At 71.2% G+C, this 109,024-nt stretch carries 110 protein-coding genes, 4 pseudogenes and 1 riboswitch (2 of these 115 cut by a window edge); of the genes and pseudogenes, 40 read left to right on the top strand and 74 right to left on the bottom strand.

What is annotated here, in order from left to right; genetic code table 11:
- On the bottom strand, positions 1-617 hold the 5' portion of the coding sequence (locus tag ACGFNV_RS37375; protein WP_393628843.1) for a DMT family transporter. Its footprint begins 364 nt before the window's first position; the window shows 617 of its 981 coding nt (coding positions 1-617); its start codon is at positions 615-617; the stop codon falls past the left edge of the window.
- 47 nt (positions 618-664) lie between these two features.
- Here ACGFNV_RS37375 and ACGFNV_RS37370 point away from each other — a divergent pair, with 47 nt between their 5' ends.
- The 3 genes from ACGFNV_RS37370 to ACGFNV_RS37360 all read left to right on the top strand — a co-directional run bounded on the left by ACGFNV_RS37370 (position 665) and on the right by ACGFNV_RS37360 (position 5,203).
- Positions 665-2,104, top strand: a complete 1,440-nt coding sequence (locus tag ACGFNV_RS37370) for a PLP-dependent aminotransferase family protein (protein WP_393628841.1) — start codon at positions 665-667, stop codon at positions 2,102-2,104.
- 122 nt (positions 2,105-2,226) lie between these two features.
- Positions 2,227-3,801 (top strand): alkaline phosphatase D family protein, encoded by a 1,575-nt coding sequence (locus tag ACGFNV_RS37365; protein WP_393628839.1) that lies wholly within the window; start codon positions 2,227-2,229, stop codon positions 3,799-3,801.
- A gap of 163 nt (positions 3,802-3,964) precedes the next feature.
- Positions 3,965-5,203: a GNAT family N-acetyltransferase gene (locus ACGFNV_RS37360; protein WP_393628838.1), complete on the top strand. Its 1,239-nt coding sequence runs from the start codon at positions 3,965-3,967 to the stop codon at positions 5,201-5,203.
- Positions 5,204-5,205: 2 nt separating this feature from the next.
- Here the strand turns inward: ACGFNV_RS37360 and ACGFNV_RS37355 are convergent, their stop codons facing one another.
- Positions 5,206-6,405 (bottom strand): trans-sulfuration enzyme family protein, encoded by a 1,200-nt coding sequence (locus tag ACGFNV_RS37355; RefSeq protein WP_393628836.1) that lies wholly within the window; start codon positions 6,403-6,405, stop codon positions 5,206-5,208.
- A gap of 61 nt (positions 6,406-6,466) precedes the next feature.
- Between ACGFNV_RS37355 and ACGFNV_RS37350 the strand changes: the two genes are divergently transcribed.
- Complete coding sequence (locus tag ACGFNV_RS37350; RefSeq protein WP_393628835.1) at positions 6,467-6,961, top strand: Lrp/AsnC family transcriptional regulator; 495 nt, start codon at positions 6,467-6,469, stop codon at positions 6,959-6,961.
- A 32-nt stretch (positions 6,962-6,993) separates the two neighbouring features.
- Entirely contained in the window at positions 6,994-8,685 is a 1,692-nt protein-coding gene (locus tag ACGFNV_RS37345) for a DUF885 domain-containing protein (RefSeq protein WP_393628833.1), read from the top strand.
- A gap of 43 nt (positions 8,686-8,728) precedes the next feature.
- Here the strand turns inward: ACGFNV_RS37345 and ACGFNV_RS37340 are convergent, their stop codons facing one another.
- The 5 genes from ACGFNV_RS37340 to ACGFNV_RS37320 all read right to left on the bottom strand — a co-directional run bounded on the left by ACGFNV_RS37340 (position 8,729) and on the right by ACGFNV_RS37320 (position 12,775).
- Complete coding sequence (locus ACGFNV_RS37340) at positions 8,729-9,568, bottom strand: SDR family oxidoreductase (protein WP_393628832.1); 840 nt, start codon at positions 9,566-9,568, stop codon at positions 8,729-8,731.
- Between the two features lie 65 nt (positions 9,569-9,633).
- Positions 9,634-10,149, bottom strand: coding sequence for an immunity 21 family protein (locus ACGFNV_RS37335; RefSeq protein ID WP_393628830.1), 516 nt, complete (start codon positions 10,147-10,149; stop codon positions 9,634-9,636).
- A gap of 152 nt (positions 10,150-10,301) precedes the next feature.
- Positions 10,302-11,360 carry a CU044_5270 family protein gene (locus ACGFNV_RS37330; protein ID WP_393628828.1) on the bottom strand — a complete coding sequence of 353 codons (1,059 nt, stop codon included), beginning with the start codon at positions 11,358-11,360 and terminating at the stop codon, positions 10,302-10,304.
- Positions 11,357-11,983: an RNA polymerase sigma factor gene (locus tag ACGFNV_RS37325; RefSeq protein WP_393628826.1), complete on the bottom strand. Its 627-nt coding sequence runs from the start codon at positions 11,981-11,983 to the stop codon at positions 11,357-11,359. Before ACGFNV_RS37325 ends, ACGFNV_RS37330 begins: the two co-directional genes overlap by 4 nt.
- A 75-nt stretch (positions 11,984-12,058) precedes the next feature.
- Complete coding sequence (locus tag ACGFNV_RS37320; protein WP_393628825.1) at positions 12,059-12,775, bottom strand: TetR/AcrR family transcriptional regulator; 717 nt, start codon at positions 12,773-12,775, stop codon at positions 12,059-12,061.
- 118 nt (positions 12,776-12,893) lie between these two features.
- Between ACGFNV_RS37320 and ACGFNV_RS37315 the strand changes: the two genes are divergently transcribed.
- Positions 12,894-13,601 (top strand): NAD(P)-dependent oxidoreductase, encoded by a 708-nt coding sequence (locus ACGFNV_RS37315; RefSeq protein WP_393628823.1) that lies wholly within the window; start codon positions 12,894-12,896, stop codon positions 13,599-13,601.
- Here ACGFNV_RS37315 and ACGFNV_RS37310 read toward each other — a convergent pair.
- Together ACGFNV_RS37310 and ACGFNV_RS37305 are read right to left on the bottom strand one after the other, a co-directional pair.
- Positions 13,595-13,768: a hypothetical protein gene (locus tag ACGFNV_RS37310; protein ID WP_393628821.1), complete on the bottom strand. Its 174-nt coding sequence runs from the start codon at positions 13,766-13,768 to the stop codon at positions 13,595-13,597. The genes ACGFNV_RS37315 and ACGFNV_RS37310 overlap by 7 nt on opposite strands.
- A 184-nt stretch (positions 13,769-13,952) precedes the next feature.
- The gene (locus ACGFNV_RS37305) at positions 13,953-14,441 is read right to left on the bottom strand and encodes a rhodanese-like domain-containing protein (RefSeq protein WP_393628820.1); all 489 of its coding nucleotides are present in this window, start codon (positions 14,439-14,441) and stop codon (positions 13,953-13,955) included.
- Positions 14,442-14,564: 123 nt separating this feature from the next.
- On the opposite strand from ACGFNV_RS37305, the gene ACGFNV_RS37300 reads away from it, so the two are divergent.
- Positions 14,565-15,011, top strand: coding sequence for an Lrp/AsnC family transcriptional regulator (locus tag ACGFNV_RS37300; RefSeq protein WP_393628818.1), 447 nt, complete (start codon positions 14,565-14,567; stop codon positions 15,009-15,011).
- Here ACGFNV_RS37300 and ACGFNV_RS37295 read toward each other — a convergent pair.
- The 5 genes from ACGFNV_RS37295 to ACGFNV_RS37275 form a co-directional block, all read right to left on the bottom strand.
- Positions 15,005-17,995, bottom strand: coding sequence for an AAA family ATPase (locus ACGFNV_RS37295; protein WP_393628816.1), 2,991 nt, complete (start codon positions 17,993-17,995; stop codon positions 15,005-15,007). The genes ACGFNV_RS37300 and ACGFNV_RS37295 overlap by 7 nt on opposite strands.
- Complete coding sequence (locus ACGFNV_RS37290) at positions 17,992-19,155, bottom strand: exonuclease SbcCD subunit D (protein WP_393628815.1); 1,164 nt, start codon at positions 19,153-19,155, stop codon at positions 17,992-17,994. The genes ACGFNV_RS37295 and ACGFNV_RS37290 overlap by 4 nt, the downstream gene beginning before the upstream one ends.
- Before the next feature lie 95 nt (positions 19,156-19,250).
- Positions 19,251-19,877, bottom strand: coding sequence for a YigZ family protein (locus ACGFNV_RS37285; RefSeq protein WP_393628813.1), 627 nt, complete (start codon positions 19,875-19,877; stop codon positions 19,251-19,253).
- A gap of 36 nt (positions 19,878-19,913) precedes the next feature.
- Positions 19,914-20,459, bottom strand: coding sequence for a SixA phosphatase family protein (locus tag ACGFNV_RS37280; protein ID WP_393628811.1), 546 nt, complete (start codon positions 20,457-20,459; stop codon positions 19,914-19,916).
- Positions 20,456-21,277: a hypothetical protein gene (locus ACGFNV_RS37275; RefSeq protein WP_393628809.1), complete on the bottom strand. Its 822-nt coding sequence runs from the start codon at positions 21,275-21,277 to the stop codon at positions 20,456-20,458. The genes ACGFNV_RS37280 and ACGFNV_RS37275 overlap by 4 nt, the downstream gene beginning before the upstream one ends.
- A 135-nt stretch (positions 21,278-21,412) precedes the next feature.
- Here ACGFNV_RS37275 and ACGFNV_RS37270 point away from each other — a divergent pair, with 135 nt between their 5' ends.
- The 3 genes from ACGFNV_RS37270 to ACGFNV_RS37260 all read left to right on the top strand — a co-directional run bounded on the left by ACGFNV_RS37270 (position 21,413) and on the right by ACGFNV_RS37260 (position 24,855).
- Positions 21,413-21,820, top strand: a complete 408-nt coding sequence (locus ACGFNV_RS37270) for a CoA-binding protein (protein WP_393628808.1) — start codon at positions 21,413-21,415, stop codon at positions 21,818-21,820.
- A 155-nt stretch (positions 21,821-21,975) separates the two neighbouring features.
- A complete protein-coding gene (locus tag ACGFNV_RS37265; RefSeq protein WP_393628806.1) occupies positions 21,976-23,610 on the top strand; it encodes an APC family permease in 1,635 nt (544 codons plus the stop codon).
- Positions 23,611-23,640: 30 nt separating this feature from the next.
- Positions 23,641-24,855, top strand: coding sequence for a 4-hydroxybenzoate 3-monooxygenase (locus ACGFNV_RS37260; RefSeq protein ID WP_393628804.1), 1,215 nt, complete (start codon positions 23,641-23,643; stop codon positions 24,853-24,855).
- Between the two features lie 10 nt (positions 24,856-24,865).
- On the opposite strand, the gene ACGFNV_RS37255 is transcribed toward ACGFNV_RS37260, so the two are convergent.
- Positions 24,866-25,225 (bottom strand): metalloregulator ArsR/SmtB family transcription factor, encoded by a 360-nt coding sequence (locus ACGFNV_RS37255; RefSeq protein ID WP_166662533.1) that lies wholly within the window; start codon positions 25,223-25,225, stop codon positions 24,866-24,868.
- Between the two features lie 79 nt (positions 25,226-25,304).
- Between ACGFNV_RS37255 and ACGFNV_RS37250 the strand changes: the two genes are divergently transcribed.
- Positions 25,305-26,387 carry a cation diffusion facilitator family transporter gene (locus tag ACGFNV_RS37250; protein ID WP_393628802.1) on the top strand — a complete coding sequence of 361 codons (1,083 nt, stop codon included), beginning with the start codon at positions 25,305-25,307 and terminating at the stop codon, positions 26,385-26,387.
- Between the two features lie 2 nt (positions 26,388-26,389).
- Here ACGFNV_RS37250 and ACGFNV_RS37245 read toward each other — a convergent pair whose 3' ends face one another.
- Complete coding sequence (locus ACGFNV_RS37245) at positions 26,390-26,947, bottom strand: YbaK/EbsC family protein (protein WP_393628800.1); 558 nt, start codon at positions 26,945-26,947, stop codon at positions 26,390-26,392.
- A gap of 27 nt (positions 26,948-26,974) precedes the next feature.
- Entirely contained in the window at positions 26,975-27,547 is a 573-nt protein-coding gene (locus ACGFNV_RS37240) for a helix-turn-helix domain-containing protein (RefSeq protein WP_393628798.1), read from the bottom strand.
- Positions 27,548-27,656: 109 nt separating this feature from the next.
- On the opposite strand from ACGFNV_RS37240, the gene ACGFNV_RS37235 reads away from it, so the two are divergent.
- Positions 27,657-28,514: an EamA family transporter gene (locus ACGFNV_RS37235; RefSeq protein ID WP_393628797.1), complete on the top strand. Its 858-nt coding sequence runs from the start codon at positions 27,657-27,659 to the stop codon at positions 28,512-28,514.
- 31 nt (positions 28,515-28,545) lie between these two features.
- On the opposite strand, the gene ACGFNV_RS37230 is transcribed toward ACGFNV_RS37235, so the two are convergent.
- Positions 28,546-29,376: an acyltransferase gene (locus ACGFNV_RS37230; RefSeq protein ID WP_393628795.1), complete on the bottom strand. Its 831-nt coding sequence runs from the start codon at positions 29,374-29,376 to the stop codon at positions 28,546-28,548.
- A gap of 71 nt (positions 29,377-29,447) precedes the next feature.
- Between ACGFNV_RS37230 and ACGFNV_RS37225 the strand changes: the two genes are divergently transcribed.
- Positions 29,448-29,978, top strand: coding sequence for a gamma carbonic anhydrase family protein (locus tag ACGFNV_RS37225; protein WP_393628793.1), 531 nt, complete (start codon positions 29,448-29,450; stop codon positions 29,976-29,978).
- A gap of 30 nt (positions 29,979-30,008) precedes the next feature.
- Here the strand turns inward: ACGFNV_RS37225 and ACGFNV_RS37220 are convergent, their stop codons facing one another.
- Complete coding sequence (locus ACGFNV_RS37220) at positions 30,009-30,653, bottom strand: DedA family protein (RefSeq protein WP_393628977.1); 645 nt, start codon at positions 30,651-30,653, stop codon at positions 30,009-30,011.
- A 126-nt stretch (positions 30,654-30,779) separates the two neighbouring features.
- Entirely contained in the window at positions 30,780-32,714 is a 1,935-nt protein-coding gene (locus tag ACGFNV_RS37215; RefSeq protein ID WP_393628791.1) for an RICIN domain-containing protein, read from the bottom strand.
- A 361-nt stretch (positions 32,715-33,075) separates the two neighbouring features.
- On the opposite strand from ACGFNV_RS37215, the gene galU reads away from it, so the two are divergent.
- Complete coding sequence (gene galU / locus ACGFNV_RS37210; RefSeq protein WP_393628789.1) at positions 33,076-34,035, top strand: UTP--glucose-1-phosphate uridylyltransferase GalU; 960 nt, start codon at positions 33,076-33,078, stop codon at positions 34,033-34,035.
- Between the two features lie 357 nt (positions 34,036-34,392).
- On the opposite strand, the gene ACGFNV_RS37205 is transcribed toward galU, so the two are convergent.
- Positions 34,393-34,830, bottom strand: a complete 438-nt coding sequence (locus ACGFNV_RS37205; RefSeq protein WP_393628975.1) for a DUF4442 domain-containing protein — start codon at positions 34,828-34,830, stop codon at positions 34,393-34,395.
- Positions 34,831-34,917: 87 nt separating this feature from the next.
- Between ACGFNV_RS37205 and ACGFNV_RS37200 the strand changes: the two genes are divergently transcribed.
- The 3 genes from ACGFNV_RS37200 to ACGFNV_RS37190 all read left to right on the top strand — a co-directional run bounded on the left by ACGFNV_RS37200 (position 34,918) and on the right by ACGFNV_RS37190 (position 38,431).
- Positions 34,918-36,000, top strand: coding sequence for a hypothetical protein (locus ACGFNV_RS37200; protein WP_393628787.1), 1,083 nt, complete (start codon positions 34,918-34,920; stop codon positions 35,998-36,000).
- Between the two features lie 37 nt (positions 36,001-36,037).
- A complete protein-coding gene (locus tag ACGFNV_RS37195) occupies positions 36,038-37,051 on the top strand; it encodes a hypothetical protein (RefSeq protein ID WP_393628786.1) in 1,014 nt (337 codons plus the stop codon).
- A 69-nt stretch (positions 37,052-37,120) separates the two neighbouring features.
- Positions 37,121-38,431, top strand: coding sequence for an MFS transporter (locus tag ACGFNV_RS37190; protein ID WP_393628784.1), 1,311 nt, complete (start codon positions 37,121-37,123; stop codon positions 38,429-38,431).
- Here the strand turns inward: ACGFNV_RS37190 and ACGFNV_RS37185 are convergent.
- Together ACGFNV_RS37185 and tuf are read right to left on the bottom strand one after the other, a co-directional pair.
- Positions 38,393-39,184 carry a spermidine synthase gene (locus ACGFNV_RS37185; RefSeq protein ID WP_393628973.1) on the bottom strand — a complete coding sequence of 264 codons (792 nt, stop codon included), beginning with the start codon at positions 39,182-39,184 and terminating at the stop codon, positions 38,393-38,395. The two genes, ACGFNV_RS37190 and ACGFNV_RS37185, sit on opposite strands and share 39 nt — an antisense overlap.
- A 155-nt stretch (positions 39,185-39,339) precedes the next feature.
- A complete protein-coding gene (tuf, locus tag ACGFNV_RS37180) occupies positions 39,340-40,509 on the bottom strand; it encodes an elongation factor Tu (RefSeq protein WP_393628782.1) in 1,170 nt (389 codons plus the stop codon).
- Positions 40,510-40,831: 322 nt separating this feature from the next.
- Here tuf and ACGFNV_RS37175 point away from each other — a divergent pair, with 322 nt between their 5' ends.
- Positions 40,832-41,608: a TVP38/TMEM64 family protein gene (locus ACGFNV_RS37175; RefSeq protein ID WP_393628780.1), complete on the top strand. Its 777-nt coding sequence runs from the start codon at positions 40,832-40,834 to the stop codon at positions 41,606-41,608.
- 7 nt (positions 41,609-41,615) lie between these two features.
- On the opposite strand, the gene ACGFNV_RS37170 is transcribed toward ACGFNV_RS37175, so the two are convergent.
- A complete protein-coding gene (locus ACGFNV_RS37170) occupies positions 41,616-42,794 on the bottom strand; it encodes a thiolase family protein (RefSeq protein ID WP_393628778.1) in 1,179 nt (392 codons plus the stop codon).
- A 114-nt stretch (positions 42,795-42,908) separates the two neighbouring features.
- Here ACGFNV_RS37170 and ACGFNV_RS37165 point away from each other — a divergent pair, with 114 nt between their 5' ends.
- From ACGFNV_RS37165 to ACGFNV_RS37150, 4 genes are all read left to right on the top strand, one after another.
- On the top strand, positions 42,909-43,379 hold the full coding sequence (locus tag ACGFNV_RS37165) for a winged helix-turn-helix transcriptional regulator (RefSeq protein ID WP_393628776.1): 471 nt from the start codon (positions 42,909-42,911) through the stop codon (positions 43,377-43,379).
- Between the two features lie 169 nt (positions 43,380-43,548).
- The gene (locus ACGFNV_RS37160; RefSeq protein ID WP_393628774.1) at positions 43,549-44,424 is read left to right on the top strand and encodes an undecaprenyl-diphosphate phosphatase; all 876 of its coding nucleotides are present in this window, start codon (positions 43,549-43,551) and stop codon (positions 44,422-44,424) included.
- Between the two features lie 168 nt (positions 44,425-44,592).
- Positions 44,593-44,772 (top strand): hypothetical protein, encoded by a 180-nt coding sequence (locus tag ACGFNV_RS37155; protein ID WP_393628772.1) that lies wholly within the window; start codon positions 44,593-44,595, stop codon positions 44,770-44,772.
- 3 nt (positions 44,773-44,775) lie between these two features.
- Positions 44,776-45,345 carry a chloramphenicol phosphotransferase CPT family protein gene (locus ACGFNV_RS37150; protein ID WP_393628771.1) on the top strand — a complete coding sequence of 190 codons (570 nt, stop codon included), beginning with the start codon at positions 44,776-44,778 and terminating at the stop codon, positions 45,343-45,345.
- Positions 45,346-45,348: 3 nt separating this feature from the next.
- Here the strand turns inward: ACGFNV_RS37150 and ACGFNV_RS37145 are convergent, their stop codons facing one another.
- Entirely contained in the window at positions 45,349-46,089 is a 741-nt protein-coding gene (locus ACGFNV_RS37145; protein ID WP_393628770.1) for an SDR family oxidoreductase, read from the bottom strand.
- Between the two features lie 185 nt (positions 46,090-46,274).
- On the opposite strand from ACGFNV_RS37145, the gene ACGFNV_RS37140 reads away from it, so the two are divergent.
- A complete protein-coding gene (locus tag ACGFNV_RS37140) occupies positions 46,275-46,778 on the top strand; it encodes a nuclear transport factor 2 family protein (RefSeq protein ID WP_393628768.1) in 504 nt (167 codons plus the stop codon).
- A gap of 52 nt (positions 46,779-46,830) precedes the next feature.
- Positions 46,831-48,396 (top strand): apolipoprotein N-acyltransferase, encoded by a 1,566-nt coding sequence (lnt, locus tag ACGFNV_RS37135; protein WP_393628766.1) that lies wholly within the window; start codon positions 46,831-46,833, stop codon positions 48,394-48,396.
- Here lnt and ACGFNV_RS37130 read toward each other — a convergent pair.
- The gene (locus tag ACGFNV_RS37130) at positions 48,314-49,225 is read right to left on the bottom strand and encodes a Gfo/Idh/MocA family protein (RefSeq protein ID WP_393628764.1); all 912 of its coding nucleotides are present in this window, start codon (positions 49,223-49,225) and stop codon (positions 48,314-48,316) included. The genes lnt and ACGFNV_RS37130 overlap by 83 nt on opposite strands.
- Before the next feature lie 289 nt (positions 49,226-49,514).
- Between ACGFNV_RS37130 and ACGFNV_RS37125 the strand changes: the two genes are divergently transcribed.
- Positions 49,515-50,042, top strand: coding sequence for a hypothetical protein (locus ACGFNV_RS37125; protein ID WP_393628762.1), 528 nt, complete (start codon positions 49,515-49,517; stop codon positions 50,040-50,042).
- Positions 50,043-50,096: 54 nt separating this feature from the next.
- Here ACGFNV_RS37125 and ACGFNV_RS37120 read toward each other — a convergent pair whose 3' ends face one another.
- From ACGFNV_RS37120 to ACGFNV_RS37085, 8 genes and pseudogenes are all read right to left on the bottom strand, one after another.
- Positions 50,097-50,879, bottom strand: coding sequence for a DUF899 domain-containing protein (locus tag ACGFNV_RS37120; RefSeq protein ID WP_393628760.1), 783 nt, complete (start codon positions 50,877-50,879; stop codon positions 50,097-50,099).
- Positions 50,880-51,016: 137 nt separating this feature from the next.
- Positions 51,017-51,295 (bottom strand): annotated as a pseudogene (locus ACGFNV_RS37115) (hypothetical protein); the annotation flags it as partial.
- Between the two features lie 452 nt (positions 51,296-51,747).
- On the bottom strand, positions 51,748-52,431 hold the full coding sequence (locus ACGFNV_RS37110; protein ID WP_393628758.1) for a uracil-DNA glycosylase: 684 nt from the start codon (positions 52,429-52,431) through the stop codon (positions 51,748-51,750).
- An 81-nt stretch (positions 52,432-52,512) separates the two neighbouring features.
- Entirely contained in the window at positions 52,513-54,108 is a 1,596-nt protein-coding gene (locus tag ACGFNV_RS37105) for an ABC transporter substrate-binding protein (protein WP_393628756.1), read from the bottom strand.
- A gap of 223 nt (positions 54,109-54,331) precedes the next feature.
- Positions 54,332-55,087 carry an SDR family oxidoreductase gene (locus ACGFNV_RS37100; protein ID WP_393628755.1) on the bottom strand — a complete coding sequence of 252 codons (756 nt, stop codon included), beginning with the start codon at positions 55,085-55,087 and terminating at the stop codon, positions 54,332-54,334.
- Between the two features lie 12 nt (positions 55,088-55,099).
- A complete protein-coding gene (fabG, locus tag ACGFNV_RS37095) occupies positions 55,100-55,861 on the bottom strand; it encodes a 3-oxoacyl-ACP reductase FabG (protein WP_393628753.1) in 762 nt (253 codons plus the stop codon).
- 126 nt (positions 55,862-55,987) lie between these two features.
- Complete coding sequence (locus tag ACGFNV_RS37090) at positions 55,988-56,404, bottom strand: DUF3037 domain-containing protein (protein ID WP_393628752.1); 417 nt, start codon at positions 56,402-56,404, stop codon at positions 55,988-55,990.
- Positions 56,401-57,165, bottom strand: coding sequence for a HipA family kinase (locus ACGFNV_RS37085; protein WP_393628750.1), 765 nt, complete (start codon positions 57,163-57,165; stop codon positions 56,401-56,403). The genes ACGFNV_RS37090 and ACGFNV_RS37085 overlap by 4 nt, the downstream gene beginning before the upstream one ends.
- A 224-nt stretch (positions 57,166-57,389) precedes the next feature.
- On the opposite strand from ACGFNV_RS37085, the gene ACGFNV_RS37080 reads away from it, so the two are divergent.
- Positions 57,390-57,632 (top strand): hypothetical protein, encoded by a 243-nt coding sequence (locus tag ACGFNV_RS37080; RefSeq protein WP_393628749.1) that lies wholly within the window; start codon positions 57,390-57,392, stop codon positions 57,630-57,632.
- Between the two features lie 80 nt (positions 57,633-57,712).
- Here ACGFNV_RS37080 and ACGFNV_RS37075 read toward each other — a convergent pair whose 3' ends face one another.
- On the bottom strand, positions 57,713-59,098 hold the full coding sequence (locus ACGFNV_RS37075) for a S8 family serine peptidase (RefSeq protein ID WP_393628747.1): 1,386 nt from the start codon (positions 59,096-59,098) through the stop codon (positions 57,713-57,715).
- 280 nt (positions 59,099-59,378) lie between these two features.
- Between ACGFNV_RS37075 and ACGFNV_RS37070 the strand changes: the two genes are divergently transcribed.
- The gene (locus tag ACGFNV_RS37070) at positions 59,379-59,900 is read left to right on the top strand and encodes a Rieske (2Fe-2S) protein (RefSeq protein ID WP_393628745.1); all 522 of its coding nucleotides are present in this window, start codon (positions 59,379-59,381) and stop codon (positions 59,898-59,900) included.
- Here ACGFNV_RS37070 and ACGFNV_RS37065 read toward each other — a convergent pair.
- Positions 59,887-60,540, bottom strand: coding sequence for a cysteine hydrolase (locus ACGFNV_RS37065; protein WP_393628744.1), 654 nt, complete (start codon positions 60,538-60,540; stop codon positions 59,887-59,889). The genes ACGFNV_RS37070 and ACGFNV_RS37065 overlap by 14 nt on opposite strands.
- 139 nt (positions 60,541-60,679) lie before the next feature.
- Here ACGFNV_RS37065 and ACGFNV_RS37060 point away from each other — a divergent pair, with 139 nt between their 5' ends.
- The gene (locus ACGFNV_RS37060) at positions 60,680-61,147 is read left to right on the top strand and encodes a pyridoxamine 5'-phosphate oxidase family protein (protein WP_133931782.1); all 468 of its coding nucleotides are present in this window, start codon (positions 60,680-60,682) and stop codon (positions 61,145-61,147) included.
- A gap of 7 nt (positions 61,148-61,154) precedes the next feature.
- Here the strand turns inward: ACGFNV_RS37060 and ACGFNV_RS37055 are convergent, their stop codons facing one another.
- Positions 61,155-62,057: a LysR family transcriptional regulator gene (locus ACGFNV_RS37055; protein ID WP_393628742.1), complete on the bottom strand. Its 903-nt coding sequence runs from the start codon at positions 62,055-62,057 to the stop codon at positions 61,155-61,157.
- 95 nt (positions 62,058-62,152) lie between these two features.
- On the opposite strand from ACGFNV_RS37055, the gene ACGFNV_RS37050 reads away from it, so the two are divergent.
- Entirely contained in the window at positions 62,153-63,085 is a 933-nt protein-coding gene (locus ACGFNV_RS37050) for a DMT family transporter (protein WP_393628741.1), read from the top strand.
- A gap of 40 nt (positions 63,086-63,125) precedes the next feature.
- Here the strand turns inward: ACGFNV_RS37050 and ACGFNV_RS37045 are convergent, their stop codons facing one another.
- Entirely contained in the window at positions 63,126-64,457 is a 1,332-nt protein-coding gene (locus ACGFNV_RS37045) for an aminotransferase class I/II-fold pyridoxal phosphate-dependent enzyme (RefSeq protein ID WP_393628739.1), read from the bottom strand.
- A 35-nt stretch (positions 64,458-64,492) separates the two neighbouring features.
- Here ACGFNV_RS37045 and ACGFNV_RS37040 point away from each other — a divergent pair, with 35 nt between their 5' ends.
- Positions 64,493-65,170, top strand: coding sequence for a pyridoxamine 5'-phosphate oxidase family protein (locus ACGFNV_RS37040; protein WP_393628738.1), 678 nt, complete (start codon positions 64,493-64,495; stop codon positions 65,168-65,170).
- A 41-nt stretch (positions 65,171-65,211) separates the two neighbouring features.
- Here the strand turns inward: ACGFNV_RS37040 and ACGFNV_RS37035 are convergent, their stop codons facing one another.
- Positions 65,212-66,201: a DMT family transporter gene (locus ACGFNV_RS37035; RefSeq protein WP_393628737.1), complete on the bottom strand. Its 990-nt coding sequence runs from the start codon at positions 66,199-66,201 to the stop codon at positions 65,212-65,214.
- Between the two features lie 116 nt (positions 66,202-66,317).
- Positions 66,318-66,917, bottom strand: coding sequence for a Clp protease N-terminal domain-containing protein (locus ACGFNV_RS37030; RefSeq protein ID WP_393628735.1), 600 nt, complete (start codon positions 66,915-66,917; stop codon positions 66,318-66,320).
- Between the two features lie 201 nt (positions 66,918-67,118).
- Between ACGFNV_RS37030 and ACGFNV_RS37025 the strand changes: the two genes are divergently transcribed.
- A complete protein-coding gene (locus ACGFNV_RS37025; protein ID WP_133931776.1) occupies positions 67,119-67,547 on the top strand; it encodes an SRPBCC family protein in 429 nt (142 codons plus the stop codon).
- A gap of 66 nt (positions 67,548-67,613) precedes the next feature.
- Here the strand turns inward: ACGFNV_RS37025 and ACGFNV_RS37020 are convergent, their stop codons facing one another.
- On the bottom strand, positions 67,614-68,243 hold the full coding sequence (locus ACGFNV_RS37020; RefSeq protein ID WP_393628733.1) for a PadR family transcriptional regulator: 630 nt from the start codon (positions 68,241-68,243) through the stop codon (positions 67,614-67,616).
- A 442-nt stretch (positions 68,244-68,685) separates the two neighbouring features.
- Between ACGFNV_RS37020 and ACGFNV_RS37015 the strand changes: the two genes are divergently transcribed.
- The gene (locus ACGFNV_RS37015; RefSeq protein WP_393628731.1) at positions 68,686-68,979 is read left to right on the top strand and encodes a hypothetical protein; all 294 of its coding nucleotides are present in this window, start codon (positions 68,686-68,688) and stop codon (positions 68,977-68,979) included.
- Positions 68,980-69,003: 24 nt separating this feature from the next.
- Here the strand turns inward: ACGFNV_RS37015 and ACGFNV_RS37010 are convergent, their stop codons facing one another.
- On the bottom strand, positions 69,004-69,645 hold the full coding sequence (locus ACGFNV_RS37010; RefSeq protein ID WP_393628729.1) for a hypothetical protein: 642 nt from the start codon (positions 69,643-69,645) through the stop codon (positions 69,004-69,006).
- A gap of 551 nt (positions 69,646-70,196) precedes the next feature.
- On the opposite strand from ACGFNV_RS37010, the gene ACGFNV_RS37005 reads away from it, so the two are divergent.
- From ACGFNV_RS37005 to ACGFNV_RS36990, 4 genes are all read left to right on the top strand, one after another.
- A complete protein-coding gene (locus ACGFNV_RS37005) occupies positions 70,197-70,712 on the top strand; it encodes an NAD(P)H-dependent oxidoreductase (RefSeq protein WP_393628727.1) in 516 nt (171 codons plus the stop codon).
- Between the two features lie 259 nt (positions 70,713-70,971).
- The gene (locus ACGFNV_RS37000) at positions 70,972-72,081 is read left to right on the top strand and encodes an aliphatic sulfonate ABC transporter substrate-binding protein (RefSeq protein ID WP_393628725.1); all 1,110 of its coding nucleotides are present in this window, start codon (positions 70,972-70,974) and stop codon (positions 72,079-72,081) included.
- A 40-nt stretch (positions 72,082-72,121) separates the two neighbouring features.
- Positions 72,122-72,919, top strand: coding sequence for an ABC transporter ATP-binding protein (locus ACGFNV_RS36995; RefSeq protein ID WP_393628724.1), 798 nt, complete (start codon positions 72,122-72,124; stop codon positions 72,917-72,919).
- Positions 72,906-73,832: an ABC transporter permease gene (locus ACGFNV_RS36990; RefSeq protein WP_393628722.1), complete on the top strand. Its 927-nt coding sequence runs from the start codon at positions 72,906-72,908 to the stop codon at positions 73,830-73,832. The genes ACGFNV_RS36995 and ACGFNV_RS36990 overlap by 14 nt, the downstream gene beginning before the upstream one ends.
- A 23-nt stretch (positions 73,833-73,855) precedes the next feature.
- Here ACGFNV_RS36990 and ACGFNV_RS36985 read toward each other — a convergent pair whose 3' ends face one another.
- The 27 genes and pseudogenes from ACGFNV_RS36985 to ACGFNV_RS36855 form a co-directional block, all read right to left on the bottom strand.
- Entirely contained in the window at positions 73,856-74,314 is a 459-nt protein-coding gene (locus ACGFNV_RS36985; RefSeq protein WP_073894524.1) for an Rrf2 family transcriptional regulator, read from the bottom strand.
- 48 nt (positions 74,315-74,362) lie between these two features.
- On the bottom strand, positions 74,363-75,586 hold the full coding sequence (locus ACGFNV_RS36980; protein WP_393628720.1) for an acyl-CoA dehydrogenase family protein: 1,224 nt from the start codon (positions 75,584-75,586) through the stop codon (positions 74,363-74,365).
- Between the two features lie 468 nt (positions 75,587-76,054).
- Positions 76,055-77,249: pseudogene (locus ACGFNV_RS36975) on the bottom strand (LLM class flavin-dependent oxidoreductase).
- A gap of 48 nt (positions 77,250-77,297) precedes the next feature.
- A pseudogene (locus ACGFNV_RS36970) lies at positions 77,298-77,435 on the bottom strand (SfnB family sulfur acquisition oxidoreductase); the annotation flags it as partial.
- Positions 77,436-77,439: 4 nt separating this feature from the next.
- Positions 77,440-77,994, bottom strand: coding sequence for an NADPH-dependent FMN reductase (gene ssuE / locus ACGFNV_RS36965; protein WP_393628718.1), 555 nt, complete (start codon positions 77,992-77,994; stop codon positions 77,440-77,442).
- Positions 77,995-78,051: 57 nt separating this feature from the next.
- Positions 78,052-78,352 (bottom strand): annotated as a pseudogene (locus ACGFNV_RS36960) (monooxygenase); the annotation flags it as partial.
- Positions 78,259-79,404 (bottom strand): LLM class flavin-dependent oxidoreductase, encoded by a 1,146-nt coding sequence (locus ACGFNV_RS36955; protein WP_393628716.1) that lies wholly within the window; start codon positions 79,402-79,404, stop codon positions 78,259-78,261. The gene ACGFNV_RS36955 and the pseudogene ACGFNV_RS36960, both read right to left, overlap by 94 nt.
- Positions 79,397-80,488 carry an LLM class flavin-dependent oxidoreductase gene (locus tag ACGFNV_RS36950; RefSeq protein WP_393628715.1) on the bottom strand — a complete coding sequence of 364 codons (1,092 nt, stop codon included), beginning with the start codon at positions 80,486-80,488 and terminating at the stop codon, positions 79,397-79,399. Before ACGFNV_RS36950 ends, ACGFNV_RS36955 begins: the two co-directional genes overlap by 8 nt.
- The gene (locus ACGFNV_RS36945; protein WP_393628713.1) at positions 80,485-81,894 is read right to left on the bottom strand and encodes an NtaA/DmoA family FMN-dependent monooxygenase; all 1,410 of its coding nucleotides are present in this window, start codon (positions 81,892-81,894) and stop codon (positions 80,485-80,487) included. Before ACGFNV_RS36945 ends, ACGFNV_RS36950 begins: the two co-directional genes overlap by 4 nt.
- 20 nt (positions 81,895-81,914) lie before the next feature.
- A complete protein-coding gene (locus ACGFNV_RS36940; RefSeq protein WP_393628711.1) occupies positions 81,915-83,159 on the bottom strand; it encodes an LLM class flavin-dependent oxidoreductase in 1,245 nt (414 codons plus the stop codon).
- A 77-nt stretch (positions 83,160-83,236) separates the two neighbouring features.
- Positions 83,237-83,323, bottom strand: a complete 87-nt coding sequence (locus ACGFNV_RS36935; protein WP_319193969.1) for a putative leader peptide — start codon at positions 83,321-83,323, stop codon at positions 83,237-83,239.
- Between the two features lie 59 nt (positions 83,324-83,382).
- Positions 83,383-84,108 carry a GNAT family N-acetyltransferase gene (locus ACGFNV_RS36930; protein WP_393628971.1) on the bottom strand — a complete coding sequence of 242 codons (726 nt, stop codon included), beginning with the start codon at positions 84,106-84,108 and terminating at the stop codon, positions 83,383-83,385.
- A gap of 88 nt (positions 84,109-84,196) precedes the next feature.
- Positions 84,197-85,225 (bottom strand): transporter substrate-binding domain-containing protein, encoded by a 1,029-nt coding sequence (locus ACGFNV_RS36925; protein ID WP_393628709.1) that lies wholly within the window; start codon positions 85,223-85,225, stop codon positions 84,197-84,199.
- A 71-nt stretch (positions 85,226-85,296) separates the two neighbouring features.
- Positions 85,297-86,094: an amino acid ABC transporter ATP-binding protein gene (locus ACGFNV_RS36920; RefSeq protein ID WP_393628707.1), complete on the bottom strand. Its 798-nt coding sequence runs from the start codon at positions 86,092-86,094 to the stop codon at positions 85,297-85,299.
- Positions 86,091-87,071 (bottom strand): amino acid ABC transporter permease, encoded by a 981-nt coding sequence (locus ACGFNV_RS36915; protein ID WP_393628705.1) that lies wholly within the window; start codon positions 87,069-87,071, stop codon positions 86,091-86,093. Before ACGFNV_RS36915 ends, ACGFNV_RS36920 begins: the two co-directional genes overlap by 4 nt.
- Positions 87,072-87,398: 327 nt before the next feature.
- A riboswitch (SAM riboswitch) is annotated at positions 87,399-87,507 on the bottom strand.
- Between the two features lie 38 nt (positions 87,508-87,545).
- Positions 87,546-88,436, bottom strand: coding sequence for a glutathione S-transferase C-terminal domain-containing protein (locus ACGFNV_RS36910; protein ID WP_393628703.1), 891 nt, complete (start codon positions 88,434-88,436; stop codon positions 87,546-87,548).
- A gap of 128 nt (positions 88,437-88,564) precedes the next feature.
- Positions 88,565-88,675: a putative leader peptide gene (locus ACGFNV_RS36905; RefSeq protein ID WP_333750322.1), complete on the bottom strand. Its 111-nt coding sequence runs from the start codon at positions 88,673-88,675 to the stop codon at positions 88,565-88,567.
- A gap of 430 nt (positions 88,676-89,105) precedes the next feature.
- Positions 89,106-89,438 carry a 4Fe-4S binding protein gene (locus ACGFNV_RS36900; RefSeq protein ID WP_393628702.1) on the bottom strand — a complete coding sequence of 111 codons (333 nt, stop codon included), beginning with the start codon at positions 89,436-89,438 and terminating at the stop codon, positions 89,106-89,108.
- A complete protein-coding gene (locus ACGFNV_RS36895; RefSeq protein ID WP_393628700.1) occupies positions 89,435-91,039 on the bottom strand; it encodes an FAD-dependent oxidoreductase in 1,605 nt (534 codons plus the stop codon). Before ACGFNV_RS36895 ends, ACGFNV_RS36900 begins: the two co-directional genes overlap by 4 nt.
- Positions 91,040-91,066: 27 nt before the next feature.
- Positions 91,067-91,879 (bottom strand): ABC transporter permease, encoded by an 813-nt coding sequence (locus tag ACGFNV_RS36890; protein WP_393628698.1) that lies wholly within the window; start codon positions 91,877-91,879, stop codon positions 91,067-91,069.
- Positions 91,876-92,586, bottom strand: coding sequence for an ABC transporter ATP-binding protein (locus tag ACGFNV_RS36885; RefSeq protein WP_393628696.1), 711 nt, complete (start codon positions 92,584-92,586; stop codon positions 91,876-91,878). Before ACGFNV_RS36885 ends, ACGFNV_RS36890 begins: the two co-directional genes overlap by 4 nt.
- Positions 92,587-92,692: 106 nt before the next feature.
- Entirely contained in the window at positions 92,693-94,021 is a 1,329-nt protein-coding gene (locus tag ACGFNV_RS36880; RefSeq protein ID WP_393628694.1) for an LLM class flavin-dependent oxidoreductase, read from the bottom strand.
- Positions 94,018-95,076: an aliphatic sulfonate ABC transporter substrate-binding protein gene (locus ACGFNV_RS36875; RefSeq protein WP_393628692.1), complete on the bottom strand. Its 1,059-nt coding sequence runs from the start codon at positions 95,074-95,076 to the stop codon at positions 94,018-94,020. The genes ACGFNV_RS36880 and ACGFNV_RS36875 overlap by 4 nt, the downstream gene beginning before the upstream one ends.
- A 42-nt stretch (positions 95,077-95,118) precedes the next feature.
- Positions 95,119-95,850: an ABC transporter ATP-binding protein gene (locus ACGFNV_RS36870; protein WP_393628691.1), complete on the bottom strand. Its 732-nt coding sequence runs from the start codon at positions 95,848-95,850 to the stop codon at positions 95,119-95,121.
- The gene (locus tag ACGFNV_RS36865; protein WP_393628689.1) at positions 95,847-96,740 is read right to left on the bottom strand and encodes an ABC transporter permease; all 894 of its coding nucleotides are present in this window, start codon (positions 96,738-96,740) and stop codon (positions 95,847-95,849) included. The genes ACGFNV_RS36870 and ACGFNV_RS36865 overlap by 4 nt, the downstream gene beginning before the upstream one ends.
- The gene (locus ACGFNV_RS36860) at positions 96,737-97,633 is read right to left on the bottom strand and encodes a TauD/TfdA dioxygenase family protein (protein WP_393628688.1); all 897 of its coding nucleotides are present in this window, start codon (positions 97,631-97,633) and stop codon (positions 96,737-96,739) included. Before ACGFNV_RS36860 ends, ACGFNV_RS36865 begins: the two co-directional genes overlap by 4 nt.
- Positions 97,634-98,777: 1,144 nt before the next feature.
- On the bottom strand, positions 98,778-99,608 hold the full coding sequence (locus ACGFNV_RS36855) for a class I SAM-dependent methyltransferase (RefSeq protein WP_393628687.1): 831 nt from the start codon (positions 99,606-99,608) through the stop codon (positions 98,778-98,780).
- A gap of 140 nt (positions 99,609-99,748) precedes the next feature.
- Here ACGFNV_RS36855 and ACGFNV_RS36850 point away from each other — a divergent pair, with 140 nt between their 5' ends.
- On the top strand, positions 99,749-100,246 hold the full coding sequence (locus tag ACGFNV_RS36850) for a GNAT family N-acetyltransferase (protein ID WP_393628685.1): 498 nt from the start codon (positions 99,749-99,751) through the stop codon (positions 100,244-100,246).
- A 25-nt stretch (positions 100,247-100,271) separates the two neighbouring features.
- On the opposite strand, the gene ACGFNV_RS36845 is transcribed toward ACGFNV_RS36850, so the two are convergent.
- From ACGFNV_RS36845 to ACGFNV_RS36825, 5 genes are all read right to left on the bottom strand, one after another.
- A complete protein-coding gene (locus ACGFNV_RS36845) occupies positions 100,272-100,997 on the bottom strand; it encodes a vanadium-dependent haloperoxidase (RefSeq protein WP_393628683.1) in 726 nt (241 codons plus the stop codon).
- A 239-nt stretch (positions 100,998-101,236) separates the two neighbouring features.
- Positions 101,237-102,706 (bottom strand): MFS transporter, encoded by a 1,470-nt coding sequence (locus ACGFNV_RS36840; protein WP_393628681.1) that lies wholly within the window; start codon positions 102,704-102,706, stop codon positions 101,237-101,239.
- Entirely contained in the window at positions 102,706-102,987 is a 282-nt protein-coding gene (locus ACGFNV_RS36835; RefSeq protein WP_393628680.1) for a hypothetical protein, read from the bottom strand. Before ACGFNV_RS36835 ends, ACGFNV_RS36840 begins: the two co-directional genes overlap by 1 nt.
- A gap of 35 nt (positions 102,988-103,022) precedes the next feature.
- Positions 103,023-104,321: an O-acetylhomoserine aminocarboxypropyltransferase/cysteine synthase family protein gene (locus ACGFNV_RS36830; protein WP_393628678.1), complete on the bottom strand. Its 1,299-nt coding sequence runs from the start codon at positions 104,319-104,321 to the stop codon at positions 103,023-103,025.
- Positions 104,318-105,322, bottom strand: a complete 1,005-nt coding sequence (locus tag ACGFNV_RS36825) for an isopenicillin N synthase family dioxygenase (RefSeq protein WP_393628676.1) — start codon at positions 105,320-105,322, stop codon at positions 104,318-104,320. The genes ACGFNV_RS36830 and ACGFNV_RS36825 overlap by 4 nt, the downstream gene beginning before the upstream one ends.
- A gap of 554 nt (positions 105,323-105,876) precedes the next feature.
- Here ACGFNV_RS36825 and ACGFNV_RS36820 point away from each other — a divergent pair.
- From ACGFNV_RS36820 to ACGFNV_RS36810, 3 genes are all read left to right on the top strand, one after another.
- Positions 105,877-106,983 (top strand): LLM class flavin-dependent oxidoreductase, encoded by a 1,107-nt coding sequence (locus tag ACGFNV_RS36820; RefSeq protein WP_393628674.1) that lies wholly within the window; start codon positions 105,877-105,879, stop codon positions 106,981-106,983.
- Positions 106,980-108,380, top strand: coding sequence for an NtaA/DmoA family FMN-dependent monooxygenase (locus ACGFNV_RS36815; RefSeq protein ID WP_393628672.1), 1,401 nt, complete (start codon positions 106,980-106,982; stop codon positions 108,378-108,380). The genes ACGFNV_RS36820 and ACGFNV_RS36815 overlap by 4 nt, the downstream gene beginning before the upstream one ends.
- Positions 108,381-108,485: 105 nt before the next feature.
- Positions 108,486-109,024: the 5' portion of an LLM class F420-dependent oxidoreductase gene (locus ACGFNV_RS36810; protein ID WP_393628671.1), read on the top strand. It continues 385 nt past the right edge of the window; 539 of the gene's 924 nt are visible here — the first part of the coding sequence; it begins with the start codon at positions 108,486-108,488; its stop codon lies off the right edge, out of view.

The raw sequence follows: 109,024 nt of genomic DNA, 5'->3' as shown, positions 1-109,024 counted from the left end.
CGGAGCCATCCGGCGCCGTCGACGAGGAGGCCGGCCACCGCCGACTCGACCGCGGCGATGCCGCACACCGTGGCCGACAGCAGCCGGGGCCCGAGGGACCGCAACACCGGGACGGCGAGGACCGCGAAGCCGACCTCGCCGGCCAGCGCGCACACCGAGAAGGCGATGCCGGCACCGTCCGTGCGCCCCCACCCCTGGACCACACAGGCACCGGCGGCGACGAGGAACGCCCCGTACAGGACGACGCGTTGGGGGCGGCGGCCGTCCAGAAGGGGCACCGCCACGGCCACGATCACGGGCGCGCAGCCGACGAAGACGCCCGGCACCGCCGGTTCCGCGGAGCGCTCCGCCGCGAGCACGGCGAGGTTGAAGCCGACCATGCCGACGGCCGCGAGCAGGGCGAGGCGGGCCCACTGGCGGGGCGCGAGGGTCCGCAGCCGGGCCTTCGCCTCGCCGCGGACCAGCGGGAGCAGCAGCAGCCAGGCCAGACCGTAGCGCAGGGTCTGGCCGCCCGCGTACGGGTAGTCGCCGAGGACGCTGTTGGCGGTGAAGGACGCGCCGACGAGGACGCAGGCGAGCGCGGCGAGGAGGGCACCGCGCGTGGTGGTGGCGTTCATGACGGCGACGCTAGGCAGCGCGGCGGCCCGGTTTAAGGTCCACTCCCATGACGTCATCGGGGACCAATCGGGGCGGCGACTCCCCCACCGCCGCATGGGAAGTGCTCCTGCCCGCCGCCTCGGCGCCCGCACGCGCGCGTGGCCGCTCACTCCAGGCGGCCCTGCGCGAGGCGATCCGCGCGGGTCGGCTCGCGCAGGGGACCCGGCTGCCGTCGAGCCGGGACCTCGCCGCCGACCTGGGCGTGTCACGCGGGCTGGTCACGGAGGCGTACGAGCAGCTCACGGCGGAGGGGTATCTGCGCAGTGGCCGGGGCGCGGGGACCTGGGTGGGCGCAGCGGTGCGGGCCGCGCCCGCACGCGCGCGTGACCTCGCCCCGCGCTCCCCCGGCGCCCGCGCCGACTTCGTACCCGGGACGCCGGACCTGTCGCTGTTCCCGCGCGCGGCCTGGGCAGCCGCCCAGCGGGCCGTGCTGGCCGAACTGCCGCACCACGAGCTGGGCTACCCCGATCCCCGTGGCCTGCCCCGGCTGCGCACCGCCCTCGCCGAACTCCTCACCCGGCGCCGTGGCGTGGTCGCCGATCCGGAGCGGCTCGTGGTGGTGTCGGGGGTGGCCCAGGCGGCGACGCTGCTCGGATTCGCCCTCCACGCGCGCGGGATCCGTACGATCGGTGTCGAGGACCCGGGCAGCCCGCAGCACAGCGACCTGTACGCCTCGGCCGGCGTCGACGCCGTACCGCTGCCCCTGGACGACGAGGGGGTCGCGGTCGGGCCGCTGAGGGCGTCGGGCGTGCAGGCGGTGGTGACGACCCCCGCCCACCAGTTCCCGACCGGCATCGCCTGCTCGGCGCCGCGCCGCACCGAACTGCTCGACTGGGCGCGTTCGGTGGACGGGTTCGTCTTCGAGGACGACTACGACGGCGACTTCCGTTACGACCGCGCCCCGGTCGGCGCGCTCCAGGGCCTCGACCCGCAACGGGTGGCGTACGCCGGCTCGGTGAGCAAATCCCTCGCGCCGGGGCTGCGGCTGGGCTGGCTGCTGGTGCCCGAGGCGTTGGCGGAGGAGGTCGTCGAACGCAAGCGGACGATGGATCTCGGCCACCCCACCCTCGACCAGGCACTGTTCGCCCGCTTCCTGGAGCGCGGCGACTACGACCGCCAGCTGCGCCGCTGCCAGCGCGCCTACCGCGAACGGCGCGACACCCTGGTGGACGCCCTGGCGCGGCACTTCCCCGGCGCGGAGGTGTCCGGGATCGCGGCGGGTCTGCATGTCATCGCCACGGTGCCGGAGCGGTACGGGCCCCCGGCGCGCTTCCTCGCGGGGGCGGACGCGGCGGGGATCGCGGTGCGCCCGCTGGAGGCGTACCGCCACGCGCGCGTGCCCGACGCCGGGGACGCGCGCGTGCGCCTGGTCCTGGGATACGCGCATCTGTCGCCGGCCCGGATTCGGGACGGAGTGCGCCTGATGGCGGAGGCCGCGGGCGGCTGACGTCCCCTCGGAGGCGCCCGTTCCTCGGTCAGTTGTTCACCTTCGGTTTCCGTCCGCGCCGCGACGCCCCAGTAGGTGTGGCTGTGCACACTGGCCGGTTCCCGTCCCTGGAGGCGCACCCCATGTCACATCGTCCGTTCCCGGGCCGCCGCAGCGTTCTGCGCGGCTCGCTGGCCGCGTCGGCGGCCCTCACCGTGCCCGTCGGCCTCGGCGCGGCACCGGCGTTCGCCCTCTCGGGGCGCCCCCAGGCCGGCTGGGGCGTGCAGACCGGCGACGTGACGACCGACTCCGGTCTCGTGTGGGTGCGTTCCGACCGCCCGGCCCGGATGATCGTCGAGACGTCGGCGACGGAGTCCTTCCGCACCACGCACAGATGGCACGGCCCGCTCCTCGGCGCCGACACCGACTTCACCGGCACGACCCGGCTGTGCGGACTGCCGGCGGGCGAGCAGATCCACTACCGCGTCCTGCTCGCCGACCCGGACGACCCGCGCCGCACGGGCGAGCCGGTCACCGGCACCTTCCGCACCGCGTCCGCGAAGCGGCGCGACGGCGTGCGGTTCGTCTGGTCCGGCGACCTCGCCGGGCAGGGCTGGGGCATCAACCCCGACATCGGCGGCTACCGGATCTACGACGCCATGGCCGCGCTCGACCCGGACTTCTTCCTGTGCAGCGGTGACAACATCTACGCCGACGGGCCGCTCACCGAGACCGTGACGCTGCCCGACGGGCGGATCTGGCGGAACATCACCACCCAGGAGAAGGCGAAGGTCGCCGAGACGCTGGCGGAGTTCCGCGGCAACTTCCGCTACAACCTGCTGGACGACAACCTGCGCGCCTTCAACGCCCGCGTCCCCTCGATCATCCAGTGGGACGACCACGAGGTCACCAACAACTGGTTCCCGGGTGAGATCTTCGCCGACACCCGCTACACCGAGAAGAACGTCGACGTGCTAGCCGCCCGCGCCCGGCAGGCGTTCTCGGAGTACTTCCCGATCTCGACGCTGCGCCGTCCCGACGGCCGGGTCTACCGGGTGCAGAAGTACGGCCCGCTCCTCGACGTCTTCGTCCTGGACATGCGCACGTACCGCAACGCCAACTCGCCCGACAACCAGACCACCGACCCGGTGGGCATCCTGGGCCGCGAGCAGTTGGAGTGGCTCAAGCGCGAGCTGGCCCGCTCCCGCGCGGTCTGGAAGGTCATCGCCTCCGACATGCCGCTCGGCCTGGTCGTGCCGGACGGCACCGACGGCAAGCCGAACATCGAGGCGGTGGCACAGGGCGACCCCGGCGCGCCGCTCGGCCGCGAGCTCCAGATCGCAGAACTGCTGCGCTTCATCAAGCACCGGCGGATCACCGGCACGGTGTGGCTGACGGCGGACGTCCACCACACCTCCGCCCAGCACTACGACCCGTCGCGGGCCGCGTTCAAGGACTTCGAGCCGTTCTGGGAGTTCGTCTCGGGTCCGCTCAACGCGGGCGCCTTCCAGGCGAACGCGCTGGACGGCACGTTCGGCCCGGACCGCGTCTTCGTCAAGGCGCCGGCCACGCCCAACGTCTCACCCGCCGAGGGGTACCAGTTCTTCGGCGAGGTCGACATCGACGGCGACAGCGGGGAGCTGACCGTCCGGCTGCGCGAGCAGGACGGCACCGTACTGTTCACGCAGGTACTGCAGCCGGGGCGGGTCGGGCAGTAACCCCCGTAGCCTTGACGGTGCCGCGCACCGGCGTCATCCCGCGGTGCGCGGCACAACCGTCAAAAGAGAAACAAAAAGGACAGAAGCACGCTTTACCCATCAGTCACAAAGCGTTCGTGATCACGCAACACCCTTCCTTCACAGTGGGCGTATGACTGTAGGCATGTCCGATGTGACCCTGCTCCTGATCTCGACCGTCGCCCTGGCCGCCACGACGGGCTTCTTCACATGGTGGTCACGCCGCCACGGCCACGCCCCACCGAAGAGCGATACCGGCGCCCGGCCCCCGGCCGGGGAGAGCGGCCTGTGGCGGATGCGGACGACGGTGCGGGACGAACCGGGCTCGCTGGCCGCGCTGTGCACGGCCCTCGCCGGCCACCGGGTCGACATCCTGAGCCTCCAGACGCATCCGCTCGGCGCCGACACCGTCGACGAGTTCCTGCTGCGTGCCCCCGGCACTCTCGCGGCCGACGAGATCGCGCGGGCGGTGTCGCTCGCGGGCGGCACCGGCACCTGGATCGAGCGGGCCGACGCCCACGACCTGGTGGACGCACCGACCCGGATCCTGGGCCTTGCCACCCGGACCGCGCTGGACGCGGCGGAACTCCCGTTGGCGCTGAGGCAGTTGCTCGGCAGGTGCACGATCCGCTCACTGCCCGCGCAGCCCCCGGGCGGGGGACGTGGCACGGAGGGTGTGCCGGTGGAGGGTGTCCTGGAGGACACCGTGATGCGGCTGCGAGCGCCGGAAGGCGGAGTCATCACCGTGGAGCGGCCCTATCTGCCGTTCACCCCGACCGAGTTCGCGCGGGCGCGCGCCCTGGTCGAGCTGGACGCCCGCCTCGGCCCGCGTGTCCCGCGCAGCCACGACGTGCTGACGCTGCCCGAGGGCAGCGACATCACCATCCGCCGGGCCGACACCGGCGATCTCGAGGCCGCGAAGGCGATGCACGAGCGCTGCTCCGCGCGCACCCTCGCCATGCGCTACAACGGTCCCGTCGGGGACGCGGACCGCTACCTCGGCCATCTGCTCAGCCCGCGCTTCGGCCGCACCCTCGCGGCACGGACCGCCTCCGGCCGCGTCATCGCCCTGGGCCATCTGCTGTGGGACGGCGACGAGACGGAGGTCGCGCTGCTCGTCGAGGACGAATGGCAGCGCCGCGGTCTCGGCGGCGAACTCCTCTCCCGGCTGGTCGCGATGGCCGTGGAGGCGAAGTGCGCGAGCGTGTACGCCGTGACGCAGTCGTCCAACACCGGCATGGTCGCAGCGATGCGCGGCCTCGGTCTGCCCCTCGACTACCAGATCGAGGAGGGCACCCTCGTCGTCACGGCCCGTCTGGACACCACGGCGGTCGGCTCCGGGCAGCCGTCGGACCAGCTCTCGGAAGGGTTCGTACGGGACTGAGCTCAGCCCCGGGACACCGGCTGCCGCACCCCCAATGCCCCGTCCAGGTCGGCCCACAGGTCCTCGACGTCCTCCAGGCCCACCGACAGCCGCAGCAGCCGGTCGCTCACCCCGGCTCCCTTGCGGTCGTCCGCGTCGACGATGCGGTGACTGATCGAGGCCGGGTGCTGGATGAGCGTGTCGACGCTGCCGAGGCTCACCGCGGGAGTGATCAGGCGGACGCCGCCGATGACCTCGTGCGGGTCGTCGGCCACCTCGAAGGCGATCATCGCGCCGCCGATGCGCGGATAGTGGACGCGGGTGACGCGCGGGTCGGCGGCGAGCCGGCGGGCGAGCTCGGCGGCGTTCGCGGAGGCGGCCCGCACCCGGACCGGCAGCGTCGAAAGGCCCCGCAGCAGCAGGTATCCGGCCAGCGGATGCAGCACCCCGCCGGTGGCGAACCGCACCTGCCGCAGCCGCCCGGCGAACTCCTCGTCGCAGGCCACCACCCCCGCCATCACGTCCCCGTGCCCCCCGAGGTACTTGGTGGCGCTGTGCAGCACCAGCCGCGCGCCCTGCTCGGCGGGGCGCTGGAGCACCGGGGTGGCGAAGGTGTTGTCCGCGAGCAGCGGCACGGTGCCGCAGGCGTGGGCTACGGCCCTCAAGTCGACTTCGGCCAGGGTCGGGTTGGCCGGGGACTCGACCATCACCAGGCCGGTGTCCGGGCGCAGCGCGTCCGCGATCCCGGCCGGGTCGGTCCACGTCACCTCCGAGCCGAGCAGTCCGGCGGTCAGCAGGTGGTCGCTGCAGCCGTACAGCGGGCGCACGGCCACGACATGGCGCAGGCCGAGGGAGGCCCGTACGAGAAGGACCGCGGTCAGCGCGGCCATGCCGCTGGCGAACGCGACCGCGCTCTCGGTGCCCTCCAGGCGGGCCAGGGCCGTCTCGAAGCGGGCGACGGTCGGGTTGCCCAGTCGGGCGTAGACCGGCGGTCCGTCCGGCTCGGCGCCGGTGGTCGCGAAGGCGTCGATGCGGGCGGCCTCGCCCCGGCTGTCGTACGAGGGATAGGTGGTGGACAGGTCGATCGGCGGGGCGTGCAGGCCCTGCCCCGCCAGGTCGTCCCGCCCGGCGTGCACGGCCTCGGTGGCCAGTGCGCGGGGTGCTCTCACCGTGGTGCTGCGTACCTCGTCGTACGTGTGCGTGCTCGCTGAGACTGAGTCCATGGTCGGAAAGGGTGAACACCGACCGGATCTGATCGGCGGAGTGACGTGCTACGTTCGGCCGATGACCGAATCCGTCGTACTGGATCCGGTGGATCTCCAGCTGCTGCGGCTGCTGCAGAACGACGCCCGGACGACCTACCGTGACCTCGCCGCCCAGATCGGGGTGGCGCCGTCGACCTGCCTGGACCGCGTGAGCCGGCTGCGCCGGGCCGGCGTGATACTCGGGCATCGGCTGCGGGTCGATCCCGCCAAACTGGGCCGCGGGTTGCAGGCGTTGCTGTCCGTGCAGGTCAGGCCGCATCGGCGGGAGCTGGTCGGGCCGTTCGTGGAGCGGATCCGGGCGCTGCCGGAAGCGCGGACCGTCTTCCACCTGACCGGTCCCGACGACTACCTCGTCCATGTCGCGGTCGCGGACATGGCGGACCTGCAACGACTGGTCCTGGACGAGTTCACCGCGCGGCGGGAAGTGGCCCGCGTGGAGACCCGGTTGATCTTCCAGCAGTGGGAGTGCGGACCGCTGCTGCCGCCCGCTACGCCGTCGGCGCAATCCGGGTGACGGCCGCGACCCCTCGTACGAGGATGGTCCGCATGTCAGAGACCAACAGCCCGCTGCCCCGTGAGGTCGCCGACGCCTACGTCGACGAGCTCATCGCCCTCGATCCGGTCACCGGCACCTACCTCGGCGTACGGGAGAGTTCCAGCCGTCTCCCCGACCTCTCACCGGCCGGACAGGAGGCCATCGCCGAGCTCGCGCGGACGACCCTCGCGCGGCTCGACGAGGCGGAGCGCCGACCCGGCGCGGACAGTGACATCGAGCGCCGCTGCGCACGCCTGCTGCGCGAGCGGCTCACCGCCGAACTCGCCGTGCACGACGCCGAGGAGGGCCTGCGCGCGGTCGGCAACATGGCCACGCCCGCGCACAGCGTCCGCGAGGTGTTCACGGTGACGCCCGCGCAGACCGACGAGGACTGGGCGGCGATCGCCGAGCGGCTGCGCGCGGTGCCGACCGCGCTGGCGGGCTACCGCGCGTCCCTGGCGCTCGGCCTGGAGCGCAAGCTGTTGGCGGCGCCGCGCCCGACCGCCACGTTCGTCGAGCAGCTCTCCGAGTGGGCGGACACCGACGGGTCCGGCCGCGGCTGGTTCGAGGACTTCGCGGCCGCCGGACCCGAATCCCTGCGCGCCGAGCTGGACGAGGCCGCGCGCACGGCGACCGCGGCCGTCGTGGAGCTGCGGGACTGGATGCGTACGGTGTACGCGCCGGCGACCGAGGGCGCGCCGAACACGGTCGGGCGGGAGCGCTACGCCCGCTGGGCGCGCTACTTCAACGGTACGGACCTCGACCTGGACGAGGCGTACGCGTACGGCTGGGCCGAGTACCACCGCCTGCTCGCCGAGATGGAGAAGGAGGCGGAGAAGGTCCTCCCCGGCGCCGCGACGCCGTGGGTGGCGCTCGCGCACCTCGACGAGCACGGCCGGAACATCGAGGGCGTGGACGAGGTACGGGAGTGGCTGCAGGGCCTGATGGACCAGGCCATCGAGTCCCTCGACGGCACGCACTTCGACCTCGCCGAGCGGGTGCGGAAGGTGGAGGCGTGCATCGCGCCGCCCGGTGGCGCGGCGGCTCCGTACTACTCGCCGCCGTCGGAGGACTTCTCGCGACCCGGCCGCACCTGGCTGCCGACGATGGGCCAGACCCGGTTCCCGGTCTACGACCTCGTCTCGACCTGGTACCACGAGGGCGTCCCCGGGCACCACCTCCAGCTCGCCCAGTGGGTGCACGTGGCGGGGAACCTCTCCCGCTACCAGGCCACGGTCGGCATGGTCAGCGCCAACGCCGAGGGCTGGGCGCTGTACGCGGAGCGGCTGATGGACGAGCTGGGCTTCCTCACGGACGCGGAGCAGCGGCTCGGCTATCTGGACGCGCAGATGATGCGGGCGGTGCGGGTGATCGTCGACATCGGCATGCACCTGGAGCTTGAGATCCCGGCCGACTCCCCCTTCCACCCGGGCGAGCGCTGGACTCCCGAGCTGGCCCAGGAGTTCTTCGGCGCGCACAGCAGCCGTTCGGCGGACTTCGTGGAGAGTGAACTGACCCGCTACCTCACGATCCCGGGCCAGGCCATCGGCTACAAGATCGGCGAACGGGCCTGGCTGCTGGGCCGGGAGAAGGCGCGCGAGCGCCACGGCGACGCGTTCGACCTGAAGGCGTGGCACATGGCGGCACTGTCGCAGGGCTCGCTGGGCCTGGACGACCTGGTGGACGAGCTGGCCGCGCTCTGACCGACCGGCGGACCGGCCGGTCAGTGATGGGCCGGTCGGCCGGTCAGCGCCGGAACCCGCCCTCCGAGTCGATCACCTGCCCCGTGATCCAGCCCGCCTCGTCCGTCGCCAGCCAGGCGATGAGGCGGGCCGGGTCGTCGGGCATGCCCCAGCGGCCGGCGGGGAAGCGGGCGGCGACACCCGCGTAGGCCTCGCCGGTCAGGTAGTCGGTGTCCACGGGGCCGGGGTTGACCGTGTTCACCGTGATGCCGTGCTCGGCGAGCGTGGTCGACAGGGAGCGGGTGATCGAGGCGAGGGCGCCCTTCTGGAGGGCGTAGGCGATCTCGCCCGGCATGCCGCCCGCGATGTCCTGCCCGGACGTCATCATCACCACGCGCCCGCCCGGCCCGGGCTCCGCGGTACGCGCTCGGGCGTACGCCTGGACGAGCAGCAGCACCGAGCGGGTGTCGACGGCCCAGTGGGCGTCGAGCATCGCCGCGTCGATCTCGTCGAGGGTGCCGTCGGAGCCGCTGAGGGCGTGGTTGGCGACGAGGATGTCGAGCCGTCCGCCGAGCGCCGAGGCCGCGGTGGCGACGAGCTCGGCGGGCACCGCCGGGTCGGACAGGTCGCCGGGCCCCGCGACGACGAGCGCGTGGGGGTCGCCCTGTGCCGCGCGGACGGAGGCGGTCACCTCCTCGGGCCGGTCGGCGCCCCAGGACATCCCGGCGTCGTGCGGCACATGGTGGTGCAGGTACACGCTCGCCCCGTACGCGACGAGCCGCCGCGCCACCGCGTGCCCGATCCCGGCTCGTCTGCTGGCCCCGGTGACCAGAGCGGTCCGGCGGCGCAGGGGCAGGGGGTCCCGGCGGAGGTGTTCGGGAGTGGGGTGCGGGAGGAGGGGCATGGGCACCCATGATGGGCGGCTGGAGCGGGCGACGCACTCGGTTTTCACGGCGCCCGCGCGCCGGCTCAGTCCGCCAGTTTCGTGATCTGCACCAGTCCCAGCCAAGTCTCCGGCCCCGGCTGTACGTTGGCCGCGCGGACGGCGTAGCGGCCGGGGGCCAGGGCGACCCTGACGTGGTCGGTGCGGGTGGAGTCGTTGCCGGGCCAGGCGGCGTCGAACAGGAGCACCGGGCCGGGGACGCTCCAGCGGACCTCCGGCTCCCACAGGGCCGTCTCGAGCGCCGTCGGGACCTGGGCGAGGAGCTCCTCCTCGGAGTCGGCGGCGGCCCACCGTACGAACGTGCCCTGGTCCGGGAGGTACGTGGTGGAGGCCGGTTCGTCGCCGAACACGAGCGCCGCGCTGTCCCCGACGGGCAGCAGCCCGATGAAGCCGTCCACCTCGCAGGCCCGGTCGTAGTCCGAGGCCGCCTCCTCCCCGTCGGCGCCCGCCCAGAACGGCAGCACCGCCTCGGGCACCGCGATGAGCGGCCCGCCGCCCGACTCCACCCATTCCGCCGCGCCCGGTTCCGCGTATCTCACCATGGCGCAAAAACCTACAGGCGAGGGGGCCGCACCTCGCAACCCGGTGGAGCACGCTTCCCGCGCCCGCCGACCGGATCACCGCTCAGCGAAATGACGTGCGGCGAGAGTGCGTGCCGGGCGTCGCGCGGCAGGCGCCACCTTCGCAACAGGCCCTACGCCGTGGTCCGTTCCGCGTCGGCCGGTCGTCGCCCGGCCTTGTCGACGACGCCGTGCGCCAGCTCGGCCACGCTGGAGAGCAGGGTTCCGGCCTTGCCGTACGGGGTGTCCTTGGTCAGGTAGCTGCGGGAGCCGAGGAAGGTGAAGTCCGTCTCGTGGAAGACCCATTCGGTCCGGATGCCGTAGCGGGTGTCGTCGCGGGCGATGCCGAGGCCACGGCGGCCGAGCGCGTCGCGGGCCTGTGGGGCCGGGGTGACGCCGGGGATCTTCGCCGCGGCGCGGTAGAGGGCCGCCGCCGTGCGGGGCGGCATCACCCCGCCGAGCAGGGATCCGATCTGCTCGAACACCGCCTGGTCGCGTTCGCGGCCCTGCGCGGCCGGAGTCTTGGCGTACAGGTAGGCGAGCAGGTCGTCGGGGTCGGTGGGCAGGGAGCGGAGCCAGCTGTAGGTGGGCCGGTTGATGCCGGCCGGGGTACCGCCCGTGTCACCGAGTTCGGCGTTGATGGGGTAGGTCTCACCGTCCTCCCGGACCAGGCCGAGCCTGTGCAGGGGGCCCGGCTCCTGCGCGGACCACACCTCACGGTCCATCAGCGGGCCGAGCACGGCCTTGCCGCTGGTCAGATCGGCCCCGCGGGCCTTCTCCCGGGTGTAGACGAACTGGTCGTCCCGCACGGTGGGCGTGGCGTTCTTCTCCGCGGCCACGGAGATCCGGTCCAGCAGCGCCGCGGCGGGCCGCATGTCCGTGGCCGCGCCGTGCGACGCCGTGCCGGAGGGCTTGTGGTCGCCGCCGTGCAGGGCCGCTCCCGCGGCCAGCGCGCAGGCCAGGGTCAGCGCGGTCGCCGGCGCCAGGAGCGCGGGCCGCAGGAGACGACGGGCCGTGCGGGCAGGGCGCGCGGAGGTGGCCTGGTCGCGGTCGATGTGGTGCATCAACAGGTCCTTGTGTCGAAGGTGCTGCTCGCGCGGGAGGTCCCAGTCGGCCGGGGCCGGCAGCAGGCGGGCGATCTCCTCGCGGTCGCCATGCCGCTCCGGGGAAGCGCCGGTGGTCTTGTCGTTCATGTGAGCTCCTCCCGTACGGGCAGGGCCGCGATCGCGGCCGCACTTGTCATCTCTCCGCGGGCGGTGGGCAGTTCCCGGTCTTCTTCCGCGAGCCGGGCGAGCTTCTTACGGGCGCGCGAGAGGCGGGAGCGCACGGTGCCGACGGCGATGCCCAGCGCCTCCGCCGTCTGCTGGTAGTCCAGGCCGGACCACACGCACAGGGCCAGCACCTCCCGCTCCTGTCGACGCAGCCGGCCCAACGCGGCCTGCACGGCACGCAGGCGCCGCGCGTCGTCGATCCGCCCGACCGTCCTGGGCGCGAAGTCCTCCTCCGCACGCGGCTGTGGCTGACGCGCCAGGAACAACTGCCGTCTGCGCAGCCCCCTGCGGGCGTTGTCCGCCTTGTGGGTGGCGATGCCCAGCAGCCAGGGCAGCAGGGTGCCGCCTTCCTCCTGGACACGGGCGCGGGTCCGCCACGCGGTCAGGAACGTTTCGGACATGATCTCTTCGGCCGTCGACCAGTCGCCCGTCAACCGCAGCCCGTGGTTGTACACGGCACGGGCGAACTCCTCGTACAGCTGGGCGAACGCCTCACGGTCCCCCTCGCGCACGCGACGGCGTACCTCGTTTTCTGAGTCCCTCACGACCACTTCTCTCCGCGACCCGGGAGGAGTTCCTGTGGTCTGCGTCACGGACCGGTCGACGAACGCCGCCGCGGTTCAGCTCCGGCGCGGGATGCCCAGCGTCCCTACGAGCTGGGCGAGCTCCTCCTGGAAGAGCTTGTCGGGGCTGCTGGTCTGGGTGGCCATGTGGCCGTAGACCTCCAGTGACACGAGGCCGTGCAGGCGACCCCAGATGCGCAGGGCGAGGGCGACGGTCGCGGGCTGCAGGTCGGGGAAGGCGGGGCGCACCTTGGCGAGGAGCCCGGGGGCGAAGTCGGACCAGTCGAAGGCGCTGTCCTCGTAGAGGTGCCGGGCGTGGGGCCACGCGGCCGCCGCGAGCGCGGTGAGTCCCGTGCAGACCCGGCGGGCGGCGTCCGGGGCGGGGCCGCCTTCGGGAGCCTGGTAGCCGGGGACGGGGTCGCCGTAGATGAGCCGGAAGCCCTGGGGGTTCATCAGGGCCCAGGTCCGGAAGGCGGTGGCCCATGCCTCGATCCGGACGGCGGGCTCCGCGGCGGGAGTGGCCTCCCAGGCGGTGTCCACGGCGTCGGCCAAGGCGGTGTACAAGTCGTTGATGAGCGTGGTGACCAGGTCGTCCCGGGTCGCGAAGTAGCCGTAGATGGCGTTGGCGGTCATGCCCATCTCGCGGGCGATGGCCCTCAGGGTGATGGCGTCCGGCCCGCCCGAGGCCATCAGGGTCAGCGCCACCTTCTTGATTTCCGCCGTGGTCTCGGCCCGTAGGCGCTCGCGCCGTCCCCTGCTGCCCGTGACTGTCACAGCAGACACTCTACAGCGTCATTTTACTTATCGCCGTAACGAAACTTCACGCCGTATAGTTTCCGCACGGCGTCACCTCAGAGGTGGCGTCCCATGTCTGCATGCACAGGGGAGAACCATGCACATCGGAGTCATCGGAGCCACGGGGACCATCGGCAGCCGGGTGGTCACGGAGGCCGTCGACCGCGGCCACCTCGTCAAGGGATTCAGTCGGGACGCCGCGCAGGCGCAGCGCGAGGAACGGCGGGAGAACGTCACCTGGGCGAGCGTCGACGTCCTGGACCCCGAGAGCATCGCCGGAGTCCTGCCCGGCCTCGACGTCCTCATCAGCGGGTTCCAGCCGGGCAACGCCGCCACGGACCTCGCGGACACCGTGCGGCGTTCGATCGCCGACCCCACCGTCTACGCCAGAGCGGCGCGCGCCCTGCTGAAGGCCTTGGAGAGCCACCCTCGCACCCGGCTCATCGTGATCGGCGGCGCCGGCAGCCTCGAGATCGAACCGGGAGTGGTGCGTGCCGACTCCGACGAACTGCTGCACACCGCCCTCGACCAGATCGGGCTGCCCCGCGAATACGCCGCGGCGGTACGCGGCCACCGTGACGCCCTCGACGTCTTGCGGACGTCGAACCGGCTGTGGACCTACTTCAGCCCCGCCGAGGAGATCGCTCCCGGCGAGCGCACCGGACGCTTCAGGGTCGGTGGCGACCAGCCGGTCCTGGACGCGGACGGCCGCAGCCGCATCTCGGTGGAGGACGCGGCCGTCGCCCTGATCGACGAGGTGGAACTGCCCCGCTTCGTCCAGCGCCGCTTCACCATCGGCTACTGACGGCCGCGGCGCAGTCGCCCGTGGGGGAGGTCATGAACTCCCCCACGGGCGTCGATCAGCTGGTCGTAATCGGGGCCGGTGCTGCCCTCGTAGGCCGCGGTCATGCGGCCCCACTCGTCCCAGTTCAGGGTCTCCTGCTTGCAGAGCGCGGCGAGGTCGCGGACCACGTTGCCGCTGATCTCGTGCGGCCCCCAGGCGCGGCGCAGATGCCGACGGGGTCGTCGGGCAGTCCCTCGATGAGCGGGAACTGGTTCGCGTCCAGGGTCGTGAAGGGCCCGGGCAGTGCGTAGTCGAGCACGTCATCGGTCATGACCGAGCATGGCAGGAGTTCGCTGACATCCCGGTCGCCCGTCAGCAGCCGCAGTCCTCCGCGTCCACCGGCGCCGTCAGCGGGTCGGCGGCGCGGCGCTCGCGGCCCTGCCAGGTCTCGAACTCGAAGCCCTCGCGGGCCCAGTACTCGAAGCCGCCCAGCATCTCCTTGACCTGGTAGCCGAGTTCGGCGAGGGCGAGGGCGGCGCGGGTCGCGCCGTTGCAGCCGGGGCCCCAGCAGTACGTCACCACCGGGACGTTCTTGTCGAGGAGTTGCTCGGCCTGCCCGGGGATGAGCGCGGTCGGCAGATGGACCGCGCCGGGGATGTGGCCCTGGTCCCAGGAGGCGGTGGAGCGGGAGTCGAGGACGACGAAACCGTGGTCGCCGTCGGCCGCGAGGGCTGCGGCGACGTCGGAGACGTCGGCGTGGAAGACGAGACTGGCGCGGAAGTGGGCGGCGGCATCGGCCGGGGCGGCGGGCGCCACGCGCAGGACGGGGTTCGCGGCAGTCGTGGTCGTGCTGAGGCTCATGGTCCGGCCTTTCACTCGGGTGTCTCGATGATCAGAAATCTACGATCGGTGAGCGTCCGCCTGAAGGCGCGTTCCCCGGCGCATCACTTGCTCAGCCGGGGATTCCCCTGCTATTCCCGTCCCATGACCGCGTTTTCCCCGGACGCCACCGACTGGCGCATCCTCGACGTCCTCCAGCGGGACGGCCGGGCCAGCTTCGCCGAGCTGGCCCGGGCCGTCTCGATGTCCCCGAGCGCGGTCACCGAGCGGGTGCGGCGGTTGGAGGAGGCCGGGGTGATCCAGGGGTACGCGGCAGTCGTCGACCCCGAGCGGCTCGGCCTGCCGATCCTGGCGTTCGTGCGGCTGCGCTATCCGAACGGCAACTACAAGCCGTTCCACGACCTCGTCGCCGTGACGCCGGAGATCCTGGAGGCGCACCATGTGACCGGCGACGACTGCTTCGTCATCAAGGTCACCGCCCGGTCGATGCGTCACCTGGAGGAAGTGTCGGGCAAGATCGGCGCGCTGGGGTCGGTCACGACCAGCGTCGTCTACTCCTCACCGCTCCCCCGCCGCCCGCTGGGTCACTGACCGCGCTGGCGCACCACCGACCCCGAGCGGCCCTTCACGACCTCCAGCTGGGCGTGGATCCGCCGCCGCAGGTCGGCGACATGGCTGACGATGCCCACGCTGCGGTCGCGTTCGCGCAGGGAGTCGAGGACGTCGAGGACCTCGTCCAGGGTCTGGTCGTCGAGGCTGCCGAAGCCCTCGTCGATGAAGAGCGTGTCCAGCTGGACCCCGCCGGCCTCGTCGGTGACGACGTCCGCCAGCCCGAGGGCGAGGGCGAGCGACGCGAAGAAGGTCTCACCGCCCGACAGCGTGGCCGTGTCGCGCTCCCGGCCGGTCCAGGCGTCGACGACGTGCAGCCCGAGGCCGCTGCGGCCGCGGCCGGCCCGGTCGGCGGAGTGGACGAGGGTGTAGCGGCCGGACGACATGCGCCGCAGGCGGACGGTCGCGGCGGCGGCCACCTGCTCCAGGCGGGCCGCCAGGACGTACGACTCCAGCCGCATCCTGCGCTCGTTGTCGGCGGAGGTGCCCGCGGTGAGGGAGGCCATGCGGGCCACGCGGTCGTACTCCTCGCGCAGCGGCGCGAGGCGCCGTACGCCGGTCTCCGCGCGCGCGGAGAGCCCGTCGAGCTCCGTGCAGCGGCGGGCGGCCGCGTCCCAGGCGGAGGTGGCGGTACGCAGCCGGGCGGCCGCGTCGGCGGCGGCCCGTTCCGCCGCGGCGAGATCGGCGGGCGGCTGCTCGGCGGCGGCCGCGGTGTCGGCCTCGGCGAGGACCGCGCGTACGGCGCTCTCCTCGGTCTGCCAGGCGTCGAGGCGCCGCTGCAGCTCGCGGTGGGCGGTGTCGTCGAGGAGCGCGGCCGCCGCGGCCCGCGGAGTCTCGAACCCGGCGCGGTAGGCGGCCTCGGCGAGCCGCCCGTCGGCCGCCTTGAGGCGCTCGGCGCTCTCCTCGGCGGCCCGCACGGCGTCGGCCGCCTCGGTGAGCCGGGACGCCTGCCGCTCCAGCTCGGCGGCCCGCGCGGCCACGCTGTCCGCAGCGCCGCGGGCCTGCGCCAACTCCTCCTCCAGCGTGTCCCGTTCCCGCTCCAGGGTGTCCCGGCGGGCGGTCCTGGTCGCCGTGGAGAGCGCGGCCTGCTGCCGGTCGGCGGTCCGCCGCTCGTGCTCCTGCTCGGCCCGCCGCAGCTCCTCGTGCGCGGCGTGCAGTCCGGAGGCGTCCCGGCGCGCCTGCGCGTGGAGCCGTTCCAGCTCCTCGGCCTCGTCGGCGAGCCGGTCGGTCGGGGTGTCACCGGCCTCGGCCGTGGCGGCGGCGAGTGCTTCCCGTACGACGCCGAGGCGCCGTACGTCCTCGGCGTGCCGTTCCTCCGCGCGCTGGTGGGCGGCGAGGGCCTGTTCCTCGGCCTCGCGGTCGACGTGCCCGGCGTCCTTGCGCGCGGGGGCGGGGTGTTCGGTGGCGCCGCAGACCGCGCAGGGCTCGCCGTCCGTGAGGTGGGCGGCGAGTTCCGCGGCGATGCCGTCGAGGCGCTGCTCCTTCAGGTCGAGCCAGTGCTCCTTGGCCCGCAGTGCCTGCTCTTCGGAGGCGAGAGCCTGTCGCTGGGTCTCCTCGGTGTCCCCGGCGAGCTGGTCGCGCAGCCGGGCCGCGCGCAGCCGCTTCTGGGCGGGCTCGCGCTGTACGGCGAGCTGTTCGGCCCGGGTGGCGGCCTCCTGGGCGGACTCGATCCGGGCCTGGAGGCCCGCGCGGGTCGCGTCCCACCCGGCGAGCCAGCCCTCGGTCTCCGCCAGGACCTCCTCGTCGGCGCGCTCCTGGCGGTCCAGGTCGGCGCGCTCGGCGACCAGTCGGGCGAGGCGTTGTTCGGCGCGGCGGGCCGACTCCAGGCCGCCCAGTTCCTCGGCGGCACGGCGGGCCGCGGTGGCGAGTCCGCTCGCACCGGCGTCCGCGTGAGCGTCCTGGAGCAGGGCACGCGCGCGTGCCTCGGCGTCGGTGGCCCTGCGATGCTCGGCCTCGGCCGCCTCGCGCAGTTCCAGGGCCGGCGCCACCGCCTCCGCCTTGCGGGACCGCTCCATGCGCGTCTGCGCCTCACGGTGGGCGTCGGCCCGCTCCTCGAGTCGCTGCGCCCGCTCCCGCGCCTCGGCGAACCGCCGCTGCAACCGGGCCACTTCGCGTACGTCGGACAGGGCGCGCTCGGCGGCGGCCTGGGCGGCCTCGGCGGCGGCGCGGCCACGGTGGGCGATGGTCAGCTGCTCCCGTGCGGTGCTTCGGGCGACGGCGGCCGCGGTGAGAACCGCCTCCGCGAGTCCCGGCTCCCCCGGTGCCAGGTCCGGCAGTTCCATGGCGTCGCCCGCGGCCTGCTGCATGCGGTGGGCGTCGGCGAGCAGTTCGGCGTCCCCTTCACGCACCCGGGCCTCGGTGACGCGTCGGCGTTCGGCGAGGCGTTTCTCGACCTCGGCGAAGCGCTGGGTGTCGAAGAGCCGGCCGAGCAGGCGGCCGCGGGCCTCGGCGTCGGCGCGCAGGAAGCGGGCGAAGTCGCCCTGGGGCAACAGCACGACCTGGCAGAACTGCTCGCGGCTCATGCCGAGGAGCTGGGTGATCTCCTCGCCGATCTCCTGGTGGGAGCGGCTGAGGTCCTTCCAGGCGCCGGCCGTGGTGTCGTACTCGCGCAGCCAGCTCTGGGCCTTGTCCAGCGTCGTCCCCGAGCCGCGTTTCTTGGGCCGCTCCCAGGGCGGCTGCCGGGTGACCTCCAACCGCCGCCCCGCGACGGTCAGTTCGAGCGTCACCTCGGTGCGGGTGCCGGCGGCGGCGTGGTCACTGCGCAGGGTCAGGCCCTGGCCGCTCTGCCGGGCTCCCGGCACGGAGCCGTACAGGGCGTAGCACACGGCGTCCAGAACGGACGTCTTCCCGGCGCCCGTCGGTCCGTGCAGCAGGAAGAGCCCGGCGGCGGACAGGTCGTCGAAGTCGACGCTCTGGGAGCCGCCGAAGGGGCCGAAGGCGGTGATGTCCAACCGGTGCAGCCTCACCGCGCCACCTCCCGCACCGCGTCGTCCGCGCGGACCGCGTCGAAGGCGTCCCGCAGTACCTCCTGCTCCCGCGCGTCGGGACCGGCGCCGCGCACATGCGTGACGAAGTCCTCGGCGATCTGCTGGTCACTGCGGCCCGCGAGTCGTCGGGCGTACGACACGTCGGGGTCGTCCGGCGCCCGTTCCGGGGCGAAGACGAGACTGAGGGTGTGCGGGAAGCGCTCGATGAGACGGGCCATGGGGTCGGCCGGACGGACGGCGTCCGTGAGTGTGGCCTCGACCCACGCCTCCTCGTACCGCGACAGCTCCGGGTCGGCGAGCAGGTCCTCCAGCGTGCCGCGCAGCCGGGCCAGGGCGCGCGGCACGGGGCAGTCGATCCGCTCGGCGCTGACCGCCCCGTCGGCGTCCAGGTGGACGAGCCACATGGTCTTGCGGTGCTCGGCCTCCGAGAAGGAGTACGGCAACGGCGAGCCGGAGTAGCGCACGCGCTCGGTGATGGTCTGGCAGCCGTGCAGGTGGCCCAGCGCCGCGTAGTCGACGCCGTCGAACACCCCGGCGGGCACCGCGGCCACGCCACCGACGGTGATGTCCCGCTCGCTGTCGCTGGCCTCGCCGCCGGTGACGAAGGCATGGGCGAGGACGACGGAGCGGGTGCCCCGCGCGCGCGTGGCGAGGTCGGCGCGGACCCGTTCCATGGCGGCGGCGAGCACGGCCTCGTGCCCCGCCTTCTCCACCCCGAACTCGTTCTTCACCAGGGCGGGTTCGAGATACGGCAGCCCGTAGAAGGCCACGTCGCCGAAGTCGTCCGCCAGCACCACCGGCGTCCCGCACGCGGACGGCTCGGTCCGCAGATGGATGCCCGCCCGGCCGATGAGCCCGGCGCCCACCCCGAGGCGGCGCGCCGAGTCGTGGTTCCCTGAGATCATCACCGTCGGCACCCCGAGGTCGGCGAGCCGGTGCAGGGCGTCGTCGAACAGCTCGACCGCCGCGAGCGGCGGCACGGCCCGGTCGTACACGTCCCCCGACACCACCACCGCGTCGACCTCACGCTCCCGCACGGTCGCGACGAGACGACCGATGAACTCGGCCTGGGCACCGAGCATGTTCACGCGGTGGAACGCCCGGCCGAGGTGCCAGTCGGAGGTGTGCAGCAATCTCATGATCCCCGAGACTAACGGCCGGGTCCGACACCACGGGCGGTTACTCCCGTATCGCCCCGTCATAAGGGTTCACAGAAACACCACTTATGTCCGTTTCAGGCGTCCCCGTACGCCTCGCCTCCCAGTTCGAACCCCGCCGACCCCGCGGTGGCGTCCGCGAGCCAGGCGCGGAAGGTGTCCACGTCGGCGTCCGGGAGGCCGATCTCCAGGGTGACCGCTTCGCCGTAGTGCATGTCACGTACGTCGCGGCCGGTGGTGCGGAGGTCGTTCTGGAGCTTGCCGGCGCGTTGGTGGTCGACGGTCACGGTGGCGAGCCGGAAGCGGCGGCGGGTGCGGGTGCCGAGCGCGTCGAGGGCCTCGCCCACGGCGCCGCCGTAGGCGCGGATGAGGCCGCCCGCGCCGAGCTTGACCCCGCCGTAGTAGCGGGTGACGACGGCGACGACGTAGCGCATGTCGCGGCGCAGCAGCATCTGGAGCATGGGGACGCCGGCGGTGCCGCCGGGTTCGCCGTCGTCGCTGGCCTTCTGGACGGCCGCGTCGGCGCCGATGACGTAGGCCCAGCAGTTGTGGGAGGCGTCGGCGTGCTCCTTGCGGACGGCCGCGACGAAGTCCTGCGCCTCCTGTTCGGTGGCCGCCGGGGCGAGCGCGCACAGGAAGCGGGAGCGGTTGACCTCGGTCTCGTGCACACCCGCGCGGGCGACGGTGCGGTACTCGTCCTGCATCCGGCCAGCCTAGTGTCAGACAGACCCCCGGCCGGATCAGCCGCCTTTCTTCCCCCGGGGGACGGCCATCCAGGTCAGCAGCGCCGTGCCGGGGGTGAGGTCGCGCCAGGTGGTGCCGCGCCAGGTGAGGACCGCGATCGCGGAGGTCGGGAACTTCAGGCGGACCTCGTCCAGCAGGTTGTCGAGGCCGTCCCCGGCGAGGTCGAGGACCAGCTCCTCGAGGCCCGGGTTGTGCCCGATCAGCAGCAGCGTCGCCGCCTGGGCGGGCGCCTCCCGCACGACCTGCAGCAGTTCCGGTACGTCGGCCGCGTACAGCCGAGGATCGTGGCGGACCGGCGGCGGGGTCCCCCACTGGGCGGAGGCGAGTTCCCAGGTCTCACGCGCGCGTGTGGCCGTCGAGCACAGGGCGAGATCGGGGAGGCAGTCGATCTCGGCGAGCGCGCGTCCGGCGGCCGGGGCGTCCCGGCGGCCGCGCGGGGCGAGCGGACGTTCGTGGTCGGGGACGCCCTCCGGCCAGGCGGACTTCGCGTGCCGCAGCACGACCAGGCGGCGCAGCGGTCCCGCCCCCGCGCGCGGGGTCATGCCCAGGCTCCCAGGTCGCGGGTGAGTTCGAGGCCGAGGAGCCGATCGGCGTACGCGTACGTCTCGAAGCGGGCGCCGTCCGGGAGCTCCGGCCCGGCCTCCTCCACCCACCGCAGGACTCCCAGGACCCCTGGTACGTCCAGATCGTCCTCCCAGGCCGTACGGAGCCGTTCCTTCACGTCCTCCGGCACCGGCTTCGAGGGCCGCCGCGCCCACTCGGCGACGGCACGGCGCCAGCGGGCGAGGGTGTCGCGGGCAGCGCCGAGGCCCTCCGCGTCGAGCGGTACGGGTTCGCGGTGATGGTGGGAGAGCAGGGCGAGACGAAGGACGGCGGGGTCGGCGTCCGACGCCACGGGAGCATCGGGGACCACGGGCGCGACGGCGACCCGGACCTCGTCGGAGAGCACGGGCGCCACGGCGTCCCCACCCTCCTCGGGGAGCACGGGCGCCACGGCGTCCCCGGCCTGGTCCGGGAGCACGGGCGCCACCGCACCCCCCGCCGTGTCGGCCTCCCCCACCACGTGCAGGGCGCGGGCCGACCCGATCCCGCCCGCGAGCTCCGGGCCCTCCTCGAACGGCCGGACGCCGAGAGCGGCCGCCGCCGCCCGCAGCTCCGCCCGCTCCCGGCCACCGGCCAGCAGGGCCACCACGGGCGTGCCGCCGAGTTCCAGGGCGCGGACGAGCAGGTCGGCGACGAGCAGGACGCGCAGGGCGCCGGTACCGTGCCCCGGGGCGTGGACCTCGACTCGGGCCAGGCCACGGCGGACGGGGGCGGCGGGGACGGGTTCGCCGGTTCGGGCGTCGATGATGCGCAGCACGGGGTGAGCGTAGGCGGGCGGAGGGCCGTCCGCAGGACGACGGCACGGAATCAGGACGCGTCCGACGCTGTTGACCGGGTGGGCACCCGTGACCATGGGCGCCTTCAGCTCCCTTCCGATCAGAGGAGGCCGCCGGTGTACGGCGACGAGGCAACGGTCCGCAGGATCCTCACCGGGTTGGGCGACACCTGGGCGGTGGTGGGCCTGTCGACGAACCCGCGGCGCGCGGCCTACGGCGTCGCGGAGGTGCTCCAGCGCTTCGGCAAGCGGATCGTGCCGGTCCATCCGAAGGCGGAGACGGTGCACGGAGAGCAGGGTTACGCCTCCCTCGCGGACATCCCCTTCCCGGTGGACGTCGTCGACGTGTTCGTCAACAGCGACCTCGCGGGAGCCGTCGCGGACGAGGCCGTCACCAAGGGCGCGAAGGCGGTGTGGTTCCAGCTCGGCGTCATCGATCCGAACGCCTACGACCGCACCCGCGCCGCCGGCCTGGAGATGGTGATGGACCGCTGCCCGGCCATCGAGATTCCCCGGCTGGGTTGATTCCTGAAGAGTCATCCAGGAAATACCCGCACACAGGTCAAGATTCCCCCCGCACTCTTCAGTTGACGCTTTTACGTTCCTAATCTGAGCGCTCCGATTCACGGCAGGCGACGTCCGCGTGAATTTCATGAATTTCATGAGAGGCGCCTTAAGAAATGGTAAGCGTCGACCGAATTCCAGACGTCAAGGGAAGCCCGGGCGGCCTGCGCCGGGATGTCGGACTGATCGGCCTGATGTGGGCCTCGGTCGGATCCATCATCGGCTCCGGCTGGTTGTACGGCGCCGAGAAGGCGGTCGTGGTGGCCGGTCCCGCCGCGATCGTGTCGTGGGTGATCGGGGCCGTGGCGATCGTGCTCCTGGCACTGGTCCACGCGGAGCTGGGCGGGATGTTCCCGGTCGCGGGCGGCACGGCCCGCTATCCGCACTACGCGTTCGGCGGGCTGGCCGGCATGTCCTTCGGCTGGTTCTCCTGGCTCCAGGCGGCGACCGTCGCACCGATCGAGGTCGAGGCGATGATCGGCTACGCCGGCCACTGGAGTTGGGCGCACGGTTTCCAGCACACCGACGGAACCCTCACCGCCTCCGGATTCGTGGTCGCCCTCCTGCTGATGGCGGTCTTCGTGGCCGTCAATTTCCTCGGCGTCCGCGTGCTCGCGCACACGAACAGCGCGGCCACCTGGTGGAAGATCGCGGTACCGCTGGTCGCCATCTTCGTGATCGCGGCGGGCAACTTCCACCCGGCCAACTTCACTTCGGAAGGCTTCGCGCCGTTCGGCGCCAAGGGCGTGCTGAGCGCGATCAGTTCGAGCGGCATCATCTTCGCCCTGCTCGGCTTCGAGCAGGCGATCCAGCTCGCCGGCGAGAGCCGGGACCCCCAGCGGGACCTGCCCCGGGCGACCCTCGGCTCGGTCGCCATCGGCGCGGTCGTCTACGTGCTGCTCCAGGTGGTGTTCATCGCCGCCCTCCCCCACTCCGCCTTCGCCGGGGGCTGGGCCAAGCTGCACTTCGAGGGAATCAGCGGTCCCTGGGCGGGCCTGGCCACCCTGGTGGGCCTCGGCTGGCTCAGCGTGGTGCTTTACGTCGACGCGGTGATCTCCCCCGGCGGCACCGGCCTGATCTACACCACCGCCACCTCCCGCGTCTCCTTCGGCCTCGCCCGCAACGGCTACGCCCCGAAGGTGTTCGCCCGCACCGACAAGCGGGGCGTGCCCTGGTTCGGCCTGATCGTCTCGTTCGTGACCGGCGTGGTCTGCTTCCTGCCGTTCCCCAGCTGGCAGGAACTGGTCGGCTTCATCACCTCGGCGAGCGTGCTGATGTACGCGGGTGCGCCGCTGGCGTACGGCGTGTTCGCCGACCGGCTGCCGCACCGCGAGCGCCCGTACCGGCTGCCCGGCGGCAAGGTGGTCGCGCCGCTGTCGTTCGTGGTCGCCAACCTCATCGTCTACTGGGCCGGCTGGGAGACGCTGTGGCGGCTCGGCGTGGCCATCCTCATCGGCTACGTGCTGCTGGGCGCGTACGCCTGGTACGCCGTCAGCGCCGGCCTCCCGGACGCGCCGCGCCTCGACTGGAAGGCGGCGCGATGGCTGCCGGTGTACCTGCTGGGCCTCGGGCTGATCTCCTGGCAGGGCGGCTTCGGCGGCCAGGGGCATCTGGGCCTGTGGTGGGACATTCTGGTCATCGCCGTGTTCTCACTGGCGATCTACTACTGGGCGAAGGCGTCCGCGTCCCGCACGGAGGACATCGAGCGGAGCATCGAGGAGGTCACGGTCGTGGAGGCACCGGCGCACTGACACCCGTGAGGGGGCACCCATAATGTGCGGGTGCCCCCCACCTCCGTCTCCCCCTCCCCAGAGCGTGTTCCGGTCGTCGTAGTGGGCGCCGGCCCGGCCGGTCTCACCGTCGGCGCCGTCCTGCGGGGCGCGCGGGTGGACTGCGTGGTGCTGGAGACGGAGACCCGCGAGTTCATCGAGAACCGCCCCCGCGCCGGGGTCGTCGAGGAATGGGCCGTACGCGAACTCCAGCGCCGCGGCCTGGCCGACAACCTGTTGGAGCGCGCCCAGCCGCACACCGCGTGCGAGTTCCGCTTCGACGGCGAGCGGTACCGCTTCGACTACGGCCGGTTGACGGGACGTCACCACTTCGTCTACCCGCAGCCGTTGCTGGTGACCGACCTCGTGCGCGAGTACGTCGACGTGCGGGGCGGGGACGCCCGCTTCTCGGTGCGCGACGTCGAGCCGCACGACCTGGACACGGACCGGCCGACGGTGTCGTACACCTGCCCGGAGACGGGTCGACGGCGGCTGCTGCGCTGTGACTTCGTCGTCGGCGCGGACGGGGCGCGCGGGGTCAGCCGGGCCGCGCTGCCGCCGGAGCGGGTCCGTGTCGCGCGGCACGACTACGGCATCGGCTGGCTGGCGCTGCTCGCCGAGGCACCGCCCTCGTCCGACTGCGTGCTCTTCGGGGCGCATCCGCGCGGGTTCGCCGGGCACATGGCCCGCAGTCCCGAGGTGACCCGTTACTACCTCCAGTGCCCGCCCGGCGACGACCCGGGGAACTGGCCGCACGACCGGGTCTGGGCCGAGCTCCGGGAACGGCTCGGCGCCGCCGGCGCCGCACCGCTCGCGGAGGGAAGGCTGATCGAGAAACGCGTGCTGGACATGCACGACTACGTCGTCGAGCCGATGGCGTTCGGGCGGCTGTTCCTCGCCGGTGACGCGGCACACCTGATCGCCCCGATCGCCGCGAAGGGCATGAACCTCGCCCTGCACGACGCGTTCCTCCTCGGGGACGCACTGGTCACCCGGCTCACCTCGGGCGACGACAGCGGACTCACCGGCTACTCGGAGGCGGCCCTGCGGCGCGTATGGGACTACCAGGAGTTCTCGCAGTGGCTCTCGGAGCTGTACCACGGCAGCTCCGCGGGCGATCCGTTCCGCGCCGGGACGACCCTCGCCCGGCTGCGTCGCCTGTTCACCTCACCCACCGCGGCCGCGGCCTTCGCGGAGCAGTACCTCGGCACGGCCACCCGCTTCTGACCCGGCCCCGTCAGTCGTGCAGCGGCTGGTCGCCGAGCCGGTGGTCCGCCACGTTCAGCGCCTCGTCGACCAGTCGGCGCAGATGGCCGTCGCGCAGGGAGTAGATCACCCGGCGGCCCTCCTTCCGCGTGTCCACCAGGCCCGCGAGCCGCAGCCGCGCCAGATGCTGGCTGACGGCGGGCCGAGCCGCCGCGCACGCCTCCGTGAGCGTGGTGACGTCGGCCTCCCCGGACGTCAGCGCGTGCAGCAGAGCCAGGCGGGTGCGGTCGCCGAGCAGGGCGAGGACTTCCGCGGCGAGCGCGAACTGCTCCTCGCCGGGGCTGCGCGGGTGCGCATGGTGTGCAGCTGATAGGTGCATGCGTGCGCTCATACGCACATAATGGCCCGGTGGGCGTGAGCGCGTCCACCTTCGCGCAGGCAAGCACGGCGAGCACCGGAAGGGGATCCACGTGAGCGACCGGCACGAGCACACCCACGGGCATGAGCACCCGCACGGCCATGAGCACGGACCTCACCGACACGGCCACGCCCCCTCACCCCGCGGGCACCGAGTCACCCATCGCCTCGCCCATCTCCTCACCCCCCACTCCCACGAGACCGCCGACAAGCTCGACCCCGCCCTGGAGTCCTCGGCGCGCGGGATGCGCGCGCTCTGGGTCTCACTGGTCGTGCTCGGCGTGACCGCGCTGGCGCAGGCGGTCGTGGTGGCGGTGTCCGGGTCGGTGGCGCTGCTCGGGGACACCGTGCACAACACGGCGGACGCGCTGACCGCGGTACCGCTCGGGATCGCCTTCGTGCTCGGCCGGCGTGCGGCGACGCGACGCTTCACCTACGGCTACGGGCGCGCGGAGGACCTGGCCGGTCTCGTGATCGTCCTGACGATCGCCGCGTCGGCGGTGTTCGCCGGGTGGGCCGCGTTCGACCGGCTCCTCGATCCGCGTCCCGTCGCCCACGTCCCGGCGGTGGCGGTGGCCGCCCTCGTCGGCTTCGCGGGCAACGAGTGGGTGGCTCGCTACCGCATCCGCGTCGGACGTGACATCGGCTCGGCGGCGCTGGTCGCGGACGGGCTCCATGCCCGTACGGACGGGTTCACCTCACTCGCCGTGCTGGTGGGCGCGGGAGGCTCCGCCCTCGACTGGCAACTCGCCGACCCGATCGTGGGGTTGGCCATCACGGCCGCGATCGTGCTGGTGCTGCGGGACGCGGCGCGCGAGGTGTTCCGGCGGATCCTGGACGCCGTCGACCCGGCGCTGGTGGACCGGGCCGAGGGGGCGCTGCGGGAGGTCCCGGGTGTGCGGGAGGTGGGCGAGCTGCGGCTGCGCTGGATCGGACACCGGCTGCGCGCCGAGGTGGCGGTCGTCGTGGACGGCGAGGCGACGGTACGGCAGGCCCACGCCATCGCCGTGGACGCCGAACACGCCCTGCTGCACGCGGTTCCCCGCCTCACCGCCGCCCTGGTGCACGCCGATCCGGCACCGGTGCCGGGCGAGGTGGATCCGCATCTGGCGCTGGCCCACCACACGGTGGCCTGAGGTCAGGCCACACCCAGCCCTTCCAGAACCACCGCGCCGGGCAGCTCCGCGAACGCCTTGCCCGGCACCAGCAGCTTGCCGCGCCGACGCCCGCTGCCCACCAGGACGTACGGCAGGTCGACGACGGCCGAGTCCACCAGCACCGGCCAGTCGGCCGGCAGTCCGAGCACGGTGATGCCGCCGTACTCCATGCCGGTCTCCCCGGTCGCCGTGTCCATGGGGGCGAACGAGGCCTTGCGGGCGCCGAGTTGGCGGCGCACCACACCGTTCACGTCGACGCGGGTCGTGGACAGGACCAGACACGCGGCGAGCGTGGTCTCACCGCCCCGCTTGCCGGCCACGACCACGCAGTTGGCCGACCTCTCCAGCAGGTCACGCCCGTAGTGCTCCACGAAGGTCGCGGTGTCGGCCCACTGCGGCTCGGTGTCGACGTAGAGGATCTCCTCGGCGGGGACGCTGCCGCGCCAGTGGCGTACGGCGTCGGCGACCGGGGCGGTCAGCTCGTCCAGGCAGTCCGGGGCGGGGGTGGCGTGGTCGAAGTCTCCGATGGGTGCGCGCATGGCCGCACGCTAACCGGGGCGGGTGGTTCAGCGCACGGGCGGGACCGAGACGGCCATCACCATCTCCGTCGGTACGTCGCCGTCGTTGCCGTACGTGTGCGGGGTGTTGGCCTCGAAGGTGGCGCTCCCGCCGGCCTGGACGTGGTGTGCCACGCCGTCGACGGTCAGCGTCAGCTCCCCCGCGCTGACGTGGACGATCTCGACGGTGCCGGCCGGGTGCGGATCGGAGGCGCTGCTCTCGCCGGGCATGAGCCGCCAGTCCCACATCTCCAGCGGGCCGGGGGCCTCGGTGCCCGCGAGGAGCCGGTTGTAGCTGCCCGCCTCCGTGTGCCACAGCCGTACCGTCTGCTCGGCGGTGACAACACGGACCTTGGGGCCCTGCTCGTAGTCGAGCAGGGTGGTGATGCTGATGCCGAGGGCGTCGCCGATCTTGACGACCGTGCCGAGGCTGGGGTTGGTGCGGGCCTGCTCGATCTGGATGAGCATGCCGCGACTGACCCCGGCGCGGGCGGCGAGCGTCTCCAGGGTGAAGCCGCGCTCGGTGCGCCAGCGCTTCACGTTGCGCGCCAGGGACTGGGTCAGCAGGTCGAGGTCCGACACGTTTGAGTCCACCACTCGTTCGTTCAATATTCTAGATGACGCAGTACATCGTGATGCACTACGGTGAGGTGCGCCCGATCATCCACCGAACTGTACTGCGAGGCGTCCCGTGACCGCGTTCTTCGCCCTGGCCACCAGTCTGCTGTGGGGGTTGGCCGACTTCGGCGGCGGACTGCTGACCAGACGAACGCCCGCCCTGACGGTGGTCGTCGTCTCGCAGGGCATGGCCACGGCCGTCCTCGGTGCGATCGTGGTGGCGACGGGCGGCTGGAGCGAGGCCGGGCCCCGGCTGTGGTTCGCGTTCGCCGCGGGCCTGGTGGGGCCGGTCGCGCTCTTCTCCTTCTACAAGGCGCTGGCCCTCGGCCCGATGGGCGTGGTCTCCCCGCTCGCGACGCTGAGCGTGGCCGTCCCGGTCTCCGTCGGGCTCGTACTCGGTGAGCGGCCGGGGTTGCTCCAGGCGGCGGGCATCGCGGTCGCCGTCACCGGGGTGGTCCTGGCCGGCGGGCCGCAGTTCAGGGGCGCGCCCGTGCAGCGTCAGACGATCCTTCTCACCCTGGTCGCGGCCCTCGGTTTCGGCACGGTGTTCGCGCTGATCGCCGAGGCGTCGACCACCGTCACCGGCCTCTTCCTCGCTCTCTTCGTGCAGCGCGTGACGAACGTGGCCGCGGGCGGTGCCGCCCTGTACGTCTCCGTGAAGCGCGGTGCGCCCGCCCTGCCCGTGGACGGCTTCCGCTGGGGCTCACTGCCGGCGCTCGCCTTCGTCGGCCTCGCGGATGTCGCCGCCAACGGCACGTACTCGGTCGCCGCCCAGCACGGCCCGGTCACCGTGGCCGCCGTACTCGCCTCCCTCTACCCGGTGGTGACCGCCCTCGCCGCACGCGGCTTCCTCAGCGAACGCCTCCGAGGCGTCCAGGCCGCGGGCGCGGGCCTGGCCCTCCTGGGCACACTCCTCCTGGCCACCGGCTGAACCGACCACCCGGGGCCCGCTTCGACTTGGGTCAGGCCTCCAGGTCGAGGCCGCGGAGCCTTGCCTCGGCCCGGGCGTCGAGTGCGGCCAGTTTGGCGGTGGTCTCCTCGTCCAGTTCCGACAGCGCCACCAGTTGGTCGGAGGTGACGCCCTCGGGGATCGGCACCGGGGGCGGGGTCCGCAGCGGCGGCTGCCAGCCCTCGGCGGGCGTCCAGCGGCGTACGACCCGGGCGGGCGCCCCGGCCACCACGGCGTGGTCGGGCACCGTCCCCCGGACCACCGCCCCGGCCGCCACCACCACGTTCCGCCCGATGCGCGCGCCGGGCAGGATCACCGCCCCGGTGCCGATCCAGCATCCCGAGCCGATCTCCACGGGCTCCATCCGCGGCCACTGCTTGCCGATGGGCTCGTGCGGGTCGTCGTAGGAGTGGTTGGTGGAGGTGACGTAGACGTACGGGCCGAAGTAGCAGTCGCTGCCGATGGTGACCGTCGTGTCCGCGATGACGTGGGACCCGCGGCCCAGGACGACACCGTCGCCTATCCGCAGGATCGGGTCCGGGCCGAGGTCGAGGTCGGGCATCAGACCGGCGGTGAGGGTGACCTGTTCCCCGACGATGCAGTGGGCCCCGAGGTGGATCCAGGGTTCGCCGAAGACCGTGCCGAGCGGGAAGGCGAGCCGGCTCCCCGTGCCGAGGGAGCCGAACCGGAGGCGTCCGGGGCGCTCGGCGGTCACCGAGCCCGTGCGCTGCACCCAGGCCCAGCCCGCGTGGACGGCGCGCTGCGCGAGGCGGCGCCGCCATGATGAGAACGTGTTCTTGTCCTTGGGCACCCGCTCACCGTACTCAGCGCGTCCCCCGCCCATGTGACCGGAGCCCTGTGATCTTCGCCCCACTGGTGGCGTACGGTGCGGTGTAGCACCGACCAGGAGGCGAGATGACGCACAAGGCGCTGATCACGGGCATCGGCGGCAAGGACCCGAAGGTGGATCCGGAGGCGTTCGTGGCACCCACGTCCACGCTCATCGGGGAGGTGACGCTGCACGCCGGCGCCAGCGTCTGGTACGGGGCGGTGCTGCGCGGCGACGTCGAGCGGATCTCCGTCGGCGCGAGCAGCAACGTCCAGGACAATTGCACGCTGCACGCGGACCCCGGCTTCCCGGTGACCGTCGGCGAGCGGGTCTCCATCGGGCACAACGCGGTGGTGCACGGAGCGACCGTCGAGGACGACTGCCTGATCGGCATGGGAGCGACGGTGCTGAACGGCGCGGTGATCGGGGCGGGGTCCCTGGTCGCCGCGCAGGCGTTGGTGCCGCAGGGGATGCGGGTACCGCCGGGTTCGCTGGTCGCGGGGGTGCCGGCCAAGGTGCGGCGGGAGTTGACGGAGGAGGAGCGGCAAGGGGTGACGCTGAACGGGACGTCGTACGCGGAACTCGCGAAGGCGCACCGGGACGTGCACGCGGCGTAGCTGTGGCCCCCCGCGCCCCTCTGGGAGGTGTCAGTCCCCGGCAGGGACCGGTTCCGGTTCCTGCCGGGCGACTTGCGCCTTCTTCGCCTTGCGCTTGAGGACCAGCATCGACGTGGCGCCGATGAGGACGGCCAGCACGAGGCCCAGCCAGGAGAAGCGCTTCAGCCAGGACTCGGCGACGACACCGACGTAGTAGATGACGGCGGTCGTGCCGCCCGCCCAGAGGACGCCGCCGAGGACGTTGGCGATGAGGAACTTCCAGTACGGCATGCGCAGGACGCCCGCGAGGGGGCCGGCGAAGATACGGAGCAGGGCGACGAAGCGGCCGAAGAAGACGGCCCACATGCCCCACTTCTCGAAGGACCGCTCGGCGGTGGCGATGTGCCCCTCGCTGAAGTGCTTGGGGAACTTCTTGCCGAGCCAGGCGAGCAGCGGGCGCCCGCCCTTGCGGCCGATGGCGTAGCCGATGGAGTCGCCGACGATGGCACCGACGCTGGCGCAGGCGCCGAGGATCACGGGGTTGATTCCCGCGTGCTGGGAGGACATGAGCGCCGCCGAGACCAGGATGATCTCGCCCGGCAGCGGGATGCCCAGGCTCTCGAGACCGATGACCAGCCCCACCACGGCGTAGACGGCGGCCGCGGGCACCGTGTCGAGCCACTCCTGGACGTGCACCGCCGGTTCCTCCCCATTGCGTCCCTGCGTTCCCGGCGTGCGCTCGAGCGGGCGCACGCCGGGAAGCCTACCGGGTAACCAGGCCGCTCCGGGGTCGCACGGAGCGCGCGGGGGTCAGCCGCCGCGTCACCGGTCGTCCGAATTGCCCGAGTTCGAACCGAGCAGCGTGCCCACGTGGGCGGGAACATCGACCGTGGCGGGGAGTTGACTCACCGCGCCCGCGACGTCCACGGGAGCCCGCGGGGTGTCCGGAGAGGTGACCGGCGGCGGGGCCGGCGGAGCCGCCGGATCGGGTGTGTCACAGCAGGCCACTTGGGCGATGCGCGGCTCGTAGCCCGGTTGCGGCCGGGCGGGTCGCGCGGGGGTGGGGGCCGCGTCGGGAGGCGGTGGAGCGCTGAGCGGCGGTTCCGCTGAGGGGGTCGCACGGGGCCGGTCACGTGGGGCCGGCGGCTCACCCGCTTCGTCCCCCCGACGTGATCTCGGTCCCATGTCCCGCGTCCCGTCCGCACCCGCGCCCGGCTCCAGTTGCCACCGCTGCCCCGGGGATCCGTCGCGTGCGGTGACGACGACCTCGATGGACGACCCGGCGCGCCCCGGAGCGACGAGCAGGCCCTTGGCGCGGCGGAGCAGGAGTTCGCCGCGGACGGTGAGGTCGTAGGACACGTCCCCGGAGTGCACGAGGCAGCCCGCGAGGGTCACCTTCTTGTGGTCGGCGTCGGAGTCGAGGCAGAGGGTGGGGTCGGTGGCGCTGCGGAGCAGTCCGTCGTCCCGGTACGACCACTGCTGCGATCCGGCGGAGGAGCACTCCACCAGCACGGCTCCCACGCCGACCTGGACCCGACCGCCGCGCGCGTCGAGGCACAGGCCCACGGTGAGGCTGCGCAGCCGCCCGCGCGCGATCTCTCCCGGCTGCTCGGCGGAGGCCGCCGAAGGGGACCCGCTCGAGCCGGCCGGGGGCCGCTCGCCGGGGCTGCTCGCGCGGCCGGAGCTGCCGACCGGCGCGCCCCAGGTCATCCCCGGCCCGGGGGTGCCGCCGTCCTCGGACCAGCCCTTGGCGACGAGCACGGTCGCGAGGAGGGCGAGGGTGCTCAGACCGACCCCGAGGAGGACGGCCTTCGGGTGGCGGTGCGGGGCGTCGAGGATGCGGGCGTGTGAGCTGCGGTGACGCCCGCCGTGGGGGCGCGTGGCCCCACCGCCGACGGGGCCGTCCTGTTCGGTGGCGCGCCCGGGGCGTGAGTCGAGGTAGCGGCGGGCGCCCCAGCCGAGCACGGTCTCGGCGAGCAGCACTTCCAGACCCCCGTCGAAACGGGAGAGCTGTTCGGCGGCCCGGCGGCAGTACCGGCACTCCGTCAGATGCCTTCGCACGTCCGGCAGCAGGGTGCCGCCGCGGCGCATGGGAACGTCGAGGAGACGGTTGTGGAAGCGGCATTCCGAGGTCGGCGCGAGTTCCCGGTGAGCGCGTACGCAGGCCGAACGGAATTGCTCCCGTGCCTGGTCCAGGGCGGCCGAGGCAGTGACCGTGTCGACGCCCAACAGACCGGCCGGTACGGATATGGGCTCGGCCTCGACCTCTGTGTGCCACAGCAGGCATTGCGAGGCTCCGGGAAGGGCACGGAAAGCGCGCTCGGCGATCAGCAGCTTTTCGGGCGTCGCCCGCCCGGAGGCGCGCAGTCCGCGACCGCCGACGGTTTTTCGCAGTTCCGGCAGGATCGTGGAAATGGCTTCGTCCCCGGCCCACTCCCGGACCGTCTCCCTCACGGCGACGAGGAGTTGGGGACGCAGGGCGCCGCCGACGCCACCGAACGCCGCCTGGCCGAGGACCCGGTTGAACGCGGCGGTGGCCACCATCCGGGCGGAGTCCTCGGCCGAGGCGAGGCAGACGACGGCGTAGTCGAGGGTCGCCCGCCAGTGCCGGGCCAGCAGCAGCGCGACGGCACAGGCGCCGGGGCCGCTTCCCGCGCCGCTCGCGCCCAGTTGGGCGAGCAGGTTGCGGTCGGAGTCGCCGGGGCTCCAGCCGGGGCGGGGCGGGAACGGCGGTCGTGGGGGGTTGGGGGGCTGCACTGAACCATTTCCTTCCCAGCCGAAGGACGGAACACGGAAAGGCGCGTCCTCGGAAAGCAGGGGGCCGGATTGGTGTGTACCTATGGCCTGATCTGGTCCTTCCCGAAGGAAGGATCACCTTCGCACATACGCCTCACAGGAAACAAGGAGTTCGAGTGACTCATGTTCAAAACGACGGAAATTCAGATATGTTACCGAGGGTATCCGTACCCGCATTCGAAAGTTTCCGCCGATGTCGCGCCCAACTCGTGTGCACGAAAGGCCGGATGGCACACCAAATCTCCAACTTGCGCTCGCCCGCACAGCGGACTCCCATGCAGCTCTCGGCGCGCTCTCATCCCCATGGGTCAGCATGCTGCGCATGATCACCCCCCGCTCCTCATCCACGCCCCCGTCCGCCCGCCCGGTCCGTGCCGTCCGCAAGGCCGTCGTCCCGGCCGCCGGGCTCGGTACCCGCTTCCTGCCCGCCACGAAGGCGACGCCGAAGGAGATGCTGCCGGTCGTCGACAAGCCGGCCATCCAGTACGTCGTCGAGGAGGCCGCCGCGGCCGGTCTGGACGACGTCCTGATGGTCACCGGCCGGCACAAGCGGGCCATCGAGGACCACTTCGACCACGCCTTCGAACTGGAGCAGGCGCTCGCGGCGAAGGGCGACACCGTACGGCTGGACGCGGTGCGCGACCCGGCCAGGCTCGCCGACATCCACCACATCCGGCAGGGCGACCCGTTGGGCCTCGGCCACGCGGTGCTGTGCGCCCGCCAGCACGTGGGCGACCAGCCGTTCGCCGTGCTCCTCGGCGACGACCTCATCGACCCGCGCGAGACACTGCTGAGCCGGATGCTGGAGGTCCGTGAGCGGTACGCCGGGAGCGTCGTCGCCCTGATGGAGGTGCCGCCGGAGCAGATCCATCTCTACGGGTGCGCCGCGATGGAACCGACCGCGCAGGACGGTGTCGTCCGCGTCACCGGGCTCGTGGAGAAGCCCTCCCGCGAGACCGCGCCGAGCGCGTACGCGGTCATCGGCCGCTACGTCCTCGACCCGGCCGTCTTCGGCGTCCTCGACCGCACCCCGCCCGGCCGCGGCGGCGAGATCCAACTCACCGACGCCCTCCAGGAACTCGCCACGACCGACACCGTCCACGGCGTCCTCTTCACCGGACTCCGCTACGACACCGGCGACAAGGCCGACTACCTGCGCACCGTCGTCCGCCTCGCCTGCGAACGCCCGGACCTGGGACCCGAGTTCATCAGCTGGCTGAAGGGGTTCGTGGCGAGCTTGGAGGAGGGTGGAGGGGAGGACGGGGGGAGGCTTGCCGCGTGATGCGGGATGAGATGTGTGGGGGGCCAGGCACCTGGCGGGTGGGGCGCGGGGCGGGGGCAGGTTGGGCGCGGGGCAGCAGGCCAGGCGCAAAGGTGGGCGAGGCGCGGTGGCGGGGGTACGAGCGAGCACGGCATGCGGGTGCGAACAAGGCGCGGGCAACGGCTACGGGTTCGGTGCGGGCGCACTGAAGGACGTTCAGCCACGGGGAGGCAAGACCACTGCGAACGCGCCCCGCCGGGGAAGCTCCCCCCGACCGCCCCCGATTCCCCGCAGCGCAGCCACCTCGCCGCACCCCCTCGCGCCAGCCCTCAGCCCCCGCTGCGCGACTCCCTCCCCCTGCCCCATGACAATGGCCTCTCAGCCATTGGGGCGCAGGGTCCACACCACTGTCATCTCACCGGTCACCGCCCCGTCACCGCGTCGGATCTCGACCGTGACCGGGAACTCGGGACGCTCGCCGGCGTCGAGTTGGGCGACGACCTCGGTGGCGGGGCGGCCGAGGGTGGCGGTGGCCGTGACCGCGCCCATGGCGAGCTTCTTGTAGGTGATCTCCGCGCCGACGGCGAGCGGCACCGCGCGGGCGAGCTGGTCGCCGAAGGCAGCCAGCACGATCGCCCCGCTCGCGGACTCCCCGAGCGTGAACATCGCACCGGCGTGCGGCCCGCCGACATGGTTGTGGAAGCCGCTCTGGTCCGGCAGGGCGACCACGGCCTTCTCGGGCGAGGTCTCGAGGAACTCGAGGTTCAGGGTCCGGGCCATGGGCACCGTGGCGGCGAGCATCTCGCCGATGGACATCTGGTCTGCGCTCATGCTCGGGATGTTACCCACGAGTAGCCTCGACTGGCCAGGGCGGTGTGATGATCCGCCGTATGATTTCCGCCCATGTGGCCAGGAGAGCAACCACCGGCCGGCGACCCGAATCAGCCGAGCCAACAGCCGAATCCGTACCAGCCCGGTTATCAGCAGCCCGGCCCGGACGCCCAACAGCCTGCCTATGGCTACGGCTACCCCCAGCAGCCCGGCCCGGACGCCCAGCAGCCCGGCTACGGCTCGGGCTACGGTTACCCCCAGCCCGGCTCGGACCCCCAGCAGCCCGGCTACCAGCAGCCCGCGTACGTCCAGCGGCCGCCCGCCCCGTGGGAGTCTCCCGACTACGACTACGAGGACCCCGACGGCAAGAGCCGCCGTACGAAGCTGATCGCGATCACAGCGGCCGTGGTCGTCGTCGTGGCCGCGGCCGTCACCAGCGTCGTGTTCCTGGGCGGCGGTGACGACAAGAAGGCCTCGCCGAACCCGACCGCGTCCAAGGCCTCCCCGTCCGCCTCGGCGTCGCCGTCCACGAACCGCGACCCGCTGAAGCCGAGCATCGCCGGCTGGAAGGTCGTGGTGAACCCGGGCCTCGGCGTCGCCTTCGACGTACCGGCCGACTGGGTACCGCAGGCCAGGGACTACGTCAGCTACGTGGCCGAGGACGACGACCCGAAGGAGAAGCCGCTGGTCGGCATGCGGGCCCCGGCCGTCCTGAAGGCCAAGTGGTGCATGCAGGACGCCAACAAGGACGGCAAGGTCGAGTACACGGCCCTGGCCAACGCGGGCACCCGCGGCAACAACGGCGCCAAGAGCACCGAGCAGATAGCCCGGCAGGACTCGGCGAACTGGGCCTACGGCGCCTACGCCCAGCCCGAGCACAAGAACGTCAAGACGGACCGGGCGACCTCCTTCACCACCGCCTCCGGCCTCAAGGGCACGGTCGTCACCTCGCACGCGGTCCTCGTCAAGGTGCGGCACAAGTGCGACACCGCGGGCAAGGCCACGACGTTCGCGTTCAAGAACAAGTACGGCAGCTTCTCGTCCTGGTCGTTCTACGGCGCCGAAGGGGTGGAGGAAGAGGTTCCGGACGCCACGGTGAAGAAGATCCTCAGCACGGTGCGGGAGTTCCCCCGGGTCCGTTCCAAGGGGCAGTGACCGGCCCGCGTCCCGTACGGCACTAAGGTTTCTCCGCATGTGGCCAGGACAGCAGCCGCCCGGGGGCGAGCAGAACCCGCAGGGGCAGAACAACCCGTACCAGCAGCCGGGGTACCAGCAGCCGAATCCGTATCAGCAGCCCGGGTTCCAACAGCCCAACCCCTATGCGCAGCAGCAACCGCAGCAGCCGCAGTGGGGCGCGCCGACCCACGTGGGCGGACCGCAGCCGCCGCAGGGCGGCGGCGGTGGCGGCAACCGGACGAAGCTGGTCGCGATCATCGCGGCCGCGGCCGTCGTGGTGGCCGCCGGTGTCACCGGCTTCCTGGTCCTGGGTGGCGACGAGGACACACCCGCGAAGGCCGACGAGAGCGCGAGCCCGTCCGTGGCCGCGTCACCGAGCGAGACGGCCACCGGTTCGGGAGCGGACGACAACCCGCGCGGCGGTGAGACCGAGAAGGCGACCGTCGCGGGCTGGAAGGTCGTCGTGAACCCCAAGTGGGGCATCACCTTCGACGTGCCGGCCGACTGGGAGGTCCAGAAGGTCGGCCTCACCCAGGGTTTCGACCTGGAGGGTGTGAAGGACGACGCGATCATCATGTCGGCCACCGCCGAGCTCAAGTCGAAGTGGTGCACGTCCGACGACGACAAGGACGGCAGGACCGACAACACCCCGCTGGCCATGGTGGGCAGCAAGGGTGCCTCCGGCGCAAAGAACACCGACGAGATCGCGATCAACACCGCGCCGGTGTGGGTCTACGGCGGTTACACCCAGCCGGACAAGAAGAGCATCACCTTCCCCGAGAAGGCCACGCCGTACACGACCACCTCGGGCATCAAGGGCAGTTACGCCTGGGCCCAGTCGAACAACACGCCCCAGAAGGGCAAGTGCGACAGCGACGGCAAGGCGATCACGTTCGGCTTCAAGAACTCCGCCGGTGACTACGTCTCCTGGAACCTCTACGGCGCCAAGGGCGTGAAGGACGAGCTCTCCAACGAGACGATCATGAAGATCCTCAGCACGGTCCGGCTGTCCGGGGAACCGACGGAGTGATCCGCCGGCGGGCGGGACGACCGGGGAAATCGTTTGGCACCCCGGTGCCCGGGCGGGGATAGTCGGCCGGTGACCTCAGCCGCCGCCTCCCCCCGCCGCCCGCGCAGGCCCTCCTGGGCGGGGCGCAACTACAGCCTGCTGACCGCCGCGGCGGTCGTCACCAACCTCGGCAGCAACGGCTCGCTGATCGCCGCCGCGTTCGCCGTACTGGACGCGGGCGGCGACGGCGGTGACGTCGGCCTGGTGGCCGCCGCCCGCACTCTGCCGCTGGTGCTGTTCCTGCTGATCGGCGGCGCGGTCGCGGACCGTCTGCCCCGCCACCGTGTGATGGTCGCGGCCAACGCCCTCAACTGCCTCTCTCAGGCGGCCTTCGCGACGCTCGTCCTGGCGGGTGAGCCGCAGTTGTGGCAGATGATGCTGCTCACCGCGCTCGGCGGCACCGGGCAGGCGTTCTTCAGCCCGGCCGCCGAGGGCATGCTGATGTCCACGGTGGACGGGGAGCAGGCGGGCCGCGCGTTCGCCGTGTTCCGGATGGCGATGCAGGGAGCGGCCCTCGGCGGCGCGGCCCTGGGCGGCGCGATGGTCGCCGCGATCGGCCCCGGCTGGGTGCTCGCCGTGGACGCGGCGGCCTTCGCCGTCGCCGGTGCGCTGCGCTCCTTCCTCGACGTGAGCCACATCCCGCCGCGCGAGCCGGGCGGCGGCATGCTCGCCGACCTCCGGGACGGCTGGCGGGAGTTCGCCGGCCGCCCCTGGCTGTGGGGCATCGTCCTGCAGTTCTCGGTCGCCAACGCGGTGGTCGCCGCCGCCGAGTCGGTCTACGGTCCCCTCGTCGCCCGGGACCACCTGGGCGGGGCGGGCCCCTGGGGGCTGGCCCTGGGCTGCTTCGGCGCGGGTACGGTGGCCGGCGCGCTGCTGATGACCCGTTGGAAGCCCCGCCGGCTGCTGTTCGTCGGCACGCTGTGCGTCTTCCCGCTGGCCCTGCCGTCCGCCGCGCTCGCCGTGCCGGTGTCCGCGGGCGTCCTGTGCGCGGTGATGTTCCTCACCGGCCTCACCGTGGAGGTGTTCGGCGTGTCCTGGATGACCGCCCTCCACCAGGAGATCCCGGAGGACAAGCTCTCCCGCGTCTCCGCCTACGACTGGTTCGGCTCCGTCGCCCTGGTGCCGCTGGCGTCCGCGCTGGCGGGTCCGGCGGAGCTGGCGTTCGGGCGGACTGCGGCGCTCTGGGGCTGCGCGGTCCTGGTCGTGGTGGTCACGGCGGCGGTCCTGTGCGTGTCCGACGTACGGAACCTGACCCGGCGCACCAAGCACGTGGCCCAGGGCGCGCCGGACGCCGCGAACGGGTCAGCCGATGCCGAACGCCCCGTCGGGGGGCTCGGGTGACGGCACCGCGTCCTCGTCCCGCACCGGCCGCGCCCCGCCGATGAACTCCCGCAGCCCGGGCCCGTACTCGACCCGGGCCGGGAAGGCGTCGGAGGCGGTACGCCGGGCCAGCGCGGCCGTGTCGACGGGACCGTGCGACGCGACGAGCACCGCGTTGCCGAAGCGGCGCCCGCGCAGCACACCGGGCTCGGCGATGAGCACGAGCTCGGCGAACACGGTGCCGAGCGTGGCCAACTGGGACCGCAGAAAGGCGAAGGGCGCCGCGTCCGGCAGGTTCGCCAGATAGACGCCCCCGCCGCGCAGCACCCGCCCGGCCTCCCGCGCGTAGGCGACCGACGTCAGATGCGCGGGAACCCGTGACCCGCCGAAGACGTCCGCGACGAGCACGTCGGCACTGTCGTCCGGCGCGGCCTCGATCCAGGCCCGCGCGTCCGCCACGTGCGACGTCACGTCCGCGCCCTCCGGGAGCGGCAGCTGCTCCACGACCAGCTCCAGCAGCCCCCGGTCGGCCTCCACGACGTCCTGCCGCGAGCCGGGCCGCGTCACGGCGACATACCGGGGCAGGGTGAGCCCGCCCCCGCCCAGGTGCAGCACGTCCAGCGGCACCCCCGGCTCCGCCACGACATCCAGCGCGTGCCCGAGCCGGCGCGCGTACTCGAACTCCAGATACGCCGGCTCGTCAAGATCGACGTACGACTGCGGAGCCCCGTCAACGGTGAGCAGCCAGGCCCGCTCCCGATCGACATCGGGCATGAGCTTGGCAGTGCCGAAGTCGACGGCGCGGGAGACGGGGACAGACTCGTCGTTCACTTCTTCATTGTGCCTGTGGAACAGCAGACTCAGGGGCGCGGGGAACTGCGCGACCAGCCACAACGGGCCCCGCAGTCCCCCGGCAACATCAGCCACCCTCACAGAACGGCCGTCACGGTCCCCGCTCCCACGGTGCGACCGCCTTCCCTGATCGCGAAGCCCAGGCCCGGCTCCAACGGGACGTCCCGCCCCAGCTCAACGGTCATGGCAACCCGCTCCCCGGGCCGCACCACCGCGACGTCTCCCAGATCCACGTCCCCGACGACATCCGCCGTACGGATGTAGAACTGCGGCCGGTACCCGGTGGAGACCGGCGTGGAACGCCCGCCCTCCCTCGTGGACAGCACATACACCTGCGCCGTGAACCGACGACTCGGACTCACACTCCCCGGCGCGGCCACCACATGCCCACGCCGCACCACGTCCCGCGCCACCCCTCTCAGCAGCAGCGCCACATTGTCCCCGGCCTGCGCCTCCTCCATCGGCTTGCCGAACGTCTCGAGCCCGGTCACCACGGTCTCCACACCCGCACCGAGCACCTCGACCTTGTCACCGACCCGCACCGTCCCCCGCTCGACCGCGCCGGTCACGACGGTTCCGCGCCCGGTGATGGTCAGCACGTTCTCCACCGGCAACAGGAAGGGCGCGTCGAGATACCGCTCGGGCATCGGCACATACGTGTCCACCGCGTCGAGCAGCGCGTCGATCGACGCCGTCCACCGCGGGTCGCCCTCCAGGGCCTTCAGCCCCGAGACCCGTACGACGGGCGCGGCGTCACCGCCGTAGCCGTGCGCGGTGAGCAGGTCGCGCACCTCCAACTCGACGAGGTCGGTGAGTTCTTCGTCACCCGCGTCGGCCTTGTTGAGGGCGACGACGATGTGGTCGACGCCCACCTGTCGGGCGAGCAGGACGTGTTCGGCGGTCTGCGGCATGATCCCGTCGAGCGCGGAGACGACGAGGATCGCCCCGTCGAGCTGCGCGGCGCCGGTGACCATGTTCTTGACGTAGTCGGCGTGGCCCGGCATGTCGACATGCGCGTAGTGCCGGGTGTCGGTCTCGTACTCGACGTGCGCGATGTTGATGGTGATGCCGCGCGCGGCCTCCTCGGGCGCGCGGTCGATGCGCTCGAACGGCACGAAGGCGGAGGAGCCGCGCTCGGCGAGGACCTTGGTGATGGCGGCGGTCAGGGTGGTCTTGCCGTGGTCGACATGACCCATCGTGCCGATGTTCAGATGCGGTTTGGTGCGTACGTACGCGGTCTTGGGCATGGCTCTACCTCGAAGCGTGGCCGTAGGAAGTGAGGACCCCGAGGAGCTGGCCGACCCTCCCCCTGCGGGGTCCGCCGGACGATCCGGAGAGGGTCAGCTTCGGGCGCCGTCGGCAGCGGCCACGAAAAAGGGAACGGCAGCCTTCGGGGCATCCGCGACCGCGGATGCTGCGAGGAGGAAGGCGTACCGGAACATGACGTCGATCATCGTCGACGCCGAACGCCACGTCGAATGGTTTTCGCACCGGTGAGGGGGGCGGCCCGTGACGGGAGTGAGACGAACCATACGGCGATCACACATATTTGTCGGTTAAGGTCGGCTGATGCCCGATGCCACCACCCGCTCTGGCGGCACCGCTACGGCCACTCCTCAGGCCGTCGCCACACCCGTGCCCGTAGCCGTAGCCGCACCGCCGGCTCCCGTCGGCCTCGCCGCGCGCTGCACGAGAGTCCTGCTCTCGCCGTGGGCGCGGTTCTCGCTGCTCGTCGCCCTGCTCGCCGGGGCCGCCTCCGCCGTGCTGCTCTTCGAACCGCAGAGAGTGCTGTCGGACGGCTGGCCACCGCAGTTGGGGGGCGCCGCGGCGGCGCTGGTGTTCGCGGCGGCGTACGGGCTGTGCACCGTGGCGTTCGTGCCGCGGCCGCTGCTGAACCTCGCCGGAGGTGCCCTGTTCGGCTCGCAGCTCGGGCTCGGTGCCGCCATCACGGGCACGGTGCTCGGGGCGGGGCTGGCCTTCGGGCTGGGCCGGATCCTCGGACAGGACGCGCTGCGACCACTGCTGCGGGGTCGGTGGCTGAAGGCCGCGGACGGGCAGCTCAGCAGGCACGGCTTCCGGTCGATGCTGGTGGCGCGGCTCTTCCCCGGTGTGCCGTTCTGGGCCGCGAACTACTGCGCGGCGGTCTCCCGGATGGGCTGGCCGTCGTTCCTGGTCGCGACGGCGCTCGGGTCGATCCCGAACACCGCCGCCTACGTCGTCGCCGGCGCCCGCGCGGCCACGCCGACCTCGCCGGCCTTCCTGATCGCGATGGCCTGCATCGCCCTGCCGGCGCTGGTGGGTGCGGTGGTGGCCTGGCGCAAGCGCCACCAGCTGCGCCTGCGCTGACCGCACGTCACCCGGCCTGCACGGTCTCCAGGATCATCGCGTTGGCGAGTCCGCCCGCCTCACACATCGTCTGCAGCGCGTAGCGGGCGCCGCGTTCGCGCATCGCGTGGACGAGGGTCGTCGTCAGACGGGTGCCGCTCGCGCCGAGCGGGTGGCCCAGGGCGATCGCGCCGCCGTGCACGTTGACCCTGGCGAGGTCGGCGCCGGTCTCCTGCTGCCAGGCCAGGACCACGCTGGAGAACGCCTCGTTGACCTCGAACAGGTCGATGTCGTCGAGGGTCAACCCCGCCCTGCGCAGCACCTTCTCGGTCGCCGGGATCACGCCGGTGAGCATGAGGAGGGGGTCCGAGCCGGTGACGGCGAAGCTGTGCAGACGGGCCAGCGGGCGCAGACCGAGGCGGGCCGCGGTGTCGCTCGACGTGATGAGGACCGCGGAGGCGCCGTCGTTGATGGGGCTGGCGTTGCCCGCGGTGACGTTCCACTCGATCTGCGGGAAGCGTTCGGCGAAACCGGGGTCGTGGTAGGCGGGCGTGAGGCCGGCGAGGATCTCGGGGGTGCTGTCCGGGCGTACGCACTCGTCGCGCGTGACGCCCTCCAGGGGCGCGACCTCGGCGTCGAAGAGGCCCGTGGCCCAGGCGGTGGCCGCCTTGTGGTGCGAGGCGACGGCGAAGGCGTCCATCCGCTCACGTGTGAGGGACCACTTGGCGGAGATGAGTTCGGCGCTGATGCCCTGCGGGACGAGGCCCTCCGGGTAGCGCTCGGCGACTCCGGGGCCGAAGGGGTCCTTGCCGGGCGGCACGTTGGACCACATCGGCACGCGGCTCATGGACTCCACCCCGCAGGCGACGACGAGGTCGTACGCGCCGGAGATGACGCCCTGCGCGGCGAAGTGCACGGCCTGCTGGGAGGAGCCGCACTGCCGGTCCACGGTGGTCGCGGGGACCGTTTCGGGGAAGCCCGCCGACAGGACGGCGTAGCGGGTGGTGTTCATGGCCTGTTCGCCGACCTGGTCGACGGTGCCGCCGATGACGTCGTCGACGAGCGCCGGGTCGACGCCGGAGCGTTCGACGAGGGCGCGCAGGGTGTGGGCGAGGAGCTCGACGGGGTGGACGTGCGCGAGGGAGCCGTTCGGCTTGCCCTTCCCGATGGGGGTGCGTACGGCTTCGACGATGACTGCGTCACGCATGTGCGGGCCTCCGCGACTACTGGTTAGTAGGAAATCCAGACTCACCCTAACCCTGCGGGTTGGAAAATCAAACCTATGAGTTGGAGAACCAAACCCTCCCCTAGACTGGGCCGCATGGCCACCCCCAAGGACCCGCGCCCCTGCTCGATCGCCGACACCCTGGCGCTCGTGGGCGAGAAGTACTCCCTGCTCGTCCTGCGCGAGGTGTGCCTGGGCAACGGGCGCTTCGACCAACTGGTGCGCAACATCGGCGCCCCGCGCGACATCCTGGCCACCCGGCTGCGCCGCCTCGTCGACGCCGGGATCCTCACGAAGCGGGCCTACAGCGAGCGTCCGCAGCGCTTCGAGTACCGGCCCACGCAGGCGGGGCTCGAACTGGAGCCGATGCTGATGACCCTCATGGCGTGGGGCGACCGCCACCTCCGGGACGACGACGACCGCCCCATGGTGATCGAGCACACCTGCGGCAACGAACTGGTCCCGGTCGTGACCTGCGAGTCCTGCGGCACTCGCATCCACCACGAGGACCTGACCGCCCACCCTCAGACCCCCGGCTGGACGGTGTCGGGCCCGTCGGCGGCCTGACCGCGCACCGCTCCACGGTCCGTCACCGCACAGTCACCCAGAGAACCCCTGTTCCCGGCATGTCACACCGGACCGCTACGCTGCCCTTCGACACCCCGCGATCACCGCACGCGGCGGCCCGGTGTGTCCATCGCCCTTTCCACGATCGGCACTTGGACTCCGTAACTTCATGTCTTGGTTTGAATCCCTCATCCTCGGACTCGTCCAGGGGTTGACCGAGTTCCTGCCGGTCTCCTCCAGCGCGCACCTGCGGCTCACCGCCGCCTTCTCGGGCTGGAAGGACCCGGGGGCCGCCTTCACGGCGATCACCCAGATCGGCACGGAGGCCGCGGTGCTGATCTACTTCCGCAAGGACATCGGCCGGATCATCTCGGCGTGGACCCGCTCGCTGGTCAACAAGTCGATGCGCAGCGACCACGACGCCCAGATGGGCTGGCTGGTGATCGTCGGCTCGATCCCGATCGGCGTGCTCGGTGTGACGCTGAAGGACCAGATCGAGGGTCCGTTCCGCGATCTGCGGATCACCGCGACGATGCTCATCGTCGTCGGCATCGTCATCGGCATCGCCGACCGGCTGGCCGCGCGCGACGAGACGGGCGGCAAGCACCGTGCACCCAAGCAGCGCAAGAGCCTTGAGAACCTGGGCGTGCGGGACGGCCTGATCTTCGGCCTCTGCCAGGCCTGCGCCCTCATCCCGGGCGTCTCCCGCTCCGGTGCCACCATCAGCGGCGGCCTCTTCATGGGCTACCGACGCGAGGCCGCGGCCCGCTACTCCTTCCTGCTCGCCATCCCCGCGGTGCTGGCCTCGGGCGCTTTCGAGCTCAAGGACGCGATGGGGAGCGACCACGTGTCGTGGGGGCCGACGATCTTCGCGACGGTCATCGCGTTCGTGTCCGGATACGCCGTCATCGCCTGGTTCATGAAGTTCATCTCCAACAAGAGCTTCATGCCCTTCGTCTGGTACCGCATCGCACTCGGCATCGTGATCATCGTCCTGGTGGCCACGGGCGCCCTGAGCCCGCACGCGGCGGAGTCGTCGGGCTGACGCGCCCTCTTCGGACAGTTGCGGTCTCATGGCACTCAGCCAGCAGTTGGCCCGCGTCTCCCCCGCACACCTGTCGCGCCAGGGTGCCGCGAGCCCGTGACCAACCCCATACGGTTTGCGTAGCGGCCTGGTGGCGCACCGTCAGTTCTTGGCCCTACGCTTGTCGGCATGTCCCCCGAATCCGTTGCCCCTGGTTCCGTGCGGTCTCCTGAAGAAGTGAACGAGCAGATCCGCGCCCTCTGGCAGCGCGCGGGCGGCTCGCTCTCGGCCCAGGAGCGCGCGGAGTACGAGCTGCTGGTGGTGGAGTGGGCGGCGGCGATCCGCGGCGCGGTCATCGCGGCGGCCTGAACGATGGAACACCTGGACAGCGTTCCGCCGCGCCGCGGCCTGATCATCTTCCTCAACGGCACGTCCAGTTCGGGGAAGTCCAGCATCGCCGCCGAGCTGCTGCGGGAACTCGACGAGCCGTACTTCCACATGGCCGTCGACACCTTCCACGCGATGCGCTCGAGCCGCCCCGTCGCGCCGGACCGGCTCGACGCGCTCCTGCACCGGACCTGGCAGGGCTTCCACCGGGCGGTCGCGGGGATGGCCGCCGCCGGCAACAACGTCGTCGTGGACCATGTACTGAGCGCCGAGTGGCGACTGCGGGACTGTCTGTCGTTGTTCGTGCCGCAGGACGTGGTTCTCGTAGGGGTGCGCTGCCCGTTGGAGGAGCTGGAGCGGCGGGAGCGGGCCCGCGGCGACCGGCCGAGCGGGCTCGCGGCGCGGCAGCTGGAGCAGGTCCACGCCCACGGCGTCTACGACGTCGAGTGCGACACCAGTCGGCTGGACCCCCTCGCCTGCGCCCGCCGTATCAAAGACTTCCTGCCCGACCGCCCCAGCCCGACGGCGTTCGAGAAGCTGCGCGCGGCGGTGTGACGCTCACCGCCCGCCGGCCACGCGCAGCACCGCGCCGGTGGTGTACGACGCGTCCGGGGACATCAGCCAGGCCACGGCGGCGGCGATCTCCTCGGCCTGCCCCGGGCGGCGCAGCGGAATCGCGCCGGCGGCACGCTGCGCGCGGTCCGGGTCGCCCATCGCCGCGTGCATCTCGGTGTCGATCAGGCCGGGGGCGACCGCGTTGACGCGGACACCATGCGGGCCGAGTTCCTTGGACAGGCCCAGGGTCAGGGCGTCGACGGCGGCCTTGGTCGCCGCGTAGTGGACGTAGTCCTCGGGACTGCCGAGCGTGGCGGCCGCCGAGGACACGTTGACGATCACGCCCTTGCCGCGGGGTGTCATGAGCTGGGCCGCGCGCCGCGCGCACAGCAGCGTGCCGAGGAGGTTGACGTCGACGACCCGGCGCAGATCGGCGGTGTCGGCGTCGGCGAGGCGCCCCAGCGGCCCGGTCACCCCGGCGTTGTTCACCAGCCCGGTCACCGCCCCCAACTCCCGCTCCGCCGTGGCGAAGAGCCCCTCCACATCCGCCTCGACCGACGTGTCCACCCGCACGGTGACACAGCGTCCGCCGGCCTCACGCACCCCGCCGGCCACCTCCTCGGCGGCCGCGCGGTCCCGGACGAACCCCACCGCCACGTCGTGCCCGTCCCGCGCGAGACGCAGACAGGTCGCGGCCCCGATCCCCCGGCTGCCGCCGGTGACCACCGTGACAGGACGGGTCATACGGGCCTCCGGCTCCCCTGGGACAGCAGCTCCGACGGACGTCACCACAGGTGTGCGGTCCGCCGTGATCGTACTGCGCCCGCTGCCCCCGCTTCGGGCGGCGCCCGGTGTGACCACACCGCTGACCGCACCGAAATACCCGCATGCCCCTTGGCTCCGCGCGGTGCATGGCCAACACTCGGCCCATGACGCAGCGTGTGGAGCTCGCTACCGTGATGGACCGGCTGGCCGTGGACGGGCTGATCACCGACTACGCGGTGGCCGTCGACGACGGGGACTGGGAGGCGTACCGGGGGCTGTTCACCCCGGACGGACGGGCGGACTACCGCTCGGCCGGCGGCATCGAGGGGGACGCGGGGAAGGTCGCCGCGTGGCTGGCGGAGAGCATGCGGCTGTTTCCGATGCGCCAGCATCTGATCGTGAACCGGAGAGTCCGGTTCGGGGTGCTGGAACGGGACACCGGGGACACGGCCCTCGTCCGGGCCGATTACGTCAATCCGATGCGGTTCGCCGCCGAGGGCGACGGCCCCTCCGCACCCGACTTCGTGTGCGGCGGCCGCTACGCCTTCGGGCTGCGGCGCACGGGTGACGGGTGGCGGCTGCGCGAGGTGATCGTCCAGGAGAAGTGGCGCCGACTGCCCGAACGGCCGACGGCATCGGTGGCCGGAAACGAGGGCCAACTGTCGTAGATCGTCTCGGAGGCGCACACTGGAGCCACCCACTGGGTAGGAGAGACGCCATATGAAGACGTTCGACCATTGGCTCACCTCCTCGTGGCGGCGCTCGACCGTCGCCGCACTGTCCGGCGCCCTGCCCGTCCTGGCCTTTCCCGCCCCGTCACTGTGGTGGATCGCACCCGTGGCCCTGGTCCCCTGGATCCTGCTCACACGGACCGCGCCCACCTGGCGACGAGCGGCGTACGACGGCTGGTGGGGCGGGGCCGGCTTCATGCTGGCCATGCACCACTGGCTGATGCCGTTCCTCCATGTGTTCACCCTGGTCATCGCGGTGCTGCTGGGGGTGCTGTGGGCGCCGTGGGGCGTCCTCGTACGCCGCTTCCTGGGTGGCGGGCCCTCGCGGGGGCGTACGGCCGCCGCCCTGGTCGTGCTGCCGTCGGGCTGGCTGGCGATCGAGCTGGTCCGCTCCTGGCAGGGGCTCGGCGGCCCCTGGGGGATGATCGGCTCCAGTCAGTGGCAGGTGGAGCCCGCGCTGCGGTTGGCCTCGGTCGGCGGGGTGTGGCTGCTGAGCTTCCTGGTGGTGGCCGTCAACGTCGCCGTCGCCGTGCTGATCGCGGTGCGCGAGTCCCGGGTGCCGGCCCTGGCCGGCCTGGTCGCCACGGCCGCCGTGACCTCCGCGGCCTGGGTGTGGTCGCCCCGCCCCGACGTCGACAGCCGGGCCCGGATCGCCGTCGTCCAGGCCGGTGTCCTCGACGGCCCCGACCGCCGGTTCGACCGCGAGGAACGGCTGACCCGCGAACTCGCCGGACGAGACGTCGACCTGATCGTCTGGGGCGAGAGCAGCGTCGGCTACGACCTGGAGGACCGCCCCGACCTGGCCCGGCGCATCGCCGCCCTGTCCCGTGAGACCGGCGCGGACATCCTCGTCAACGTGGACGCCCGCCGCTCCGACCGGCCCGGCATCTACAAGAGCTCCATCCTGGTCGGCGCCGACGGCCTCACCGGCGACCGTTACGACAAGATGCGGCTCGTCCCGTTCGGCGAGTACGTTCCCGCCCGCTCACTGCTCGGCTGGGCGACCTCCGTCGGCAAGGCGGCCGGAGAGGACCGCCGACGCGGAACCGAGCAGGTGGTCATGAACGCCGGGCAGGGGCTGCGCATCGGCCCGATGGTCTGCTTCGAGACAGCGTTCCCGGACATGACCCGCCATCTCGCCGAGGACGGCGCCGACATCCTGGTCGGGCAGTCCTCCACGTCGACGTTCCAGCACAGCTGGGCCCCCGAGCAGCACGCCTCGCTCGCCGCGCTGCGCGCCGCTGAGACCGGCCGCCCGATGGTGCACGCAACACTGACGGGCGTGTCCGCCGTCTACGGACCCAGCGGGGAACGCATCGGCTCCTGGCTCGGTACGGACGTGAGCACGAACGCCGTCTACGACGTGCCGCTGGCCGACGGTGTCACCCCGTACGTCCGCTTCGGCGACTGGCCGGTGCACCTGGCCGTGCTGGTGCTCGCCGCCATGGCCCTGGTCGAGGGCGGCCGGGCGGTCAGGCTGCGCCGGCGTGCTCCCGCACCGCAGACACCACCCGCTCGCACAGTTCATGAGTCGCCAGTGCGTCCCGGGCGCTGAGCACCCTGCCCGCGCGTACGGCGTCCAGGAAGGCGAGGACGGCCTGCTCGATCCCGCGCTGGCGGGCGACCGGCACCCAGTCGCCGCGCCGCCGGACGGTCGGCTGGCCCTTGTGGTCGATCACCTCGGCGAGATTGAGCACCTGACGCTTGGTGTCCTGCCCGGAGACCTCCAGGATCTCCTCCGCCGAGCCGCTGAGCCGGTTCATCACGCCCAGCGCGGTGAACCCCGCACCGGAGAGCTGGAGCACGACGTGGTGCAGCAGTCCGCCCTCCACGCGGGCTCGCACGGTCACGTCGTCGACGGGCCCGGGCACCAGGAAGCGCAGGGTGTCGACGACATGGATGAAGTCGTCGAGGATCATCGTGCGCGGTTCCTCGGGCAGCCCGACACGGTTCTTCTGCATGAGGATCAGCTCGCGCGGGTGGTCGGCGCACTGCGCGTAGGCCGGGGCGTGGCGCCGGTTGAACCCGACGGCGAGCGGCACACCGCGCTCCTCGGCGAGCGCCACCAGCCGCTCGGACTCATCCAGTCGGTAGGCGAGCGGCTTGTCGACGTACGTCGGTACGCCCGCCTCCAGCAGCCGGGTGACGATCTCGGGGTGCGCCACGGTCGGCGCGTGCACGAAGGCGGCGTCGAGGCCCTGGGCCAGCAGGGAGTCGAGGTCCCCATGCCGCTGCGCCTCGGGCAGGTGCAGGCTGTCGGCGACCCGGGTCAGGGTCGCCGGGGTCCTGGTCTGCACATGGAGCACGACCCCGGGCTGCACGCCGAGCACCGGCAGGTACGCCTTCTGCGCGATGTCACCGAGTCCGATGCAGCCGACCTTCACGGGGGCTCCCTCACTGCTTGCCTGCGCCTGCTCCACGGCAGCATATGTGCGGCACATGCCCGAGGTGGAGTGCGCGTCGGCAGAGCTGAACCGGGATCGCCCGGTGGCACACGGCCGGCTTCCGTCCGGATGATCCTTCCAAGGGGCCGAGCAGGTTCACGGCGCGACCGGCGAGTGACGTCAGCGCGGCGGGCCCGCGTCGCTCGTACGGGGGCCCGGATCACCCGTGTGGGGCATTGTCCGCTCATCCGCTGGGCCCCGGCAGGCCGGACCCACCAGAGTGACGGGGGTGCATCGAACGACGACCACCGCAACGCTCCTGGTCACCGTGGCCGTCTCGGCCCTCGCCGGCTGCGTGACGATCCAGCAGCCACCCGCGCCCGTGCAGCCGTCGGCGCCGGCCGGGCCGTCCGTGTCCCCGCGGCAGCAACCCGTACTCCCGCCGTCGGCCCCCGAGGCGGAGCCGCAGATCGTCCAGGCACCGGCACGCGAGGCCCTGGAGATGGTCGGCTCTCCCCGGCACCCCACGCCCACACCACCCGCCCCGGCCGGGGCGCCCGCCGCCCCGCACACCCCGGCCCACCGCGGGCACCCGCACCCGCACGACCAGGACCCGCACCCTCATCCCCCACGCCCCCGAGCGCCACACCATCCCGAGCAACGCCGACACCCGAACCCCCACTCACGCCCCGCGATCCCTGACGTCCCCCACACGCCCCCCAAGAACTCCGACGTCTGCTCCCTGGGCCGAAAGTACGGCGGCTGGCGCCAGGACAGCGCGGAGTCGACGATCTGCGACCAGACGTACGGCCGCTGAGACCTCGGGGACGTGCCCCAGCACGGGACTGCCGACGCCGTCGACGAAGGCGCGTCAGTGGTGGTGGCCGCGCCGGCCGAGGGTGTCCACGGGGGTCGCGCCCGGGCGGGTCCACTGTGGCACGGGGCGGCTGGTCGGGCCCCAGGTGGCGTTCCCGTCCGCGTCCGAGCGCCAGGACCAGCACGGGTTGCCTCCCTCGGGCCAGTCCTCGGGGTTGTCCTCCCACGCCTCGCCGCGGCCGTAGGGCGTCATGTCGAGGAGGCCGAGGGAGCCGTTGACCCGCTCGTTGCCACGGCCCGTCGTCGAGTACGTGAGGAACACGCGGTCGCCGTCGCGCAGGAAGCAGGTGAGGTAACCCATCTCGCCGCCGACCGGCGCGTCCACGCCCCGCACCGAGTACCAGGGCTGGGTGTAGCCCATGAACTCGACGTAGGAGGCCACCTCGTCCCACGGGCCCGTGGTCAGGACGGCGAACGAGACGTCACGGGCGTTGAGGTAGACGGCGTCCTTCAGGTGCCAGGCCGTGGTGGTGCAGCCCTCGCACTGCCCCTGGTGCGGCGCGCCGTCGTACCACATGTGCTTGTACACCACGAGCTCGTCGCGGCCCTGGAACAGGTCCAGGAACGGGACCGGGCCGTCGGGTCCGACGACCTCGACCGTCCCGTCGAACTCCACCATCGGCAGCCGTCGGCGCGCCGCGGCGAGAGCGTCACCCTCGCGGGTGTGGGCCTTCTCGCGGACCAGCAGCTCGTCACGGGCGGTCTGCCAGGTGGCCAGGTCGACCACGGGCGGGCGGCCGGGCAGCGCGGTGGTGGGGTCATCCGGCGTGGTCGTCATGGTGTCCTCCGTGGTGTCTCGTGCCGGGCGGCTTCTTACGACGTCGTACGACGGTCAGCAGAACAGACTCCCGATCCGGCCGGAACTCATCGCGTACGGCGGCGGGCGAGGCAACCGCTGCCGCCACCGACGCTCTCCTACGGTCGCTGACGCGGCGGACCCGAGCTCCGCCCGCCGCTGCCACCGCCGCTCCCGCCACCGGGTCCCTGGCCGAGGTCACCGCCGGAGTCGTCCTCCTCCCCCGGTCGCGAGTCCAACCGTGACTCCAGTCGGCTGATCTCCGCCCGTACGCCGTCGCCGTATCGGTCGTCGCCCAGCGCGTCGGCCGCGCCGCGGGCGCGGCGCACGTGGACGCGGGCTGCTTCGCGGCGGCCGACTTTCACGTGGTCGGCGGCGAGGTTCAGGTGCAGGGAGGGGTTGTCAGCTGCTCGCCGGGGAGCGTGCATAAGCGTGGTCTAACTCGATCGTGTGATGGTCGGCTTCCGGGCTTGCGGCGTCCTGGGCCGTTCGGGCTACGGTGATCGTGCGATCTGGGACGCCGGGTACGGCGCCGGCGTGCGGGGCCCCCGCTCCACCGGAGTGATGGTTCGGGGCCTCCCCGTCGCCTCTGCCCGTACCCATTTGAAAAGGTCGTGAGGGAGCCGGCCTCCCGGTGTCGGACCACGGACAGGATCCGTGTCGCTGCCCCGGGGTCGAGTACGCCGGGGACCAGGGCGCCCAAGACCGTTCGGGGCGTGCGGCTGAGCGGACTCACTTCTGCCCAGTCCACAGGAACGGTAGAGCGCCCGTACCGCCAAGGCGCCACCGGCCCGGCCCACCCGCCGGGCCCGGCAACCCCCACAAGCGACCCGCCCGGCCACGGGCCGGGTCAGGTCAGGTTCGGGATCGTCCAGTCGATCGGCGTGTGGCCCTGCTGGGCGACGGCCTCGTTGATCTGGGTGAACGGGCGGGAGCCGAAGAACTTCTTGGCGGAGAGGGGGGAGGGGTGGGCGCCCTTGACCACGGTGTGGCGGGACTCGTCGATGAGGGGGAGCTTCTTCTGGGCGTAGTTGCCCCACAGGACGAAGACCGCGGGGTCGGGCCGGTCGGCCACCGCGCGGATGACCGCGTCGGTGAACTTCTCCCAGCCCTTGCCCTTGTGGGAGTTCGCCTCACCGGAGCGCACGGTGAGCACCGCGTTGAGCAGCAGCACGCCCTGCTGGGCCCACGGCATCAGATAGCCGTTGTCCGGGATCGGCGTGCCCAGCTCCTCGTGCATCTCCTTGTAGATGTTGCGCAGCGACGGTGGGATCTTCACGCCGGGGCGGACGGAGAAGCACAGGCCGTGGCCCTGGCCCTCGCCGTGGTACGGGTCCTGACCGAGGACCAGGACCTTGACCTGCTCGTACGGCGTGGCGTCGAGCGCGGCGAACACCTCCTCGCGCGGAGGATAGACGGGCCCCCTGCCCCGCTCCTCCTCGACGAACTCCGTCAGCTCCTTGAAGTAGGGCTGCTGAAGCTCCTCACCCAGGACCCCGCGCCAGGACTCGGGCAGCATGGAGGTGTCGGTCACGTCAACGTCCTTCAGTCGTACGGTCGGTTCCAGGCCACAGAACCTACAGGCGGCCACTGACAATCGGCCGCCCGGACCGTCCTACCAGCTCGTCTTCCGGGACAGTTCCCACACCATCATGATGGTCGACGGGTCCAGCGCCCGCTCGGCGCCGGAGACGTCCTCGTTGACGGCCAGGTACTGCTTGCCCTGCCACAGCGGAATCAGCCGCGCGTCGTTCACGAGGATCTGCTGGGCCTCCTCGAAGTCCTGCTCCACCTCGGCGCGGTCGCTCACCTGCCGGGAGCGGGGCAGCAGCACCTTGGTGATCTTCGGGCTCTCGTAGGGCGTACCGAGGGCGTTCTGCTCGCCGACGAACGGCGCGATGAAGTTGTCGGCGTCCGGGAAGTCCGGGAACCAGCCGCGGCCGAACACGGGGTACTCGCCGTTCTGGTAGCCCTTCACATAGGTCTTCCAGGGGCGGCTCTTGAGCGTGATCTTGAACAGCCCGGAGGCCTCCAGCTGCCGCTTGAGCTCCTTGAACTCGGTGGCGGTCTCGGAGCCGTAGCGGTCGGTGGTGTACCAGAGGGTGAGCGGCACGGTCTGGGTGATGCCCGCGTCGGTGAGGAGCTTGCGGGCCTTGCGGGTGTCCGGGTCGCCGTAGTCGTCGAAGAAGGCGGTGGTGTGGCCGGTCAGGCCCTTCGGGACCATGGAGTAGAGCGGGTCCACGGTGTCCTTGTAGACGTTGTGCGTGATCGCCGGACGGTCGACGATCTGGGCGACGGCCTTGCGGACCGCGGTCTTTCTCGCCCATGGGTCCTTGGGGTTGAAGACCAGGTAGTTGATGTCGGTGCCCGAGCCCTCGACCAGTTCGAGGCCGTCGGCGTCGGGGCCCTTCTTCTGGAGGGCGACGATGTCGTCGGCGCCGAGACCGCGGTAGGTCGCGTCGATCTTCTTGTCCCGCAGGGCCTTGACCATGGTGCCGGAGTCCTGGAAGTAGCGGATGGTCACCGCGTCGTTCTTGCGCTCCGCGAACCCCTTGTACTTCTCGTTGCGGGTGAGTTCGGCCTGCTTGCCCTCGGTGTAGGAGGCGAGCGTGTAGGGACCGGAGCCGGCGATGCCGCCGTCGTCGCGCAGCTTGTCGGCCGGATAGTCCTCGGGGTCGACGATGGACATGGCAGGGGTGGCGAGGACGAAGGGGAAGGTCGCGTCGGACTGGTTGAGGTGGAAGACCACCTCATGGTCGTTGCGCACCTGGACGCGTTCGAGGCTGCCGAGGAGTCCGGCGGGACCGCCGGAGACGTTGATCTTGCGGATGCGGTCGATCGAGTACTTGACGGCCTGCGCGTCGAGGGTGTGACCGTCGGAGAAGGTCAGGCCCTCGCGCAGCTCGCACTGGTACGTGCGCTTGGAGTCGTCCGTGAACTCACAGCTCTTCGCCGCGTCGGGCCGGGGGTCGGTCGCCCCGACCGGGTAGGCGAGCAGCGTCTGGTAGACGTTGCGGAACAGCTCCCAGGAGCTGTCCCAGGCGGCCGCGGGGTCCAGCGTGCTGGGCGAGCTGGTCGTGCCCACGACGATCGGCCCGGCATCCTCGGACCCTTCGTCCCCGAAGACACCACATCCGGTCGCGAAGGATGTCGCGAGGGATATGGACACGGCAGCCGCCACCTGCTGCAGGCATCGGTTCCGGTTGAACACGCGCACGCTCCTCGATCTGCCATACCAAGGGTCGGCAGACCATACCGCAGTGCCACGCCGGACGAACCGGGCTGTCCACGGGGGGTGAATCACCCAGTCTGTGACGACGTTGTCATCGCGTTGTGTGCGTGGTGTGTGTCGCGTTCGTTCACATATATCCGATACGTCGACAGGGGCGCCGTTTCCCGTCGGGGAAACGGCGCCCCTGTCCGGCGGGGACGCGTCAGGCGACGCCGGCGTTGAGGAAGATGCCGCCGTCCACGACGAGGGTCTGACCGGTGATCCAGTCGGACTGCGTCGAGGTGAGGAACGCGGCGGTGCCGCCGATGTCGGAGGGCACACCGAGGCGGGCCAGTGGATAGGCCGCGGCAGCCTCCGCCTCCCGGCCCTCGTACAGGGCCTGCGCGAACTTGGTCTTCACGACGGCCGGGGCGATCGCGTTGACCCGCACCTTGGGCGCGAACTCGTGCGCCAGCTGCTGCGTCAGGTTGATCATCGCGGCCTTGCTGACGCCGTACGCGCCGATGAACGGCGAGGCCGACAGGCCCGCGACGGAGGCGATGTTGACGATCGCACCGCCGTTGTCCTTCTGCCAGGCGTGCCAGGTGCGCTGGGCGAAGCCGAGCGCCGAGATCACGTTGGTCTCGAAGACCTTGCGCGCGACCTGGAGGTCGAGGTCGGCGATCGGGCCGAACACCGGGTTGGTACCGGCGTTGTTGACCAGGAAGTCGACGCGGCCGAACGCCTCCATGGTGCGCTCGACGGCCTCGGCCTGGTGGGCCTCGTCGTGCGCCTTGCCGGCAACGCCGATGGCGCGGTCGGAGCCGAGCTTCTCGACGGCCTCCTTCAGGGCGTCCTCGTTGCGGCCGGTGATGCAGACGCGGTCGCCGCGCGCGACGAGCGCCTCGGCCACGCCGTAGCCGATGCCTCGGCTGGCGCCCGTGACGAGAGCGACCTTGCCGGAGAGTTCCACAGTCATGTTCCCGTTCCCCTAGTTCAGCGGTCCGCCGGCGACGTACAGCACCTGACCGGAGACGAATCCGGCCGCGTCGGCGGTGAAGAAGGCGATGGCGTTGGCGATGTCCTCGGGCTCGCCGACGCGCTGGACGGGGATCTGCGTGGCGGCCGCGGCCTTGAATTCGTCGAAGCCCATGCCGACGCGGTCGGCGGTCGCCTTGGTCATCTCGGTGGCGATGAACCCGGGGGCGACGGCGTTGGCGGTGATGCCGAACTTGCCGAGCTCGATCGCGAGGGTCTTGGTGAAGCCCTGCAGACCGGCCTTGGCGGCGGAGTAGTTGGCCTGGCCCCGGTTGCCGAGCGCGGACGACGAGGACAGGTTGACGACGCGGCCGAAGCCGGCGTCCACCATGTGCTTCTGGACGGCCTTGGTCATCAGGAACGAGCCGCGCAGGTGGACGTTCAGGACGGTGTCCCAGTCCGAGGCGCTCATCTTGAACAGCAGGTTGTCGCGCAGGACGCCCGCGTTGTTGACGAGGATCGTCGGCGCGCCGAGCTCCTCGACGACGCGCGCGATCGCCGCCTCGACCTGGGCCTCGTCCGAGACGTCGGCGCCTACCGCGATGGCCCTGCCGCCCGCCGCGGTGATCTTCTCCACGGTGTCCTTGCAGGCGGCCTCGTCGAGGTCGATCACGGCGACCGCGCGGCCCTCGGCGGCCAGTCGTACGGCGGTGGCGGCGCCGATGCCGCGCGCCCCGCCGGTGACCACGGCGACCCGCTGCTCAGTGGTGGACATTCGCTGTTCTCCTCGCCCTAGAGAGAGTGCGCCCATTGAGTGAGCGACCGCTTAGTACCTTCAGCAGACGTGACGCTAGAAGCCCTGGCACCCGGTGTCAACGGCACACCCGGTGCGTGTGATCCATTACCTCACCAGGAGGTCCAGCAAGCGCGCCGACTCGGCCGTCGGATCGGTGGTGAGTCCGGTGTGCACGGGCCCTGGCTGCACGACCGTCGAGCGGGGCGCGATCAGCCAGCGGAAGCGCCGCCCCGGGTCGTCCCCGGCCGCCTGCCCGGCCGCCGTGCCGCCGGCGCACACGCCCTCCACGGCACCGAGCGCGGCCCGCACGCCGGCCACGTCCGCGTCGGGGTCGAGCGCCAGCAGCCGGGCCTCGTCGAGGTGGGTGCGGGCGCCGACGTAGGCCTGCGCACGGCAGTAGACGACCACGCCGGCGTTGATGCACTCGCCGCGTTCGACGCGCGGTACGACCCGCAGGAGGGCGTACTCGAAGACGTCCCGGCCGCCGCCCTGGCCGGCCCTGGTGATGTGGCGGTCGGTCACTTGGTCCCCTCGATGCCGTGGATGCGCTCGTGGATGATCGCGGCCCGCGCGAGCAGCGGGCGGGCGTAGGCACGCCTCAGGTCGTCGGGCGTGTCGAAGCCGGGCTCGTCCGTCAGCCAGGCGTCGGGGATCTCCGCGGTGACCTCGGCGAGGAGTTCCTCGGTGATGAGGGGCGACAGCTGCGCCGCGGCGGTCTCGAGATCCGGCCGGAAGGGCGCGAGCGCGTGGTCGGAGGCGTCGTAGGGGCGGGCGGCGGAGGTCTCGGCGCCGGGCCAGTTGTGGTGCCAGATCATGGTGGCGCCGTGGTCGATGAGCCACAGATCGCCCCGCCACACCAGCAGGTTGGGGTTGCGCCAGGAGCGGTCCACGTTGTTGACCAGCGCGTCGAACCAGACGATCCGTCCGGCCTCCTCGGGGCCGATCCGGAAGGCGAGCGGATCGAAGCCGAGGGCGCCGGAGAGGAAGTCCATGCCGAGGTTGGCGCCGCCGCTGGACCTGAGCAGCTCCTGCACCTGCTGGTCGGGCTCCCCGAGCCCGAGCACGGGGTCGAGGCCCACGACGACCAGGCGGGGCATCCTGAGACCCAGCCGGCGGGCGAGTTCACCGCAGACGACCTCGGCGACGAGCGTCTTGCGTCCCTGTCCCGCCCCGGTGAACTTCAAGACGTACGTCCCGAGATCGTCGGCCTCGACGAGTCCCGGCAGTGAACCCCCCTCACGCAGGGGCGTGATGTAGCGGGTCGCGAGGACCTCTTTCAACATCTTCGAAGGTCCCATCGCTCGTGTGCCTTACATGTCACGCCGAGCTCCGAGGCGGTCTCCCCGTCTCCCCAGCGTCCGTCGATGGCTGTGCGCCCCGTCCGGCCTCCGGCATGAAGTGAGCATAGTAGCCATGGGCACCGCAACCGTCGGCACCGGTCGCGGAAGGGACAGCGGGTGGGCGAAGGTGGAGTGAGCAGCACGTTTCGGTCCGGACGGAGGCAGACATGTCGGTGCGTGTGATCGTGAAACTGGTTCCGGACGGGGAGTGGTCCTCTGTCGCCGAAGGGCTTCAGACGGCGGGAGCGGAACAGGTCCTGGCTCCTCGTGAGTCGCTGCCGGACCGGGCGGTGGCACTGTTCCCGGACGAGGTGGGCGTCACCGAGGCGGTGGACTCGGCTCGTGGGGTCGCGGGGGTCGTTGACGCCGAGCCCGACGTCATGCGCTACACCAGCGGTCCCGGCGCGTAGGACCGTCCCGGGAGAGAACGGCCCGGTCGCACCGGGGCCGGGTTGCGTCAGGTCTACCTCGGCGGGGTGGAGCGGCGCTGTCAGACGAAGGCGAGCGCCGCGTCCGCATCGACCAGGCCGAAGCCGAAGTCGTCATTGGGGACCGGATCGCCGGGATCACCGCGCAGCGGCTTCGCCGTGTCGTGAAGGATCTGGCGGACGTCCCGAGCGCTCAGTCCGGAGGCATGCGAGAGCAGCAGCGCCGCGACTCCCGCCACGTGCGGTGTGGCCATGGATGTGCCGTTCAAGGTGGCGAACGTGTCGTTCAGGTATGTGCTGAGGATGTTGACCCCCGGCGCCGACACAGAGATGTGGGAACCGGTGTTCGAGAAGGATGCCTTGTGGTCCAGCGGATCCGTGGCACCCACGGCAACGACATCGGGGAAGGCCGCCGGGAAGCTCTCCACTTGCTCGCCGTCGTTGCCCATGGCGGCCACCACCACCACGTCATGGCTGACGGCGTACGCGATGGCGTCGGACTCGACGTCGGTGGCCATTTCACCGCCGAGGCTGAGATTGAGCACCCGCGCACCGTGGTCGACGGCCCACCGGATGCCTGTGGCGATGTCGGCCGCGCTGCCCACTCCGCTGACGAGGTTGTCACTGAGCCGGCGGATGCGGGCGAGGACCCGAACGGGCAGCAGACCGCACTCCCAGGTCACACCGGTCACGCCCTCATGGTTGTCCGAGCGGCAGGCGATGGTCCCGGCGACATGCGTACCGTGCCCGACCTCGTCCTGCGGAGTGGCGTCCACTCCCATGAAGTCGCCTTCGAACACCCAGCCCGGTTGCGCCACCGGGTTCGGCCCGAGGTTGACGAAGTCCTTGCCCTGCCTCAGCAGCGGCGCGAGTTCGGGATGGTCGAGGTCGACCCCGGTGTCGATGACGCCGACCGTGACGGAGGCACTGCCCCGGCTGCGTTCCCAGGCCTGCGGGCAGTTGATTCTCTTCAGACCCCATTGCTGCGCGAAGAGCGGGTCGTTGGGAATGACCGACGCCTGTTCCCGCCAACGGTTGGGCTCCGCGACCGAGACCTCTTCCAGGCTGCTCAGCCGCTGAACCACACGGGAGGTGTCCTGGGCCGGATCGAAGCGGACACGGTATGCGGCACCGAGCTCGCTCGGCTCCGCGACTGCCATGATGCCGGCGGGAGTGGGAGGAGAAGGCGGGTGCAGCCGGGTCACGGACCGGACTCCGATGTCTCTGAAGACCCGGTCGAGCGACTCGACGCCGACTCCCGTGACCTCGGCGAACGCTCCGCGCACGGGCCCGGTCGGCACCGCGACCGAGACCCTCCTGGCGGCCTCCGGCTCCATCTTCACCAGCACCTCGCCGGGAATCTGGTTGTCCTGCCCCGGAGGGAATGCTCTGTAGCCCTGGGCCGAAGCTTGTGTGGGTGGATGCTTGCCGTTGCCGTGCTCTGGCATGACGCCTCCCTCGAGCACCGAACGAGTGGGCGATGAGGCAGACCTGCTCCACCACCACTATCACCCGGTCGGCCCCATAGCGCACTCTGGCCACACGCGCACCATCTTCCACGGGCGCGGGCCGTGAGGCGCCGGGGCCGGGCGACAGCACAACGACAGCTCTGATTTACCCACAGCACACGCTGAACAGGTTTAGATCTCGACACAGTCTGAACAGCGCGGGCCCTCTGCCCGTACCTGTGCACAGATCATGAACCTCCCCCCGAAGGGAACGTCTGCAATGACCAGCGCCTCGTTCAAGCCCGCTTCCGGACCTGCCCGTCGAGCCGTCGTGGCGGCGGCCGGAGCCGCGGGGCTCACCGCCGCGCTGACCGCGTGCGGAGGCTCTGACGACAGTTCCGCCGGCTCGACCGACACGTCCTCGTCCGCGGGCTCGACGGGGTCGACCGGTTCGACCGGCGGTGCCGACGCGGGCGGCAGCCCGAGCGGTGCGGCGTCGAGCGGCTCGGCCGGCGGGACCGCGCTCACCACGACCGCGGAGATCCCGGAGGGTGGCGGCAAGGTCTTCGAGGCCCAGAAGGTGGTCGTCGTCCAGCCCACGAAGGGCGAGTTCAAGGCCTTCTCGGCCGTCTGCACCCACCAGGGCTGCGCGGTGAAGAGCATCGCCGACGGCGTGATCAACTGCCCCTGCCACAACAGCAACTTCTCCGTCACCGACGGCAGTGTGAAGAGCGGCCCGGCGAAGCAGCCGCTGCCCTCCGTCAAGATCGCCGTGAGCGGGGACCAGATCACCCTCGCCTGACGCCTGCGCGCAGCCGTTCGAAGCAGGCCAGCACCTCGTCCGTGGTCGCGACCGTGGCGACCAGTGCGAGGGTGTGGCGGACCATCGCGGGGGTGTACTCGGCGGGCACCCCCGCGACGGCGTCCGCGGGCACGACCGCGGTGTATCCGCGGTTCACCGCGTCGAAGACGGCGTTGGGGATCGCCACGTTGGCGGAGACACCGGTGACGATCAGCGTGCGGCAGCCCAGGTTGCGCAGCAGCGCGTCCACGTCGGTACCCGCCAGGGGCGACAGTCCGTGCAGCCGTCGTACGACGATGTCCTCGTCGGCGACTTCGATCGGGGCCGCCACGCGTACCGCCGGGGTTCCGGCGAGCTGCTGGACCGGCAGTCGTGCCGCGGCGCGGAAGAGCCGTGCGTTGCGGCTGGCGCCCCGGCCGTCGGGGCGGCGTTCCGCGACGGCGTGGATCACCTGGATGCCGCTGTCGTGCGCCGCGGCCACGAGCCGGGCGACGTTGGCGAGGGCCCCCGAGTCACGTGCCTCCTGGGCCAGTTCGGGCAGGGCGCTGTCGGGGCCGACCAAGCCCTGCTGGCACTCGACGGTGAGCAGGGCCGTGGTCGCCGGGTCGAGGAGTTCACCGAGCTGTTCGTACGAGGGCATGATTCCCCCTGGTCGCCTGCGGTGTGGGGCGGGTGAGCGTAGTCACCATTGCTTGTTGGGGGAAGACGACCCATCCTTTTCTGACGTGATGTCAGAGGATCTCCTCTGGCACGACGTGGGAGAAGGAAGAGGGGGCCGCATGACCGCTACTCAGCGCCGGGGCCGGAAGATCATGATGACGCCGGGTGAGCTGGACGATTTCCTGACCGCCCAGCGCACCTGCCGGGTGGCCACCGTCTCGGCGGACGGCGCACCGCACGTGAGCACCCTGTGGTTCGCGTGGGACGGTGTCTCGATATGGCTGTACTCGGTGGTACGGAGCAAGCGCTGGACCGACCTGCGCCGCGACCCCAGAGTCGCGATCGTGGTCGACACGGGTGAGGAGTACGACGAGCTGCAGGGCGTCGAGCTGTCGGGGACCGTGGACTTCGTGGGCGAGCACCCGCGCATCGGGGAGCTGTGCGCGGAACTCGACGTCCCGGAGACGCTGTTCGCCCGTAAGAACTTCCGCTTGGAGGAGATGCCGCACGACGGCCGGCACGCCTGGATCCGGCTGACTCCGGAGAAGGTCGTCTCGTGGGACTTCCGCAAGCTGGGCGGGGCGTAACACCTCCTCAGCCCACGCGCTGAGCCGCCGCCCGAAGCGACTCGACCGCCGCGCGGATCGAGGGGCGGCGGTCGGCGTCGGCGCGCCAGATGACGTAGACATGGCGGCGCACGCGCTGCCGGAGCGGGACGGTGACCACGCCCGGAGGCGTCGGATGGCGGCCGAGCAGCGGGGCGATGCACACGCCGAGTCCCGCCGCCACCAGCTGCAACTGGGTGTGCGTCTCGCCGGCGCGATGGCCGATGATCGGCTCGATGCCCCGGGAGCGCAGGGTGAACATCAGCCACTCGTGGCAGAACTCGCCCTCGCCCCAGGTGATCCACTCGTCGTCGGCGAACTCGCCGAGGTCCACCTCGTCACGGTCGGCGAGCGGATGCCCGGCCGGCATCGCCACCTCGGCCGGGTCGTCCAGGAGGGGCGCCTTCACCAGACCGTCGGGCAGCGCCATCGGCTTGTTGTACCAGTCGAGGACCACGGCCAGGTCGAGGTCCCCGCGGACGACGGCGGCGATGCCGGTCTCCGGCTCCAGCTCGCAGGACCGCACCCGCAGCGCCGGATGATCGGCGCGCAGCGCGGCCAGCGCGATCGGGAACAGCCCGCGCGCGGCGGTCGGGAACGCCGAGAGCCTGAGCTCTCCGACAACCCGGCCGCGCTGTGCCTCCAGGTCGGACTGGGCGAGCTGCACCTGCGACAGGATGCGCCCCGCGTGCTCGGCGAGCAGCCGGCCCGCGTCCGTCAGACGCACACCCCGCCCGTTCTTGGCCAGCAGCTGCTGCCCGACCTCACGCTCCAGCTTGGCCAGCTGCTGCGAGACGGCCGAGGTCGTGATGTGCAGCCCCGCGGCCGCGCCGCTGACGGAGCCGTGTCGGGCGAGGGCGTCGAGGGTGCGCAGGCGCTCGAGATTCAGCATGCACGCGATGCTACGAGATACGTAAGCGTTGCTACGAAGTACAGCGTGCGATTTCTCGATTGTGCTACGAGGTTTGCTCCAGCATCGTGGGCGGCATGACCACCGCCACGACTCCTCGCGCCCAGGTCCCCGCGGACACCGCCCGCCCCCGTCGCGCTCTCGACTGGCGTCTGCGCTTCGGCGTGCTGTCGCTGATCTGGGGCTTCAGCTTCCTCCTGATCAAGGTGGGCACCGAGGCGTACGCGCCTTTCCAGGTCACCCTCGGCCGCCTGGTCTTCGGCACGGCGGTGCTGGCGGCCGCGCTGGTGGTGAAGCGGCAGCGGCTGCCGCGCGGCGCGCGGACCTGGCGGCATCTGACGGTCGCCGCCTTCCTGATCAACGCGCTGCCGTTCTCCTTGTTCGCCTTTGCGGAGCTGACCATCCCGTCCACGCTGGCGGGCATCTGCAACGCGACCTCACCGCTGTGGGGCATGGCCCTCTCCCTCGTGGCCCTCTCCGAGGACAGGCCCACACGCCTCAGGGTCGCCGGGCTCGGCCTCGGGTTCCTCGGTGTGCTGACGGTGCTCGGCGCGTGGCAGGGCTTCGACGGCCTGGACGTCAGGGGCACCGCGATGGCCCTGCTGGCCTCGCTCAGCTACCCGATCGGCTGGATCTACGTCCGCCGCACGCTCGCCGGGTCCTCCGAGTCGCACCTGTCGCTGACGGGCGCGCAACTGTTGCTGGCCACGCTCCAACTGGCGCTGGTCACCCCCCTGTTCACCACCCTGCCCGCCGACTTCCCCGTCGTCCCCCTGCTGGCGGTCGCCGCACTGGGCGTGCTCGGCACCGGGCTCGCCGTCCTCCTCCAGTACGGTCTGGTCGCCGAGGTCGGTCCGACCACGGCCCAGATGGTCACGTACTTCATCCCGGTCATCGCCACGGCCGCGGGCGTCGCGATCCTCGGCGAGTCGCTGAGCTGGTCGACACCGGTCGGCGCGGTGATCGTGCTGGCGGGGGCGGCGTTGACGCAGAGGCGGGGGCGCGTCTGATCGCCTGGACGCCCTGGACGTGTTTGATCGCCTGGACGCTCTAGACGTAACGGCGTACCGGCGCCGGCCCCACCGCCGCGGCGATCGTGTCGGCCAGGGGTGCGATTTCGTCGGCGGTCAGGGTCGAGACGGTGATCCGGATGCCGGGCGGTGCGCTCATCCGGAAGCGGGCACCGGGGGCGACCGCCCAGCCGGCGTGCAGCAGGCGGGCGACGGCGCCGGTCTCGTCCCGGACGGGCACCCACACGTTCATACCGCTGCGCCCGTGCGCGGCGATCCCGCGCCGGGCGAGCGCGTCGATCAGTGCGTCACGGCGCTCTCCGTACGAGCGGGCCACGGCCCGGGTGTCCACCGCGCCGTCGGCCCACAGCCGCAGCACCGCGCGCTGAGTGATCCAGCTCAGCCAGCCCGGGCCGAGCCGGTGGCGTCCGCCGACCCGGTCGAGCGTGACGGCGTCCCCGGTCAGGACGGCGAGCCGCAGGTCGGGGCCGTACGCCTTGGCGACCGAGCGGACCAGGGCCCAGTGCTGCGTGACCCCCGCCAGGGGATGCAGGGGCAGGTCGACGATGCCGTGGCCGTGGTCGTCCTCGACCAGCAGGGTCGCGGGGTACTCCGCGAGGACGGAGCGCAGGGCACGCGCGCGTGGGGTGCTGAGCGCGGCGCCCGTGGGGTTCTGTGCCCGGTCGGTGACGATGAGGGCGCGAGCTCCGTCGGCGAGGGCCCGGCGGACGTCCTCGGGCAGCGGTCCGTCGTCGTCGAGACCCACGGGGGTCGTGCGCAGCCCGAGCGCCGGGACGAGGTCCATCACACTGCCCCACCCGGGGTCCTCGACGGCGACGGTGTCCCCGGGCCTGAGGTGTGCGGCGAGGACCCGCTCGATGGCGTCCAGCGCGCCGGAGGTGACGGCCACCGGCCCCGCGGGCACCCCGTCGGCGTCCAGGCGGGCCCGGGCTTCGCGGGCCAGCTCGGGCTCCACGGGTGCGTCGCCGTAGAGGACCGGTTGCCGGTCGCCCTGTGCGGCGGCCTCGGCGAAGGCCGGGGCCAGCGGCGGCAGCAGTGTCGGGTCGGGGTTGCCACTCGCCAGGTCACGTACGCCTTCCGGCACGTCCAGCCGGATGAACTCACGGCTCGTCGTGGCCGGCGCGGACCGCACGCGGCTGCCGCGCCGGCCCGCCGTCTCGATGACCCCGCGCTCCCGCAGCATGCGATACGCGGCCGCGACGGTATTGGGGTTCACCCCGAGCTTGTCGGCCAACTCCCGCATGGGCGGCAGTAGTTGTCCGGGCTCCAGCTCGCCCGCCCCCACCGCGCTCTCGACGCTCGCGGAAATCTCTGCTGCGCGCCGACCTTTGATCGGATAGTCTCCTAGCACAAAATTGATTATGCACTAGTGCAATGGAGAGCGCCATGCAGGGGACCCCGCAGACGACGACGCCCGCCTACCCCCCGTCCGACCGCACCGTCCCCACGCGCGCCCCCGAACGGGCCTCGTACGACAAGGAGTTGGTGCACGCGATCCTCGACGAGGGCTACGTCTGTCACCTCGGCTTCGTCCGCGACGGCGCGCCGGTCGTGCTGCCGACGCTGTACGGGCGGGTCGGCGAACGGCTCTACGTTCATGGTTCGACGGGTTCGCGCCCGCTGCGGATGACCGGCCGGAGCGACCCCGGCCTCGCGGTGTGCCTCACCGTCACCCACGTCGACGCGCTGATCCTGGCCCGCTCGGCCTTCCACCACTCGATCAACTACCGCTCGGTCGTGGTGCACGGCATCGCCCACGACGTGACGGACCCCGAGGAGAAGCGGGCCGCGCTGGACGCCCTGGTCGACCACGTCGTGCCGGGGCGTGCCGCGGACTCCCGGCCCGCCAACAAGAAGGAGCTGGCCGCGACCGCGGTGATCCGCCTCGACCTCAACGAGGTGTCCGCCAAGCTGCGCACGGGCGGGGTGAACGACGAGCCCGAGGACCTCGCCCTCCCCCACTGGGCCGGCGTGGTCCCGCTGAACAAGGGCTACGGCACGCCGGTGCCCGACCCCGACCTGGCACCGGGCACGGAGGTGCCCGACTACCTGGCGACTCCGTGACACCGTAGGGAGCCGTTCACGCGTGAAGCCCCTGCCCCTGACTATGAAGCCGCCTTCCGGGCGGATGCCTCCCGGTCCGGGCCGCCCTTGACCACCGGATCCGGGGACGCCTTCGCGGGGGTCGTCGACTGGGCGATGAAGGCCCCGACCATGATCAGCGCACCGCCCATGACCTGGGGTGCCGAGAGGTGTTCGCCGAGGAGGGTCCAGGCCAGGACGGTCGCGACGAGCGCCTCCAGGTAGGAGACCACGCCCGCGACCTGCGGGGAGAGCCGGCGCACGGCGACCACACCGGTGACGTAGGCGACGACGGTGGCGACGAGCACGACCCAGGCGAGCAGCAGCCAGGCAGGGACGCGCGTGCCGTCCATGTCGGCGGAGTGCGCGAGCACGGACCCGTCCATGGTCCAGGGGCGGGCGAAGGCGGTCATCAGTACGGCGGCGACGAGCAGCCCGTAGGCGACGACGCCGAGCGGGTCGGGAGTGTCGTCGCCCGCGTCGCCGCCCTGGTCGGACAAGACGAAGTAGCCGACCTGGAAGCCGGCCGCGCCGAGCGCGAGGAGGAGTCCCAGGGCGTCGAAGCGCACCCCCGACCAGACCTCCACGACACACGCGAGTCCGCCGACGGCGAGGACCACACCAAAGGCCGCGGCCCGCGTCACCGGCCTGCGCTGCACGAACCGTACCCAGAGCAGGACGAGGGCGGGTCCGAGATACTCGACGAGCAGCGCGACGCCGACGGGAATGCGGGAGATCGCGGCGAAGTAGCAGGCCTGGACGCCGGCCGCGGCGACACCGAACGCGAGGAGCAGCGCGGGCCTGCGGCGCACGAGTGCGCGATGCCGCACGGCGACCGGCAGCATCACCAGGGCGGCGCCCGCCACCCGCAGCCACACCACGTGCAGCGGGTCGAGCCCCGCGTCGATCAGCGGTTTGGCCGCGACGCCGGACCCCCCGAAGGCGATCGCCGAGGCGACCGCGAGACCGAGTCCGACACCTTTGCCCTGGCCGACCTGACTACTTCCAGACATGCGCACGGTACGCATGATGACAGGCGACGACATGAGCGTCACCCCGAATGACACCTGTCTCACCAGATGGGCGGTCCCCGGCGACGTCACACCTCGGCGCATCCGCGGCCGACACCTCAGCGCCCCGGTTCGCCGCCCCCCGCGCACTCCTGGGGCCCGCGCTCGATGCGAGCCGACAGCGGACCCGCGTCGATGCCGGCCCGCGCCAACACCTCGACGGCCCGTGCCCGTGGGTCCCTGACGATCGCCGCGAGCAGGTCGAGGCCGTGGGCGGGGGCGTCACCACGGCGGGCGGCGCGGGTGCGGGCGTCCGCCAACGCGGCGGCGGCCAGCGGCGAGAAGCCTTCGACGTCGGTCACGACGGGGACGCCGCCTGAGTCCTCGACGCTGCCCTGCCAGCGCAGGCCGTAGCCGATGCTGCGCTGGACGAGGTAACCGAGGAGCCGGGCGATCCGCGTACCGTCACCGTCGACGACGGCGCGCACCTCGGGGTCGCACTCCAGGAGCGAGTGGAGCAGATGGGCGGTGTCGATCTGCCGGTCCCCGTCCCGGACGGCACGTCGGCGGGCTGCGTCCAGCACAGCCGCCGGCCCGGCACCGAGCGCGGCACCGTGGTCCGCGTCGTGGGGGCCCAGGTCACCGGGGCCCTGGGCGCGAGGGTCGTGCGCGCGGAGGTTGTGGGCACCGGCCGACTGCCGGGGAATGCGGGGTTGCACATCCCCACCTCATCAGTCCCGGCAGGTGTGGGGCATCCCCGGCGGGAAGCATTTTCCCATCCCACGCGGAGTGGACAACGACCGGCGCGATCTCCTCCTTACGGAGGAGGCGAGCTTTTCTGACGGTTCATCAGTATTGAATGTTGCGGGGGCAGCGGCTACGTTCCGCGACACCGTAGCCCGTCACGAAGAGGTGGTCGCATGGCCGAAGTCAGCGCGGAGGCACGCATCGGGGCACCGGCCGAGAAGGTATGGACGCAGCTCACGAACTGGCCGGCGTACGGGGAGTGGAACGCCACGCACACGAGCTTCCCCAAGGGCGGCCCCGAGACCCTCGAACTGGGCGCGACCTTCCAGGAGAACATGAAGCTGATGGGCTTCCCGGCCGAGGTCGACTGGACCGTCGAGGAGTTGGAGCCGTCCCGGGTGCTCGCCATCCGGGGCAAGGGCCCGATGGCGGTGACCGTCGCCACGCGCTACACACTGACGCCCGACGGCGACGCCACGACGGTGCGCATCGACGGCGAGTTCACGGGCGCGGCCGTGTCGCTCATGGCGGGCAAGCTGAAGGACTCGGCGACGGCGGCGCTCAACGAGTCGCTGCGCAAGCTGGACGGGTTGGTGGCCTGACGGCCGGGCACGCGAAGGTGCCCCGCGGAAGGTCTCCGCGGGGCACCTGCCACGACCACCGGGTGGTCAGTCCTCGTCGGCGAGGATCAGATACAGCTTCTTGCGGGCTTCGTTGATCACGGCCAGCGCCTTGTCGCGCTGCTCCTTGCTGCCGGTCTTCCAGACCTGGCCGAAGGCCTCCATCAGCCCGAACCCGGCCTGCCGGATCTCCCCGAGAGCCTCCCAGTCGACCCCGCGCCCAGCTTCCTCCCAGGGCGCGTCGGGCCCCTCGTCGGCCGCCGCACGGCCCGCCTCGGTGAGGGAGAACAGCTTCTTGCCGCCCTCGCTCTCACTCACGATCAGCCCCTCGTCCTCCAGCAGCTGGAGGGTGGGGTACACCGAGCCGGGGCTGGGCTTCCACGCCCCGCCGCTGCGCTCGGCGATCTCCTGGATCATCTCGTAACCGTGCATCGGCCGATCCCTCAACAGGGCCAGGATCGACGCCCGTACGTCTCCGCGCCGAGCCCTCCCCCTGGGTCCGCCACGCCCCCGTCCACCCCAGGGGCCACCGGGCCCGAACCCGGGACCTCCGGGACCGAAGGGCCCCCCACCCGGCCCGAAGGGCCCGAAAGCGGCACGCCGCCCCTCGAAGCCGCCCCGACCACGCCCGGAGGGCCCGTCCTGCCGATGTCCACGCTCGAATCCGTGGCTGCGCATCGCCATCACTCCATTCCATCGTTGATCTGTCGCGATGCCTCAACGATATATCGGAACAGTTCGCATAACAAGGGCCTGCGGGCCAGCGTTGTTGAGACTTTCAGCGAGAGTTGTCACATTTCAGCGGCAATTGACACCCATTCGCCGTCAGTAACCAGCGGCACACCTCTTGAGATAGGCATGGGGAACCCGGTTGGCCAGTGTGGATCAAGAGTGGGCCACTATGGCGGGGCACTGTTTCGACCGCGGTCGAGCCGCGTTGGGGACGCCTGCCTCCGCTGAGGAGCCGGGCATACGAAGGCCTCCAGGACGGCAATCCTGGAGGCTTCGCAGGCTACCTCCGGCCGCGGCTGACCTCGTCCTGCTCGGAGACCTAACCGGCCGCTACGCGGCGGGAAGCTACAGCAGGCTCGGCTCCGACGGCCGGTCCGTGGTCCCGCGCGTGGACCGTCAGGGCGCGGCCGAGCACGGTCACAGGATCACTGCGGCCATCGCCTGCCACGTCGCCCGCGCCGGCGGAAGCGTCGACGATCTGACCCGGCTGCTGCTCCACCCCGACCACGAGGGCGGTCGGCACGCCCGGCACATCGCGCTGCGCTCCGGACAGGCGCGTGCCCTGGACTACATCCGCAGGGTGTGGGCCAGCGCCTCGGCCGCGGTCGCGAGCACGCGGTTCCTGGAGTCGCGCCAGCAGGCGTACGAGGTTCTCGCCGCGCTGCGGGGCCGAATCGTATAAGCGTGATTGCACGATCAGGTGTGTTCAGACGGGTTCAAGTAGATTGACCACGGAGAGTCCGGTTTCGCCGTTGACAAGCTGGAGGGCGACCTCGGCCCGGGCAGCTAGGTTTAGAGGGGCGAGGTCCTCGGCGTACGCAGCGTGAACCACGCCGTCCAGGCCTGCGCCTACCAGCGGCGCGGCAGTGCGAAGCGACGCCTCCAGTGCCACGCCCTGGGTGGCACCGCCGTGCAGGATGATGTTCCGGGTGCGGCACAAGCGCCGCAGCGCGATCCGAAAGGCTCCCGCGACGTCGTTCAGAACTGGTCGGGGGTCTTGGACCAGGTCGGCCATGCGCTGGGCAGCGGGGTTGTCGGAGTATTTGGTGGGCGTCCGGGTGAAGTCCAGTGCCCCGGCTCCTGTGGTGCGCAATGCCTCGGCGACCAGCCCGGGGCGTTCCTGATTCGTCGTGCAGGCCGCGATTGCACGGGTGAGGTCATCTACTTCCCGGGGCTTGTGTCGGTGTGCGAGGGCGGTGAGCTCAGCCCGGGGCCAGGAGCAGGCGATGATGGCCGCCATCCTGTCGGCAGCCACCGCTTTGCCTGAGCGCTCGTTCTCTTTGGGATCGTCCGGATGCGAAAGCAGCGATTCCACAGCGGCCCAGGCCCCGGCGACAGCCGGAGCCATCGGACCACGGTTGACCGCGGCCGCGAGCTCCAGCGCATCGTCGATCCGGCTGCGCTGGCTTGTGATTCGGTAGAGGTGTCCCTCGTTGACCAGCGTCAGGACATCCGCGCCCCGAGCCGGGGTCCCTGGCCGTCCTTGGCCCGGCAGTGGGCGGAGCGCCTGCGGGCGATGCCGTCCAGGTCAAGGTGGGCGGCAAAGGTGCGGTGTGCCGCCAGCCCCCCCATGCACACGCCCACAGATGGGGGTGCTCGGTGATGTGGTGCACCGCCGCGGCGGCCAGGTGGCAGCGGTGCACGGTGTCCAGCCGCACGAGCGTCACCCACAACCAGGTGAGTTCGCTGCTGCCCAGCACGTGCTCCCGGGAGGCGAGCCGCCACTCAAGCACGTCCCGCGCGCGCAGCAGGGTGGCCAGCGTGGCGTGCCGCTGAGCCGCCAACGGACTGCCCGGCGCGCTGGGTGGCCCCTCCTCTCCGGAGGCCTCGTCAACACCTCCCCGCACGGCCTGTCCGCTGCGCCGCCTGGACGCCCGGCTCGCAGCCCAGGGACACGACGTGATCGCCCTCCATGTCGCACCCTTCCGGCCGAAGCCTTGCTGCACGCGGACATCGGACACCCGGACCGTCCACGCCATCGAGCGCTTCCGTAGCGCCGACGGAGTAGTCATCGGCATCCCGGTCTACAAGGCCGCGTACTCCGGGATGCTGAAAGCGTTGCTCGATCTGCTGCCGCGGTGCGCGCTGGAGGGCGTGACCGTGCTGCCGCTTGCAATCGGCGGGAGCACGTGCCACGCCCTGGCGATCGACTACGGGCTGCACCCGGTGTTCACCTCCATGGGCCCCGCGCACATCGCGCCCGGCTGGTTCGTGCTGGACAAGCACATCGATGTGCGGGAGGAGGCGGGGTCGTCGTGGAGCCCGTCGCGCGGGAGGCACGTGAGCGGGTCTCCGATCAGTTCTCCGCCTCGCTTGGCGTGTGGGTCTGGAGGTAGCTGCGTGAGCGATCCCCTCGTCCGGGAGAAACCGCTGACACGCTGGGCCAATCGCCACTGGTCCCGAGGATTGAGATAGTCGCGCCCATCATGTGAACACCCTCTTGGGGTGGGTGCCACCTTCTGTCACGATCCCTAGCAGTCAGGTAGGAAAACTAGGGATCAGGGGGTGGCCGTGGGAGCGCTCAGCTGCGCAGACCGGGCGCTGCCCGTGCTGACCTCGCGTCGTCACATCGACTTCGGCCGTACGTCCAGCGCTATCTGTCGGCCGGTCTGAGACCTCAGCACGCCATTCCACACCCCTTTGATCACCCCTTCTTCCCTGAGAGGACACCTCCGTGTCTGCCGCAAGACCGCTCACCACCCTGCGCACCCTCGCCGTCATAGCCGCGCTCCCCCTCCTGCTCACCGCCTGCGGCTACGGCTCCAAGTCCACCGATGACGGCAAGCAGACCCCGGCGGCCGCGGCGGGCGCCAAGAAGCTCTCCGCCGACGAAGTGAAGATCGGCTACTTCCCCAACCTGACACACGCCACCGCTCTGGTGGGTGTCCAGGAGGGCCTGTTCCAGAAGGAACTGGGCGGCACCACGATCAAGGCCTCGACCTTCAACGCCGGCCCCTCCGAGATCGAGGCGCTGAACGCCGGGTCCATCGACATCGGCTGGATCGGCCCCTCCCCCGCCATCAACGGCTACACCAAGTCGAACGGCAAGAACCTGCGCATCATCGGCGGTTCCGCCTCCGGTGGCGTGAAGCTCGTCGTCAACCCGAAGAAGATCAAGTCCCTGAAGGACGTCAAGGGCAAGAAGATCGCCACCCCGCAGCTCGGCAACACCCAGGACGTCGCTTTCCTCAACTGGATCGCGGACCAGGGCTGGAAGGTCGACGCCGAAAGCGGCAAGGGCGACGTCTCCGTCGTCCGCACAGACAACAAGATCACCCCGGACGCCTACAAGTCCGGTTCCATCGACGGCGCCTGGGTGCCGGAGCCGACCGCGTCCAAGCTGGTCGCCGAGGGCGGCAAGGTACTGCTCGACGAGTCGACGCTGTGGCCCGACAAGAAGTTCGTGATCACGAACATCATCGTGTCGCAGAAGTTCCTCAAGGAGCACCCGGACGTCGTCGAGGCCGTGCTGCGCGGTTCGGTGAAGACCAACGCGTGGATCAACACCAACCCGGACGAGGCGAAGGCCTCCGCCAACAAGGCGCTGGAAAAGCTGTCGGGCAAGGCGCTTCCCGCCGATGTCATCGACCCCGCCTGGAAGTCCATCCAGTTCACCGACGACCCGCTGGCCTCCACCCTCAACACCGAGGCGGAGCACGCGGTCAAGGCCGGTCTGCTGGAGAAGCCCGATCTGAACGGCATCTACGACCTCACCCTCCTCAACAAGGTCCTCAAGGCCGAAGGCAAGAGCGAGGTCGACGACGCCGGGCTCGGCGCCGAGTAACCAGGCACCGGATCCGATGAGTCCCCAGGAGGTGACGACCATGGCCACCACGATTGCCAAGGCTGCCGCGGACGCCACGGCGGTGACGTCCGCCGCCCGTATCGAGCACGTCTCGAAGTCCTTCCCCGCACCGGGCACGCCCGGCGGACAGCAGCTCGTGCTGGACGACATCACGCTCGACGTCGCACCGGGCGAGTTCGTCACCCTCCTGGGAGCCTCCGGCTGCGGCAAGTCCACGCTGCTCAACCTGGTCGCGGCACTGGACCAGCCGTCCACGGGCACGATCGCCACGGACGGCCGGCCCGCCCTGATGTTCCAGGAACACGCCCTCTTCCCATGGCTGACCGCGGGCAAGAACATCGAACTCGCCCTGAAGCTACGCGGAGTCGCGAAGCCGGAGCGCCGCGCGGAAGCGGAACGGCTGCTGGAACTCGTACGACTGCAGGACGCCCACCGCAAGCGGGTGCATGAGCTGTCGGGCGGTATGCGCCAGCGGGTTGCTCTGGCCCGGGCGCTGGCCCAGGACAGCCGACTGCTGCTGATGGACGAGCCGTTCGCCGCGCTGGACGCCATCACCCGGGACGTGCTGCACGACGAGCTGACCCGCATCTGGAGTGAGACGGGACTGTCGGTGCTGTTCGTGACGCACAACGTGCGCGAGGCGGTACGGCTTGCACAGCGGGTGGTGCTGCTGTCCTCCCGCCCGGGCCGCATCGCCCGGGAGTGGACCGTCGGCATTCCGCAGCCACGCCGCATCGAGGACAGCGCGGTCGCCGAGCTGTCCGTCGAGATCACCGAAGAACTGCGTGGGGAGATCCGCCGCCATGGCCAGCACTGACACCGGCGTCGACACCGAGAAGGACGGCTCCACAGCGGCCGAGCAGAACCGGGACGCTTACGGTCTGGTGGGACTGGAAGCCGGCCTCGACGCCCTGGACTCGGTGCAGTCCGGCCGCACGCCGCTGCGCGAGACCCTGTTGCGCAAGGTCCTGCCGCCTGTCACCGCCGTGGCACTGGTACTGGTCGTCTGGCAACTGCTGGTGTGGACGAATGTCGCCCCCGACTACAAGCTGCCCGCGCCCTCCGATGTGTGGGGCGAGGTAAGCGATGCCTGGGTCCAGGGCACCCTGCTCGACTACATCTGGACATCCGTCTCCCGCGGTCTGCTCGGCTTCCTGCTGGCGCTCGCCATCGGTACGCCGCTCGGCCTGCTCGTCGCCCGGGTGGCCTTCGTCCGGGCGGCCATCGGCCCCATCCTGTCCGGCCTGCAGTCGCTGCCGTCGGTGGCCTGGGTGCCGCCCGCCGTGATCTGGCTGGGCCTGAACGACAAGATGATGTACGCGGTGATCCTGCTCGGCGCGGTCCCTTCCATCGCCAACGGCCTCGTCGCGGGCATCGACCAGATTCCGCCGCTGTTCCTGCGGGCCGGCCGGACGATGGGCGCGACCGGCCTGCGCGGGGCCTGGCACATCGTGATGCCGGGGGCACTCCCCGGCTACCTGGCAGGGCTGAAGCAGGGCTGGGCGTTCTCGTGGCGGTCCCTGATGGCCGCCGAGATCATCGCATCCTCGCCTGATCTGGGCGTCGGTCTGGGCCAGTTGCTGGAGAACGGGCGGAACAACTCCAGCATGCCCCAGGTGTTCCTGGCCATCTTCCTGATCCTGCTCGTCGGCATCGCCATCGATCTACTGATCTTCAGCCCGGTGGAGCGGTGGGTGCTGCGCAGCCGCGGCCTGCTGGCTACTCGCTGAAGGAGGCCTTCAGGAGGACACGGTCAGGGATTCGTCCAGGCCTCGGGGTCCTCCGCGAGGCTCAGGACCTCGTCGGGCAACTTGGCCGCGGCCACGTGGGCCAGGGTGACCTCGCCAAGGATCTTGCGAACATTGGCGCGTACGGCGATCCACAGCGGCAGCAGCGACTCCGCGGGGCCACAGTAGGAGAGCTCGGGTGGGCGCACCCCCCGCACCGACACCAGGGGGCCGTCCGCCACACGGATGACGTCCGCGATGGCGATCGAGCCAGCCGGGCGGGCGAGACGGTAGCCACCCTTTCCGCCACGCTGGCTGACCACGAGGCCACCCCGGCGCAGGTCGCCGAGAATGCCCTCCAGGAACTTGTGCGGGATCCCCTGCGCCGCGGCGATCGCCTCGGCCTTGAGTGAGGCCTCGTCCCCTGCCGCGGCCAGCTCCAGGGCCGCCCGCACCGCATAGTCCGCCCGCGCCGAGATCCGCATGCCGCGATTATCCATCACTGCCGAGTCCGCCCGTCACCGGCTGCGCCGTCAGGCAGGAAGGATGAAGGACGGGTGCGCACCATTGAGGAAGTAGTCCCCAATCTCACGCAGTCTGTGGGCGGCCGGTTCACGCAGGGTGTGGGTCCGGGCGTCACGCCAGAAGCGGTCGAAGCCGTGCCGCATGGAAGCGGCCTCGACTCCGACGACCTCCAGGGCACGGTTGGTGATCTCCTGCGCGGCCCGGGAGGCCGCTGCCTCGGCCACGCTCGCGAGGACGGCGATCTCCGCGCACTCCTCGTCGTGGAGATCCTCGTCCTGCGCGAGGCCGTGCAGGAGGGCATCCACCGCCTGGCCTGCGAGGGCGGACGCGGCACGTGCGACGACGGCGAGCTCGCCGTACACGGTCAGCGCGTAGGGATCCTGCGGGGGACTGCCCGGCCAGGGCTGGGGCGAGAAGGGCTGCCAGGGCGACCGCACGGCCCTTCCGTGCTCGTGGACCTCGGCCAGCAGTCCCTCGGCGATGCCGAGACAGAACTGGGCGGACACCAGGCGCGCGGTCGGCACGGCAAGAGAGGCGAAGGGTGACAGGACGCCCTCGTCGGGCGAGAGCGAGCCGAACACATCGTCCGCCGCAACCGGTACGGAGTCGAACTCCACGGCGCCACCGGCTGCCAGCCGCTGGCCGAAGGTGTCCCCACTGCTGCCGCTCACGACACCCGGGGGGGTGGGGTCGACGAGGACGGCCAGCGGCTCACCCGTGCCGTACCTGGCGGCTCGGACCACCAGCCGGTCGGCGATCCCGGCGCCGGTGGCGTACCTCTGGTAGCCGTTCAGCAGATAGCCGCTCGCCGTGGGAGTCAGGATGAGCGGCGGTTCGTGTGAGGCGATACCGCCTCCCCAGCACCACTGCCCCTCCGTCGACTCCCGCTCGACACGGGCGGCACGTGCGGGGTCTGCGAAGAAACGGGCGGTGAAGGACAGGAAGTAGTGGTGGCCCAGCAGGTGGCCGATGGCCCCGTCGGCCGCGGCAACGGTCCGCACGACCGTGTAGGCCGTGCGCCAGTCCGCACCTCCTCCCCCCTGCTCGGCCGGTGCCAACAATGTCAGCAGCCCCGACTCGCGCAGCCGTGCAACCTCGTCGAGCGGTGCTTTGCCGGCCTGTTCGCGCTCGACCGCGTCCGTGGCCAGGTCGTCCGCCATGTCACGGGCTATGTGCAGCCAGTCGACCTGTCCGGCTCCCGCGTCGGTCACCTCGTCGGCCGTCACCGTCATATCCGGACCCGCTTCATGCGACTGCGACTGTCACTGCACCTCAGTGCTGTTGTCATGGCGTCTTCCTTCAGGGGCCGAGGACGACGCGGTGCCCGGCGAGGCGGCGTAGGAGTGCAGCAGTGCGCGGAGAGGCGTCGGCTTCATCATCCTCACTCTCCTCTCCAACCACCGTCAATACTTCCCTAGTAATTCGATAGGAAAACTAGGGATACAGGCACGCTCCGGCTGATTCACGCTCCCGGATGGCGAGTTCGCGATGGCGCGCAGCCGGGCGGTCGTCCCGGCCCCGATGGCTGCCGTCCAGGCCGTGGAGGCACTCGCGGAGCGTGGCGCCGCCGGACGGGGCCAGGAGCCTGCCGCGGCTGCGTGGCCTCGCGGGCGCACTTGGCGGCCAACTCGGCGACGACGACCGTCTCGGCGTTGTCAGCGATCACATGGGGGCTTCCGGCCTCCGCCGCGATCGCGCGGTCATCGATGGCCCCCGGCGCCGGCGAAGGGCACCTGGGCCGAGGGGGCGGCCTGCTGTCCGTACGCGTGCTGCCACAGACCCTGCGCCTGAAGTCTCGGCAGGACGCCCTCGCCGAACCAGTAGGCCTCCTCAAAGTGCGGATAGCCGGAGAGCACGAACTCGTCGACGCCGAGGGCGTGGTACTCCTTGATCCGCTCGGCGACCTCGTCGTGGCTGCCGACCAGGGCGGTGCCCGCGCCACCGCGCACCAGGCCGATGCCCGCCCACAGGTTGGGGTGGATCTCCAGGCGGGTGGGGGTCCCCCCGCTCGAGCGAAGTCGAGAGTGGGGGAGGCTGCCGCCGTCGTGCAGGGTGAGCATGCGCTGCTGGCCCTCGGACTCGCCGCGGGCCAGGCCCGCCGGGATGGTCCTGACCGCCTCCGGGTCGAAGCCGTCCAGGAGCCGGTTCGCCTCGGCCCAGGCCTGTTCGGAGGTGTCGCGGGTGATGACATGCAGGCGGATGCCGAAGCGGACGCGACGGCCCTCCTTGTCGGCCAACGCCCGGATCCACGCGATCTTCTCCGCGACGGCGGCGGGCGGCTCGCCCCAGGTGAGATAGACGTCGACCTTGGCGGCGACTTCTCCGGCGATCGGCGAGGAGCCCCCGAAGTACACCTCGGGGACCGGGTCGGGCAACCGTGCTAGCTTCGCGTCCTCGACATGGAGGTGCTCGCCGCGCAGGTCGACAGTCTTGCCCTCCCACAACCCTCGTACGATCTCGAGGAATTCGCCGGTACGGCGGTAGCGCGCGTCCTTGTCCAGGAAGTCTCCGTAGGCCCGCTGTTCATGGCTTTCCCCGCCGGTGACGACATTGAGCAGAAGCCGTCCGCCGGTCTGCCGCTGGAAGGTGGAGGCCACCTGCGCGGCGAGCGTCGGTGAGACGAAGCCGGGCCGGAAGGCGACGAGGAACTTCAGGCGCTCGGTGTTCTGGCTGACCATTGCGGTGGTCAGCCACGCGTCTTCGCACCAGGCTCCCGTCGGCGTGAGTGCGCCGACGAAGCCCAGGTCCTCGGCGGCGCGGGCGATCTGGCTGAGGTAGGCGACCGTCGGCGGCCGGTCGCGCCCGGACTCGGTGGCGGGGGGTGCCGTGGCCGCCGCCGACGACGTGGCGGCTGTCTCCGTTGGTCGGCAGGAACCAGTGGAAGGTGAGGGACACTCGGGGCTCCGATCAGGGGTGCGATCAGGGGACGTTCGTCGGTGCCGGGGCGGAGAGCAGGTCCAGCTCCTCGCGGGGAAGCCGGCGTTCGGCGTCGCGGGCCGAGGCGCCCGCCCGGAACTCGTTGCACGGGGCGGACGCGACAGTGACGGCCTCGGCGTCGTCGGCGATGACGTGTGCGGTCATGGCCTCAGCTCGCCGCGGCCAGGAGCGGGGTACGGCCCAGCGCCAGCGAGAACTGGTCGACGACCTGGGTGAGGGCCTCGGCGGCGGCCGGTGCGATGGTGACCGAGCCGTCGTCGTGGGCGGTGATGTCCTTGTCGAGGGTGAACCAGCCCTGCACGATGTGCGCGGCACCCATGGAGTTGAGGACCGGACGCAGGGCGTAGTCGATGGCGAGGACATGCGCGGTGGAGCCGCCGGTGGCGAGAGGGAGGACTGTCTTTCCGGTGAGTGCGTACTGCGGGAGCAGGTCGAGGAGCGCCTTGAGGACTCCGGAGTACGACGCTTTGTAGACGGGTGTTCCTACGACGACGCCGTCGGCGCTCGCGAACAGTTCGGTGGCCTCGACGATCGCCGGATGCCGGAAGTCCGCGCCGAGCAGGGCATCGGCGGGGATGGTGCGAACGTCGAGCGGAACGACGTCGTGCCCCTGAGCGGTCAGTCGCTGGTCCAGGTGGCGCAGCAGGCGGTTGGTGCGGGAGGAGGCGGAAGGGCTGCCGGAGACGGACAGGACGGTGGCCATGGGTCCTCTTTTCGGGGAGAAGGGGGCGCCTCCGCCGGGGAGGCGCTCTGGGGGCGGTCAGGAGTACCAGGTCGGTTCGGGCAGTTCGCCCTCGATGACCCAGCGCCAGACCTCTGGCCGCTTGTGGGCGACAGGGTCGTGGAGGGTGTGGGTGCGGACGTTGCGCCAGAAGCGGCAGGCCCTCGGATGCGGCGGTGGCGCGGGCGCCGGTCACTGCGAAGGTCTGGTTGCCGATAACCAGGGTGACGTCGGCGGCGCGGGCCTTCACTGCTGGAAGGAGTGCCCCCGTCGGCGCCATTCCTCCGCGAGCAGTTCGTACGAGCGGACCCGGTCCGTGTGGTCGTGGGTGATCGTCGTGATGAGCAACTCGTCCGCGCCCGTGGCCTCCTGCAATTGTTCCAGCTGGTCGGCGACCCGGCCCGGCGAGCCGACGAACTGGGTGTCGAGGCGGTCCTGGACCAGGGCCCGGTCCTTGTCGGTCCATGCGTGGGCGCGCGCTTCCTGCGGCGTCGGGAACTCGATGGCGCCTTCGGCGGTGCGGATGCTGCGCACCCACGGGCCGTAGCCGGTGGCGAGTTCACGGGCCGTTGAGTCGTCCTCTGCGACGACGACGTCCGCCGAGACGCTGACGTACGGCTTGTCGAGGAACTCGGAGGGCTGGAAGAAGGACCGGTAGCCCTCCACCGCCTCCAGGACCGTGGCCGGGCTGACGTGATAGTTGGCCGCGAACCGCAGACCGTTGCCGCCCGCCACCTCGGCGCTCTGACCACCGCTGCTGCCCAGGATCCACACCTCCACGTCGGCGCCCTCCCCTGGCACGACGTGCGCTTCGACGCCCTCCGGCGAGCGGTAGGTGCCGGCCAGCAGGGCGAGGATGTCGTCGATCTGCTCGGCGTAGTCCTGTGACTCGGCGCCCGGCAGCAGGAGCAGCCTGCGCTGCAGCGCAATGCGGGGTGAGCCGAGCAGATGTTCGAAGGAGAAGCGGGGCGGGATCAGCAGGCCGTTCGGGGTGCGGCCGTCCACGACCGGGGTCGCCGTCGTCAACGGGACGGCCGGCTGTCCGGGCGGGCGGCCGCCCGAGCGGCCCAGGCCCAGATCGAAGCGGCCCGGGTGCAGTGTGTCGAGCAGGCCGAACTCCTCCACGGTGGACAGCGCCGTGCGGTGCCCGAGCTGCACGGCCCCGGAACCGAGCCGGATGGTGGAGGTGGCGGAGGCGGTCAGCGCCAGGACGACAGCGGGTGACGTGCCGGCCACGCCGGGATTGAGGTGATGCTCCGCGAACCAGTAGCGGGCATACCCGAAGCGCTCGGCCTGCTGGGCGAGGTCGATGGAGTTGCGCAGGGCATCGGCTGCCGTCGAGCCGGAGGAGATCGGGACCAGGTCGAGGACGCCGAGGGTAATGTCAGACACGGGCGGACTCCTGAGTGATCGGTGATGCCGGAAGCACGGGGCCCCAGGCGAACGGCGGATCCGGGATCCCCCGACGCAGCACGGGGGCGACCTCGGACCGGAACAGCTCGAGCGAGGCCCGGTGCTGGGATTCCGTCAGCCCGCTCGCGTCGGCATGCAGGTGCACCACGGTGTGGCCGAACTGTTCGTGGTAGCGGTGCACCTTGTCGATGACCTGCTGTGGGCTGCCGATCAGGGCGGAGCTGCGTTCGACGAAGTCCTCCAGGGTCTCGAAGACCACCGGCAGGCCGGCCTTCCTGAAGAACGCCAGGTTGGACTCGAAGATCGGCCGGTACGCGGCCAGCGCCTCCTGGGAGGTGGGGGCCACGTAGATGCCGGCCGTCCCGGCGCCGACCGCGATGTCGGCCGGGTCATGGCCGTAGAACTCCCAGCGCTCGCGGTAGTAGCGGATCAACTCGGCATACGGCTCTATGGGGTTGGTGACGTTCGCGGAGAACAGCGGGTCGCCGTAGCGGGCGGCGAGATCGACCGACTCCTTGCTGGTGGCGCTGCCGTGCCAGACCCGGACCGGCTGCTGGTACGGCCGCGGCCACACCTCGGCGTCGGTCAGCGGGGGACGGAAGCGGGTGTCGGCGATGACCTTGTCCTGGCGCCAGATCTTCCGGAAGGTCTCGTAGCTCTCGGCGTTGCGGTCCCACTGGTCCTCGGGCGTGACGTTGAACAGGTCGCGTTGGGCGGCGCCGTTGCCCTTGCCGATGATCAGGTCGAGGCGGCCTTCGGAGAGATGGTCGAGGGTGGCGTAGTCCTCGTACGCGCGGACCGGGTCCAGCAGGCTGAGCGTGGTCACGGCCGTGAACAGGCGGATCCGCTTGGTCAGGGCGGCCACATGGCTCAGTACGACGGTCGGGGACGAGGAGATGAACGGTCGCTCGTGCCGCTCCCCCACGCCGAAGCCGTCGAACCCCAGCTCCTCTGCGAGCAGGGCGTTGTCGAGGACTTCGCGGAACCGGTCGTGTGTGGACTTCTGCACCCCGGTGACCGGGTCCGGGCGGTGCACGATCAGGGTGATCGCGAGGAACTTCACGACGCCGCCCGCTCGTCGGACGCCTCGTCCATGGGGGTCCCCCCGCTCGAGCGAAGCCGAGAGTGGGGGAGGGCGAGGCCGAGGTGGTGCCGGAGCGTCGGGCCCTCGTAGTCGGTGCGGAAGACGCCCTGTTCCTGCAGCAGCGGGACAACCTTGTCGGCGAAGTCATCGAGGCCGGTCGGGGTGATGTGCGGGACGAGAATGAAGCCGTCACTGGCGTCGGCCTGGACGTAGTCGTTGATGGTCTTGGCGATGGTCGCCGGGGAGCCGACGAAGGTCTGGCGGTTGCCGGTGTTGATGACCAGGTCGCGGATGGACCAGTTGTTCGCCTCGGTCAGCTCGCGCCACTCGCGGGCGGTGGCCAGCGGGTCGCGGTACATCCGGACCTGGGCGCGGCCCTTGGAGATGTGGTTGTCGCTGACGTCCGGGTCGATGTCGGGCAGCGGGCCTTCAGGGTCGTAGGCGGACAGATCGCGGTTCCAGACGAACTCCAGGTGCTTGATGGCGGTGGCCCCGCTGACCTGCTGGCGGCGCACCTCCCGGGCCAGCTCCTCCGCCTCGGCGTCGGTGTCGGCGAGGGCGAAGGAAGCGGCGGGCAGGATGAGCAACTGGTCATGCCGGCGGCCGTACTTGGCGAGGCGGTTCTTGACGTCCGTGTAGAAGGCCTGGCCGCCTTCGAGGGTGGCGTAGCGGCTGAAGATGGCGTCGGCGCTCGATGCGGCGAATTCGCGGCCCTCGTCGGAGTCTCCGGCCTGGAAGATGACGGGACGGCCCTGCGGGGAGCGCGGGACGTTGAACTGGCCGTGGATGTCGAAGTGTTGGCCGGAGTGCACGAAGGAGCCGGCCTTTGCGTCGCGTAGGAAGACGCCGGTCGCCTGGTCGGCGATGATCTCGTCGCCGTGCCAGGAGTCGAAGAGTTCGCCCGCCGTGGCCAGGAACTCCTTCGCCCGGGAGTAACGCTCGCCCTGCGGCAGGAAGCCGCCGCGGCGGAAGTTCTCGCCGGTGAAGGCGTCCCAGGAGGTGACGACGTTCCAGGCGGCGCGGCCGCCGGAGAGGTGGTCGAGGCTGGCGAACTGGCGGGCCACCTCGTAGGGCTCGTTGAAGGTGGAGTTGATGGTTCCGGTCAGGCCGAGGTGTTCGGTGACTGCGGCCAGGGCGGCGAGGACGGTGAAGGTGTCGGGGCGGCCGACGACGTCCAGGTCGTAGATCTTGCCGCCCTGTTCGCGGAGCCTGAGTCCCTCGGCGAGGAAGAGGAAGTCGAACTTGGCGCGTTCAGCGGTCTGTGCGAAGTGGGCGAAGGAGCCGAACTCAATGTGGCTGCCGGCCTTCGGGTCGCTCCACACGGTGGTGTTGTTGACGCCCGGGAAGTGTGCGGCCAGATGGATCTGCTTCAGCGGCTTGCTCATGTCGGTGCGGTCCTTCCGGCTCAGGCGGTGGCGTAGCGGTTGGCGGGGCGGGCGAGGCCCAGCAGGCCGCGCAGGGTGTCGGCCTCGTAGGCGGTGCGGAAGGCGCCGCGGCGCTGGAGTTCGGGCACCAGGCCCCGGGTGACGGCGGGCAGGTCGTGCCCGGCGACGGCGGGCCGCAACCGGAAGCCGCTCAGCCCCTCCACCGCCAACTCCTGCAGCAAATCAGCAAGTTGAGCGGGCGTACCGGCAAAGATGCGGGCGTCGCTGGTGTACGGCTCCCCCGCGAGGGCGTCGAGACGTGCACGGCGGTCCTCCGCCGCGGCCGGCTCGTCGTCGAGGAAGACCACCAGGTCACCGAAGACGTGCACGAGTTCACCGGCGCGTCCGGCCGCCTCCTGCTCGGCGCGGATCTCGGCGACGATCGCGCGGGCCTGGCCGGCGTCGTGCAGGGTGACGTAGCCGACGTCGGCCTGGCGGGCCACCAGCCGGTACGGGATCGTCTGGTGGGCGAGGGCGGTGACGAGCGGCTGGCCCTGGGGCGGGCGCGGGGTGATGGAGGGGCCCTTCACACTGAAGTGCCTGCCCTCGAAGTCGATGTAGTGCAGCTTGTCGCGGTCGATGAAGCGGCCAGTGGCCACGTCCCGGATCTCCGCGTCGTCCTCCCAGCTGTCCCAGAGCCGGCGCACGACCTCGACGTAGTCGGCGGCCTCATCGAAGTGGTCGGTGAGCAGTTCCTGCCCGGCCGGACTCTGGATGCCCTCCAGGCTGAACGGTGGAAAGGTGCGGCGACCGAAGTGAGCGGCCTCGTGCGGCCGGGGCGAGATCTGCACGCGCAGGCCGGCCCGGCCGCTGCTGACGTAGTCGAGAGTGGCGATCGCCTTGGAGATGTGGAACGGCTCCGTGTGGGTGGCGATCACGGTCTGCACCAGTCCGATGTGCCGGGTCAAGGGTGCGATACGGGACGCGATCAGTACGGCGTCCAGGCGTCCGCGGACCTGATCGGTACGGCCGTCCGGCTCACCGATGGGGGTCCCCCCGGTCGAGCGAAGTCGAGACTGGGGGAGCGAGGACTGCAGGCCGAGTCCGTCCTCAAGGGTGACGAAGTCGAGCAGGCCGCGTTCGGCCTCGGCGACCAGGTCGGCCCAGTAGCCCGCGGTGAACAGGTCCCGGGGGCGGGCGACTTGCTCGCGCCAGGAGGCGGGATGCCAGCCGGTGCCGTCGAGGGCGACGGCAAGGTGCAGGGGGGCAGCGGGAGTTGCGGACACGAGGGTGCCTTCCTGGAGGTCCGTACGAGATCGCCGGCCCGCGGGAGTCGGGGCGCACGGCGGCTGGGGAAACGGGGTCAGGAGCTACAGAGGGAGCCGGCCACGCGCTGGAGGTCGATGTGGGGCCGGGAGTGGAGGCGGACGGCACGCAGTACACGTGTCACGTGTCGCACCTCCGTCCGAGCGGACCATGCACTCACCTTCGACAAGGACAACGGCACGGCTATGCCGTTTCTTCCAGCGCGGCGGCCCCGGTGTGCCGGACGAGCGAGAAGACGGTACGGCGGCGCAGGGTGAACCCGATCGACTCGTACAGCCGGATCGCGTTCGCGTTGGTGGCCGCGGCGTGCAGGAAGGGGCGTTCGCCGCGTTCCCTGATGCCGGCGGCGACCGCGCGGACCAGACGGGTGGCCAGGCCCCGGCCGCGGTGGGCGGGGTCGGTGCACACAGCGCTGATCTCCGTCCAGCCCGGCGGGTGCAGCCGCTCCCCGGCCAGGGCGATCAGCCGGCCCTGGTGGCGGATGCCGAGGTAGGTGCCCAGTTCGACGGTGCGGGGCAAATAGGGGCCGGGCTCGGTGCGGGCGACCAGGTCGAGGATCTCGGGCACGTCGCCGGGGCCGAGCCGTACGGCCTCGGGATCGGGCTCGGCGCGCAGGGCGGTGTCCACGAGCTGGACGCCGTGTCCGGTGCGCACCACCTCCCAGCCCACCGCCGCCTCGGTCACGCCCCGCACCGCGGCGGTGCCGCCAGGGCCGACGAGTGCGGCGAGGTCGGCCCAGGCACGCGGGTCGTCCTCGTCGGAGAGGGCGTGGAAGGGTGCCACGTCCTGGTGGTAGCGGGCGGCGTGGCCGATTCGTTGGGCGAAGTGGACGTGGGGGCCGGTGAGCGCGGCCCAGGCGGGGTTGTCCAGGATGTGCGAGGAGCTGGCGTCGATGCTGGTCACGGACATGGTGTGGCAGTCTCCGGGGTGCGGCTCGGGGTGTCCGGCGCGCGGGGACTCCACCGCGAGGCGGCGGTGGAGTCCGGTCACGCGATGGTCAGGAGTTGTCGAGGGGCAGTCCGGGCGGGTTGACCTCGGACTTCGCGACGGCTTCGTTGGAGAGGTTGTAGGCCTTGAGCCACTCGGCGTACTGACCGTTCTTGATCAGGTAGTTGATGGCGTCGGCGAGCGGCTTGGCCAGGCCGCTGTCCTTCTTCGCGGTGGCCGCGATCAGGCCCTGCAGGCTCGCGCCGGCACCGGAGTATGTGCCTGCGGTGCGGGTGGCGTTGGGCGTGTTCGCGACCTGGCGGTTGTGGTAGGCGATGCCGGGGTTGGGGCCCAGGTACGCGTCGATCTTGCCGCTGGACAGGGCGAGGTAGACGCTGTTGCTGTCCTGGAAGTACTTGACGGTGAGCTTCTTGCCCTCCTTGGCCAGCTTCGCCTTCCACTCCAGGAGGATCTTTTCCTGGTTGGTGCCTGAGCTGACGGAGACGGTCTTGCCGGCGAGGTTCTCGTAGTTGTCGTCGAAGTTCCAGGTGCTCTTCTTCGGCACCACGAAGGCGAGGTTGTCCTGCCGGTAGGAGGCGAACTCGTACTTCTTCTTTCGCTCCTCGGTGTCGGTGACGTTGGAGAAGGCCACGTCGACCTTCCCGCTGTCGATGCCGACGAAGAGGTTCTCCCAGGTGGAGTTCTTCACCTCGGGCTGGAGGCCGAGGACCGCGGCGACCAGGCGGCCGAAGTCGGGCTCCGCGCCGGTGAGTGTCTTCTGGTCGCTGCCCACGTAGGCCAGCGGCGGGAAGCCGGCCGGGAGGGCGCCGATGCCGATCTCCAGCTTGCCGCTCTTCCTGACGGCGGCGGGGAGTTCGGCGCTGACGGACTTGACCTCGGAGACCTTGATGGAGGTCTGCTGGGCGGCGCCGTTGGAGACCTGGCCGATGACGACCTCGCCGGACTTGGCGGCGGCCTGGGTGGAGGTGGCCGCGTCGCTGTTGCCACCGCAGGCGGCGAGCCCGGTGGCCAGGGAGGCGACGGCGGTCGCCGCGGTGATGCCGCGTATCAGGCTGCGTCGGGTGAACTGGGTGGGCATGGCTGTTCCTTGTCGCTGGAGGTGGTGAGGGTGGAGTGGGCGGAGTGGGGGGAGGTCTACGCGGGCGGCGGTCAGAGGACCTTGCTGAGGAAGTCCCTGGTCCGCTCGTGCCGCGGCTTGTCGAGGACCTCGGAGGGCGGGCCCTGCTCGATGATCTTGCCGCCGTCGATGAAAACGACCCGGTCGGCGATCTCGCGGGCGAAGCCGATCTCGTGGGTGACGATGAGAAGCGTGGTGCCGCTGGTCGCCAGGTCCTTGATGACGGCGAGGACTTCGCCGACGAGTTCGGGGTCGAGGGCGGAGGTGGGCTCGTCGAAGAGGATGACGCCGGGGCGCAGGGCGAGGGCGCGGGCGATGGCCACGCGCTGCTGCTGGCCGCCGGAGAGCTGGCGCGGGTAGGCGCCGGTCTTGTCGCCGAGGCCGACCCGGCCGAGCAGTTCGCGGGCCAGCTCCTGGGCCTCGGACTTGCCGAGCCTGCCAGTGGCGACCGGGGCGGCGGCCACGTTGTCCAGGACGGTCAGGTGCGGGAAGAGGTTGAAGTTCTGGAAGACGAACCCGATCCGCCCGCGCTGGGTGAGGATGGCCCGCTCGCTCAGCTCCTTGAGCCGCTCGCCCTGCCGCTTTACGCCGATCAGCTCGCCATTGATGCTGACGTAGCCGATCTCGGGCTTCTCCAGGTGGTTGATGACCCGCAACAGGGTGGACTTTCCGGAGCCGGAGGGGCCGAGGATCACGGTGACCTCGCCGGGGCGGACGGTCAGGTCCACGCCGTCCAGCACCCGATGGGTGCCGTACCACTTGTGCACGTCGTGCACCTCGACGGTGGCGGCCTCGACGTCCGCCAGGGCCTCGATGGTGTCGGCGGTCATACGGCGGCCTCCCGGCGGATGCGCTCCCGCAGGCCGGTGAGCCCGATGCGGAGCTTCTGCAGCGGCGTCGGCGGCAGGCCGCGGGTGGCACCGCGGGCGTAGTACCGCTCGACATAGAACTGGACGACGGAGACGACGCTGGTCAGGATCAGGTACCAGACGGTGACGACCAGCAGCAGCGGCACGATGTCGCCGGGGTAGGTGGAACCCATGGTCTGCGCGGAGCCGAACAGGTCCAGCAGGGAGACGTAGAAGACCAGCGAGGTGCCCTTGATCAGGCCGATGAGCTGGTTGACGTAGTTCGGGATGATCGAGCGCAGCGCCTGCGGAAAGACGATCTTCCGGAACTGGTAGCCCTTCGGCAGGCCCAGCGCCGCCGCCGCCTCGTGCTGCCCCTGGTCGACGGACAGGATTCCGCCGCGAACGACCTCGGCCGCGTAGGCGGCCTCGTTGAGGCTGAGGCCGATCACGGCGACGACCATGTCGGTGGCGAGCTTCGACTCGTCGAAGGAGAAGAAGGCCGGGCCGAAGGGAATGCCGACGCTCAACGTCTTGTACAGGGCACTGAAGTTGTAGAGGAAGATCAGTACCACGATGAGCGGGACGGAGCGCAGCGCCCAGACGTAGGTCCAGCTGACCGCGCGCAGCACGGGGCTCTTCGACAGCCGGGCCAGGGCGAGCACGATGCCGCCGATCAGGCCGAGCACCGCGCTGTAGGCGGTGACTTCGAGGGTGATGAGCAGGCCGTCGAGGATGGTGGGGCGCAGGAACCAGTAGCCCCAGCGGTCCCACTGGTAGAAGGGGTTGGAGACCAGTCCGTGCACGAACTGGGCGACCAGGACGAGCACCACCGCGGTGGCGATCCAGCGTCCGGGGCGCCGCAGCGGCAGAACTCGCTGGGCAGTGAGGGCTTTCGATGGTTGGTCGGCGGTCGGCGCCTCGGGGAGGGTGACGGTGGCGCCAGGGGGTTCACTCATGGTGGGCTCCGGCTGGGTCGGACACCCCGGACGGCGCGGCGGCATGCGGCGGCGCATGCGACAGCGAGGTAACAGGGGCGGGGAGGACAACGGCACACCGCAGGGGCGGTGTTCGTCAGGGATTGCGGGGGGGCTGCGGGGAGGTGTCAGCCCCGACAGCGGGCACAGCCCGGTGCGGTACACAGTGCGCTGTTCACGCGGAGCAGATCGACGGCGCGATCGGCGACGAGAGGGTTCGGGTACGGCTGTACGCAGCCCTGGGAGCGGCGCGTGGCCGTCCTGAGAGCTGCGTACATGGCGTCACCATCACTGTTCCGGCCCGTGTGGGCCTCGCGCTTACCGAAACGTCTTCGGTCCGGTCGTCACCTGGGGCACCCCACCGCGGAGCGAGGGTTGCCGGTCAGCAAGCCAGGGCTTGTTGCTGACACTCATGACCGTTCTGGGCCGTAGTTAAGACAATTGCCCGAACGAATGTCAACGCCGGTCCACCAGGTGGAACGGCTGACGGGCCGCGTGTGCTGCCCAGTCCAGGATCTGGACGGCCGCTCCGGCGGCCTCCAGGCCCTGGCAGCGGGCGTGGTGACGGCGTTCGATGCCGTCGAGGTCGAGGTGGCCGCCGAAGGCAGGGTGGGCGGCGAGCCGGCGGGCGTAGGCCCACAGGGTCGGGTGGTCGGCGATGCGTTGGACGGCGGAGGCGTCGAGGTGGTTGCGGTGGACGGTGTCGAGCTGGACCAGGGCGACCCACAACTCGACGTCGGCGGCGGTGATTTCGTCGCGGATCAGATACGTGCGTCCTTCGATCCAGCGTTCCAGGGCCCCAAGCGTTTCGAGCAGCATGCCAAGTGCCGTGTCACGTTCCACCGGCGCGCCACCGGCCGATCCGGCGTGCTGCGCGGCCTGTTCGATGCCCTGAGCGCACATCCGCTCGACGGCCTCGATCTCCGACTCCGTGCCGCACGGGTAGAGCGAGGGGCGGTCGCCGCCAAACCGGCGGTCGAGGTCGCGCATGATGTCCGGGGTGTGGGTGCTGACGATCCGCCCGGACCAGTCGTCGCTGAGCACCGGCGCGACGGCCGGACCAGGGTACCGGTGGGCGCTGGCCTCGTACAACGGACGCAGGACGGAGTGGCCGCCCTCGGGGCAGTCGGGGACCGCGGGCAGGAAGGTGGCCGGACAGACGGTGTCCAGGCCGAGCAGGCTGTGGGTGACGGCGATGCGCAGGCCGCCGGGACAGGCGGTCGACAGATGGAGGCGGTAGCGGCCCGGAACGGCGTAGTGGCCGCTGCGCGCGTCCCGGCCGATCCGGCCCCGGAAGGCGGACGCGGGCCGGTCGTCGGCGTGGGCGGCCAGCGGTGTGACAGTCATGACTCTCCCCGGGAGCGGGCGCGGACGTACGCGCGGCGGAAGCGACGTCGGGTGAGGGAGCGGAGTTCTCCCGTACGCACCGGACGGCACGACGCCCGAGGGCGTCTCCGGTGCGGGATGGGCGCGGCTCAGCCCTGGGGGTTGATAGCGCTGCAGACACGCAGCAGATCGATGTGACGGCGGGAGGTCAGAAGAGGCGAACGGCTCACTCGGACGGTGACCGACTCCAAGCGCCTCATAATTTCCCTACCCATTCACTAGGATTCCCTCAGTGAGTGTCGATCCGACCGACATCGGCGTCAAGAGGGCCGTCCCGCATCGCGGACGCCCCGATGGACGGCGGCCCTCCTCGACACAGTCACCACACGTTTCCCACTGCAACCGTCGGGACGCGGCGACGGTGTCGAGTCGGCGTGGATGACGTGCCGACGAGCTGCGTGCTCACCCGCAGAAGGCCCAGACGAAAGGGCCCGCAGGCTCTCGCCCGCGAAGTCTCCTCGCACCGTCGGGACATCATCGGGACGACAGGTTGGGAATCTGCGATCCCCTGTCCCCGTTTGCGGAGCATCTGAGCGACGTGCGACAAGTCGTTCTTCGGGGTCGGTGTCCGGCGTCCTAGGCCGGGTTACAGGAGTCTGGGCATGGATCCTGCGACGATCCAGGCCCTGGTCAGTCCGGATACTCCGGTCCGACCGCGGTGCGGGCGCCGAGCGTCCTTCCCCTGCCCCAGCCGAGCTCACGCCGGTATCCGCCGAGCAGACCGGAGTCCTCGAGCTCTGTCACATCACGGAAGCGCGAGCCGGGAGCGACCGCGGTCACCAGTGGGGCGACGAACAGCGCGTCGGTCGGGCAGTACGCCTCGCACTGGAAGCAGGTCTGGCAGCTGTCCTGGCGCGCGATCACCGGAACGCCGTCGGGGCCGCGGTCGAAGACGCGCGTCGGGCACACCTCGGTGCACCGGTCGCAGGCGATGCAGCGATCCGGGTCGACGATCTCGATCATGCGACTCGGCCTCCGCTCGCGACCAGTTGCCGTTGCACCGCCTCCGGGCGGCTCCAGACCTCGTCCAGCCCACCGGTGAGCAGCCGGTGGTGCTGGGCCGGGTCCTGCGCCGGCCGGTCAGCCCGCTTGTGCATACCGCGCGACTCGGTGCGCTGCAGCGCCGCGTGGTACATCCAGCGGCCGTGGGCCACCATCGCAGCCGCTTCCCTGGCCCGGAACAGCTCCTCGCCGCTCGCTCCCAGCCCTTCCCGGACTGCGGACCACGTCCCGTGCAGGGAACGCAGTGCCGGCTCCAGACGGTCCGCGTGCCGCAGGTAGTTGCGGTCGTACGGCAGGACCTCGCGCTGCACGGCGGCGACGACCTCGCGGTGGCCGACGTTCACCGCGCCGGTGGGGCGCAGGCCCGCCGTCCCCACTGGGCGCACAGCGCGGCCCGGACGGCCGCGCCCGATGGCGAACGCGGCGGCGCCCCGGCCCGCCCAGCTGCCCGAGGACGCCGCCCACGCGGCGTTGTGGCTGCCGCCGCCGGTGAAACCGCCGCAGATCAGCTCGCGGGTCGCGGTGTCGCCGGCCGCGTACAGACCGGGGACGTCGGTCGAGCAGTCGCGGCCGGCGATGCGCACACCACCCGTCCCCCGAACCGTGCCCTCGGCGAGCAAGGTGATCTCGAACAGGTCGGTGAACGGGTCAATGCCCAGCCGGTCGAAGACCAGGAAGGTGTTCGGCTGCCCCTTGCGCATCGCCCGCTGCTCGTCCGGTGCAGCCCGGTCGAACCGGGCGTACACCGACTCCGTGAGCAGGGTCCTGGCGATCGCTGACCGGCCGCCCTTGCTGGCCGCGCCGTCCAGCACCGAGCCGTCGGCGCGGTAGAAGGTCGCCCACGAGTAGTAGGCGGTCTTGGTCAGTGACGTGCCCTTGGGGGCGATGGCGTAGGCGTTGGAGAACTCCATTCCGGACAGCTGCGCCCCCGCCTCGACGGCCAGCAGGGCGCCGTCCCCGGTGTTGACGTCACAGCCGAGCGTCTTTGACTGGAACGCGCATCCCCCAGCGGCGAGCACCACGGCCCCGGCCTCGATGCGGACGGTCTCACCGGTCGTACGGTCCAGCGCCCGCGCCCCCGAGACGACGCCGTCGGCGTCGGTCAAAAGCTCCAGCGCCGGGGTGTGGTCGAGGATGCGGACGCCCAGCCGCTGTACCCGGGTGCGCTGTCGGCGCATGTACTCCGGCCCCTGGAGGTCGCCGCGCAGCTGTCGGCCGTGGACGTCGACGGGGAACGGGTAGCGCTGGATGCGGGCCAGTTCGTCCATGCGCGCGTGCGTCTCGTCGAGGACGCGCGCCATCCAGTCCCGGTCGGCGAGGAATCCGCCCAGTGCCTCACGGCTCGCCATGGCGGCTTCGCGCAGTTCGGGGACGTCGTCGACGTACCAGATGCCGGTGCCGACGGATGCGGTCGCTCCGCTCGCGCCCGTGTATCCCTTGTCGGCCAGGACGACGTCGGCTCCCGCCTGAGCGGCCTTGATCGCTGCCCAGGTGCCTGCGGGGCCGCCGCCGATCACCAACACGTCGGTGGACAGGGCCTGTTCGGGTTCGGTGCTCGTCATGGCGTTGCGTTCCTTCCCGTACGGGGGTCAGGGTTTGAGGCGGCCGGTGGCGAACATCGCGGCCGACCAGGATGTCAGCGTCGCCGCCAGGCCCCAGACCACGGCTAGTGCCCAGCCGGCGCTGACGTCGCCTTTGCCGAGGAACCCGATCCGTTCGACCTGGACCAGCCAAAAGACGGGGTCGAGGTGGCTCACGTAGTTCCAGAACGGCGGCAGTTGGTGGACCGAGTAGAAGACGCCGCCGAGGAAGCCCAGCGGCAGAAGGATGATCGACTCCATGGAGTAGACATGGTCGAGGGACCTGGCGTGACCGCCCGCGATCACGCCGACCTGCGCGGCGACCAGGAGCACCCCGAGCGTGCCGAACAGCAGGACGACGGGGCGGGCCGGGGCGCCGCCGTGGGTGAGGGGCAGGGCCACCACCAGGACACCCGCACCGACGACGACGCCTCGGGCGACACCGGCGCCCACCAGTGCCGCGTTGATCTCCCACCACCTGAGCGGGCTCGCGAACACATCGTTGATGTACTGGTCCCGGCGGGCCTCGAACAGACTGGTCGTCCCGTTGAAGAAGCCGACGTTGACGATCGCCTGGGCGAAGAGGCCGGGCACGATGAAGCTGCCGTAGCCGACGCCGTCGATCGTGTCGACGTGCGAACCGAGAGCCGATCCGAAGACCACGACGAACAGCACGGTCGACAGCACCGGGCCGACGACGCTGTAGCGCCAGATCCTGAGGAAACGCAGGACCTCGCGCTCCAGGAACCACAGGAACGGTGAGCGCTCCGCCCGGAAGGACTCGTCGTACGCCGGGAGGGCCGGCGACTCGGTGCTGCTCACGAGGCCACCCCCTCAGCCGTGATCACCCGTTCGTAGACCTCCGAGATGTCCCGGGCCGCGTACCGCTCCCGCAGCGAGGCTGCCGAGCCGCGGTCGACGATCCGGCCCGCGCGCAGCAGCGCGATCTCGTCGCACAAGGTCTCCGCCTCCTCCAGGTAGTGTGTCGTCAGCAGGACCGTGGTGCCGGCCGCGTTGAGGCCCTTGACGACGCGCCAGATCTCCGAGCGCAGCTCGATGTCGACGCCCGCCGTCGGCTCGTCGAGGATGAGCAGACGGGGGCGGTGCATGAGGGCCCGCGCGAGGACGAGGCGCCGTTGCATGCCACCCGAGAGTTCGTAGGCGCGCACGTCGGCCTTGTCGTCGAGGCGGAACAAGGCGAGCAGTTCGTCCGCACGCCGGGCGGCCGCCCTCCGGCCGATGCCGTGGTATCCCGCGTGGTAGACCAGGATCTGCCGGATGGACAGGAACCGGTCGACGTTGATCTCCTGCGCGGCCAGACCCAGCAGTCTGCGGGCCTGACGGCTGCGATGGTCGTGCCCGAAGACGGAGAGAGTGCCGGCGCTGGGGCGCACGATGTTGCACACCGAGCCGATGAGCGTGGTCTTCCCGGCGCCGTTCGGGCCGAGCAGCCCGAAGAAAGCGCCATCCGGTATCTCCAGGTCGAGCCCGGCCACCGCAGTGAAGCCGTCCTCGTACGTCTTGCGCAAGCCCTCGACCCGCAGCGCGGGCGGACTCCCGCCGCTTCGGGAAGTGGAAGCGGCGGGAGCCGCGAGCGGGCCAGCTGTGGGAAGCGGATCAGGCCCGGAATGCGGGTCAGCCATGGAACTGGTTCGCAGGCACCGGGAGCCCGTAGTGCTCCCGCAGGGTCGTGCCTTCGTACTCCTCGCGGAACAACCCCTTGCCGCGCAGGATCGGCAGCACGTGCTCGACGAAGGCCGAAAGGCCCGACGGCAGCGCGGGGGCCATGATGTTGAAACCGTCCGCCGCACCGCCCTCGAACCAGGCGATCATCGTGTCCGCCACCTGCTCGGGCGTGCCCACGAACTCGAAGTGACCGCGTCCGCCCCCGAGCCGGGAGATGACCTGCCGAACCGTCAGCTGCTCGCGCACCGCGAGATCGATGATCAGGTCGGAACGGCTCTGCGAGCCCTCCAGCTTCGGCCTCGCCAGGATGAACTTCGGCAGCGGAGCGTCGAGTTCGAAGACCGACGGCTCGGTCTCGAACACCCCGGCCAGCTGACGCAGCCCGTACTCCGGAACGCGCAGCTCATCGAACTGTCGCGCAAGCGCCCGGGCCTCCTCCTCGGTCGAGCCGATGTACGGGACGATGCCCGGCAGGACGATGACGCCGTCCGGGTCCCGCCCCGCGGCCCTGGTCCGTGCCTTGATGTCGGCGTAGAAGCCGGCCGCACGCTCGTACGTCGTGTGCGCAGTGAAGATCGCCTCGGCGTGCCGTGCCGCGAAGTCCTTGCCGTCCTCCGAGGAGCCCGCCTGGACCAGCAGCGGGTAACCCTGCGGCGGACGCTCGACGTTGAGCGGGCCGGCCACCTTGAAGTACCTGCCCTCATGGCCGAGCCGGTGCAGCCGCGCAGGGTCGGCGTAACGTCCCGTGGTCCGGTCCGCGACGACGGCCTTGGACTCCCAGCTGTCCCACAGCGCCTTGGCAACCTTCAGGAACTCGTCAGCGCGAGCGTAGCGCTCGGCGTGACCGGGGCGGTCGTCGAGGCCGAAGTTGGCCGCCTCGTCGGCGCCCGCAGAGGTGACGATGTTCCAGCCGGCGCGGCCGCCGCTGACGTGGTCGACGGACGCGAGCCGGCGGGCGAGGTTGTACGGCTCGTTGTACGTCGACGACACGGTGGCGATGAGGCCGATCCTGCTGGTCGCCTGGGACAGCGCGGTCAGCAGCGTCAGCGGCTCGAGCTGGCCCGGGGGCCGGAACTCGCCGGTGCCGATGAGGGCTGGGCCGTCCGCGAGGAACAGGGAGTCGAACTTGGCGCTCTCGGCCAGCTGCGCCAGCTCGATCCAGTGCCGTAGGTCGAAGTCCGCGCGGGGATTGCTGTGCGGCAGCCGCCACGCTGCCTCGTGGTGGCCCGCCTCCATGAGGAAGGCGTTGAGGTGGAGTTGCCGTCGTCCCGCGCTCATGAGGTGACCTTCAGCTTCGAGCTGTCGTAACCGGCCGGGAGGAGGTTGTCGACGATCGACGGGACGTCGACCTTCTTGGTGATCTGGCCCGCCTCCAGGAAGGCGTCGGCGAGCTTCTGCTCCAGCTCGATGTCCGCCTTCTCCACCGGAGTCACCCGGTTCGAGTAGGCGGCCAGGGACGCCTTGGCGTCGTCCAGCGGGATGCCCTGCTCCTTCGACAACGCCTGCGCGTATGTGGCGGGGTTCTTGACGGCCCAGGCGAACTCTCGCGACAGCCTCTTCAGGACGTCCGTCAGAGCCGCACGCTTGGTCTTGTCCTTCAGCGACGTGTCGCTCGCGACGTAGTAACTGCTCGTCTGGTCGATCGGCGGGAGGCCCTTCACCAGGATCCGCGCGCCGTTCTTGACCGCGATCGCCGACTGCGGGTTCCAGATCGACCAAGCGTCCACTTTCCCGGTGTTGAACGCCGTGGCGCCGGCCGCCGGGTCGAGGAAGACCAGCTTCACGTCCTTGGGGGTGAGACCGACGCTTTTCAACGCGTTCAGGGCCAGACCGTGGGCCGAACTGCCCTGCGGGACAGCGATCTTCTTGCCCTTGAGGTCGGCGGCCGTCTTCAGCTGCGAGCCCTTCGGCACGATGATGTTCTCGTTCGACTGGGTGGGCGTGAGCGAGCGGTTGACGGCGACGACCTTGAAGCCGTACTCCTTCGCGGCGCCGGTGATCGGCGGTACGTCGCCGACGCTGCCGAGGTCGATGTCGCCCGAGGCGGCGGCCTGCACCAGCGGCGGACCGTAGGTGAACCGGGCGAACTTCACCTTGTAAGGCGCGCTGTCGAACACGCCGGTGACCTTCGCCAGCTCCTGGCTGCCGTCACCGCCGTTGTCGCCGATGGTGAAGGTGTACTTGCTCCACTCGGGGTGCTTGGCATCACTCGCGTCGGCAGCGTTGCTCAGCGGCGCGGCGGTGTCCGACGACGATCCTCCGCAGGCGACGAGGGTACTCGCCAGAGCGAGCGAGCCGACGGCGCCGATGAGTCTCGTGGTTCTCTTTCGCATGGGTTGTCGTGCTTTCTGTGCTGGGTGAAGGTGTTCGGACAGTCAGTGCTGGCCGGCCAGGCCGAGGTCTTCCAGGAGCCGGGCGCGCAGTTCCTCGCGTGCGACGCTCGCCTCACGGTCCGCGGCGGTGAGGTGCACATCGTGCGAGGTACCGATGCCGCCGTTGCTCATGACAACGATGCGGTCCGCCAGGGCGATCGCCTCGTCGACGTCGTGGGTGACGAGCAGCATGGCCGCCTGATGCTTGGTCCGCAGCGCGCGTACGAGGTCGTGCATGCGCAGCCGTGTGATGGCGTCAAGGGCGGCGAACGGCTCGTCGAGCAACACGAGTTCGGGCTCGGAGACCAGCGCCCGCGCGAGTGAGACCCGCTGGGCCTCGCCGCCGGAGAGCTCCTTGGGCCATGCCTTCTCGCGGCCCGCGAGGCCGACCTCGGCGAGCACGTCGCGGGCCCGCTGCTCCGCGTCGGACCCGTGCAGGCCGAGCGTGACATTGCGCAGTACCCGCTGCCACGGCAGCAGCCGGTCGGCCTGGAAGACGATCGCACGCCGCGCCGGGACCTCCACGCGCCCGCCATCGGGCCGGTCAAGGCCGGCGAGCAGCCGCAGCAGGGTGCTCTTGCCGCAGCCCGAAGGACCGAGCAGGATCACCAACTCCTCGTCGGCGATGGTGAGGTCGAGGTGGTCGAGCACCACTCGGTCACCAAACCTACGGACCACCTGCTCGACGACGACCCCGGTCTGGCGACGGGGCTCCGTCGCAATCGTGCTGCTCATGACGCCTCATAACTGGGTCGCCACCGCAGCAGCACCCGCTCGAGAGCCCGGACGAACTGGTCGGCGAGCAGACCGAGGAGCGAATAGATCACCAGCCCCACGAAGACCTGGTTGGTCTGGAGATACGTCTGCCCCTGAGTAATGAGAAAGCCAAGTCCCTTGTCCGCGTTGACCGTTTCGGCGGCGACCAGGCCCAGGACGCTGTACGCGAGGGAGAACCGGAGGCCGACCAGGAATCCCGGCAGGGCTCCGGGCACCAGAACGCGCGTCACCAGACGCCAGGTGCCAGCGCCCGTCGTGCGCGCCATCTCGATCAGCCGCTGGTCGACACCCCGTATCGCGGCGAACAGGTTGAGGTACATCGGGACACCGGCACCGAAGGAGATCAGCAGCACCTTCGTCAGCTCGTCGATGCCGAACCACACGATCATCAGCGGCAGCACTGCGAGGAGCGGGATCGTGTTCAGCACCTGCACCAAGCCGTTGAACAGGTACTCCCCGCTGCGTAGCAGTCCGCCGAGCACCCCGCTGACGATGCCCACTGTCAGACCGATCGCGAGACCGATACCGGCCCGCTGCAGCGAGATGGCCAAGTCCGGCCCGAGGACACCCTGTTGCCACAGATTGGCGGCGGACTTCACGATCGACGTCGGCGCGGGGGCGTAGGTCTTCGACACCGCTCCGGCCCGGGCGAGGATCTCCCAGGCGATGAGGATCGCGACCGGAGTCGTGTAGATGCCCAGCGGCCAGCGCAGGCGCTCGCGAAGTGTGCTGAGCAGCGTCCGGCGGCGGGCGTCGCGCGGCAGGAACACCTCGCGTTCCCGCGCACTCGTCGTCTCGGCGTCCGGGTCCTTGATGACGGCAGGCGCCTTGAGGCTGAGCTCGGTCATGCCGCCACCGCCAGCACGCTGCTGTAGTGCGAGGCGTCGCCGACCAGTTGCTCGCTGCGGCGGCCGTCGACACCGGTCGGCACCTCTCCTGCGATCGTCACCCGGTTGAGGCGGCGCGGGTGGTCGTCGTAGTTGTCCACCGCGTAGTGCTGGGTGATCCGGTTGTCGAAGATCAGCAGCTGGTTCGGGGACCAGGTCCAGCTCAGGATGTTCTCCTGACGGGTCACATACGACTGGAGGATGCGCAGCAGATCGGCCGAGTCGCTGCTCGACAGGCCGACGATCCGCTTGGCGAACCCGCCGATGAACAGCCCGCGTTCACCAGTCAGAGGATGGACTCGCACGACCGGGTGCTCAGCCTCGTAGGGGGTCGAGACGAAGGCCCGGTCGTACTCCTGTCGCTGCGCCGTCGTGGCTGCGGGGCGGGCGTAGTCGTACTGGTTGGTGTGCACGACGCGCAGCGTGTCCGCGAGGACGCGCAGCGGTTCGGGCAGGTCGCGGTAGGCCGCGGCGGCATTGGCGATGAGCGTCTCGCCGCCGTAGGGCGTGGTCACGATGGACCGGAGCGTGGTGAGCTGCGGCGGGTTGACCACGAAGGTGACGTCCGTGTGCCACTCGTTGGCCTTGGACGTCGCGCTGTCGACGGCGAGGACATTCGTCGTGCCTTCGGCGGCCGGCACGTTCGGGTGGGCGGTGGTGAGTTCGCCGAACCACCCGGCCACGCGCTCCTGACCGGCGTTGTCGAGCTGCACGTCGTCGAACACGATCGCCTTGTGCGCGTTGAGGGCGTCTCGGAGCGTTGTGACTGTCGAGAGGTCGGGTGGCGCCGCGAGGTCGACGCCCTCGACGACCGCGCCGATGCGGCCGGTGAGCTTTCGGATGGACGGAGGCATGAGGGGATCCCTCCCGGGGCAGATGGGCACGCCAAGGGGTGCTGGGAAACGGGGAGTCGAGTGAAGGGGATTGGGTCCTGAGCAGGACTGGTCGACCGCGCGGAACACCGGACTGGGCCGGCCGGAGAAAAGACGCGTGGTCGCAGGACCGCTACAGCCGCGTTCTCAGCGACCGCGTCGGCGCGCGAACAGGCTCCAGGCTCATACGAGAAGGAGATGACAGGAGAGGGGAGCCCTCAGGAGATGGATACGACGATCCCTTGCCGCGTCAGCGACAACAAAACGCGCTGGAGACGTGCGCCAGATCGATGTGGCGCCGCCGAGTGAGGTCCACGCGCGGGTTCATAAGACGGGAGTTCAGCAGAGGTCCACCACGTCGGTCAATAACTTTCCGGACAGGTCTTGCATTGCGGACACGGAGAACTCCTCCACCTGGTCGTGGAGATCGCACAGGACGCCGCACTTGCCCCTGACGTGCGCGTCATGGGCTAGCGTCTGCGCGCCCCCGCCGGCCGGGGGCGTCCGCGCTCGGCCCGCTTCCCCCGATCAAGAGCCTCCCATGGCCGCTTCCCTGCCCTCCGCCACCCGTGAGGTCCGGCTCGTCACCGTCCCTGAGGGGCTGCCCGGTCCTGAGCATTTCGCCGTTGTCGCACAGCCACTGCCAGCGCCCGGCCCGGGCAAGTCTTCGTCCGAGCCCGGTACTTTCTTGTCTTCCCCAGGCTGCGCACCGTGATCGGAGGGGAGCCCGAGGCGGTACCGCTACCGCCGATCCGCGCCGGTGACGTGCTCTTCGGCCCGGCCGTCGGCGAGGTCGTCGCCGCGGGCGCGGGCAGCCCACTGTAACCGGGAGACGCCGTCACGCACCTGCTCGGGAGGCACGAGCCCGCGCTGGTGGCCGCAGCCGACTCGACCGGCTGTGCACCGAGCTGGGCTACGCCTCGATGGTCGTGCCCGGCGACCGATTCCCCACGTTCATCCGGCGGTTAGGCGCGGCGGCGCCCGATGGCATCGACCTTGTGGTGAACACCGTGGGCGGCGAGCAACTGACCGTGACGCCCAGCAGGTGTTTTCGATCCTCGGGTGAACGTGTATTGCGTGCTGAACACCACGCCGACGACAGGAGGCCACCGTGGGCGGCGATCGGTCAGTCGGTGGCCGGGGCGGGCTTGCGGGCTAGGTCGTAGGCGAAGCTGACCGTTTCTGTCAGGCGGCCATCGATCGCGTACGGGCCGAGTTCGGTCATGAGGTCGACATCGAAGGCAGGGGCGCGGTCCGCGAGCACAGACGGGGGCAGAAAAGATGTCGAGCGGACGTGCCCGGCGAGTTCGACGATCGTCCAGTGATGCTCGGCCGTGAACTGGTGCCGTTCGGCGGGAGCAAAGCCGGCGCGGGAGAGCACGTCCTGGTCGGGGTCCGCCTGTCGCTGTTGCTCAGCGCCGGGCGGAATCCGGCTCGTTGCGCCCAGGGTCTCCTGCCACCTGCGCAAGAGACTTTCGAATGCCTGCTGCCAGGCCAAAGGACCGGCCCATGGGCTCGTCGACCAGCAGAGAGCCAGGTAACCGCCGGGTTCGAGCCAAGTGAGGGCACGTTGGGCGACCAGGTCACGGCGGAGGCGGTGGAAGGCGTTGCCGATGACGATCAGTTCGACGCTTCCCGCCTCCATGTCCAATTCCTCAGCTTTGGCGGTAATGGCCCGGAAGTGGGCCGTGTCCATGGTGGCGGCTGCCTTGGCGCGGATCACGTGCGTCATGTCGAATTCAGCGTCCACTGCCCACACATCCGCGAACCGGTCGCGTAGCGGGAAGGCGAGCTGGCCGGTGCCACAGGCCAGATCCAGCAGACGTCCATGCCCGGATGGGGACGTGCGGCGGCTCAGGTCGGTGAGCATCGCGTCAGGGTAGGAAAGCCGGAAGCGGTCGTAGTAGGTGGCGGTGCCCTGATACAGGTCTGGTTGGAAACCCACCTCGTTGGCCATGCGGCAACCCTCCCACGGGCCTGCTTCACCAGGCGGCGGCCTGTGAGTCGCCCTCCGCTCATCCAGCACCGCGGAGTCTTGAGTTGACGGCCCGGGGACATGGCCGGGTGTGACGATGGCGGTGTGGATAGGCTGGTCGGGTGATCGAGACGGAACGACTCCTACTGCGGCCTCTTCGCGTCGAGGACGTAGGCGCGTTCGTTTCGCTCCATGCCGATGAGCGGGTGAACCAGTTCGTCGGCGCCTACTCGCACCAGCAAGCGTTGGAACGGCTGGCCTCGGTGGAACAGCAGTGGGCCGAACGGGGTCACGGGTTGTGTGCCGTTGAGCTGAAGTCCAGCGGAGAGTTCATCGGCCGAGTGGGGCTGAACTACTGGAAGATCTTCGACGAGGTGGAACTCGGCTGGACGCTGAAGGCCGAGACATGGGGCCATGGCTATGCGACCGAAGCAGCCCGTGCGTGTCTGGCATGGGGGTTCACAACCTTGGACGTGGACTACTTCATCTCGATGATTCGTCCTGGGAACACCGCCTCGGTGCGGGTGGCGGAACGGCTTGGCTTCGCCCCTCTGCGCGAGGACATACTGTTCGGGAATCCGGTCGCGGTGTACTCCTTGGACAAGCCAGCCAGTGCCTGAAGTACTCGCCGGTGAGTCCTGAAGATCAACGGGCTTTCGTTCTGCAGGACGTACCGTGCCACGTTCGTGCCGAGCGTGATCCCCGCCTCGTCGGCCGACCGGGTGTGGATACCGGAGAAGACCGGGCGTCCACGTTCTCGTCCGAGAGCTGCTTCCAGGCGGTGTACGTCCTGGTCACCCCGGGCGCGGTGGGGCTGGTCAGTTCGAACGGGGCGGTACGCGGCCCGACCAGCGCCGACAGCACGGTCTGTGCGGCGCCCGCATAGGTGTTGTGGCCGCTGGGGTAGTCCGGATGAGCGGGGGTGGTGTGCAGCGGCGTCCAGTCCGGGTCGGGGTCGATGGTGCCGGTGCGGATCGCGGTGACGGGACACCAGCGTTCGTAGGCGTACTTGCTGTCGGAGGTGGCAATCTGTGTGTCCACCAGCGCCACGTGGAAGAGCGCGACCAGCCGCGCCTGCCAGGCGATCCCCTGGTCCGTGCGCGAGAGCGCCACCCGCAGCGGCTCGGTGTAGAGGGTGAAGGATATGCCCAGCCAGAATGCGGCGGTCTCGGTCTGGTGGGCGCTGCGCACCGTGCTCTCCGCGGCGCCGTACGCCCGCAGCTCCTCGAGGTCGGCGGCGTACCACTCGGAGTCCAATGCGGGCGGAGGCCCGAGCCGGAACTGGCTCTGCGTTCTGAGCAGGAACGGCTTGGCCAGACGATTGCCGTACTGGGCCGCCGGTGCGTACGCGGGCGGCGTCGGCTGCCACACGCCCGGGCCACCGCGATGGTCTCGGCGGTGGCGTCGTACCAGGCGAGGGACGTCAACGTACGCCGGCCGCCGAGGCCTGTGGAACGGCGACGGACGCGGTCAACAGCGCTGCCGCACCCAGGACTACGAGGGCGGGCCGCATTCTGGTCGAACTCACGTGATCTCCTTCGGTTTCGGTAGGGGTGAAAGAGCCGCTGAGGCATGAAGAGGGCGAGGTGTGGCGCCCGCGCCACGTGGGATCAGGTCCATTCCTTGGAGCGGGGAACCGCGCCGGCGTGGTGCTCCGACGCGGTTGCGGACAGGCGAGACGGCGGGGCGGTGCCGCGCCGCGAGGACAGCAGCAGGGCCACGGCGAGCAGGCCCGCGCAGACACAGGAGGCCAGCGCGTACCCGGTCCGAGGTTGACCGTCTCCCGCGGGACCGGAAGCGGCGTGCAGATAGACCGCCGGAACGGCGCTGAGGCAGATGGCCGCCGCGATGCGCTGGGCCATCTGCAGGACGCCGCCGCCCACTCCCGCAGCCTCGGCCGGCGCATGCTGCAGCACCTGGGTCTGGTTGGGCGAGACGGTGAGCCCTCCGGCGGTGCCGGACATCAGCTGCGTCCCGGCCAGTGCCATCGGCAGCGCCTCCGCCGGCACGCAGAGCGCGACCACCGCTCCCGTCAGGGCGGCACCGAGGCCCAGGGCCAGGCCGACAGTCACCGTACGCGGTCCGATCCGTCGCACGAGCCGCCAGGCGAGGGCCGAGGAGATGCCCATCCCGACCGCCCCGGGGAGGGTGACCGCCGCCGTGAGCAGAGCGGACAGACCGAGGCCGCTTTGCAGGAAGACGGTGAGTATGAGGAACGCGGCCAGTGAGGAGCCGAACTGGGCCATGGCGACGGCCGTGCCCAGCCTGTACGGCTTCGACGAGGTCAGCGCGGGGTGCACCAGCGGCTGACGGCCCCGCCGCACCCGTAGGCGCTGGTGCACGGCGAAGACAGCTGCCAGCGCCCCCACCGCGATGCCCCACAGCAGTGCCTCTCCCCCGCCGTCCGGGGTGCGGATGAAGGGCACCATCAGCGTCAGCGTGCCGCCGCAGAGCAGACCGAGGCCGAGAACGTCCAGCCGTGAGTTGCGGGCGGTGCGCCTGGGCGGAGGCAGCCAACGGGCCGCGAGGATCAGGGTGAGTACGGCGCACGGAGTGCTCAGCAACAGACAGCACCGCCAGCCCACCTCGGGGCCGAGTCCGGCGACGAGCGCACCGCCGAGTGGCGGGCCGAGGGCCGTGGCCACGCCGCCGGTTACCGCGTACAGGCCAAGCGCACGCCCACGGGCCGGACCGTGGAAGACATCCTGAATGGTGCCGATCACCTGCGAGTTGACGAGCCCGGCTGCAGCACCCTGGACCAGCCGGGCACCGGTCAGGGTCCCCGGCTCACCTCCGGTCGCGGCCGTCACCCCGGCCAGGAGGAAGACCGCCACCCCGGCCATGAAGAGACGCTTGCGCCCATGCAGGTCACCGAGGCTGCCACCGGGGACGAGGGCCAGGCCGAAGGCCAGCGAGTACCCGGCCACGATCCACTGGACGTCCGCCCCGGTGGCCCCGAGCGACTGGCGCATGCTCGGGACCGCGATGTTGAGGACAGCCTGGTCCAGCAGGGTCGTCGCGCCCGCCGCCATGCACACCAGCAGCACCCGCCGTGCGACGCGGTCTTCTCCCGGGAGCACTACGCCCGCCGGGACGGCCGCGGCAGGCCCAGGTGATCGCGCCGTGTGCGGCCCGTGTAGTGGGTGCGGAACCGGCTGCGGCGGCGCAGCTCGGGGATGACGCGCTCGGCGAAGGCGCCCAGGCTGCCCCGCAAGTACGGAAAGATGGCGGTGGGCTCGGGGTCCTGGCTGCTCGGCCCCGTGTTCGCCGGGTCGTCGGCCGCGCCGGTGCCGCAGGCGGTCGCGACCAGGCCGGCGAGGGCTGAGGTGGCGGCGAGCCGGAGGACGGTGCTGCGGCGCATGGCGGATCGTGCTCCTCGGGTGCCTGCGACGGGGTTCATACGGCGGCTGCTCTCAGCCCTGCTTCGAGGTCGGCGATCAGGTCGTCGACGCCCTCGATCCCGACCGACAGCCGCACCAGGCCGGGGATGACCCCGGCCGCGGCCTGCTGACCGGCGTCCAGTTGGGCGTGGATGGTGGAGGCGGGATGGATGACGAGGCTGCGTACGTCGCCGGTGTTCGCGAGATGGCTGAACAGCCGGACCCCCTCGACAAATCGCCGGCCCGCCTTCAGGCCACCCGCGAGTTCGAAGGCGAGGACCGCTCCGGCACCGCGTGGCAGATACCGCTTGGCCTGCGTCCGCCATGGGCTGGAGGGCAGGGAGGCGTAGTGCACCCGCGTCACCTGGGGCTGTTCCTCCAGCCATTCCACGAGCGACTGGGCGTTGGCCACGTGCCGTTCGATGCGCAGGCTGAGCGTCTCCAGACCCTGCAGGAGCAGGAAGCTGTTGAAGGGGGACACGGCCGTTCCCAGATCCCGGACCAGGCGGGTGCGCAGGCGCAGCGCATGGGCAAGGCCAAGGTCGGAAAAGGAGTCCCAGAAGGACAGGCCGTTGTAGGTCGGATCGGGGCGGGTCAGCCCCGGCCATCGATCGGGGTCGGCACCGAAGTCGAAGTGCCCGCTGTCCACGACGACCCCGCCGATGCCGGTGCCGTGGCCGGAGAGGAACTTGGTGGTGGAGTGCACGACGATGTCGGCGCCGTGCTCGAACGGGCGCAGCAGGTAGGGCGTGAGCACGGTGTTGTCGACGACGAGGGGCACGCCGACCTCGTGGGCGATGCGGGCCACCGCCTCGATGTCGAGGATGTTGCCGCGCGGATTGCCGATGGTCTCACCGACAAACGCCTTCGTGGTGGGACGTACCGACGTGTACCAGGCGCCCAGGTCGTCCGGGTCGTCGACGAAGGTGACATCGATGCCGAAGTCGGCGAAGGTGTGCTCCAAGAGGGTGCGGGTGCCGCCGTACAGGGACGACGAGGCGACGATGTGATCGCCTGCGCGTGTCAGGTTCAGCAGGGCGAGGCTCGTCGCGGCCTGACCGCTGGCCACGGCGACCGCGGCCGATCCGCCCTCCAGCACCGCGATGCGCTCCTCGGCCACGGCGGTGGTGGGGTTCGACAGCCGGGTGCAGGCGTGGGTGGTCAGGTCCTCCAGCGCGAAGGCCGCCGCGGCGTGCGCGGTGTCCCGGAAGACGTAGCTGATGGCCTGGTGGATCGGCACCGCCCGGGCGCCGGTCGTGGGGTCGGGGATGGCGCCGGCATGCACCTGCCGGGTCTCGAAGGCCCAGTTACTCATCCGTTCTCGGCCTCTCGCTTCACCAGGACGTCGGACCACCACCGCTCGGCGACCCGCGGATGCGAGCGGAGCCAGCCGGTGACCGCGTTCTCCCCGAAGGCCGCGAGCAGCGGGTTGTCCGGGTCGTCGGTCACGCGACGGCTCAGTGCCGCCAACTCCGCTGGGAGTTGGAGTGGCTTGACGACCGCGTCGAGACGCGGGCCGAGGAAGAAGGGAATCGAGTAACGGTGAATACCCGGTCGCGGACTGACCACCCGGTGCTGAGTGGCCTTCAGATAGCCCTGGGTCGCGATCTCCAGCATCTCGCCGATGTTGAACACGAACGCACCGGGTACGGGCACCGCGTCGATCCATGTGCCGTCCTGGTGCTGCACCTGGAGGCCGCCGACCTCGTCCTGCTGCAACAGCGCGAGATAGCCGTAGTCCTTGTGCGCACCCACGCCCTGGTCTGCGTCCTCGGCGGCGCGCGGCGGATAGTGCACGATCTTCACATGGACGGCAACCTCGTCGTCGAACCACTGGTCGAAGTAGCCCTCGTCCTGCCCGAGCGCCGCCGCGAGCGCCCGCAGCACCTCACGGCTCACCCGCAGGGCATCCGCCTGCCACCGCAGCACGATGTCCCGCAGCTCTGGTAGCGCGGAGGGCCATTGGTTGGGGCCGATCAGGCGCAGGTAGTCGGGATCGTCAGGGCCGGTCTCGAGCGCCGCCCGCTCCGGGCCGATGTCGATCTGCTCGCGCCAGTCGGCGCTGCCCGCCGTGTATTCGGTTCCGGTGCGCGAATAGCCGTTCTCCAGCCGCTGCTCCTCCGGCACGGCGAAGAAGCGGCGGACCGCGGTCAGCACCTCCTGCCGCAGTGCCGCTGACACACCATGCCCGGTGACGTAGAAGAAGCCCACCTCGTGGGCGGCGGAGCGGAGTTCGGCGAGGAAAGTGTCACGGTCCGCGTCCGGGGCGCGGAAGCGGGAGATGTCGATCACAGGCAGGGCTGTGGACTGGGCCATGGGAGATTCCTTCACGGCAGGGCGGACGCGCGCTTCACAACTACGCCCGAGGAATGACTAGTTGAGGGCGAAAGAAGGCAGCAGGCAGAAAGAGAAGAACGAGATCGCGAGCCGTCGAACGGCGATCAGCAACAGACCTGGTCGAACTGGTCGGCGCGGCGGCTCACCCAGAACGGGTCGAGCAGCACCGTGTGTGCCGTGCCAGTGGTCTCCATGGCCGGATCAAAGCACACCCGGAAAGATGCGTCCACCATGGGTCCCAGCGGGTGAGATGCCCCTGCGCCCATGGTCGACCTTGACATTCACAGGGGCGGACGACATACGTTGAAAGGGAAAGTTGCTGACAGGTGGAGGCTCTGGTGCACGTACTGGGCGCGGCACCGCAAGGTGCGTGCACTGGTGCGCGGCTGATCACCCGGCGGCACGTCGACTACTGCCGCACTTCCTCCGCCGTCTGTCCTTCCGTACACGCCTGACCCCTGTCGGCCAGTCCCGCCGGCTGTCTCGTCGTGGCCCTGTGGCCGCGAGTCGTCGTGTTTCCCGGAAGGATCCCCATGTCCGGCCCCGCCCTGCATCTTGCCGTCGAGCTCGACGGCGACGGCGCCCACCCCGCGGCCTGGCGCCGCGCAGCCCACTCCCCCGATCAGCTGCTCACCCCGCGCCGTGTGGCCCGGGTCGCCGCCATCGCCGAGAACGCCGGGTTCACCCTGATCACTCTGGACGACGGCGTGCTGCCGCCCGGTTCCGCACCGGATCCGGTGGGCCGGATCGGCGCGGTGGAGCGGGCGGCCTTCGTCGCGGCGTCCACGAGCACCATCGGGATCGCGCCCGTCGTCCCGGTGACGTATGCCGAACCCTTCCATGTCTCCAGCCAGTTGGCGTCCCTTGACCACATCTCCGCCGGTCGCGCAGCGTGGGTGGTCACGGAGGAGGAGCGTCCCGAGGCGGCCCGCTCCTGGGGGCGCCCGCTGGTCGCAGACGCCGACGCGCGGGCCCGGGAGTCGAGGGACGGGGTGGAGGTGGCCCGTGCCCTGTGGGACTCGTGGGAGGACGACGCGGTCATCCGGTCGGTCGCCACAAGCCGCTACCTCGACCGGGAACGGCTCCACTACATCGACTTCAGCGGTGACACGTATGCCGTCAAGGGCCCGGCGATCGTGCCGCGCCCGCCGCAGGGGCAGCTCGTCGTCCTGGGTCAACCCGACCGAGTTCCGGCCGCACAGCTCGACGTCGCTCTCGTCGAGGGCCGCGACCCCGCGTCGGTCGCAAAGGCCGCCGCCGGCGCCGGTACCCCGCGCGTGTTCGCCGAGGTCGAGGTGGCGCTGGACACCCCACGGGGCACGGCGGCCGAGCGCGTCGCCGACCTGGAACGGCACGCGCCGTGGAGGGACCGGGAAAGGCTCCGGCACATCGGTTCCGCAGACCAACTTGTGGCTCTTCTCGGCCGGTTGAGCCGTCACGTCGACGGCGTACGGCTGCACCCGCTCGTGTTGGACGAGGACCTGACCGTCCTCTCCCGCCTCGTCTTGCCGGCCCTGTCCGAGCGGCGTCTCGTCGCCCGTCCGCTGCCCGGTACGTCCCTGCGCTCGACCCTGGGTCTGGAGCGCCCCGCCAATCGCTTCGCCGCCGCTGCCCCGGCCGGCCAGGAGGACGCCCGATGACCCGCACCGATCCCCTCGACGTCCCCCGGCCGCACGCCCAGCTCCACTTCGGGGTGTTCTTCCAGGGCGTCAACCACTGGACCATCTGGTCCGCCCCCGACAGCGGCTCCCAGATCGACCCCACCTCCTTCCGCCGGGTCGCCCAGACCGCCGAACGCGGCCTATTCGACGCGTTCTTCCTCGGCGAGGGCCTCCGGCTGCGCGAGGTCGACGGCAAGATCCACGATCTCGACGTGGCCGGACGGCCAGACGCCATCACCCAGCTCGCCGCGCTGGCCGCAGTCACCCGTCGCATCGGCCTGGTCTCCACATCCAACTCCACCTTCAACGAACCCGCCGATCTGGCCCGCCGCCTCTCCGGCCTGGACCTGCTCTCCGAGGGCCGCGCCGGCTGGAACGTGGTAACCACAGACAACGCCTGGACCGGCGCCAACTTCCGCCGCGGTGGCTACCTCGACCACGCCGACCGCTACCGGCGCGCCGAGGAGTTCCTCACCGTGGCCCGCGCCCTGTGGGACGGCTGGGCGGACGAGGCAGTCGCCGACTCCGCCGCCGCGCCCGCCTGGTCGGCACCCGGCGCCGTACACCAAGTGCGCCACAAGGGACCGCAGTTCGACGTCGACCTCGCTCCGACCCTGCCACGCAGCGCCCAGGGCCACCCCGTGATCTTCCAGGCCGGTGACTCCGGCGAGGGACGCGACTTCGCCGCCCGCAACGCCGACGTCATCTTCTCCGCGCACGGCACCGACTTCGACGACGCGCTGGCCTTCGCCGACGACATCCGGCGCCGGCTGCGCGCCGTCGGGCGGCCCGACGACGACCTGCGGATCCTGCCCGGCACCGAGATCATCCTCGGCGCCACCGAGGAGGAGGCCCAGGAGAAGAAGCGCTGGATCCGGCTCCAACAGGTCACCCCGACCACGGCCTTGGGGATCGCCGGGCTGCTGTGGGGCATCGACCTGTCCGACCGCGACGCGGACGGGCCGCTGCCGAAGGAGGATCCGGTCGTCAGCGAGAACGACGGCTCCTTCGGCGCCCGGCGCATCGCCGACCCGCGCGCCGTCGTGGCCGAATGGTGGGCGAAGGCGGAGGCGCACGGCTGGTCGCTGCGTGAGACCGTCATCGCGCTCGGCCCGCAGCGCGGGCACGTCGGCACTCCCGCCCGCCTGGCCGACAAGTTCGCCCACTTCGTACGGCACGGCGCGATCGACGGCTTCAACGTCACGCCGTACCTCATCCCTGACGGCCTCGACGACATCGTCGACCTGCTCGTCCCGGAACTGCAGGAACGCGGCATCTACCGCACCGAATACACCGGCACCACCCTGCGCGAGAACCTCGGCCTGCACGCACCGCTCACCCACCGGTCCGCACCGGACCGACGGCAGGCGGGCTGAACCCCCGGCCGACCCTTCCACTCAGGACTGAGTACACATGACTGACAAGAAGCTGTCACACACGGACCGGAATGCGGGTCCGGCCGACGCCCGTTCTGAACTGACATGACTGTTGGAGTAGCGCTCAACGCGTCCGACGCGCCGAACCAGGTCGACGCCACCGTCCAACTGGCCCAGGAGGCCGCAGAGTTCGGTGTTACGTCGGCCTGGTTCGGGCAGACCTTCGGCGCGGACTCACCCCAGCTCGCGGCGATCGTCGGGCGCGAAGTGCCCGGACTGCAGGTCGGCACCTCCGCGATCCCCGTCTTCGGCCGCCACCCGCTGCTCGTCTCCAGCCAGGCCCAGACCGCCCAGGCCGCGACCCACGGCCGCTATCACCTCGGTCTGGCCCTGGGCACGAAACTGCTGACCGAGTCCGGCTTCGGCCTGCCCTTCGAACGACCCATCGCCCGGCTGCGCGAATTCCTCACCGCGCTGCGGCAGTTGACCGAGACCGGCACAGCCGACTTCCACGGCGAGCTGCTCACGGCCACCACTCCAATCCCGGCGCGGGTACCGGGGGCAGAGAACGGCGTCCCCCTGCTGGTCGCCGCGATGGGGCCGCAGGCTCTGCGGGCCAGCGGCGAACTGGCCGACGGGATCCT

Origin of the sequence: Streptomyces sp. NPDC048751, assembly GCF_043198595.1 — a bacterium.
Classification (GTDB): domain Bacteria; phylum Actinomycetota; class Actinomycetes; order Streptomycetales; family Streptomycetaceae; genus Streptomyces.
This window is presented reverse-complemented; position numbering and strand designations above follow the sequence as displayed.

What these genes read in the sequence shown, in the direction of transcription:
- ACGFNV_RS37370 (WP_393628841.1), top strand. Translation starts at nt 665, where the DNA reads ATGACGTCATCGGGGACCAATCGGGGCGGCGACTCCCCCACCGCCGCA.
- ACGFNV_RS37365 (WP_393628839.1), top strand. Translation starts at nt 2,227, where the DNA reads ATGTCACATCGTCCGTTCCCGGGCCGCCGCAGCGTTCTGCGCGGCTCG.
- ACGFNV_RS37360 (WP_393628838.1), top strand. Translation starts at nt 3,965, where the DNA reads ATGTCCGATGTGACCCTGCTCCTGATCTCGACCGTCGCCCTGGCCGCC.
- ACGFNV_RS37355 (WP_393628836.1), bottom strand. Translation starts at nt 6,405, where the DNA reads ATGGACTCAGTCTCAGCGAGCACGCACACGTACGACGAGGTACGCAGC.
- ACGFNV_RS37350 (WP_393628835.1), top strand. Translation starts at nt 6,467, where the DNA reads ATGACCGAATCCGTCGTACTGGATCCGGTGGATCTCCAGCTGCTGCGG.
- ACGFNV_RS37345 (WP_393628833.1), top strand. Translation starts at nt 6,994, where the DNA reads ATGTCAGAGACCAACAGCCCGCTGCCCCGTGAGGTCGCCGACGCCTAC.
- ACGFNV_RS37340 (WP_393628832.1), bottom strand. Translation starts at nt 9,568, where the DNA reads ATGCCCCTCCTCCCGCACCCCACTCCCGAACACCTCCGCCGGGACCCC.
- ACGFNV_RS37335 (WP_393628830.1), bottom strand. Translation starts at nt 10,149, where the DNA reads ATGGTGAGATACGCGGAACCGGGCGCGGCGGAATGGGTGGAGTCGGGC.
- ACGFNV_RS37330 (WP_393628828.1), bottom strand. Translation starts at nt 11,360, where the DNA reads ATGAACGACAAGACCACCGGCGCTTCCCCGGAGCGGCATGGCGACCGC.
- ACGFNV_RS37315 (WP_393628823.1), top strand. Translation starts at nt 12,894, where the DNA reads ATGCACATCGGAGTCATCGGAGCCACGGGGACCATCGGCAGCCGGGTG.
- ACGFNV_RS37305 (WP_393628820.1), bottom strand. Translation starts at nt 14,441, where the DNA reads ATGAGCCTCAGCACGACCACGACTGCCGCGAACCCCGTCCTGCGCGTG.
- ACGFNV_RS37300 (WP_393628818.1), top strand. Translation starts at nt 14,565, where the DNA reads ATGACCGCGTTTTCCCCGGACGCCACCGACTGGCGCATCCTCGACGTC.
- ACGFNV_RS37290 (WP_393628815.1), bottom strand. Translation starts at nt 19,155, where the DNA reads ATGAGATTGCTGCACACCTCCGACTGGCACCTCGGCCGGGCGTTCCAC.
- ACGFNV_RS37285 (WP_393628813.1), bottom strand. Translation starts at nt 19,877, where the DNA reads ATGCAGGACGAGTACCGCACCGTCGCCCGCGCGGGTGTGCACGAGACC.
- ACGFNV_RS37280 (WP_393628811.1), bottom strand. Translation starts at nt 20,459, where the DNA reads ATGACCCCGCGCGCGGGGGCGGGACCGCTGCGCCGCCTGGTCGTGCTG.
- ACGFNV_RS37265 (WP_393628806.1), top strand. Translation starts at nt 21,976, where the DNA reads ATGGTAAGCGTCGACCGAATTCCAGACGTCAAGGGAAGCCCGGGCGGC.
- ACGFNV_RS37255 (WP_166662533.1), bottom strand. Translation starts at nt 25,225, where the DNA reads ATGAGCGCACGCATGCACCTATCAGCTGCACACCATGCGCACCCGCGC.
- ACGFNV_RS37245 (WP_393628800.1), bottom strand. Translation starts at nt 26,947, where the DNA reads ATGCGCGCACCCATCGGAGACTTCGACCACGCCACCCCCGCCCCGGAC.
- ACGFNV_RS37230 (WP_393628795.1), bottom strand. Translation starts at nt 29,376, where the DNA reads ATGGGCGGGGGACGCGCTGAGTACGGTGAGCGGGTGCCCAAGGACAAG.
- ACGFNV_RS37225 (WP_393628793.1), top strand. Translation starts at nt 29,448, where the DNA reads ATGACGCACAAGGCGCTGATCACGGGCATCGGCGGCAAGGACCCGAAG.
- galU (WP_393628789.1), top strand. Translation starts at nt 33,076, where the DNA reads ATGATCACCCCCCGCTCCTCATCCACGCCCCCGTCCGCCCGCCCGGTC.
- ACGFNV_RS37205 (WP_393628975.1), bottom strand. Translation starts at nt 34,830, where the DNA reads ATGTCCATCGGCGAGATGCTCGCCGCCACGGTGCCCATGGCCCGGACC.
- ACGFNV_RS37200 (WP_393628787.1), top strand. Translation starts at nt 34,918, where the DNA reads ATGTGGCCAGGAGAGCAACCACCGGCCGGCGACCCGAATCAGCCGAGC.
- ACGFNV_RS37195 (WP_393628786.1), top strand. Translation starts at nt 36,038, where the DNA reads ATGTGGCCAGGACAGCAGCCGCCCGGGGGCGAGCAGAACCCGCAGGGG.
- ACGFNV_RS37185 (WP_393628973.1), bottom strand. Translation starts at nt 39,184, where the DNA reads ATGCCCGATGTCGATCGGGAGCGGGCCTGGCTGCTCACCGTTGACGGG.
- tuf (WP_393628782.1), bottom strand. Translation starts at nt 40,509, where the DNA reads ATGCCCAAGACCGCGTACGTACGCACCAAACCGCATCTGAACATCGGC.
- ACGFNV_RS37175 (WP_393628780.1), top strand. Translation starts at nt 40,832, where the DNA reads ATGCCCGATGCCACCACCCGCTCTGGCGGCACCGCTACGGCCACTCCT.
- ACGFNV_RS37170 (WP_393628778.1), bottom strand. Translation starts at nt 42,794, where the DNA reads ATGCGTGACGCAGTCATCGTCGAAGCCGTACGCACCCCCATCGGGAAG.
- ACGFNV_RS37165 (WP_393628776.1), top strand. Translation starts at nt 42,909, where the DNA reads ATGGCCACCCCCAAGGACCCGCGCCCCTGCTCGATCGCCGACACCCTG.
- ACGFNV_RS37160 (WP_393628774.1), top strand. Translation starts at nt 43,549, where the DNA reads ATGTCTTGGTTTGAATCCCTCATCCTCGGACTCGTCCAGGGGTTGACC.
- ACGFNV_RS37155 (WP_393628772.1), top strand. Translation starts at nt 44,593, where the DNA reads ATGTCCCCCGAATCCGTTGCCCCTGGTTCCGTGCGGTCTCCTGAAGAA.
- ACGFNV_RS37150 (WP_393628771.1), top strand. Translation starts at nt 44,776, where the DNA reads ATGGAACACCTGGACAGCGTTCCGCCGCGCCGCGGCCTGATCATCTTC.
- ACGFNV_RS37145 (WP_393628770.1), bottom strand. Translation starts at nt 46,089, where the DNA reads ATGACCCGTCCTGTCACGGTGGTCACCGGCGGCAGCCGGGGGATCGGG.
- ACGFNV_RS37140 (WP_393628768.1), top strand. Translation starts at nt 46,275, where the DNA reads ATGACGCAGCGTGTGGAGCTCGCTACCGTGATGGACCGGCTGGCCGTG.
- lnt (WP_393628766.1), top strand. Translation starts at nt 46,831, where the DNA reads ATGAAGACGTTCGACCATTGGCTCACCTCCTCGTGGCGGCGCTCGACC.
- ACGFNV_RS37120 (WP_393628760.1), bottom strand. Translation starts at nt 50,879, where the DNA reads ATGACGACCACGCCGGATGACCCCACCACCGCGCTGCCCGGCCGCCCG.
- ACGFNV_RS37100 (WP_393628755.1), bottom strand. Translation starts at nt 55,087, where the DNA reads ATGACTGTGGAACTCTCCGGCAAGGTCGCTCTCGTCACGGGCGCCAGC.
- fabG (WP_393628753.1), bottom strand. Translation starts at nt 55,861, where the DNA reads ATGTCCACCACTGAGCAGCGGGTCGCCGTGGTCACCGGCGGGGCGCGC.
- ACGFNV_RS37085 (WP_393628750.1), bottom strand. Translation starts at nt 57,165, where the DNA reads ATGTTGAAAGAGGTCCTCGCGACCCGCTACATCACGCCCCTGCGTGAG.
- ACGFNV_RS37080 (WP_393628749.1), top strand. Translation starts at nt 57,390, where the DNA reads ATGTCGGTGCGTGTGATCGTGAAACTGGTTCCGGACGGGGAGTGGTCC.
- ACGFNV_RS37075 (WP_393628747.1), bottom strand. Translation starts at nt 59,098, where the DNA reads ATGCCAGAGCACGGCAACGGCAAGCATCCACCCACACAAGCTTCGGCC.
- ACGFNV_RS37070 (WP_393628745.1), top strand. Translation starts at nt 59,379, where the DNA reads ATGACCAGCGCCTCGTTCAAGCCCGCTTCCGGACCTGCCCGTCGAGCC.
- ACGFNV_RS37065 (WP_393628744.1), bottom strand. Translation starts at nt 60,540, where the DNA reads ATGCCCTCGTACGAACAGCTCGGTGAACTCCTCGACCCGGCGACCACG.
- ACGFNV_RS37060 (WP_133931782.1), top strand. Translation starts at nt 60,680, where the DNA reads ATGACCGCTACTCAGCGCCGGGGCCGGAAGATCATGATGACGCCGGGT.
- ACGFNV_RS37055 (WP_393628742.1), bottom strand. Translation starts at nt 62,057, where the DNA reads ATGCTGAATCTCGAGCGCCTGCGCACCCTCGACGCCCTCGCCCGACAC.
- ACGFNV_RS37050 (WP_393628741.1), top strand. Translation starts at nt 62,153, where the DNA reads ATGACCACCGCCACGACTCCTCGCGCCCAGGTCCCCGCGGACACCGCC.
- ACGFNV_RS37040 (WP_393628738.1), top strand. Translation starts at nt 64,493, where the DNA reads ATGCAGGGGACCCCGCAGACGACGACGCCCGCCTACCCCCCGTCCGAC.
- ACGFNV_RS37035 (WP_393628737.1), bottom strand. Translation starts at nt 66,201, where the DNA reads ATGTCTGGAAGTAGTCAGGTCGGCCAGGGCAAAGGTGTCGGACTCGGT.
- ACGFNV_RS37025 (WP_133931776.1), top strand. Translation starts at nt 67,119, where the DNA reads ATGGCCGAAGTCAGCGCGGAGGCACGCATCGGGGCACCGGCCGAGAAG.
- ACGFNV_RS37020 (WP_393628733.1), bottom strand. Translation starts at nt 68,243, where the DNA reads ATGCGCAGCCACGGATTCGAGCGTGGACATCGGCAGGACGGGCCCTCC.
- ACGFNV_RS37010 (WP_393628729.1), bottom strand. Translation starts at nt 69,645, where the DNA reads ATGGCTCCGGCTGTCGCCGGGGCCTGGGCCGCTGTGGAATCGCTGCTT.
- ACGFNV_RS36995 (WP_393628724.1), top strand. Translation starts at nt 72,122, where the DNA reads ATGGCCACCACGATTGCCAAGGCTGCCGCGGACGCCACGGCGGTGACG.
- ACGFNV_RS36990 (WP_393628722.1), top strand. Translation starts at nt 72,906, where the DNA reads ATGGCCAGCACTGACACCGGCGTCGACACCGAGAAGGACGGCTCCACA.
- ACGFNV_RS36985 (WP_073894524.1), bottom strand. Translation starts at nt 74,314, where the DNA reads ATGCGGATCTCGGCGCGGGCGGACTATGCGGTGCGGGCGGCCCTGGAG.
- ACGFNV_RS36980 (WP_393628720.1), bottom strand. Translation starts at nt 75,586, where the DNA reads ATGACGGTGACGGCCGACGAGGTGACCGACGCGGGAGCCGGACAGGTC.
- ssuE (WP_393628718.1), bottom strand. Translation starts at nt 77,994, where the DNA reads ATGGCCACCGTCCTGTCCGTCTCCGGCAGCCCTTCCGCCTCCTCCCGC.
- ACGFNV_RS36945 (WP_393628713.1), bottom strand. Translation starts at nt 81,894, where the DNA reads ATGAGCAAGCCGCTGAAGCAGATCCATCTGGCCGCACACTTCCCGGGC.
- ACGFNV_RS36930 (WP_393628971.1), bottom strand. Translation starts at nt 84,108, where the DNA reads ATGTCCGTGACCAGCATCGACGCCAGCTCCTCGCACATCCTGGACAAC.
- ACGFNV_RS36925 (WP_393628709.1), bottom strand. Translation starts at nt 85,225, where the DNA reads ATGCCCACCCAGTTCACCCGACGCAGCCTGATACGCGGCATCACCGCG.
- ACGFNV_RS36920 (WP_393628707.1), bottom strand. Translation starts at nt 86,094, where the DNA reads ATGACCGCCGACACCATCGAGGCCCTGGCGGACGTCGAGGCCGCCACC.
- ACGFNV_RS36915 (WP_393628705.1), bottom strand. Translation starts at nt 87,071, where the DNA reads ATGAGTGAACCCCCTGGCGCCACCGTCACCCTCCCCGAGGCGCCGACC.
- ACGFNV_RS36910 (WP_393628703.1), bottom strand. Translation starts at nt 88,436, where the DNA reads ATGACTGTCACACCGCTGGCCGCCCACGCCGACGACCGGCCCGCGTCC.
- ACGFNV_RS36905 (WP_333750322.1), bottom strand. Translation starts at nt 88,675, where the DNA reads ATGAGGCGCTTGGAGTCGGTCACCGTCCGAGTGAGCCGTTCGCCTCTT.
- ACGFNV_RS36900 (WP_393628702.1), bottom strand. Translation starts at nt 89,438, where the DNA reads ATGATCGAGATCGTCGACCCGGATCGCTGCATCGCCTGCGACCGGTGC.
- ACGFNV_RS36895 (WP_393628700.1), bottom strand. Translation starts at nt 91,039, where the DNA reads ATGACGAGCACCGAACCCGAACAGGCCCTGTCCACCGACGTGTTGGTG.
- ACGFNV_RS36880 (WP_393628694.1), bottom strand. Translation starts at nt 94,021, where the DNA reads ATGAGCGCGGGACGACGGCAACTCCACCTCAACGCCTTCCTCATGGAG.
- ACGFNV_RS36875 (WP_393628692.1), bottom strand. Translation starts at nt 95,076, where the DNA reads ATGCGAAAGAGAACCACGAGACTCATCGGCGCCGTCGGCTCGCTCGCT.
- ACGFNV_RS36870 (WP_393628691.1), bottom strand. Translation starts at nt 95,850, where the DNA reads ATGAGCAGCACGATTGCGACGGAGCCCCGTCGCCAGACCGGGGTCGTC.
- ACGFNV_RS36865 (WP_393628689.1), bottom strand. Translation starts at nt 96,740, where the DNA reads ATGACCGAGCTCAGCCTCAAGGCGCCTGCCGTCATCAAGGACCCGGAC.
- ACGFNV_RS36860 (WP_393628688.1), bottom strand. Translation starts at nt 97,633, where the DNA reads ATGCCTCCGTCCATCCGAAAGCTCACCGGCCGCATCGGCGCGGTCGTC.
- ACGFNV_RS36855 (WP_393628687.1), bottom strand. Translation starts at nt 99,608, where the DNA reads ATGGCCAACGAGGTGGGTTTCCAACCAGACCTGTATCAGGGCACCGCC.
- ACGFNV_RS36835 (WP_393628680.1), bottom strand. Translation starts at nt 102,987, where the DNA reads ATGCGCCGCAGCACCGTCCTCCGGCTCGCCGCCACCTCAGCCCTCGCC.
- ACGFNV_RS36830 (WP_393628678.1), bottom strand. Translation starts at nt 104,321, where the DNA reads ATGAGTAACTGGGCCTTCGAGACCCGGCAGGTGCATGCCGGCGCCATC.
- ACGFNV_RS36825 (WP_393628676.1), bottom strand. Translation starts at nt 105,322, where the DNA reads ATGGCCCAGTCCACAGCCCTGCCTGTGATCGACATCTCCCGCTTCCGC.
- ACGFNV_RS36820 (WP_393628674.1), top strand. Translation starts at nt 105,877, where the DNA reads ATGTCCGGCCCCGCCCTGCATCTTGCCGTCGAGCTCGACGGCGACGGC.
- ACGFNV_RS36815 (WP_393628672.1), top strand. Translation starts at nt 106,980, where the DNA reads ATGACCCGCACCGATCCCCTCGACGTCCCCCGGCCGCACGCCCAGCTC.